Raw genomic sequence first — 115,343 nt, 5'->3', positions numbered from 1 at the left:
GTTGGGAAGGCCACAAAGGCCAGGCCAATGCCGGAGCTGACAACCTCATCTACCGCGCTTCCCTGGCTTGCGGCCATAAAGCCCAAGGTGGCGAACACGCCGATGCCGGCGAGCACCTCGAAGGCAGAATTGGAAAGCCCAACGACTGCGCCAAGGCCGGAGATATCTGAGCGGCGCTTGAGGTAGGAGGCCTGCGTCATCATGATGCCGAAGGCGATAGCCAGCGAGTAGAAGATCTGGCCATAGGCGGCCATCCATACCTGCGGGTTAAACAGCGCCGACCAATCGGGGGTGAAAAATGCCTCGAGGCCCACGGAGGCACCGGGGAGGAACAAGGCGCGCACCACAAGAATTAAGAAGAGCAGAATCAGCACCGGCACGGAGATTTGAGAAAGCAAACCCATGCCTTTGCGCACGCCCATCGCCATCACGGCGGTGAGTGCAAGCCATACAACACCAAGCACGATAAAGATTGGCCAGATCACCTCAGTGGAGTTCAGGGAGGTGGTATCGGCGTGGAGGTACTGCTCGAAGAAGAAGGCGTTGGGATCTTCACCCCAGCTCAGCTTGAAGGAGTACCAGGTGTACATGGCAGCCCACGCGAGGATCACGCAGTAGTAGACGGCGATGATGAAGGTAATGCCTACCTGCACCCAACCCACTGCTTCTGTGCGCTTGGAAATTCGACGCCAGACAAGTGGCGCCGAGCCGCGGAAACGGTGCCCGAGTACGTAGTCGAGGATGAGCACCGGCACACCAGCAGTCAGCAGGGCGATGACGTAGGGAAAGAGGAAGGCGCCGCCGCCGTTATCGTATGAGATATAGGGGAATCGCCAGATGTTACCGAGTCCAATCGCCGAGCCGATGGCGGCGAAGATGAACATGGAACGTCCGGCGAAGGTTTCACGTGCTTTAGACACTGTTGCTTGCTCCTTTGCCCAGGGCTGAGGGTGTGCCCTGTCTGCTGAAATCTAAGCGCAAAGATGCAGCAAAGCCCAAATCTCGCGTTGGTTATTTACTCAGGCGAGTCTGACCACCTTCCACCCGGCGGCTTGCCAGGCGCCTTTATCCAGCACTCCGCGAGCGTCCACCACCAGTGGTTCCACCACAAGCCCCCTGGCCCACGCCGGATCAATCATGGCGAATTCTCGCCACTCAGTTGCTATCACCACACCATGCGCACCGCGTAGGGCTGCTTCGAGCTTATCGACGTCACACGGTGCCATCGGGTCATAACTACATGGTGTGCCACCGGCTGCTTTGATCTGCGAAGCCACATCAATTGCTGGCGAATCGCGAGTATCGTCGGTGCCCGCCTTAAACGCGGTGCCAAGCACTGCCACACGCTTGCCGCGCACATCGCCTAAACCTTCGATGGCGCGCTGGCGCTGGCGAGCATTGACTGCATCTACATGGCGTAGCAACCCCACAGCAGAGGTGGCGCCCACTTCTTCGGCAATATGTCCAAGGCCACGAATATCCTTTGGCAAGCATCCCCCACCAAAGCCCAAGCCGGCGTGCATAAACTTCTGGCCAATACGAGGGTCCAAGCCCATGGCCTTGGCCAAAGTGGAGGTATCCGCACCTACTTCTACACACACGTTTCCGATGGCATTAATAAAGCTCAGCTTGGTGGCCAAGAAAGCATTGGAGGCCAGCTTGACCATCTCTGCTGTTTCGCGATCACACGAAACTACAGGGCAGCCACGCCCAATGGGCACGGCCCACAGTTCACGCAGGAGCTGATCTGCTCGGGCAGTGCGGGCACCGATGACGATGCGGCTTGGTCGCAGCGTATCTTCCACGCCGCGGGTTTCCCTTAAAAACTCAGGATTCCAAGCCACTTCAATATCGCATAGCGATTCCAAGTGCGCCGCGGTGCCGGGCGGCACGGTGGATTTGCCAACGATCAAGTGATCCTCACCCTGCAGTACCCCTGCAAGCCCACGCACCACTGATTCGAGGGCGCTCAGGTCGAGGCCTTGTTGGCCTTGGGGGGTTCCTACAGCGAGGAAGTGGATAGAGCAAGAGGCTGCGTCGGCAAGCTCAGTGCTCCAACGCAGCCTCTCGTTGTTTTTCTGTAACAACTCGTTCAAGCCGGGTTCATAAAAGGGCGCTTTTCCGGATCGAAGAGTCTGAATTTTTGCTTCTTCGACATCGATGCCGACCACCTCATGGCCCAACGCCGCCAAACAGGCCGCATGTGTAGCTCCAAGGTAACCGCATCCAATGACGCTGATTCGCATATTTTTACCTAAAGTTCAAGTAAGCCTTGCTCGGTGTCGGGCCTCGTTGCCCCTGATACTTCGAGCCCAAAGCCCCAGAACCATAAGGAACCTCGGCCGGGCTCGTCATCTTAAACAGCGCGAGCTGTCCAACCTTCATGCCCGGCCACAAGGTGATAGGCAGATTTGCCACATTGGAAAGCTCCAAAGTGATGTAGCCGGAGAAGCCGGGGTCGATGAATCCCGCAGTTGAGTGCGTAAGCAAACCAAGACGCCCCAAAGAAGACTTCCCCTCAAGCCTGCCTGCCATATGAGCAGGCAAGGTGAACTTCTCCAGCGTGGAACCAAGCACGAACTCACCAGGGTGCAGCACGAAGGGTTCATCTTCGGCCACCTCAACCAAACTGGTCAGCTCATCTTGCTGCTGCTTCGGATCGATGTGGGTATAACGCGAATTATTGAACACGCGGAAGAAGCGGTCCATGCGCACATCCACCGAAGAAGGCTGGATCAGCTCGGGGGCAAAGGGCTCAATTTTGAGGTCACCGGCATCGATGGCCTCTTTGATGTCGTGGTCGGAATACAGCACGATTTGCAGTGTAGTGCAGGGTTATCAGAGTCTCACCTCGAAGTGCTAAAGTGAACCCAGCGCCGGCGTAGTTTAATGGCAGAACATCAGCTTCCCAAGCTGAGAGCGCGAGTTCGATTCTCGTCGCCGGCTCCACTTCACTCGCGTGAAACAACACGCACTCACCTGGGGTAGGCCCGAGAAGCAATGCATCATCACCATAAGATCCCCGTAGTCTTACTCCCCGGGCTGGCCATCCCTGCAAGCGCATGGGACGAGCTTCGAAGCTTTTTGCCGCACTCCTATGCCTTTGATCGCCTTGGCTCCGGGCAAGCATTTCATCTAGAAGATCAGGTTCTATCGCTACTGCAACAGATGGATGCGCACGGCATCGAACGAGCAAAGCTTGTGGCGCACTCGATGGCTTCGTTTATCGGCGAAGCCGCCTGCCGCCTGCACCCCGAACGCTTTACTCGATTGATCTTGGTGGATGGGAGCTACGAGGAGCGTCGAAAAGCGTGCTTGCACATACCTATTGAAAAACTCATCCCCCATGCCACCTTGCGCGCAATCGTGCAGGAGTGGCGATCCTATTCCTTTTGGGCCAATGAGTTACGCGAGATACAGCGCAGCCACCCATTACGCACCCGAACCGTAGTGATTGCCGCATACGCTTGCAGGCCGGGGCGCTGGGTGCGGAAACTTCGCCGCCAAGCCCAGCAATTATCAGCGCTCTTTGTGCCTATGCAGGGATCGCACCGCTTGATGCTTGATCGGCCCGAAGCCATCGCTGCGCTCATACGCGAAGATCCACCACAGGCTCAGCGCCATGATGGATACGCGCTGTAACACAAAGGTGCCGGGAAGCTGAAGCACAATCGCCGCAGTGAGCACCAGCACCGCAATAACGTGGAGAGCGCCCAAGAGCCTGCCTTTGTGCCCGGCGCGCCATGCGAAGATCACGGTGGCGATCGATCCGATGCCTGCGAACGTAGAACTCACCTCATGAGCCCAGGCGCTCGGCGTCATGCACGCAGCGCTTCTGAGCAGTTCATCAGAGGTGAATTGGGAAACGCAGTGGAGCGGGAATGTTGCTTCAACCGCGGTGGAGAGCAAAAAGAGCCACCAAAATACATGGCCCTTGCGCACGGTGGGAAGCAGCAACAACACCGCGAGCAGATCGCCCGCCCGGAACACCCATGCCCAAGGTTGGCCGGTGGCGGCGAGTTCGCTCACCAAAGGCGCATCGAGGGCTGGGTTGAGCAGCGGGCCTAGGATCCAGGAGTTATAGGCTATGGCCGCCGCGATCAGCCACGCACGAGCACTCAAGCGGAATGCTCCAGCGTGGTGGTCATCTTATTGGCAATCAGCGCGAAGGCCAGCAGGCTCAGCAGGGTGACGATGAGCCCAATGCCAGCAGAGGAAGTGATCGCCAGCGTGACATAACCAAGCAGCGCCGCGGTGCCGCCAATGAGTGCGTAGGGCAACTGGGTTGCCACGTGAACGATGTGCGAGCAGCCAGCGCCGGTGGACGACAAGATGGTGGTATCGGAAATCGGTGAGCAGTGATCGCCTAGCACCGCGCCTGCGAGCACTGCACCGATGGCCGGTACGAGGAAGTCTGGCTCATTCAGCGAGACCATGATCTCACCTGCGATGGGAATGAGCAGGCCGAAGGAGCCCCAGGATGTGCCCGTGGAAAAGGCCATGAAGCCTGCGATGAGGAACATCAGAGGAATCAGCCAGTTCACCGAAACATTTGCCCCTTCTACCAGGGAGGCCAGGTAGTTGCCGGTGCCGAGCTCTCCGATGAGGCTGCCCAAGGTCCATGCCAGCAACAAGATGGCAATGGCGGGCATCATGGACTTTGCGCCACCTGCAACGCCGCGTCCGAGCACACCTGCGTGGAAATCGGGGTTCTGGCGGGTTACGGCGATGTAGCAGGCCAGTGCCGCGATGGTGCCCAAGGTGCCGCCGATGATCAGCGACTCATTGACCTTGGTGTTGGCAAACATGTCCAGCAAAGACCAGGAGCCACCTTCAAGGCCACCGGTGATCATCATGGTGCCCACCACGCCTACGACGAGGACGATGAAGGGAATAACCAGGGCGCGGATCTTGCCTGGATCATGCACCGGCAGATCCTCGGAGAGCTCGCCGGGGATCTCGTCTTCTGCAGAGAAGGTTTCGCCCTTGGCAATGGCGCGGTACTCCTCGCGGCGCATGGAGCCGATATCGATTTGGAAGAACACCACCAGCAGCACGAAGATCACAGCACCGATGGCGTAGTAATTCGCGGCAGCGGCGCTGAGGAAGGCCTGCATGGGGCTTCCGGTGTAGGCCGAGGCCGCTACCACTGGGGCGAGCAGGCCGATGATGGATGCGCCCCAAGAGGAAAAGGGTGCCAGCACCGCCACCGGAGCAGAGGTGGAGTCGATCACGTAAGCAAGCTTGGCGCGGGCCACCCTGTATTTATCGGTCACAGGCTTGGCAATTTGACCCACGGCAAGTGCATTGAAGTAATCATCAATGAAGATGGCGATGCCCAACAGCACTGCAAGGCCCTGGGCTCCCCTGCGGCTTTTGATCTTTGAGGCAGCCCAATCCGAAAAGGCTGCGGAACCGCCACTCATCAAGATCAGGGCGGTGATCACGCCAAGGAGCAAGAGGAACACCATGATGTAAATGGAGCCTGTATTGATTTCGCCTTCGCTATAGAAGTTGGCGGCAAAGGCATTCCATACATTGGCAATCGAAGCCCCCGGGGCAAAGTTGGCCAGCAGGATGCCGGCGGCAATGATGCCGAGGCCAAGGCTTAACAGCACCTTGCGGGTAATGATCGCCAAGGTAATGGCGATGATCGGTGGCAAAATTGTTAGCACCGGGTGGGCTTCGACCATGTCATGCTCCTTGTGTGGTTTTTCGCAATTAGATTACCCCTAACAACACCTCGCCCCTGGGTTGCGGTCTTGTTCCTTGTAGTGCTCGCGCCAAAACTCTTTGCGGCTCATTGGCGCATGGGTGCAACCGGAGCGCTCGTGGAATTCCACATAGCGCTCATATTTATCTGCACCCATCACGCCTTTGAGGAATTTGATCATGACCTCGCCTTTGCTTCTTTGTACTGCTTCCACTGCTTTTCAAGCTCGCGCTCGGAGTGGGTGGGCACAAGATCTGCAGGTGCGTAGATCTGGGATTCCACATAGGGATCATCGTGATCCACGATCTTCTTCGTGCGAATCGCCTGGATGGTGCGCAAGGCGGAGATTCCCACCACGATCAAGGTAAGCACCACGAAGAGGATGGAAAGCGAACCCTGCACCAAGGTATTGCGCACCACGGCTTCGATCGCCTCCGGAGAGCTGGCGGTGCCATAGCTTTGGGCACCCGATTCCAAGGCCTCTTTAGCCTTGAAGTGGTTGGCCCAGTAGCCGATCTTTGGGTCTGAAGAAAAGATCTTGTAATAGGACCCTACGACGGTGACCACTACGTCGAAAAGCAAAGGAACGATGATGATCCACAGGTACTTCACACGGCCCTTATGCGCGGCGATGCTCAAGCACACGGCCAGGGCGATGGCTGCGAGCAGTTGGTTGGCAATACCGAAAAGCGGGAAGAAGGTGTTGATGCCGCCAAGCGGATCGGTCACGCCCAACACCAAGATGCCGCCCCAGCCGGCAACCATGACTGCGGTGGTGATCCACACGCCCAAACGCCAGGAAGAATCTTGGAATTTCGGAATGAAATTGCCCAGGGTGTCTTGGAGCATGAAGCGGGCAACGCGGGTGCCGGCATCCACGGCGGTGAGGATAAAGAGAGCCTCAAACATGATGGCGAAGTGATACCAGAAGCTCATCAAATCCAGACCAGGCAGCATTCGGTGCATGATGCCCGCCATGCCAACAGCAAGGGTGGGAGCACCGCCAGTGCGAGAGACGATGGTGTGCTCTCCTACCGCCTCTGCCGTACCGGAAAGCTGATCGGGGGTGACATGCACACCGCTAAGCCCAAGGGAGTTTACAAAGGCTGCCGCACCCTCCACCGTGCCAAGTGTGGCGCCGGGGCCTGCATTCATGGCGAAGTAAATACCACGATCCACCGTCAAGGCCGCAACGAAGGCCATGATGGCCACGAAGGATTCCATGAGCATGCCGCCATAACCAATGAAGCGGGTCTGGCGTTCTTTTTCTACCAGCTTCGGTGTGGTGCCAGAGGCAATCAGAGCGTGGAAGCCAGAAAGCGCACCGCAGGCGATGGTGACAAAGAGGAAGGGGAACAGCGGGCCGGTAAAGACTGGGCCGTCGGAACGATAGGCAAATTCAGACATTGCCGGCACGGAGATCTCAGGGCGCACCACCACGATGCCGATGGCTAGAAGGACGATGGTGCCGATCTTCATAAAGGTAGAAAGGTAATCGCGCGGTGCGAGCAAGAGCCACACCGGCAACACGGCGGCCACGAAGCCGTAGATGATCACAGCCCACGCCAAGGTGGTGCGCTCGAGGGTGAGGTGTTCAATGCCCCACGCCGAGGAGCCCACATAGCCACCGCCGATAATGGCGGCGATGAGCAGCACGAAGCCGATCACCGATACTTCCATCACGGCACCGGGGCGGATATAGCGCAGGTAGATGCCCATAAACAGCGCGATGGGGATGGTCATACCCACCGAGAACACACCCCAGGGGGATTCACCAAGAGCATTGACCACCACGAGGGCCAAGATGGCGGTGATGATGATCATGATGGCCAAGGTGGCGATGATTGCTGCATAGCCGCCGATGGGGCCGAGTTCATCCTTGGCCATCTGTCCTAGGGAACGTCCGCCGCGGCGCATGGAGAAGTGCAGGACGAGGTAATCCTGGACGGCGCCGGCGAAGATCACGCCCACGATGATCCAGATGGTGCCGGGCAAAAAGCCCATTTGTGCCGCAAGCACTGGGCCAACCAGCGGTCCGGCGCCGGCGATCGCCGCGAAGTGGTGCCCGTAGAGCACGCGGCGGTCGGTGGGCATGTAGTCTTTGCCGTCTTCTTTGTATTCGGCGGGTGTGGCGCGGGAATCGTCCGGGCGCACGAGTTTATCTTCGATGAATTTGGCGTAGAAGCGATAAGCAATGAAGTAACTGCATACCGCGGCGAATACGAACCAGATGCCGTTGACGGTTTCGCCGCGCACAATCGCGATCATCACCCAGGCCACGCCGCCGAGCAATGCGATGGCTGACCATAGAAGAATTTTCTTGAGTGTCCAGGTGCTATGGTCACGTTCAAGCTGCTCAGGCTCCACGTGATTGGGTGGTCTGCTGACTGTGGTGGTCATATTCGCCTCCTTTTAGGCTCCACATTTGAGGGGTTCACCTTCGAGGGGAAGGTGGTATAGCCTCAAGATTAGTGTTTTTTAGCGAACACACAGTAGGCGAAAATGATCTAGCTCTCAGTTCTGATGGCATAGCCTTTCGCAACACAAAATGACCACTTAACAACCATTTCGGCTTTGTAAACACTCCGGCTTGCCCTATTATCCGGAGGGTACACACTCACTTACGGTCGCAAATGGCTGTACTAGCAGCAGAAAGATCACGGTCTTGGCAAAAGCAATTGAACCCGCTGTTGAAGCCTCCGGCGACCCAGTCGAGGTAGAACCGGCAGTCGTTGCCCACGACATTGCCGTGCGAGGCGAGGAAGGCCCGGCATATGGCCCACTCGACGTGGAAATCCCAGGTGAAGGGCTCACCATCCTCAACGGGCGCGGCGGTTCAGGCCGCACCGCGCTCGCGCTCACCATTTCCGGGCGCATGAAGGTAAACGAAGGCGAAATCACCGTCCTCGGCGAATCTGAGCCCAAAAAGATCCGCAACATGGTGGCCATCGCCGGCGTTGAGTCGATCGATGCCCTCGACCGATCGGTCAAGGTTCACGAGATCCTCACCGAGCACCGCGCTTGGTCCAATCTCTGGATCTCCTGGACCAAACCAGCAGATGAGGCCTACCGCGACGAGCTTTGTTCCTTCGTATTTGGCCACCGCGATCTACCACCACTGGATGTGTATATCTCACAACTTTCCAGCCTGGATCGCATCTTGTTGCGCATCTGCCTTGCCTTAAAGCCCGCCAATGGGGCCGAGATCAAGATGCTGGTCATGGACGACTTTGAGCAGGTTCGCGAACAAGAAGATCGCCTGGTGCTGCTGCACTCGCTGCAAAGAATCGCAGAAAAGATCCCCGTCGTGCTCAATGCCGTGAACCCCGTCGAGGGCGTAGAGCACCACCAGATTGAACTGTTTACCGACGAAGGCCACCTCCAGCCCGAGAACACCGGCCGCCACCATAAGGACGAGAAATGATTTCCGGATTCCACATCGGCACGGAACTTCGCCGATTCAAACGAGCAAAACTCGCGCGCGTGGCCATCGTCGCAGTGATTTTGATGCCACTGCTGTACTCCGCGCTCTACCTCTGGGCGTTTTGGAACCCCTTTGGCAACGTAAGCAAGCTGCCCATCGCATTGGTGAACTCCGATAAGGGCATCACCGTGCAGGGCAAAGAGCTTGAAGCCGGCGATCAGATCGTCAAAGCCCTCCACGAAAATAAAGAGCTGACCTGGACCGAGACCTCGGCTGAGGATGCCTCCAAGGGCGTGAAAGACGGCGAATACTACTTCGCCCTGGAGATTCCTGAGAATTTCTCCCAGGCAGTAGCCTCCCCCACCACCGATGACCCCCAAAAAGCCCAATTGCGCGTGACCTACAACGACGCCAATGGCTATCTCTCTACCCTGATCGGCCAAAATGCGATGCGCGAGCTGTTGCAGGTTGTCTCCGATGAGCTGGGCGCCCAGGTGGTTGATCAGATCCTCTTAGGCGTCGTGGATGCCGGCACGGGCCTGCGCATGGCAGCCGAAGGCGCCGGAAAGCTCGAAAACGGCGCGAACAGCCTCGAAAGCGGCTTAGTAAAGCTCACCGACGGTGCCAATACGCTCAACACCAAACTTGGCGATGCCGAAGACGGCTCCAAGAAACTCGCCGCCGGTGCCAATGAGCTTTCCGACGGCACCTCGAAGCTGGCCAACGGCGCAGGGCAACTTGCTGGCGGCACCGCACAGTTAAACGCCGCGGTAGATGAGGCCACTGGAAAACTCAGCGCACTGACTGGTGGCGTTGGTGAACTCGCCGGCGGCATCGATCAAGCAGGCAAGGGCGCTTCCGCCATCAACGATGGTGTGCAGGCCCTGCAGGCCAAGGCCGATGAAGTAACCGAGCTGCAAACCTTAAACTCTGAGACGGCCCGCGATATTGCCCGCCAATTGCGCCTTATTCCCGGCCGCCAAACCAACCTTCTGGCAGATCAGCTTGATCAGCTTGCCGTTGCCATCGACACCAATGCCCTGGGCAAGGATTCCATCTACACCGCCCAAATCCGCGAGCTTTCCGACGGCACAGCACAACTGGCCTATCAACTCTCTGATCCCAACGCCCCACTTCGTGGCGGCGTAGAAGAGCTACGCTCGGGCACCCAGCAACTGCCAGGCAAACTCGGCGAGCTGCAAAATGGTGTGAAACAACTCAACGATGGTGCCCAGGCCTTAAACCAAGGCGCACTGGCCCTAAACCAGGGCGCAACCCAGCTTTCTACCGGCGCCAATGAGCTTTCCACTGGCATCACCCAGCTACATGCCGGTGCCGGTGAATTGGCCACCAATATGGTCACGGCAGAAGATGGCGCCAAGCAGCTTGCAGATGGCTCCAGCGAGCTGCACGATAAGCTCGCCGAAGGTGCCCGCCAGGTGCCTCAGTGGAATGAACAGCAGCGCCTCGACACCGCCACCGTGGTGGGCGGGCCGGTGATGCTCACCTCGGGCAATGATGCCGGCGAGAACACCTTCGGCGCAGGCCTTGCACCCTTCTTCTTCTCCCTGGCGCTGTTTATCGGTGGCATCATCGTGTTCCTGCTGCTTCGCCCCATGCAGGCACGCGCAGTAGCAAGCGGCGTTGCCCCACTGCGCGCCGCACTCGATGGCCTCTGGCCGGCAGCGCTGATCGTCACCCTGCAAGCAACGGCAGTGTTCCTGGTGACCATCTTCGGCGTTGGCCTCAACCCGGTGTACCCGGTAGCACTCTGGCTCTTCTCCATCCTGGTCGCGGTGGTATTTGCGGCACTGAACCAAATGTTTAACGTGCTGCTTGGGCCTGGACCAGGCAAGGTTGCGGCCATGGCCTTCCTCATGCTGCAGATCATCGCCTCCGGTGGCCTTTATCCGGTGCAGACAGAACCGAAGATTGTTGAGTTCTTCGCCCCGGTCAACCCCATGACCTACACCGTCAATGGCTTCCGTCAGCTCATTTACGGATCCCTCGATGAGCGCCTGCCCATTGCCATTGTGGTGCTCCTGCTGGTGCTGGCCGGCTGCCTGACGGCCACAGCGCTGGGTGCACGCCGCGACCGCACCTGGACAATGAAGCGCTTGCACCCAGCCATTAATATCTAGGCAATGACCCTTCGAGAAAGCATCGCGCGAGCATATCGAATCGTCTTCCACCCGGAAGTCCCAGAAGACGCCTCTAAGTTAAAGCGTTGGGAACTTCGGGTGGAAGGCCCCATGCTGATTGTCTCGATGGTCTTTCTCATCCTCTTTGCCTGGTCCGCACTGGGTAAATCAGACCAACTCTGGACGCAGATCGCAGAAGTTGGTCTTTCCATTGCGTGGGTGGCGTTCATTATTGACTACGTGGTGCGCCTATCCCTGGCAGAACAACGCAAGCGATGGTTTTGGCGGCACCTCCACGAACTGCTGCTCGTGGTCTTGCCAATGTTTCGCCCGCTGCAAATCCTGCGCATCGTGCCGATCTTGTTCTTATTGCAGCGCTACTCCACTCAGAACCGCTCAGTCACCGTCGCCATTTACACCGCAGTCAGTTCGGTGCTGCTGGTGCTGGTGGCTTCGCTTTCCATCTACGACGTGGAGCAGGGCTATCCAGAAAGCCAGATCGCTAACTTTGGCGACGCCCTATGGTGGTCCATCGTGACTGTCACCACCGTCGGCTATGGCGATATTGCGCCAGTCAGTGCCGCCGGTCGATTCATCGCCATCTTGCTCATGCTTGCAGGTATTGCCGTCGCCGGTGTGGTGACAGCAACCATCGCCTCCTGGCTGATTAAGCAGGTAGAAGGCGAAGCTGAAGATAAGGAAGACCCCGTACAAGCCGAGATTCGCGCACTCCGCCAAGAAGTAGCGGAGCTACGCAAAAGCCTCAAAGACGAGCAGCAGGATTAGCTACAGCGCACGATCGGCTGAGGATCGTACACAGTAGTTTGGGTTTCCCTGGAAATCTCAGCCCCAGAGAGGTTCTTAATAATCCGAGTATCGCTGGTGCTAAAACCTTGGGCACCCGAAGATGGCGTGCAATTAGCCCCAGATACCTGCATCACCTGCGGCGAGGTATAGGCCCAACGCCCACCATTGACCGACTCCACATTCACCGTTTTTACCCCAAGCAACTTCACCGTTACTTGACCCCCGCCTGCGGAGGTTTGGATAATCACCGGGTTGGGCGAGTCATTCTTAAACTGCAGGTCAATGGCGCCCTCGTACACGGTTGCCTCACGTCCGGCTGGGTAACGCGAAATGTAGTAGCTATGCGGGGTGTGGGCCACATCCTGCATCCCGGCAAAGTAGGCAGCGTTATACAAGGTGGTAGCAAACTGTGAGATGCCACCGCCCACGGCCTTATCGGCACGACCGTTGAGGATCACCCCAGATTCCACAAAACCCTGTGCGGTGCCACGTGGCCCTGTGTAGCCATTGAGCGAAAACGTCTCGCCCGGTGCAATAAACGCACCGTTGACCATCTGGGCTACGCGGGCAATATTCACACCCGAGGCATCGCTATACCCGCCGGTGGTGAATTCACCCACCACGTCGTCAAAGCTCGCTTGCTGCGCCATCTCCGTGGTGTACGTAGCTTTTTCATCCTTGTACACGGCCTCACGCTCACGCGGTTGATCCGTGGTGGGATCAAAACCTTTAAGTGTTGCCTCCCATTCGATACTCACCCCATCGCTATGCGGGGTGACCTCCATGCTGGGATAGCTCACTTTGGCATTGCGCAAGGGCCGTTCTGTAGGTCCAAGACCTTCTTCAAAAATGTGCTGGGCTGCTTCCACATTGACCTTGGGTTCGAGGCGCTCAAAGCTCACTACCTCTGCCATACGCTCCGGGGGAATCACCCCATCGGCATCGCGGCCATGAATCACATACGGGCTACTCACGGCCTGCTCGGCGGCGGGAAGCGCTTTTTCTACGGCCTTTTGGTCAAGTTCAGGGTGCGTGACCTCAGGTTCCAGCTCAACACCTTCTGGCCACTGCTCAATCAAGGCCTGCTCTACCCCTTCGACCTTCTGGCCGTTTGCAGGCTGCGGATCCACATTGACCTTCCCACCTGCAAGGTTGAGCCCTGCTTCTACCGGTTCGGGCGATAATTCGGCGCGGATCCGATCCACCTGCGGGCGAAGCAGCGCCTCATCAACGGTGCTGGCAACGGGAATTTCATAGGTGCTAAAGAAGCTTCGTACTCGCGTAATCGGGTTCAGCGCTTGTTTTCCAGCACCGTCAATCGTGGCCTTCCAATCAGGCATCACACCAGACGCTGCCGGGTTAAAACTGGAGCGCAAATCGCCCGCTTGCACCTCAACGGGTGCCGAGGGATCAATTTCGCGTTCTAGCAGCGCTTGAGCTTCCGAGGGATCCATCCCGCCAATCTCAACTCCACCCACCGTGGCACCCCGAGGTACCTGCCCTTGGGTGAGCAAAAGATCCGCGCCGTAGAGCACACCAATACCCACGACGATGCCCGCGCCTGCTAATACTGCTTTCTTCACTTCAACCAATCTACCTGTAAGCTGGTTGCCATGGCTTTTGACTCCGACTCTCTCAACGCTCGCACGTTGGGCCCCACGATCGCCAGCGCGATAGTCGGTGTTGCTATTGGCGTCGCCGCGATCTTTGGCATTTCGATGATCAACGATTCCTCCCAGTCCAACGCTGTGGATGCTGACCAGGCATTATTAGGCGACCCAGAATACGGCTCCCGCGAGGGCGGATCACGCTAAGTAGGCGCCTGGCGCACCTGTGGGGCTGGCTTGGGGCGCTAGCCATCGCCTTCTTGCAGCCCTGGGGCAAGGTGGCCGCAGACACAAAACACGATCTAGCGGCAGACCCTTCTGGCTTTCTCGCCCAAGCCCTGCACGCCTACTCTCCCATCTTCCCCCTGGGGCAGATCCAAAATCAGGTCTACGGCTACCTTTTCCCACAAGGCCTGTTTTTCCTGCTCACCGACTGGATGCCGGACTGGGTGGCCCAGAGGCTGTGGTGGACCATCGTGTTGGGCGTGGGCTATTCGGGCGCGCTGATCCTCTTCCAGCGCCTCGGCTTGGGCGTGCAGCCTTTGGCCGCGGCCTTGTATGCGCTTTCCCCGCGCGTGCTGACCACACTTACTGCTATCTCTTCTGAAACCTGGCCCGTGATGCTCGCCCCGTGGGTGCTGTGGCCACTGGTGGCCAAGAAGCCCTGGGTGGGCGGATCCTTGCTGGCAGTGGCGATGATGGGCGCGGTCAATGCCGCAGCTACCCTGGCCGCCCTGGTCCCGGCAGGCCTCTATTTAGCTTATCGACGCCGCGCGCTCATCCCCTGGTGCCTGGGGGTCATCGGCGTCTCGCTGTGGTGGATCATCCCCCTGCTCGTCTTCGCCCGCTACTCAGTGCCCTTTGTGGATTACATCGAAAACGGCCAAGTAACCACCTACTGGCTCAACTTCGCCGAAGTGCTGCGCGGCACCACCTCCTGGACGCCCTTCGCGGACGTGGAACGCCAACCCGGCGTGCTGCTAGTGCACCAGCCCGTCTTCATCCTGGGCACCTTGCTGGTGGCAGGCATCGGCCTGGTGGGACTTTTGAAGGTGCGCGGCTTTTGGCTATGGCTGTTGTCCTTGGGTCTGGGCATCTTCGTGTTCGCCGCACTCTTCCCCTCGCTGCTGGACGGCCCGCTGGTGATGTTTCGCAACGTGCACAAGTTTGATCCCCTCGTGCGCCTGCCGCTGGCGGTGGGCATTGCTGCGATCCCGGCGCGCCACCGCATTGCCGTGGCATTGGCGGGAGTGGTTGCTGTCGGGCCGATCTTCGGCCGCCTGCTGCCCATCGGCGCTTATGAAAAGGTGCCCGACTACTACCACGAGGCAGCCGACTACCTGAACGGCCTGGATACCCGCGTGCTGATCCTGCCCGAGGCCAGCTTTGCTCGCCAGGATTGGGGTTGGACCCGCGATGATCCCTTCCAGCCATTGTTGGATGTGCCTTGGCTGCTTCGCGATGGCATTCCCCTGGTCCCACCAGAGGCGATCCGCAATCTGGACGGCCCGGTGAATAAGGCCAATTTGGAGCGCCTGGGGGTGGGCGCGGTGGTGGTGCGCCACGATTCCGCCCGCCGCATCAGTGAGGACGCCAAGGCTGAGCTGGGCACACCAGACCACCATTTTGGCGAATTAGACGTTTATACGCTCCAGCCCGGCCGCGGCATGTACGTGGCCGATTCCATCACCACGGTGGCAGGCGGCGGTGAGGCCCTCGCCATGCTTGGGCCCGGCACTTTCAAGCTTGTGAGCGGCGACGCGCAGATCGTCACCGACACACCCCTTGCCGTGAACCGCAATTTTGGCACCCTGGACAACGCGGCTTCGCAGCCACTGATGGAGCCGGGGCGCGACTATGCCTCGGTGGGCGATCCTGTGAAGGTGGTAGAGCGCGGCGGGCACGCCAGCACCCCTGACTCCTCTGCTTTTGATGGGGATACCTCCACGGTGTTCTTTGGCAAGAGCATGGATATTCACGCCGATCAACCCCAACAGCAGCTCCTGCTGCACGTGTCCAAGCCCGGCAAAGTAAAGATCAGTGCCGATGGTTTTGAGCAAGAGGTGAAGGTGGAACAGCAAAAGGTAGTGGATGTACCGAACCTGCAAGATATTCGCCTCGAAACGGATACGGGTCTAGTTGAGGTGGGCTTTGGCGTGCGCCGCGTAGTGCATGTGGATGCAGGGCCTTCGGTGCAGCAATACGTGTTCAATGGCAACCGCGAATTCACCGTGCCGCGCACCATGACCCTGCAGATGAGCCGACCGGCATGGATCGATGGAAAATTGCAGGCTGGCGAGGTCACACTCACCGCAGGCACCCATGAGATTCGCACGCGCAAGACTGTCACGCTGGGCAAGGCCACCCCGGTGCCCATGGATCCAGTGCTGGTGACCACCCTGGCCACCAATCCCGGGCTGCGGGCAACACAGAACGGGCAGGAGCTGGAGCCTGTGGAGGTGAATGCTGCATCCCAGGGCTTCAAACTCAACGGCGAGGGCGAGGTAGACATCACCTTCGCAGGTGAACGCCCCTACCAAGCCGGATTGATCTTCGGTGCGTGCGCAGGGCTGATCACGCTGTTGTGCTTTAGGCGCCCACGCTATGAGCCCGCCCCTGCGGATGACGGCGAGTTCCCCCTCGGGCTGCTTGCGCTGGGACCAGGACTGGTGATGGTGCCTATCACCTGGGCGGTGCTCAAGTTCAGTCGCTTTGGCCGCGAGGCGTGGATCTTCACCTGCCTGGGGCTGTGCGCCATGTGGATGATGCGGGCACCGGCGGCGTACCCGCAGGCGCTCACCTTGGTGGCTGCGGGCGCGGTGGCGGCGGCGCTGTTGCCGAAGCGCTAGTTTGTACTAATCGAGGACGTTGCTTGAAACATCTGATCCTCCACACAGGAAGCCTTAAATATCGCATCCTGACGCAGCGTTGACCCCAAAGCATCGCCGAAAGGTAGCCAGACTCATCATCGAAGAAGGCTGCCTTCAGGCAAATAGCGCATTCCTCGAAAATTAATCACGCCACCGGACACTCAGCAACCAAGTTCCATGTTTGGTCGGAATACACGCACCCACGCCCCTGAAAGTCGCTTCGTAGTAGGCGAGCTTGGCCAAACATTCAAACTGCGAACCGAATACTCTGGATACGTTGTCCCAGATAGAACGATCTTGTCCTGTTGCCTGCATGGTGATGTTTTGCGAATTTGGAGAAGCGGAGGCCACCTCGGGTGAGAGGATAAGCGGTACTATGCAAGCAAGGAAGTAAGCCGCTTATGCAATCTCATGATCAATACTCCAATCGCGAAGGGAGAAAATGAACAATAAGGACAATATTTATTTTCAATTAGTCGACGAGCTAGGCACCTCTATAGACAAGGAATATTTTGAGACCACGTCGATTTTGATTGACCGAATTAAATTCTTGCTAGAAAACTTTACGGATAACAGGGGGGAAATTGAGTCCAATAGGTTGGCATTATCACTAATCACTACCGTTGCTGACTTGGAACTCAAAATTAACAAACTGCAACAGTTGCATCGAGAAGGGAATTGCGAATAATCCTCCTCCTTACAGACGATTCAATCGTGTGCCAACTCTGCTGGTATGGGTTGACTTACTTCAAATTTAGAGCTTTTTCGAAGCGTTGAGCAAGGGGTCGGAGTGCAAGGGGTTCCCGTATTTGGGTCAAGTCGAAACTAGAGTGTCCGAAGGTTCGGATGATTGCGATGTATCGGCAATATTTCACTGGTGTGAGTTACCACAGAGAGGTATGCCGGTGAATGCGGTTGCGCTCGTCGTGGAAATCGCGACGACATACCCTAACTTTCGAGGAGGGGCCTTTGTTCCGCCACGAAGCGCACAACGTCCTCTCGGAACTCATTGTAGTTTTCCATTGTCACCTGTTTATCCTTTGACGGCAACGGCCCAAATTGCCGAACTTCCAGGTGTCTTTAGACGAGCATCTGTCCCGATGTTGAAATCGAGACGTTTACCTCGGTGAATTCGGGGAATGAGACACGCCTGCATGAAGCCCTCGGGCGCCGCTCCCCAACTGAGATCGAGGGAGCATTTTGGAAAAACCGCAGCCGAGACACCACACCAGAAATGAAAGCAAATTTCCAGGAACAAAAGCCAAGGCACTTCACCTCGATGTTTAGAACGAGCATTTCGAAGCGCCATGGTGACGAATTCAAAGCGCTGTGGTGACGATCTCGAAGCGCCTTCATATGCCAGCGCTCCCGTCTTCCAGGTACGCATCCGTAAGCACTTCGGGTGACTGAACAGATGATCGCATCGCGTTTCTGCGGAGCTTTCTAAGATGCGGTGGCTTCCCTGAAAGGAGCCCGTAGAGCCAGGGTTCTCTAATCGCAGGATCATGTGGCCGACGGCCAGTTCAAATTGCACTGTTCACCAGCGCGTTCATTACCTAAACTGTGAAACCGAATGGCCACTAGCGCACCGATGCTGAATGCCTACTCGATCGATAGGCCGGAACTGGTCAGGCTTGTGGGCTCAAAGGTTGGTGGCATTGGCCTCGATCAGCCCTCCAGCGCTCAGCCGTAGCCGTGACCGGCGGATGGATTTTCGCTCGATCTGAAAGTGCTTCGAGATCGTCACCACACCGCTTCGATTTCGTCACCACGGCGCTTCGAAATGCTTGTTCTAAACACTCAATCGTCCAACATTGCGGCAACACCGCGATTCCGGTCAATCGGAAGGGCAGCCCCTTTTCACGGACGACTTGCAACCTTCCGCCTGCCCCGCACGCTGAATTTGCTCTCCACGTAGCGGTAGCTCAAATCCGCTACGGCAATGGACATCACGATGGTCACGGCACTCACCAACACAAAGTGGCCACTGAAGGGCTTGATGCCCAGCATGGGCAGAACAATCGACAGCACCGGGAGGTGCCAGAGAAACAGCGAATAACTGATGCGCCCCAGCCTCTGCAACGGCTCGGTACGCAGCAGCTTGGAGTTCCAGGCCGCCAGCATGACGAAGAGCCCGAAGAGCGCGCCGAAGAGGATTTTGCGGAAAAACTGCAGGGGGCTCGGGTGATCCAGGCCCAGTGGCCCAAACCACATCTGGCCTGCAATCCACGCCACCACCAGTGCCGGAACCCAGAACCACACACTGGCGCGCTTGGGCTCGTATTCGGCAAGCAGCAGCCCCACCCCAAACCAGGGTAGGTAGGAGAAGGGGAAGATCTGAAAGTTCACCCCACCTTCTGGCCAGGGCATGAGCGTCCAGGCAAAACCGAAAAGCATCAGTGCCATGATCACGCCCACGCGCACCTTCTTTTCCCGCTTACCCACGGCCCAAAACAGCACCGGCAGCCCCAGGTAGAACGCCACCTCCACGCACAGCGACCACATGTGCGTGAGCCCACCGGCTAACCCATTGGGCAGATAAATTTGACCGAAGAAGAAGGTGGCGAGGATCGCCTCGGGTGGGGTGCGGAAGGCGTCGAAAAGCAAGGCAAACGTCAGACCCACGCACGCCCAATAGGCTGGGACGATGCGCCAGAAGCGGCGGCGCAAATAGCCTTGGGGGCGGAAATCGCGCCAGAGCAGGAACGCGGAGAGGGCGAAAAAGACGGCCACGAAGTAGTCGAAGCGCGCCAGGATGGCACTCTGAGTACCTGTTTGGAAGGCGGTGTGAGTCAGCAGCACGCCTAAAGCTGCGACACCGCGCAATCCCTCAAGCTGCGGCAGGTACGATGAAGACACTAATTTCAAGATTCTAGGTTGGAGATCGGATTGCGCAAAGTAATCGCTGCCGCGGTATTACTGGTGCTTGCCACGGTGGTTCCCCCGCTGATCACTAGCCGCATCATGCCCATCCCCCTCAATTCTTCGCACACATATGTTGCCCACGGCGACCACACCACCTTAACCCGCCAGATTGATACCTCAGATCCTGGCATCAAAGACGAGGTGAAAGTGCATGTGCAGGACACGCTCAAAAATGATGCCGGTAAAACACTGATTAGCGTGGATGATCACCTGCAACTGATTCGTCACTCCACCTATCCTGTGTTGGACAATAATTCCAGTATCACGGTGACCGTGCTGGGCAAAACGGACAAACGCGAGCGTTTCACCCGCAACGGACTGCAGTATTTCTTCCCATTCAATACTGAGCGGCGCTCCTATGATTTCTATGATGTTTTCGCCGGCGATAGCGCACCGCTGGATTATGTGCGCCAAGACGGCGATGCGTATGTCTATCACCAAAAGCGCGAGCATGTAGAGCGAACCATTTGGGTGGAGCCAAAAAGTGGCACCATCCTCAACGAGGTGGAGCACCTCACACTGCCTGGGATCGACACCACGCTCGAATGGGATCAAGCCACCCAGGACGCCGCCCGAACACACGCTGATCGCACCAAACACACCTTGCAGGCGCTTCGAATCGCAAGCTTTATGCTCAAGCTGTGTGCCGTGCTCCTTATCGCTGTAGCGCTATGGCGTCGCCGCTGATTCGTTGGCCAGTGCTGTGGTCGGCACTGCTGATTACACTCCTGCTCTGGCCCTTCGCCACCCCAGGCATGCTGGGACTTCGCGACATGGTCGTGGTCCCCCACCCTGCCGTCTCCTTCGGCGATCTTCCCGCGCGCAACTTCCCCCAAGACGGCATCCTCGCGGTTCTTGGCAAGCTTTTCGACGCCTCCTACGCCGCCCGTCTCATGCTGCTTGCAGGGGCAATCGCGGGTGCGTATGGGGCGAGCCGCTTTGGGCAGCGCACCTGGGGCAAAATCGCCGCTATCACTTTGTGCCTGTGTAACCCCTTCACCATCGAGCGCCTGCACCAAGGCCACTGGTCTTTGGTGATTGCTGCCTGGCTACTGCCCTTACTGGTGGCTACCAAGAATCCGCTGGTGCTGTGGGCCTGTTCGCTCACACCCACCGGTGCGGTGATCGCCACGGTCGTGGGGGTTGCCACCGGACCGTGGAAGAAGATGCTGCTGGTTGGCGCCTTGAGCTCTTTGAGCTGGCTTGTGCCCAGCTTGCAATCCGTGCCGGACAGCAGCACGCATGCCTACCTGGCAAGCCGCACGGGCAATATCTGGAACGCGGAGGTGGCGGTATGGCTGCCCATGCTCGCGCTGTTCGGGCTGTTGCTCCTTGCACCTAGGCGCCTGCAGATCCTCGCCTGGTCCGGGTTGATACTCATGCTGGCCATGCCCTGGCTGCTGTGGTTGCCGGGGGCCTCGCTGTTTCGCGATTCCAATAAGCTGCTCATGCTCGCCCTGCCCGCCATGGTGGCCGGTGCCGCGCGCATTCCTCCCCTAGCCTTAGTGTTCGCCGCCCTGAGCTTCCGCCCGCTGCCCGACGTGACCGTGCCCACCCCTGATCTGCCCCAATCTGAAGGCGACCTGCTCATCGTGGACAGCCGCGGCATCGTCGAATACCAGGGGCGTGTGATGGTGGACCCGCGCCTGAAAGCAAACAGTGCCGTGCAGGCAGGTGAGCTGCGCGTGGATGGGGAGATCACCGATCAAGCCTCGCCCCGCTATACCGAAGCACTCAAGCACCTAGACGATGATGCCTGGCTGCGCGAACACCATATCGGGCTGGTGATCGACGGCGACTCCCAGCGAGAAATCGGCGGTATCACGAAGCCTCAACCCTTGGGCTGGGCGCTCATCTTCTCCTGGTTCGCAGTGCCGATGATCTGCATAAAGCGCCGGCCAGTCTCCTCCCAGGAGAACTGCTGCGCATAGTCTCTTGCAATGGCGCCAAGGGTTTGGCGGCGTTGTGCGTGGAAAAGCAAAAGACGCGTAGCGGCAAGGAAATCGGCGTGGGTATCCACCAGGAGGCCGCCGCGGACGGAATCACGAAGCCCACCTGAACTGCGATAACCAATGGTGGGCACCCCGTGCAGGCCAGCCTCAATCACGGCCAAGCCCCAGCCTTCCTTGGCAGAGGGCATAAGGTGCAGGCAGGCTCGCGCGAGGAGTTCATGCTTGCGGCGCTCGCTGACGTGGCCGTGAAAATGCACGCGATCTGCAACATCGGCGGCATAGGCGCGCAGGCGATCGGACCACCAGCCGGAACCAATCACGTCCAGGTGCGCCTCGGGGATGGCGCGCACTGCGTCGATGGCGTGCTCAATGTGTTTATGTGGCACCAGCCTGCTCAGGGTGACCATGCGGAAGGGTTCCTGGGCGGCGCTGGCATTCACCCGGTCCACGCCATTGCGGATGATGGCTACGCGGCGCACCCCCAAAGCGCGCAGTTCAGCAGCACTGGGTTCAGACACCGTCACCCACTGGGCATTGCGATAGACAAAGGGCGCGACCTTCGATTCCAGCCACCAACCCACCCGGCCAAGGAGGCGTCCTGCCACCGGCCACTGCTCGCGGTGGCAATGGTGGCTAAGCACCACCACCGGTGCGCGCGTGGCCAGACGCGCGAAGAAGGGGATGCCGTTTTGGGTATCTACCACCACATCAAAACGCCTGCGCCACAGCCACAGCAACGCACGCGGGTACACGCTGAAGCGTCCGCCGGCGCGCGAGAAGGTGATACCGCCACGCTGTTCTTGTTTGAGTGATCCGGGATAGCAGGCGGTGCGAAACGTCACCTCGTGCCCGCATGCGGAGAGGTATTCGCCTACTCGCTCAAGGTAGCGCTCGGAGCCGCCACCTTGGGGGTGGCTGGTGTCGCGCCAGCAGAGCAGGAGAATCTTCATGGCCGTTATGCTATCGCGCATGGGTTTTTTCACTTTGCGCCGGTCGCTGAAATTGCTGCTTTCCTTCCCGCAGGAGCAAAAGGATCCCGAGCGCTTCTACACGGATCTCGCGCGCGATACCCGGCGTATGCTGGAAGAACTCTTAGGCCCTATCAGTGGCAAGCGCATCTTGGACGTCGGTGGCGGCCCCGGTTATTTCCGTGAGGCCTTCGCCGATTGCACCTACATCTCTTTAGAGCTCGACGGCGGCGATGTGCGCGGTGATGCCCAGGCTCTGCCCTTTGCCGATGGGGCTTTCGACGTAGTGTTTTCCTCCAATGTGGCCGAGCACGTCCCGCACCCTTGGGTGATGGGTGATGAGATGCTGCGCGTTGGCGGCGATGTGGTGCTCAGTTACACCATCTGGTTAGGCCCATTCGGTGGCCATGAGACGGGCTTGTGGCAGCACTATCTTGGCGGTGAATTTGCGCGCGATCGCTACACCAAAAAGCACGGGCATCCGCCCAAGAACTCCTTTGGCACCACCATGTTTGCGGTCAGTTGCGCCGAGGGGCTGCGCTGGGCTGATCGGGCGATTCCGGATAGCGAAAAGCTCGCGTTTCCCCGCTACCACCCACGCTGGGCGTGGTGGATGGTGAAGGTGCCGGGGTTACGCGAGCTTTTAGTAAGCAACCTGGTTATCGTGCGACGCGCTGCTTGAGCGCCTCGAACTGATCAAAGATCTCCTTTGGCACACGATCGCCCAATGTCTTGAGGTATGCCTCATTATCTTCAACCTCTGCCTGCCACTGCTCGGCAGGTGCGCTGAGTGCCTCGCGCACGTCTTCGAGCGGGGTGTCCAGGCCGGTGAGGTCCAGGTCCTCGGCGCGGGCGGTGTGGCCTGCGGGGGTCTCGTCGGCTTCGACACGGCCTTCGAGGCGATCCACGATCCACTTGAGTACGCGGGAGTTATCGCCAAAGCCAGGCCAGAGGAAGCGGCCATCATCGCCGCGGCGGAACCAGTTGACCAGGAAGATCTTGGGCATCTTCTCGCCGCCCTTTTCGCCCATGTCAATCCAGTGCTGCAGGTAATCGCCCACGTTGTAGCCGATAAAGGGCAGCATGGCCATTGGGTCGTGGCGCAGTGCGCCAACCTTGCCCTCGGCAGCGGCGGTCTGGCCGGAAGAAAGCAGGGCGCCAACCATGGTGCCGTGGTTCCAGTCGAAGGTCTCGGTCACCAGCGGTACAGTGTCGGGGCGACGTCCACCGAAGAGGATGGCGTCGATGCGCACGCCCTTGGGATCCTCGAACTCCTCAGCAGCAATCGGGCACTGCGAGATCGGCACGGTGTAGCGGGAGTTGGGGTGGGAGGCGTCGGTGCCGGACTCCGGAGTCCATTCATTGCCCAACCAGTCGATGGCGTGCTCGGGCTTGTTTTCCAGCTCTTCCCACCAGACATCGCCGTCGTCGGTAAGGGCAACGTTGGTAAACAGGGTGTTGCCTGGCTCCATGGTGTACATGGCCTGGGGGTTGGACTTGTAGTTGGTGCCAGGTGCCACGCCGAAGAAGCCGTTTTCCGGGTTGAAGGCGTAGAGGCCGTCTTCACCGAAGCGCATCCAGGCAATATCGTCGCCCACAACCTCGGCCTTCCAGCCTTCGATGGTGGGGTTGATCATGGCCAGGTTGGTCTTGCCACAAGCAGAGGGGAAGGCCGCTGCAATGTGGTAGGTCTTGCCCTCGGGCGAGGTGAGCTTGAGAATGAGCATGTGCTCGGCAAACCAGCCCTCTTCCTTGGCCATCACCGAGGCGATGCGCAGGGCGAAGCACTTCTTGGCCAGGATGGCGTTACCGCCGTAGCCGGAGCCGTAGGACCAGATTTCCTTGGTCTCTGGGAAGTGGGTGATGTACTTGTCGTCATTGCATGGCCATGCAACGTCTTGCTCGCCTGGTTCCAGGGGTGCGCCCACGGAGTGCAGGCAGCGCACGAACTCGCCGTCGCCGAGGCGCTCAAGGGCTTGATCGCCCATGCGCGTCATGATGCGCATGGAAAGCACTACATAAGGAGAGTCGGTGAGCTGCACGCCGATCTTCGGGTCGTCGGCGGCAAGAGGACCCATGGCGAAGGGCACCACGTACATGGTGCGGCCTTTCATGGCGCCACGGAAGCGTTCACGCAGCTCGGCCTTCATGGCCTCAGGCTCAGCCCAGTTATTGGTAGGACCTGCGTCTTCTTCCTTTTCGGAGCAGATGAAGGTGCGTGATTCCACGCGTGCGACGTCTTCTGGGTTCGAGCGCGCAAGGAAGCTATTGGGGCGCTTTTCCTCGTTGAGCTTGATCAGCGTGCCGCTTTGCACAAGCTCCTCGGTGAGGCGATCCCACTCTTCTTGGCTGCCGTCTACCAGTTCCACCTTATCGGGTTGGAACAGTGCTACGTTTTCCTCAATCCAGCTCAGAAGTGCCTGATTTTTAATGCGCTCGTTGAGCATCGCGTCTCCTTGTCGTTGATTCCTCAATCCAGCGTAGCCACTTATTTTGCCCCCGATCATGGGTCAAAATGTTGCTTACACCACAAAATCGGCTCACCTGCGGTTCTACCCCCGAAAGCACGAAGCCAACCCCGCATTACCCGTTGGGATTCAATCCCCCGATTGGGGGTAGGTTCTGCTCATTGCTCTTCTCCTGCGAAAAGGGCAAAATTGAGGGGATGCCTAATTCTCAAACCAATTTCAACGAAACCTTCGATAACGACCTCGATTACCCCCGCCTCGGTTCCGTGAGCTTCCGTCGCGGCACACTCACCGATAACCAAGAGGCCAACTGGAATCAGCATTGGCCGCGTTTGGGTAAAGAGCTATCCAAGGAGCTTATCGACGTCCCCGCGTGGTTCAACCGCGAAGCGCCCACCATCCTCGAAATCGGCTCGGGCACGGGAACGTCCACCGCAGCCATGGCGCCGCTCGAAGCAGATACCAATATCATCGCCGTGGAGCTCTACAAGCCAGGCCTAGCCAAACTCCTTGGCGCGGTGATCCGCGAAGACATCGACAATGTGCGGATGATCCGCGGCGATGGCGTGGAAGTACTCACCCACATGTTCACCCCGGCCTCCCTCGATGGCGTGCGCATCTTCTTCCCAGATCCCTGGCCCAAGGCCCGCCACCATAAACGCCGCATCATCCAATCCGGCGTGCTCAACCTCATTGCCTCAAGGCTCAAACCGGGTGGCGTGCTGCATGTGGCAACAGATCACGCCGATTATGCGCAGTGGATTGATGAGCTCGTAGACGTCGAAAAGCAATTGGAATATATGGGCTGGCCTTGGCCGGAATGCCCGCAACTGACTGACCGCCAAGTCATCACCAAATTTGAGGGCAAGGGGCTAGAAAAAGACCACACCATCCGCGAATTCCTCTGGAGGCGCAAGTGAGCAAGAAGCTGCTGCTAGTTTGGGATGCGCCCAATTTAGACATGGGTCTTGGCGCCATCATCGGCGGAAGGCCAACCACCGCACACCGCCCCCGCTTCGATGCCGTGGGCAAATGGCTCCTGGCTCAAGCCGGGCGCATCAGCCACACCACCGGCGAGCACACCGAGGCCGAGGCCACCGTCTTTACCAACGTCACACCCGGCGCCGCCGATCAAATCAAGCCCTGGGTAGAAGCGCTGCGCAACGTCGGCTTCGCGGTGTTTGCCAAACCCAAGCTCAACGAGGACACCGACGTTGACCCAGACATGGTGGAATTCATCCAAGCCAACCGCGATGAGCTTTCCGGCGTCGTGGTGGCCTCTGCCGATGGCCGAAACTTCAAAGACCTCCTCGAAGGCCTCGACTGCGATGTCACCGTCCTTGGCTTCCGCGAACACGCCACCTGGGCTTTAAACAGCGAATCCATCACCTTTGTGGATCTAGAAGAAGTCCCAGGGGTCTTCCGCGAGCCACTACCGCGCGTGGATCTTGATAATCTCCCGCCCGAAGGCGCCTGGCTTGCGCCTCTTCGCCCCTTGAGGAGCCTGAGTGTTTAATAAATGGGGCTCTGCGGCGTATCGCTTCCGAAAAATCATCCCGCTGGCCATCCTCGCCATCATCTTGGGGCTCTATGGCATCTTCGGCGTCAAGCTCGATGATCGCTTAAGCCAAGAGGGCTGGGATGATCCAGGTTCATCCTCCACCCAAGCCGCTCGTATTGAGCAAGAGGTATTTGGCCGCGATGCCAGCGGCGATGTGATCTTGTTATTCGATGACATCGGGCGCAAGGATGAAATCCAGGCGTATCTGAATCAGCTCAAGTCCGATCACCCGGATCAGATCAAGCAGATCGTGAGCTATTTCGATAACCAGCAGGAGATCATGCGCAATGGCGATACGGCCTTTGCCGCCGTATCGCTTCAAGGCGATGGCGAACAAACACTGAAAGATTTCCGCGAAATTAAACCGGACCTGCAGTTCGAGGGCATGGAAGTAGCCGGCGCTACCGCCGTAGCCGATGCCTTAGACGAAGGCATGGCAGGCGATATCCACCGCGCCGAAATCTACGCCCTGCCCGCAGTGGGCCTGCTGCTCCTGCTCGTGTTTGGCTCCATCGTGGCAGCATTGATGCCTTTGATCGTAGGTGTGCTTTCCATCCTCGGTTCCATCGGCGTGCTCGCCGTGATCGCCGGGTTTACCCAGGTCAATGTGTTTGCCTTAAGCGTGGTCACCCTCCTAGGCCTTGGCCTTGCCATCGACTACGGCCTATTTATGGTGTCGAGGTTTAGAGAAGAACTCGCCCGCGGCCAAGAAGTACCAGATGCAGTGCGCACCACCACTGCCACTGCAGGCAAAACCGTGGTGTTTTCTGCAGCCATGGTGGCAGTGGCCCTATCGGGCCTGTTTGTGTTCCCGCAGGCCTTCCTCAAATCCGTGGCCTATGGTGCAATCAGTGCCGTCGGTTTGGCCGCCTTGCTTTCAATTACCCTGCTGCCGGCCATCTTTGGCCTGCTAGGTAAGCGCATTGATCTTGGGACCGTGCGCAAAACTCGCCCCGAGGCGCGTCGTATTCGCGATACCTGGTGGTATCGCCTGCCCGCATGGTCGATGCGCCACGCCAAGGCCGTGACCTTCGTGATCGTCATTGGCTTGCTTGCGCTTACCGCGCCACTTTTTGGCATCAAGTTCGGTGGCATCAACGAAACCTACCTGCCGCCAAATAACCAGGTGCGCGAAACCCAGGAGCGCTTCGATGAAACCTTCCCAACCCTGCGCACCGACCCCATCAAATTGGTGGTTCGCGGCGCCGATAATGCCGAATTGGTAGAGATTTACCAGCAGGCCAATGAAGTGCCCGGGCTTACCGACCGCTTCAAGGCCTCCCAGGCCACCAAAGATGGCGTGACCGTCCTATCTGCTGGCATTAGCAACCGCGAAGATAACGCCGCCGTGGTCAAGCAACTGCGCGATATCGACGTCCCCGAAGGCGTGGAGGTCTATATCGGTGGCACCCCGGCCATGGAAGTGGAATCCATCGAGGCGCTCTTCCAGCGCCTGCCGCTGATGGCCTTGTATATCGTGGCAGCCACCTTCATCCTGATGGCCTTGGTATTCGGCTCCTTCATCCTGCCCGCCAAGGCAGTGATCATGACCATCCTGGGCATGGGCGCGACCTTAGGCATCCTCACCGCAATGTTCGTTGGTGGCGTGGGAGCGGACCTCTTCAACTTCTCCCCCGGCCCGCTGATGAGCCCCGTGCTGGTGCTGATTATGGCCATCGTGTACGGCCTGTCCACCGACTATGAGGTGTTCTTGGTATCGCGCATGGTAGAAGCCCGCGATAATGGCGCCAGCACCGATGAGGCCATCAACTACGGCACGGCACGCACCGGCGGCATCATCACCGCCGCCGCCTTGATCATGATTGTGGTGTGCGGCGCCTTCGGGTTCTCCGAGATCGTGATGATGAAATACATTGCCTTTGGCATGATCGCCGCATTGCTTTTCGACGCCACCATCATCCGCATGATGCTGGTGCCCGCAGTGATGCACCTGTTGCGAGAAGATAACTGGTGGGCACCGCGCTGGGTAAAGAAGGCCTCTGCTGCCCTTGGGCATAACCAGGTGCGCGTAGCACAGCCTGGCCGATCAGGCCGACCGGCTACCGGCAACAACGAACTTGTGCCTTTTAACGAGCTCGTCAACCGACTCCAACGCGAGGACTAACACCATGAGGAAGTGGCTGCGCTTCTTAGGGCCGCTGGCAATCATTGCCATTGCGGCATTCCTGCTGCGCGACAAAATGCCCTTCCTTGCCGGTGGCTACCAAGAAGTATTAGAGGCCAATAACTTTGGCCTCTTCCTCGCGCTAATTTCCACTCTCGCCTCAATGGTGGCCATGGCCGAAGTCATGCGCCAACTGCTGCAAGCGGGAAGATCGAAAATTTCGATCTGGAAAACCCTTGAGCTGACCTTCGTGGCCAACTCCTGGTCTTCGACCTTCCCTGGCGGGGCGGCCATTAGCACCGTGTATCAGTACCAAACGATGCGCAAATGGAACGTCTCGGTGATGGTGAGCTCATGGTTCATCATCGTCTCCGGCGTGCTTTCCACCCTGTGGTTGGTAGGCCTTGGGCTGGTGGCAGTGATGTTCTTAGGTGCCTCTTTTAGCATCTGGCCGCTGCTTGGCACCGCCGCGGTGATGCTGGGCATCGCCTCCCTGGTCTACCTTGCTACCACCCACCCCAAAACCACCTCGAAAATTATCTGCACCGAGGTGCGTGCCTTTAATAAGCTGCTGCGGCGCGACCCAGACCGTTGGATCCCAGAAATCCGAACCCATATCCGCCAACTCAACTCCGTGTACCTGCCCTGGCGGCGCTTCGTCGTGGTCGCGGCGCTGAGTCTTTTGAATTGGCTGCTAGAAATTATCAGCCTCTGGCTGTGCATCTGGGCTGTTACCGAACAATTGCCAGGCCTTGAGCGCGTGGGCGAAAACCCCTCCTTCTTGGGCGTGGTCTTAGCCTTTGTTACCTCCAAGATCGTGGGCACCGCCCAGATCACCCCCGCAGGTTTAGGCCCGGTAGAAGCAGCCATGACCGCTAGCCTTGTAGCAGTAGGCATGACGGCCTCGAGTGCCTTCGGTGCCGTCTTTGTCTACCGCATCTTGACCTTTGCCCTTATGACCATCCTCGGGTGGATCATCTACCTCATCTCGGTGGCCCGAGGTGGGCTGAAAGCAGGAAGAACAACATGAAAACCCTCGGTATCGACCTCATCGCCGTGTTCATTTTCGCCGTACTTGCACGCCTTGCCCACGGTGGCCTTGGCGTTGTGGCCGTGTTAGATACCTTCTGGCCTTTTGCCATTGGTGCAGTTCTTGGCAATCTGCTTGGCCGTGGGCGCGGGCTTGTGGTGTGGCTGTGCACCGCCATCACCGGCCTTGCCATCTGGGGTGTGCGCCACGGCGAAATCCCCCACTGGAGCTTTATTATCGTGGCCTCGCTGATGTCGGCTGTGCTGCTGCTTGGATGGCGCCGCCTGTGGCAGCCCAAATAAGGTGCAGCAGCAATAACACCAGCAGCACATGGGCTGCAGTATCAAAACCGCTTAAGTGAGCCCCCAGGCACACGGTGCCAACGGGGAAGGTGGAGGCAAACCAGCTCGGGTTATAGGGCATTGAACCCACCGCCGACCAGTGACGATATAGGGCATATCCCACCAGCGGCACGCCGATGCTGAGCATGATCACTCCATATAAATGCGCGCCCCATAACAGGTGGGCTGCCGCAGTGGATTGGCCAACGATGCCAAGGGGAATCCAGGTGGTAGTGCGAAGCGCTAGCGGAACCTTGGCGCGAAGATATGCCACCACAAAGGTTGGTACGCCGGTGCACCAGGCCAGGAAGAACATGGCCATGCCGATGTGCATGATCAGCGGGCTTTGCAGGTGCGCGCCAAGTTGCGCGGAGCTGGTGGCCGTCACCATTGGGGCGACCAGCGGCAAACCCCAGGTAAAGGCGGCAGGCCCGGCCTTGCCGCGCAGCAGTGCCACCGTGTACCACAGGCAGGTGATCACACTTAGCACACCACCGATGAACCAGGCGGCGGCATGCACCCACCAAAGCCCCAGGATGGTGGAGTATGCGGTGCCGAGGGCGAGCACGCCCATGGAATACATGCCCCAGGCCGGCATGGTGGCGGTGCTTAACCGCTCTTTTCGGCTTACTAATAGCAACAGGATACTCGCCGCTATGAGCAGCACATAGGAAAGCCAGGACAGGCCGAAGATGTTGCTTAAGGTGGCCGAGATGCTAGTGCCCATTAAGGCACCAGACCAGGCAGGCCCGAGTGTTCGAAGTTTCATAGTGCCTAAGCCTAAGAGCCTGCAGGCAGTTGCGGGAGAGCGCAAACAACTGTGGGAGCTACAATCAAATCATGTACCTGCTGCCTGATGCCGCCACCCTAGAAGCGATCCTCGCCGTGGCAGACCAAGGTGGCATGGCAGCGGCAGCAAGAGCCACGGGCAAAACCCAACAGAGCATCAGCGTGCGGGTTGCCCAGGCAGAAAAGGCCTTGGGCCTCAGGCTCTTTGCTCGCAGCGCCCGAGGCTGCTCCCCTACCGCCAGAGGCGAAGAAGTCTTGCAGATCCTGCGGCGATACCAGCAGGCAAGCAACACCTGCGCCAGCGAGCTTGCCCGTCTACTCAATCCAGTGTTGCGCATTGCCGCCTCGCACACCGTGGCCGAATATGACTTACCCAGGTGGGTGCATGGCCAGGTGCGCGTACTGCAGGCCAATAGTGCCCAGGCCCAAGAACTACTGTTTTCTGATGCCGTGGATCTGGCCTTTGTAGAAGGCAACACCATCAGGCCAGGTTTAGAGCAGCAGGTAATCACAAGCGATGAGCTGTGCGTGGTAGTGCCCGAAGATCACCCCTGGGGCCAAAGCATTAGCCCGGAGGAGTTTGCCAAGGTGCCGATGGTGATGCGCGAGCAGGGATCGGGCACGCGCGAGGTGCTCGAAGCCGCCGCTGAGGCATTACAGATAGGCCTTGCTACACCAGCCGCGGAGTTTGCCTCACTGGCAAGCCAGGCCAGGGCGGTGTTGGCCATGGGCGTGCCCGGTGTGATTCCGGTGCGCACGCTCAGCCCTGGGCTGCGTCGGGTGCAGGTTCAGGGCTTAGATCTGCGTAGAGATATTCGAGCGGTGTGGAAGGGCGAGTTGCGCCCCGAGGCAGCCGCCTTGCTGCGCACCGCCACCGAAGGCAGTGCAAGCCACCTAGACTGAGCGGCCGCGCTGTTCCGGTAGAAGGAAGGTTGCCAGCGCTGCGATGACGAAGGCCGAGGCGAAGATGAAAAAGAGCGCACCCTGGGCAATCAGTGGCACCGCCAGCGGGGCAATGATCGAGGCGATGCGCCCTACGGCCGCTGCCTGGCCTGTGCCGGTGGCCCTTAAGTTGGTGGGATAGAGCTCTGGGCCGATGGCGTAGAGCGCGCCCCAGGCACCAAGGTTGCACATGGAAAGGCAGCACCCTGCCAACACCACTTGCCAATCTTGAGCGGCAAGGGCGAAGGCCGCTGCTGAGATCGCCGAGCCGCTGAGCATGGTGGCTAAGGTGGCGCGCCGTCCCCATCGCTCGATCAGCACGGCTGCAATGGCGTAGCCGGGAAGCTGGGCAAGGGTCATGACCAGGGTGAAGGCAAAGGATTTGACCAAGGTATAGCCCGAGGCGTGCAGCAGGGAGGGCAACCATAAAAAGGCGCCGTAGTAGGCGAAGTTGATGCACAGCCACACGGTCCACAGCGCAAGGGTGCGTTTGCGCAGTGCCGGGGCGAAGATGCTGGTGGCTTCGATACGTTCTGCCGGAAGCGTGGGCGTGGGCTTGGGGTGAAAGAGCACCGGGGAACGCTGCAGCGACTCAACCACCTGATCGGCCTGCTCAAATTTGCCCTTGGATTCTAAAAAGCGCACCGATTCCGGCAGCGTCAAACGCACCACAAAGGCGTAGAAAGCTGGCACGCAACCTAAAAGTAGCGCCCAGCGCCAACCCTGTTCCGATTGCCCCACCACGAAGGTGCCGATCAGCGCGGCCATAATCCAGCCCACTGCCCAGAAGGCTTCGAGGATCACCACCATGCGCCCGCGCACACGCTTCGGCGCAAATTCACTGACGTAGGTTGATGCCACCGGCAACTCAGCACCAAGGCCAAGGCCTACCAAGAACCTCAAAGCAAGGAGCATGCCTAAGCCTGTCGACGCCGCCGACGCCCCAGTTGCAATGCCATACACCAACAAGGTGAGCGCAAATATATTTCTACGCCCGAACTTATCTGCCAATAAACCGCCCAAAGAGGCGCCGATGGCCATGCCCACAAAGCCGATAGATCCAAGCCAGCTTGTCTCCGTTGGGCTTAAGCCCCAGTGGGCCACGAGTGCGGCCATAATAAAGCTAATCAGTCCAATATCCATGGCATCCATGGCCCAGCCAAGGCCAGAGGTGCCGAGGATTTTGGCGTGCCCTTTTGTTACAGGAAGTTCGTCGAGTTGTTTCGTCCGCATTGCTCGAGCGCCTTTCTCATGCAATAACCAGTGTTGTATAGCTCGTGCAACGTTGTCTTTCCCTCGCTGGAGGGATCACCACACAAGATTCAATAATCAACTACTGGCGCCATAAAAGAAAAAGGCGCTGCCCCCGTTTGGGAGCAACGCCGGCGAGAATCTTCGCGCCTTAGCCATGCCATACGCGCCCTAACAGGGGCGTTTATCAACATTGCTACATTGGCATAATCGTGTGCTTCTTCGGCAGATCATGTTCCACCTTGGTGGCCATGTGGCGAAGCGCTCGGCGCAAGGCCAGACGAGTTTCATGCGGCTGGATCATCGCATCGATATAGCCGCGCTCTGCAGCCACATAGGGGCTGGTCATGTTCTCGTCATAGAAGTCCATAAAGACCTTCTTCATGTACGCACGCTGCGCTGGGTCTTCAATGGCCGCCAATTGCTTGCCCTGAATCATCACCGAAGCGGCAGCCGCACCCATCACGGCAATCTGGGCCGTTGGCCACGCCAGGTTGATATCACCGGTGAGGTTCTTAGAACCCATCACGGCATAGGCTCCGCCGTAGGCCTTGCGCACAATCAAAGAAATCTTCGGCACCGTGGCCTCTACCAACGCAAAGGCCAACTTTGCGCCGCGGTGAATCAAACCGGAGGTTTCTTGATCCACACCGGGGAGATACCCAGGAGTATCGGCAACGAACAAGATCGGAATATTGTAGGCATCGCAGATGCGAATAAAGCGCGCGCCCTTATCGGCGGCATCGGCATCAATACACCCAGCAAATTCCAGTGGCTGGTTTGCCACCACGCCCACTGAGTGGCCGTCGATCCTGGCAAAGGCAGTGATCAGATTCGGGGCGAAGCCACCCTGGATCTCTAAAATATCGTCGTTATCAAAGAGCTGCTTGAGCAGATCATGCATGTCATAGCCCGCATTGGTGTCATCGGGCATGAAGGTATCCAGCGCCTCAGTAACCGCCACATCTTCATCACTGGGTGCCCAGTAGGTGGGGTTTTCATCCTCGCACGTTAAAGGCAGATGCTGGAGCAGATCGTGCACGAAGTTAAAGGCGTCTTCTTCATCGGCTGCAACATAGGAAACGTTGCCGTTTTTCTCCTGCTGCCTGGCAGATCCCAGCTCCTCGGAGGTGATCTCCTCGCCGGTGACTTCCTTAATCACAGCAGGGCCTGTGACATACATTTCTGCGCGCTTATCCACGGCAATAACAAAGTCGGTAGTCACCGGCGCATACACGGCACCACCGGCAGACTTACCCATCATGATGGAAATCTGCGGGCTGCGGCCAGAAAGCGGCAACTGGCGCTTGGCAATCTCGGAGTACATGGCCAAGGAGGTCACAGCATCTTGGATGCGCGCACCACCGGAATCCTGGATACCAATGACGGGGCAACCAATCTTGATGGCCATATCCATCACTTCGCAGACCTTGCGCCCGAAGGTGACACCCACCGAACCGCCATAGACGGTCTTATCGTGGGCATACACCGCCACTGGGCGGCCGTCGATACGCCCATAGCCAGTCACCACACCATCTGAATAGGGTGCTTCCTTATCATCTGGAGTGCGGCCAAGGGCGCCGATCTCTACAAAAGAGCCCTTATCTAAAAGGCGGTCAATGCGTTGGCGAGGTGTGGTGAAACCGGCGGCATCACGCTTGGCGCGTGAACGCTCAGAACCGGGATCCTGAGCCTTTTCAAGGCGAGCGCGCAGGTCAGCGAGCTTTTCCGCCGTGGTTTCCAAAATCACTCCCTCATAGACGTTTCTTCCAACTAATCCACGATAGTCGATTGCCCTAGAAGTTAATAATGCGCTGGGTCATCGCCGTACCCACCTTGCCAATCTCCGGCTCATCAACCACAGCCAGGTGATCGCCCTTAAGGTGCACGATCTCAAGATCTTTCACAATCTCGGCCCAGCCGCCGTCCTCGTCGATCTCGGCGTAGGCGGGTTCCAACTCCACTGCCCCATCGTGCATGCGCTCGGCGCGGAAGAGCAGCACTGGCTTATCCACCTGCTGCCAGCGGCTGAAATCGAGGCGATCCAAAATGCGGTTATCTACAAAGGAGGCGCGCTGGTGCTCCAGCACACCGGCCGAAAGGCCATGCTCTGAGGCATCGGTATTGGCCAAGAATTCAGCCATCATTGCCAGCAGCGCATCCTCGCCTGCAGATTCCAAAAGCTCATAGGGCACCGGGAAATCCAGGCCATAGGTCTTCTTGGCAAAGGCGGAATAGCGCTCCCAACGACGTTTGGTTTCTTCTGGCGTATCGGGAGCCGGATGCGCAGGTCGCACGGTATCTAATAGGGCAATAAAGGCCACGTCTACGCCCTCAAGCTGCGATGCCACCTCATAGGCCAATGCGCCACCAAAGCTCCAACCGCCAAGCACCACCGGCAGGCCATCGGAATAACGCTGAATCTCATCCAAGTAGCTTGCGGCGCGTTCTTCGAGGCTGCCTTCGAGGCGCTCAACACCATAGACGGGTACGTCTTCGGGCAAGCGGCGCATCAGTGGTTGATACACCACGCTCGAACCACCCGCCGGGTGGAACATGAATACTGCCGGTTGCGTGGATCCTTCTGGGCGGGCACGCAACACGCGGATATTGCCCTCAACATCAGTTTCGAGCCCCTCGCGCACCAGGTTGGCCAATGGTTCCAAGGTGGGCGCTTCAAGCACATCTTCAACGCTGACAGACGTGCCAGCGCGATCGCTCAGGCGCTCGGCAATGGCCTGGGCCTGATCCTGCGGAATCTCCGGCAACTCGCTGGTCACACCAGCAGGCGCCTTGCCCACGATGCCAGACCAGGTGGCAAACACCAGGCGCTCAGAGGCATCGCGCGGAGCCACGCCTACGCCCTGGGGTTTCTTCTCCTTCGGCGCTTCCCGTTGCTCCTGGGCTTTCGCCACAGGCTCGGGCATGGCCACGTTGGTGTCTTGGGTTTCGGCATTTCTGCCGGCAACAAGATCTTCTACCAAGGTCACGACATCGGCCACGGAGGCGTCGCGAAGCGCCTGCACCTGCAGGGGAGGAATCTGGAACTCGTGCTCAATGCGGTTTTTAATGCGCATGCCCATCAAGGAATCCAGGCCCAAATCAATCAAAGGCAATTCGCGCGGGAGATCCTCAACGTCATAGCCCATTGCCTCGGAAACGATGGTGCGCATGCGCTGCTCCACGGATTCACTGCCATCCCACACCGGCTCCGGCAGCGCGTCTTCCTCGGGGCTTAACTCCTGCGTTTGCTCCGCAGCGGGGGTGGTCAAGGTGGTTGCAAAACCTTCCGCCAAGGCGATGGTCTGCTCCCCCATCACCCGGTAGACCTGCACATTGATGCCGGCCACGTTGTGGGATACGACGGTGCTGAGCTCACCAGAAGCAGGCAGCGCCGCGTGTTCTTCCAGCGCCAAAATGCTCGCACCAGGCAACACTGCCTCCACGGCAGCCTCGATCAAGGCTTCTACACTCGGCACCTGCTCGGCCACGGTGCTAAAGGCCACCTGGCCAGGCAGCGTGACCTTGGTGCCAGGCAGTCCACCGTGGTGCGATTGTGGGCGCGCAGCAGTCCAATAACGCTGACGCTTCCACGGCACCCCTGGTGCGTGCTGCATGGCGCCATCGCCATAGAGCTTGGAAAAGTCCACGGGTGCGCCTTGCACATAGAGCTTGGCCAGCGCATCACGCAGGCTTTCGCCCGCATCCACCTTGCGCTTGAGCGAGTAAATGAGCTGCGCATCGGCCTTGCCCACGCTAAAGGCGGTGTTCATCATGCCCATCAGCGCTACTGGGTTGGGGGAAATCTCCACCAACAGCTCAAAGCCATCGGCAAAAGCGCGCTCGGTGGCGTCTTGGAACAACACCGGCTGGCGGGTACAACGCAACCAGTAGTCCACGTCGTGGACCACATCGCCCGGCTGGTAGGTGTGTGCCTCCACGGAGGAATACAGCGGGATCTGCAAAGGCTTGGGCTGAATCATGGACGCCTCGGCGGCGAGCTCGCCAAGCAAAGGATCCACCGCGCTGGTGTGGCCGGCGCCCTTGACGTTGAGCAAGCGTGCAAACTTTCCTTCTTCTTGGAGTTGCTCCACCAACGCGCTCACGGCATCGCGTGGGCCGCCAACGGTGGTCATGCCAGGGCCTGCGAACACGGCAGGCTCAATGCCTTCTGCGAATTCGGCATCGGCGGGCATTTCCACCACAGCCATGGCGCCAAGTTGATCTTCTGGCAGCGAGGCCTCACCCTCGCCCATGAGCCTGGCGCGGTGGATGGCTACCACCATGGCATCTTCGGCACTCAGGCCACCTGCCGCGTAGGCGGCGGCGATTTCGCCCATGGACATGCCCATCACAGCGCTGGGGCGGGCGCCGAAGGCGGCAAATAGATCGGTGAGCGCAATTTGGATCGCGGTGATGGCCACCTGAGCCGTTTCGGTGTTATAAGTCTGGGCATCATCTTCGATGAGCTCAACGATGGACCATCCGGCTTCAAATTGCACCAATTGGTCCAGCTCGCCTAGGCGCTTGGCCACGAAGGGCGAAAGCTCCATTAAGTCTTTGGCCATCTTGCGGTGCTGGGAGCCAAAGCCCGAGTACACAAAGACTGCGCCCTGGCCCGGCGCGTCTGCTGCGACGATGCCGATGCTGGTCTTGCCTTCTGCGACCTGATTGAGGCGCTTGATGGCCTCTTCGCGGTCGGCTGCCTGCACCACGGCGCGGGAGCGGCCATGGTTGCGTTTTGCCAATGAGCGAGCCAGCGCCGGTAGGTCTTCTTCTACCGCTTGGGCGTAGGCTGCGGCAGCTTCACGACGCCGCGAAGGCAGCAAGCCGGAGATGGGGAACACGCCCGTTTCGGTGCGAAGCAGTGGCTGTTGGGGTTGGTCTTGTGGCTCATAGGATTCCAGCACGACGTGGGCATTCGTGCCGCCGAAACCAAAGCCGGACACGCCGGCAACCTTGTGCCCGGAGTATTCGGGCCATTCGCGGGGATCTTCTACTACCTCGATGCGTTCGGCATCGAAGTCCACATAGCGGTTGGGGGCAGAAAAGTGCAGCGAGGGCGGCAGCACATTGTGCTGCATGGCCAGCACCGTTTTGATCAAGCCAGCAACACCGGCGGCAGATTCGGTGTGCCCGAAGTTGGTTTTGGCGCTACCGAGCAAGGTGGGCTGTTCTACGCCACGGTCGCGGCCAAGCACCTGGCCTAGGGCGGTGGCTTCGATGGGGTCGCCCAAAATGGTGCCGGTGCCGTGGGCTTCTACATAGTCCACATCTTTAGGGTCGATGCCCGCATCGCTATAGGCGCGTTGAAGAACGTCGACCTGTGCTTCCGGGTTTGGTGCGGTAATGCCATTGGAATGGCCATCGGAGTTCACCGCCGAGCCCTTGATCACTGCCAAGACTGTATCCCCGTCGGCTTTTGCGTCGGAAAGCCGCTTGAGCACCAACACACCTGCGCCATCGCCGCGCACAAAGCCATCGGCATCATCGGAAAAGGCGTGGATCTTGCCGGTTGGGCTAAACACGCCGAGCTCACCGAAAGAGGTGGAAACAAAAGGCGCGGCCAAAATATTCACGCCACCGGCAATCGCCACATCGGCCTCCCCATAGCGCAGGGCGCGCACTGCCTGGTGGGTTGCCACGAGGGAAGAAGAGCAGGCGGTATCCACGTTCACCGAAGGTCCGCGGAAATCGAAGGCATAGGAGATGCGGTTCGGAATAATCGAGCTTGCGGTGCCGGTGAGGGCGTAGGGGTGAGCCTCGGCCGGATCGGAGCTGATGAGCATGCCGTAGTCGTTGCTAGAAGATCCAAGGAACACACCAACGGGCTCGCCGCGCAAAGAGCTCGGCGGGATATGGGCGTGTTCTAAGGCCTCCCAGGTCAGCTCCAACATGATGCGCTGCTGGGGGTCGATATTGACTGCCTCGAGTGGCGAAAGGCCAAAGAATTCAGCATCAAAGCTGGCAATATCTTCGATATAGCCGCCGGTGGTATTGGTTTCTGCCATCTTCTTGGCAGTCACCTCATCACCTGCGTATTCGCTCCAGCGCCCGATGGGCAGCTCCCCTAGGCCATCGCGGCCTTCGACGAGCATGGCCCACATTTCTTCGAGGTTATTCGCCCCTGGGTAACGCGCAGCCATGCCTACGATGGCGATGTCGTGTTCGGCGGGCTTTTCTTCAATCACCACCGCTGCGCTTTGTTTCGGTGCACCCTGCACTAATCTGCGACTCAGCGCATTAATGGTGGGGTATTCATAGGCGATGGTGGGATCTAAACGAGTACCTAAAAGCCGCTCAAGTTCACCCGAAAGAGCAACCACGTCTCGAGAGGATAGGCCGAAGGCCTGCATCGGTTGATCATCGTCGATATCCTCAGCCCCGGTAGTTTCGCGAACCCAGTCGCGTAACCATTGGCGTAGTTGCTCAGCCGTCATGAAAAATCACCTTTCGTTTTACCTTTTAGGTTAGCGCCAGCAACACCATGGTGAGGATTGCACCAACCACAAAGTTCAACACCAAGAACACCCGCCACGCGCGGTTCACACTTGGAGAAGTCTGAACAGTAACACCCATAAAGCGTGCAGCGTTGAGGGCATAACCAAAACCAGCCAATCCAATGAGCCAGGCAGGCGAAGGTAAGAAGAATAGCAGCGAAGCCGCAAGCGCATAAGCCACAACCACCAAGCGCACCGTCAGGCGCGGCCCGAGCTTGGTGGCAATGGAGTGCAGACCCCCGGCGCGATCAGATTGCACGTCTTGAACCGCCCCAAGCGCGTGGCTAGCCATACCCCAAAGGAAAAACGAGGCCATGGCAAGCCAGAAGCCCTCGGGGGGCTGCCCATAGGCGGCGCCGATGATCGCCGGGGTAACAAAGTGTGCAGATGACGTAGCCGAATCGAGCACGGGGCGTTCTTTAAAACGCAGCGGTGGGGCCGAATACGCCACCACACAGAATGCAGAAAAGAGCAGCCAACCCACAGCGCCTTGGGTGGCCATGATCACCAGCAATGGCAGGGTGCTCAGTGCCGATGCCCACAGCAAAGGCGTGTGCATCTGCTTGGGAAGCACCGCTCCTTCTACCCCACCTTTGCGTGGGTTGCGAATATCCGACTCATAATCAAAGACATCATTGATGCCGTACATGGCGATGTTATAGGGAATGAGGAAGAAGAAGGTGCCAAGTATCAGCAGCCAGTTCACACCTGCGCCTGAAAGCAGATAGGCCGCAGCGAAGGGGAAGGCGGTATTGACCCAACTCAGTGGCCGCGATGCGTGAAGGATTTGTTTGATCATTTATGCACCACCGGCACGATAAGGCCCACCACGAGCGGGTAGAAGAAATCTTCAATGGGCACTAATCCCACATGAATACCAAGGCGCTGGGCATCGCCATAGCCAACAAACCCCGCGGCGATCATCAGATTGTCAAAGATGGCAGTAAGCACCAGCAACGCGGCCACGGTGATGGCCGTTGCCTTTGGCTTGCGCCCGCGGTTGATTGCAAGCGCGAGGATTAAAAAGGGCAGGCTGATCAACAGATACGTCATTTGCTCACCCCTGCAGCGATGTTCATGCTCAGATACACCAGGAAGGCCAAGAAGATTGGCTCCTCGATGGGCATTTCTGGGGCTAGCTCAATGCCCGTCATATACGGAGAATCGCCACGATAAAAAGAGCCAGTGGCGATGCCGAGTGCATCCCAGACTAAGAACATGGCCACCAACGCCAACATGATGATGGCGCTGCGCTTTGGGTTGGCAAAGAAGGTGAGCTTGAATCGCCAGTCGCACAGCACCATGCACGCTGAGCTCAGCAGCAAAAAGATCAGGTACGCGGCCGCCATCTAGCGCTCCAGCGCTTGGTGGGAAGTATCGCCGCGCAAGCGCTTGAGCACGTTTTCTGCAGAGATCAAGCACATGGGCACGCCCACGCCAGGCACGGTGGTGGCACCGGCGTAGTACAGGCCATCTACCTTCTTGGAGGCATTGCTGCCGCGCAGTAGTGCGGATTGCTTCAAGGTGTGAGCAGGGCCGACAGAGCCACCCGACCACGCATAGTATTGCTCGGCGAAGTGCTTCGGGCCAACGATGTGGCGTTGGACAATGCGCTGGGCTAGATCTTCAATGCCAGTCCACTGCGCAATCTGCTCAATGGCTGCATCCGCTACCTGTTCCTCGCGGTTGAAGTGCTCGTCGGCACGCACGGGAACGAGCACGAAGAGGTTCTCATAACCTTCAGGTGCGACTTCACTATCGGTGGCCGAGGGCTTGGAAATATACAACGAACGCGAGGTGCCGGCTGGTTCATTGAACACCGCCTCGAAATCAGGGTCCCAGTCCCTGGAAAAGAGCAGGTTGTGGTGCAAAAGCTCAGGCAGCTCGCCTTCAACACCGAGGTAGAGCAACACGGTGCCGATACCGGGGTTGCGCTTGGCAAAATAGGACTCCGGGTAGGTGCGAAGATCCTTAGGCAACAAGGCCTGCTCGGTGTGTTTGAGGTCAGCAGCACTTACCACCACGTCGGCGTCGAGGACGGTGGCGTCGACAAGCTCAACACCTACGGCCTTGCCATCCTTGCTCAGGATCTGGGCCACCTCTGCGCCAAGGCGGATACTTGCACCTTGCTCGCGCGCAACATCGGCGATGGCATCAATCACCGCGGCGAACCCGCCTTCTGGATACATCACGCCCTGGGTGAGGTCAGTGTGGCTCATCAGGTGATACATCGCAGGGGTCTTGCGCGGTGCAGAAGAAAGGAAGACCGCCGGGTACGTCAGCATCTGACGCAGGCGATGATCCTTGAAACGGGCGTTGACAAAGCTTTCCAAATTAGAGCTCAACAGCTTCAGCAGCAGCCACAAGCGCGTGGTCACGTCGCGGTGCAAAGGCAGCCGGGTAAAGGTGGTGTACAAGAAGTGATCCACCGCCACCTGGTAGGTTTCTGCAGCGCTTTGGAGATATTCTTCTAGCGCTTTGCCCGCACCTGGCTCGATGGACTCAAAAAGTTCCACCGCCTTGGTGCCGCTGACGTCCAACGGCTGCATACCCTCAGGAAAGAGGCGATAAGCCGGATCGAGCGTTTCCAGCTTGAAGCGTTCGGCCGTGCTGGAACCAAAGAACTCAAAGAAGTGGTCGAAGGCATCGGGCATCAGATACCAGGAAGGGCCTGTATCCCAGCGGAAACCATCCACAGCAAGCGAGCCGGCTCGCCCGCCGATGGCATCGTTTTTCTCAACGACGGTGACCTCGTATCCCTCATAACCCAAATAGGCTGCAGTGGCTAAACCTGCCACACCTGCACCGATGACGACTGCCTTCATGCTTTTCCTTTCTTGGCCGCAGCTTTTGCCGCTAAAGCCAGCTTTTTCCAGGTAGGTACGCGAACCCGACGCTGCTTGATCTCTTCGATGCTGCGATCAGCCACGCGATTGGTCAGCTCCTGATAGAGCTCCACCGCAGCCGCCACACCCACACGGGCTTGGATAGGCAAGGCCTGCATCCTCTCGCGAGCCAATGCAAGTTCCTGGCGAACCTCGGCGATCACTTCGTCCTTTTTCGCATCATCAATGCCCGGGTAATAGCTGCGCCCAAGGTGGTGATGATCTTCGTGCAAATCGCGCAAGAAGTTGATCTTTTGAAACGCCCTGCCAAGCGCCTGCGCGCCCGGGTCGAGATAAGCGCGATCTGCCTCCACATCCAGCAAGAATGCATCCAGGCACATCAGGCCGATCACCTCGGCGGAACCGTAGATATAGCGCGCTAGGGCTTCATCATCGAAGCTGCGCTGCTGCAGATCTTGGCGCATGGAGGCGAAAAACGCCTGGATATGTTCGTCTTTGAAGTTGCAGCGCCGCGCAGAAATGGCGAAGGCATGCAGCACCGGATCGCAGTGAAAGCGCTGCGTTTTGGCCGAAAGCACCTGCTGCTCATAGGTATCGAGCAAGGCAGCTTGATTGGATTGCGCAGTACCATCGACGATTTCATCGGCGATGCGAACCATGGCGTAGAGGTTAGTAATGTCGCTTCGCACACGCGGAGCCAACATGCTCGTAGCGGCAGCAAAGCTCGTGGAATACTGCGAGATCACCGCGGCCGCCGCCTTACATGCCATTGCATCGTATTGCTCGAGCATGTGGTTCATTGCAAAAACCTTTCGGGGAGCCTGCGCCAAGGTGGTTGGGTACGCCAGTTCACCGCAATGGTGTGCCAGCCGCGGCGAAAACGCATACCCACATCACCCTCGAGTGCTCGGGGGTGCATAACAACGGGATTTGGCAACAATCCTACGCGTTGGCCGGGACTCAGGGCGAATGAAATGTGCATGTCTTCATGCACACCCGCGTCTGGAAAGTGCACCGAAGCCGCTGACCACCAAGAGCGCCGAATCGAGCAATTTGAGCCAAACAACGGCCAGTGCCCCAGCGCGGATCCCACCGAAAGGTAGTAGGCGCCAAGATAGGCAATGGAGTGCCAACGTGGGCGTTGCTCAAACCAGGCCCAGCCCGTCATGGCCACGGTGTGCTCATCGGCGCTGGCCCAGGCATCGCGGATGCGTTGGATAAAGTGCTCCCCCGGCAGCACATCGGCATCAATGCGAACCAAAATATCGGCCGTTGCCGCATCAAATCCGGCGCGCACCGCATAAGGGATGCCCAATTGGGGCTCAACCACGACGCGCGCACCATAAGCACGAGCAACCTCGGCCGATGCATCGGTGCAGGCATTATCAACCACAATCACCTCATCTGCGCCGTGCAAATGGTGGAGTGCACGGCGCAGCAAGGCGGCATCGTTATGGCAAGGCAGGATCACGGCAATACTCGGCATGATCCTTTAGATCCTAGCTGGAAAGGTAGCGCTGCTTTGCTACTCGACGCGCGATCTTGCCCGATGAGGAACGCGCAATGGTATCCGGATCCATGATGCGAATATCTGCCGGCTGCACGCCGTGGTTTTGAGTCACTGCAGCGCGGATCGCCTCAATAGCGGCGGCATCGTCTTGTTCGCTGCGATCGAAATCGCGCTCTGCCAAGATGATGAGCTTTTCCACGTCATCACCTTCGATGGCGAAAGCAGCAACGGCATAGGGGCGCACCTGCTCGCTGGCGTGATCCACCGTGTACTCCACATCCTGCGGATAGTGGTTGCGTCCGGCGACGATGATGAGGTCTTTGAGGCGGCCGGTGATAAAGAGCTCGCCATCGACGATCATGGCCAGATCGCCCGAAGCCATCCAGAAATCATCTTCCGGCAGGCCTTCGGTGATGCGCTCGCCGAGGGTATTGCGGAAGGTGGCTTGAGTTTCAGCTTCTCGGCCAAGATAGCCCGCGGCCATGTTCTGGCCATGCGCCCAGAGCTCGCCAATCTGGCCTTCCGGCAGCTCTGCCTTAGTTTCTGGGTCCACGATGACCAAATGCTGGGCATTGACCACCTGACCGCAGCCAACCATGGGCACGCCATCCTCGCTGATCTTGGCTTGGTTATTGGCCAATGCCTCACGATCAAAGCGACGAATCACCGGGCGCTGCTCGGTTTGAGGGGTAGATACCAGCAAGGCCGCCTCTGCCAAACCATAGGAGGGGCGAAGTGCCTGGCGTTGCAGGCCATAGGGCTCGAACTTTTCTAGGAAGTTCTGCACAGCTTTTTCCGTCACCGGTTCGGAACCGACGATCAAACCAACCACCTTGGAAAGGTCAAGGTTTTCTGGTGCATCGACGCGGGCAGACATCTCCAGGGCAAAGTTGGGAATGGCGGTATAGACGTGGCCTTCGCCTTCAGATAATTGCTTGAGCCAGCGTTCCGGTTGCTGGATAAAGTCGCGCGGGCTCATGAACTCGAACTGCAGCCCCAATACATTGACCAAGGCGGCGACGATGATGCCCATATCGTGGTGCAAAGGCAGCCAGGTAACCATGCGCAGCGGGGTCATGACCTGCGCGGAGCGGAAGATCTGCAGCACATTGGTAATCACCGAACGGTGGGTAAGGATCACGCCCGCAGGGGTGCGGGTAGAACCTGAGGTGTACTGCAGCAGCGCCGGGGTATCAACAGGATCAGTGTTGCCCGCAGGCGTGGGCTGTTGCCACTGGGCTGCAAGGCTATCCGGCAGGGCATCCACCGAGAGGATCCTCGGGCGCTCAGTGCCGGGCTTGGTGGCAAAGAAGCTACGGGTTGCTGCCGCAGAGGTGGAGTTGGTGAGCACGATCTCGGGGCGGGCATCGCCAATCACGGCCTCGAGGTGGTGGGCATGGCCGGGCTCGGTTGGATCATACAGCGGCACGGGAGTCATGCCCGCATAAAGGATGCCGAGGAAGGAGAAGATGTACTCGGGGCTGTTATTGGCCAAGATGGCCACGCGGGCACCCGGCTGCGCGGTCTGCTGCAGGCGGGCTGCGATGACCTTGACGCGGGTGTTGATCTGGGTGCGGTTATAGTCTTTGGGCTCGCCTTCGCGGGATTGGGAGTAATCCCAAAAACGCATGCAGTGGCGCTCGCCCTGGCCAGCGGCGAGGTCCATTTGGAAGACGATTTCGCTCAAGGCTGCGAGCGTGAGCTCACCGGTGAGTGCAATATTGCCTTGATCGTCGAAGAAACGACCCATTGCCGCTTGGATATCCATAACTCTCCTTCAGGATTATATTTTGGTAGCGAAACCTTAACAATGTTACGCACGTTGCGCAAGTTGCTGGCGTTGCGCAACTCGCGAGAATTATTGCTGGATAAGGTCGCGCGCCCAATCAATCACCCACTGCACCGCAGTAGTACCCGGAATAACATTCGGATTCGTGGCATACATCCCGTGCACACCATTGGACTCAATCAATTGCCGAGCCCTAGCCACCCCATTGACCACATTGCGAGGTGCGTCGCACACCGTATCGTCAGGAGCACAAATCTCCATCACACGATCATTGAGCACCCCGAATCCCCCATCGCGCGGGCCGCGCATCGTGGCACCAGGAACGATCGGCTGCACAAGAAGATTCACCGGCTCAAGGGCAACCTCTGCCCCCACACCGGCCACAGGATTACCAACGAATTGGCCGGCTTCTGGCACACGGCGGCCGTCGGCAAGCAAAGCAACACCACGGATCCGCTCCGCGGGAATCACCTCGCCGTGCACGCCGATCTTATTGGCTACATCGCCAAGCAGCACAGCGCCCTGAGAAAACCCGGCCAAAATGAAATCGGTCTGGGGGCATTCTGCATGCACATCACGCAATTCCTGCTCCACCCTGGCAATGCCTTCTTCACGAGAATCGTCATAACTCATCTCATCTTGGGCATTGATATTACGAAACTGCGCAGTATAAGGCAGCGTCCAGATCTTTACCTTCTGGCCCTGAAACTGCTCAGTCAAAGGGTTAGTGATCTGCAGCATCAAAGAATTCGGATTCGCCTGCGGGGCAAAAGGATCATCCACCGCATTGGACTCCCACGTACCGGGAGCCGAAATAAACTCCACATCGGCGCAGTGCTCAGGCTGCGCCAAAGGCGGCTGCTGGGCGCCCGTCTGCTCGCTTGGACGCTGCTCTAACCAACGGGCAACACCCAATACAATCACGATCACAATGATGATCGCGGCTGCCGCCATGAGGAGTTTTTTCATGCGCAATATGCCTTCTTGGCGCTGGCCTCAAGAGCCTGCGCCGTTTGCTCGAAATCCTTATCCGTCTTGCCCTGCTCCACCAACTGCCCGGCAACAGCCTGCACCGTAGCCGAATTCATCGGGCTGCCATCCTCAGAGCACACCAAAGAAGCCACAGTGAGCAATTCCCGCTCCACGCCCTTGGTATCTACGCCATCTTTATCAAGCTGATCCAAATAGGCAGAATCCTGCTTGCTCAACACCAGCTTTTCTTCCGGCACCTGATCAATTTCTTGAGCCGGGCGATCCTGAGTCTGCTCAGCTTGCTCCTGCGTAGCCTTGGACTTCTTCGACTGCGAAGGCGTAGAGCTTGCCGTCTTGCTCAACGGAGCCACAGAGGTGGACTCATCTTCTACCGTCGCACTTCCGCACGCAGCCAAGGTGGTGGAAGCCAATACCGCAGCCAATACGCAGCCCGCGAGGCGCTTCATCTACTTCTCCTCCTTGATTTCTCCATTGATCTGACGGATCTTGCCATGCTCGAAGGTGATCTCTTGGCCACCGGCAGGGATCTCGCTTTGATCGCTGGTGGGATAACCATACTCGCCTTGCTCATAGCCCTTCTTGCCCCAAGCATCGAAGATGTCACCATAGTAGATGGCGTGGGCATTGGTGGGCAGCGACCAATACAGGTTGCCGCGCTCGAAGCGCTGGAAGGCGCCACCGGGGATGGAAAGCTCATTCGTCTTCGGTGCGCCAAGCGGAGATTCAACCGTGCCCATCTCCAGGTACTTCTTGGCAATGACACCCTTGAGCCAATGACCCGGCTCGCCGTCCTTATTCACCACAATGCCGTCTTGGAATTGCTGGATGCGGTAGCCATTCTTTTCTTCCATGGGCTTAATGGGCAAACCAAGATCGCCATTTTCAAAGCCCTGGGTGCCCCAGGTGGCGATGATGTCATTCGGCACCGCCACAGGGCCGGTTTCTACCGACCAGTAGATGTTGCCGTGCTCGAAGGTGACCATACGGCCCTTCTTCAGCTCGATCTCAGAAGAGGTGGGATAGCCCAACCAAGACTCCGGACCGCCCATTTCTGCATAGCGTGATCCGATGCGGCCCCAGAGCGGATGCGCGCCCGTCTTGGGCGACCAATACGCGCGGCCAGAAACAAAGTCTTCTGCCTTGCCACCGGGCACGTCGTATTCGTTATTCACGCAATCGCCAATCACGCCATTCTTCGTGGCCTCGGCAATCGCACCCACCGGCATACAGGAGCTACCGCGGTCTTCCTCGCCCAGCTTGAGCGCATCGGCCATATACGGCCAAGCCTGGACCATCTCAAACTGCCAGTACGGCCAGTCATGCACACCGGAAGGACGGAAGGACACCACAGGTTCAACACCTGCGCGCTTTGCCCTATCGACGAAGGTCTGCGAGGTCATTCGAGAAATCACCTCAAGGCCAACGCCTGCTGGCTGAGCAGGGCCTTTGGCCACAGAGTCCGGCTTGCCATAATCATCGTTGCCGGAACCTGCAGAAACATAGACCGTTTTGCCCTGGAGGTTTTCTACACCCAACTTCGGATCATGGTCGATCCAGTCCTGGGAACCATAAGGACCCCACATCGCGGTGGCATCGTAGCCACCTGCCTCAGACAACGCAGCCTGGATGGCCGGGGGCATACCCACACTGGTGGTATCGAGGTAGCCGGAGAAGGAACCGGCGAAGTTGAACAGATCCGGGCGACGCTCCGCCAAGTTGATGGCTGCGGTACCGCCCATAGACAGGCCGGTGATCGCGCGATCATCATTGGTGCGGTAGCCCTCACGCAGCACAGGGATCAGCTCTTGGGTTAAGAAGCTCTCCCACATGTAGTGCTTGCCATTATCGGGGCGTTGCCAATCGGAGTAGAAGGAAGACTCGCCACCGACGGGCAGCACCACATTGACGTTCTTATCGGAGAAGAACTGCTCAATATTGGTGTACATGGTCCAACCATTTTCGGTGTCCACTGCACGCATGCCGTCGAGCGCCCATACCGAGGGGAAGCTACGCGAAGGATCCTTGTACCAATCGCGAGCCAAGAGCACCTGCACCTGGATGGGAGCCTCGGGCATCACCTTGGAGTTGATAAACAAAGCGATGCGACGAGCGCTCAACCACTCCACACGATCTACAGATACACCTTCTGGCAGACCTTCGATCTTGGGATAATCGGTGCGGATCGGGGTACGCGGTTGGGCATCGCCACGCAGATAGTCGGAAACGCCTGGGATCTCGACGCTTTGGGCGTGCACCTGGGGTGCGAGGGTAACGCTCAAGGCAGCGGACAGCGCCAATGCGGCGAGCTTGGTTGCATGCTTCACGTGTGTCTTCCTTCCAGTAGTCAAGTCCCAAGCTTAAAGTTGAACTTCAACTTTCACATTAGACACACCGGACAAAAGAAAAAACTCCCCGCAGGGAGTTTTCTTTTTGGCTACATACCCAATGGGCACAAGCGCGAAGGCTTACCAGGCGTTCATCACATCGAGGATGCGGCCGCGGGTCTTTGCAAGCTGCATATCCCATTGCTGCCAGTTGTGAATGCCCAAAAGCGGGTAATCAGAGGTGACGTTCAGGCCAATGGCGCGAGCCTTGGGCTCCCAGTAGCGGGTGGAGGCATTGGCGCTGGCTTCAAGCGCGGAACCAACCAGCAGGCCATTGATCGGCTGGCCAATCTCGCCCGGACCCCACACACCGGAGGCTGCGGAGACGTAGACGTCCTTGCCGCGAAGGCCTTCCATGTTGGTATAAGGATCAAGCTCTGCACGACGCGGGCTCATGATCGAGCCGTACATGTTGTTCACATTCAGCTGCGCGGTATCCCACACAACCAGACCCATCAGTGCAAAAGCACCGGGCAGCGTGGTGGTGAGGTAGCCGGAGTAGCTCAGCGCCTGGCGGAACTGCTGCGGGTGATTCGCCGCGAGGTTCATCGCGGCAGTAGCGCCCATGGAAAGACCAGCAATGGAGTTATTGGTGGGGCTTACGCCAAAGTGGTGCTGCAGGTAGGCGGGCAGTTCCTGGGTAAGGAAGGTCTCCCACTTCGGGGTAGGGCCACCAAAGAAGCCCTGTGGGCCGGCCCAGTCGGTGTAGAAGGTACCAGCACCGCCCACTGGCATAACCAGGGTGATGTTGTTATCTACGAACTTTTCCATCGCGCGGGCATCGACTGCCCAAGCGTTATAGGCCTCCGGGGCACGGGCACCATCGAGCAGGTAGAGGCCAGCGTTTCCGGCGCGCTGAGCGGGCTGGATTTGCACGGTGATGTTGCGGCCATTGGAGGGCGACCAAACATCACAGCGCTGCACCCAAAAGAGCACGCCATCCCATTCGCAGTGACCGGTAGCATCGGGGCGCAGCCAGTCGCGGTGGCCTTGAGCACTAGCGGTGCCTGCACCAACGGTGGCGAGTGTAGCTGCGGTAGCCACCGCTGCAATCGTCGCGGTTGCCTTCCGGGCAACCGACTTCAAGCGAGACGCGAACGACATAGTTCTCCTTCACTGTATTAACGGAAGACCTATCGCGGCCCCGAACTCAAGCGTTACAATTTCGTGATCTTAATGCCGATCACATTAGAGCATCACGCGACAAAACTACAATGCGGGCACGACGTAGACGGCGATGGTAATGCAGGCGATCCACATCAATGCCAGCACCTGAAGTGGGCGATCTTTGAGCGCGATCTCATCCGGCGCGCCGCCTTCACCACGGTCAACGTCTGCGGCGTAGCGCAAAATCGCCACCGTCACCGGCACCATAGATACCTGGTACCAAACCTTGGCAGCACCATCCACGGCCGAAGCCATTTGGAAGCCCCACAGCGCATAGGAGATCACCACTGCGGTAGCGGAAAGTGTCCACACGAAGCGCAGGTAGGTAGGGGTATAACCCTCGAGCGCTTTGCGGATCTTGGCCCCGCTTTTTTCTGCCAACAGGATCTCCGCGTAGCGCTTACCAGAGGCCATAAATAGCGAACCGAAGGCCGCTACCAGCAAGAACCACTGGGAAAGGTTGATGCCAGCGGCCACACCGCCTGCCATGGCGCGCAGCATAAATCCAGAAGAAACAAGGGCAATGTCGATCACCGGCATGTGCTTCCAGCCGAAGCAATAGCCGAGCTGGAGCACAATGTACACAGCCACCACGATGGCAAGCCCCTTGCCGGAAGTGGCCAAAAAGCTCAAGGCCACCGCGCCGACGATCAACGCCACCGCCATGCCGTATGCCAGGCTCACGGGCAGCTTGCCGGAAGCGATGGGGCGATAACGCTTGGTGGGGTGTTCCCTATCGGCTTCTACATCGCGGGCATCGTTGACCAGGTAGATCGAAGATGCAGCCATGCAGAACACGACAAAGGCCAAGGCCACATCGCCTAGGGTGCTGCGATGGAAGAGCGTGTCGGCACCGGCGGCCATAGGTGCGGCCAGCACCAGCACATTTTTTACCCACTGCTTTGGGCGCAGGCCTTTAATAATGGCCTCGCCCAAGTTCTTCGGCGGTTTTGGCGTGGGGCCTTTGGGGTTTCGTGATAGGCCGGAGGTATGCGGCTCTGACTCCAATAGTGCGTCGTCGCTCACTTGTTTCCCTTCATAATCACTGCGGTGGCAACACCAATGCCGGCACCGGCTGCTACATCGCTGGGGTAATGAACTCCGAGAACCATACGCGAGAACATCATCACCGGCACACCGGCCAATGGCCAGGGCTTGCCGCAAATATACGCAAGGCTCACCAGCGCCGCAGCCGTGGATGTAGCGTGCGAGCTTGGAAAACTCAGCTTGGAAGGCGTAGCCACACCCACCTTGATCCGGGGATCGTTGGGGCGTTTTCTGCGAACAATACGCTTGAGCACCACGCTTATGGCATGGCTGCAGAAAGCGGCACCCGCCAAACGGATCCACTGTTCGCGCTTAGCTGGCTGCACTAGGGCGCCTGCGGCGCCAAGGCCCATCCAGCCGAGGGCGTGTTCACCAAAATGGCTCATGGCGCGAGCCGCTGGCAGCACTCCTGGACGATCGGCAAAGTTGCGCTGGATCTGCACCAGCACATCAGCCTCACGCATCGAACACCTCGCTCCACGCCTCACGGCTGGTGAGGTGATCGTGGGCCGCACGGTACTCGCCACGCAGGCGATCAAATTCTTCGGCCACCTGCTTTTGCAGCTTCATCGACTCCTGCAGCAGCTCCTTGGCAAGCTTGCGGTCGCGTTTACGAAAGACCACACCCGAACCATCGGCGGTGGTCACGGTGGCGGAATCCAATTGTCCAAGCGAGAACCAGCGGGCATTGATGGGAGCCAGGTTTGCCTGCGGCACCTCGTGGTGCTCACGGTTTTCCTTGCTCAGCGTGTGCTTGAGGCTCTTGGCCAACCACACGGCCTTCTTTGCACCAGCCAGTGGCCCATTGATGGTCCAGGTGGTTGGCACTCCCGGCGCGCCAGAGGGTTTGGGCAGCTCGCTGGCAGAGGGGATCACCTGGGCGTCGCTGAATTCCTTGCGCATGGCATTAATGCGCGGCAGCGAGGTTTCGAGGATATCGAAGAGATGATCTGGGCCTGCCAGGAAGTCCTTCATGGCCTCGTTTTGAATGGCCACCGTGGAGTATTCCATGCACACCAGGTGCTTTGCCGTGGCCTTTTGCATGGAGCGGATCAGGCCCTTGGTATCGCCATCGTGCTGCAGTGCCGCCACGATCAGGCGGTTGCGCAGGTGGAAGTAGGCCTGCCAGTCGATCGCATCGTCCTTATCGCTCCAGGCCATGTGCCAGATGGCAATGCCCGGCCACGATGCGGTGGGGAAGCCTGCCTTGCCTGCTCGCAGGCCATATTCGCCATCGTCCCACTTGATAAACAGCGGCAGCGGTTGGCCAATGGTTTGGGCCACCACACGAGGGATGGTGCACATCCACCAGCCGTTGTAATCGACGTCGATGCGGCGGTGCATATCGCGCACATCAAAGTCCGGGTTCTGCGGCCAGCGGTTCTTCAAGGGATTGGCTGCGAAGTCGTGGTCATAGTGGGTATGCGGCGCGGCGGTCCACATGAAGCTGCCGCGGTCGATCACCTCACCCATGGTGTGAAGGTGGCTGCGTTCTTGCAGGTTCAGCATTTGGCCGCCGATGAGCATGGGGTGCTTGGCGTAGCGGGCAGCCTGCAGTGCGCGCAGGATGGAGTCGGGCTCGATTTGGATATCGTCATCCATGTACAGGATGTAGGGAGAATCCGGGGTGTTCTGGCCCAGCGCTTCATACATGATGCGCGAGTAGCCACCGGAGCCGCCGAGGTTGCCCTGGCGGAATTCAAAGAAACGATCCTTGAAGTGTTCGGTGACTTCCTGGTAGCCGGGTTCATCTGCGGGGTGCTTATCGCCCTGGTCGGGCATGATAATTGCGTCGATCACCGCATCTACTTCCGGGTCACTTGCCAAGGCTTCGAGTGCAGCTACCGCATCGGCTGGGCGGTTGAAGGTGGGGATGCCGATGGTGGCGCGGGCTTCGAATGGCCCAACTTCGGTGCCATCGGGCATGATCTGGGCCTTGGGGGCGTGCGGTGCGTACCAGCCGGCGGTGATGGTGGAGTCGGTATCGGCGGTGACTTCGAACCAGAGCCAGCCGCCATCTTCGAATTGTTTGAGCGAAAGCTCGAATTCTAAGGTGCCATCGCTCACGACATCGCCTGCGACGGAAAGCCTGGAGGCGTCGATCTTCGAGCGGAACACGTCCACGCGGGCGGTGCCTTCTACCTCTACGCGCAGGATCACGGAGGAAAGCTGCGACCAGCGGCGCCAGTAGCTTGCGGGGAAGGCGTTGAAGTAGGTCTGGAAGCTCACCTCATTGCCGGCCGGGATGCTAATGCTATTGCGGTCCGTCCAGCGAGAGCGGGTTTGGTTGTGCTCCGATTCGATGAGGTAGAGCATGCGAACGTCATAAGGCTCGCCGGCCTTTGGCAGCAGGAAGCGCTGCAGTTTCGCGTCCATAAAATGACCTTCCCTTTTGGCGAAAACTTACCCAATCAGGCTACTCGCTTTCTTCAGCCTGCTGGGAGTGACGCTTCGGGGAAGGTCAGGAAAGATGCCAAGTGCTTTTGCTGCACCCGGCTTAGTGGGTGTGGGGTTAGTGGGCGTCGAGCCAAGCAATGGCGCGGTCGATCACCTGATCACGAGCGGGCTCATTCATGGTCTCGTGCATCATGTCTTTCCACAGAATCATCTGCTTATCGCTGCTACCCACGGCGTTGTACCAGTTGATGTCCATGGGATAGGGCACCAATCCATCGGTATCGCCGTGCATGATCAAGGTGGGGCCTTGATAGTTCTTGGCGTGCTGGCCGGTGTACAGCAGTGCCTCGACGATCTGCAGGCCGGTGGACATGTTCACCACCTTGGAGTTCAGCGGATCATTGGCCAATTGGTTGCGAACATCGGGATCGCTGACCACGCCGATTTTGAAGGCATTGGGAATTTCCATCTGCTGCAGCGCAGCCGGGGATTCGTGTGGTGCGACACCGGGCAGTTGGCTGACATCCATGCCAACGCTATTGAGTGCGCCGTTGAGATTGACCCCAAGGAGGGCGTCGAAAGGCTCCAAGGGACGCTGCTCTTTTTGGGTGAATGGATCCAGCAGGCTCAGGGCGGACTGGCCATCGGCGTGGATGTACTCGGGCTGGAGATCATTCGAGCCGTAGAGGTTGGCGGGCACGCCGCCACCATTGGTCACCAGGCCGTCGATATCGCCGGGGTGGTTAACCGCGTAATACTGTGCGGCCATAGCGCCCATGGAGTGGCCCATCATGTACAGCTTGCCCGGCTGCTCGGCGCGGGCCATATCTACGAGCTGCTTCATGTCGGAATCGACCAGCTCGAAGTTATTAATCAAGTTCTTGCGCACATTGTTATAGGGCTCGGCGGAACGGCCGTGGCCACGGTGATCGAGGCGGTAGACGTTGTAGCCGGCCATATTGAGCCGGTAGGTGATGTAGTCGTAGCGCTCTTGGTTTTCTGCCAGGCCGTGAATGAGTGCGACGGTGGCTTTGGCGCCTGGCACGAGATTCTTTTTGAAGTAGATCTGGGTGCCATCCACGGAAGCGAAGTGTCCATCACTTACTGCTGCGTTGGGGGCCACCATGCCGGATACCTGGCCGGGGTAGGTGTTGTATTCGCGAACATAGCCCGCGGGGTTTGGCTCGGCGTATGCCGGTGCAAGGGTGCCGCCAAAGGCGATGCCTGTGGCGAGGAGGATTCCAAGGGCTTTGCGCGTACCTTTGTGCTGCTTCATGAGTGAACCTGCCTTTCTTGATCTGATTAACAACAATAGGCTTGCTGTTAAAGCAACAAAGAAAGGCTCTCCGCCACTACCCTATTTTGGGGCTATTTTGTCTCGCTAATGTAACACCTCGGAAATCTAGGATTTTTGTTCTTTGAACTGGCTTAAGTCCAATTTTGGAGCCGAGAAAATGGCGTCTTGGGCAAGCGTATTGTTTTCTAGCACTAACGCCTTTCCATCAAGCGTAAAAGTGGCTGCCTCGCCGCCGCGATAATGAATCACCACGGTGCTTGGATCAATGCGCTGCACATCCTCCATCGAACCTAAAAGCAAAGGCTCTGGCTCAGTCACGATCTCACCGTGCTGGAAAAACACCACCGCTTTTCTAAAATCCGCCCCTGCAATGCCCGCCAGCACCGACCAACTTAAGGGCTCGCAGGCATCAAAGTGATCCTCGGTGATGGTGAAGTCGAAGGTGATCGAAGGATTGCTCGCAAGCGGCAAGGGGCGCACGCCCCAAAAAGGATTCCGCTGCGTGCTACACGCCGGCGCCTCAGAGGTAGAAGATGGAGAAGAAGAAGATGAGGCCACATCCGAAGTTTCTTGGGTGCCACAAGCAACAAGCAGCGCTGCGGCACAGATCAGGCCAAGATAGTTTTTCATTGCACTCCCGAACGACGACGCAGCGCAAACACCCAAGCGCGCACGGCAGGCGCACTCAAGGCAAGCACCACAAGAACCGAAAAGCCCACGCTAAGGTAGGCAAAAATGCCGGGGTGATCTGCAAGGCTAATGCGCCACATCTCCCCGATCGCGCCCACCGAGGCGATAATTAAAAAGATTAATCGTGCCCAACGTTTTCTGCGCACCGTCAGCACATACAGCACGACCTGCAGCACGGTAATACCAATGGCGCCAAGTGCACCCGAAAGCGCCGAGCGCACCTCAGGATCATCATGGACAAACACCAATAACCCCACGGCGAGCAGCAAAACTGCCAGCTTGCTGGCCACCGCCAAGCCCACAAAGCCAAGCTGCAGCGGCGGGATTTCCTTATCCAGCTTCTTATCCAGTTTTTGATTATCCAGGTGCACCAGCGTGCTGCTTTGGCCGGTATCAACACCGGCGTCTTTTGCACGTTGCGCAGCGCCGCTTAGATCGAGGATGGGCAGGTTGCCGTCGGTATGCACGGCATCGCCGCCGCCGTTTTTATCGTGATAGGCAGTGGAGAAATTCTCAATCACTTCCACGGCAGTGTCGGGATCTTCAAAGCGCACCGAGTTGATCACATAATCTCTTTCGGCATCTGTATTGGCATCAATTTTGTGGGTGATCTGCCAAGTAAGGGTAGAAAGCCCCACTGCCCTGTCATAGGTGCCAGCAGCAAGCCACTGCACCTTCTTTTCTCCGGGCAGCTCCCAGCCTTCAGGCACGCGCCAAAAGCGAATGTGGTGGCGCTGGGAGGCGTTGCCATCTACTTCTTGTTGGTAGGCAAAGTCGTGCTTGCGGCCAAAAAGGTAGAGATTCGATACCGGCGCCGCGGGATAGGAGGTGCGCTTGAGCGAGCTAAGAATGATGCCCAGCGAGGAACGCAGCGTAATGGGATCGGCTTTTACCCAATTGGCTCGGTGCATGGCGGCGTGAATATCCGCCTCCTTGCCGCGAAGCGCCAGGTTCACCGGATCTCCCAGCACACCGTCGCCGGTTTTCGTGCGCGCCATAAAATAATCGGGGATATACACCGTGGTAAAAAGCTGGTGCATTCGCGGCAGCGCCAGGTAGGTCAGGGTGAACCAAAACCCCAGCAGTAGCACGATGCTGCGCCAGGAAAACTCCAGGCCAGAAAGCAGCAGCAACACCACATACCAAAACACCAGCAGCAGACCAATGGCCACAAAGGTGCTATCGAGCAGCGCGTAGATCCTTCCTACGCTGGGCTTTTTGGGCGGCTGCAGGTGATAGGTGGGGTATTGCTTTGGTACGGGATAGGGGTTTTGCTTCACACCCTTAGTAAATCACGCCTTTTTAGCTTTTCGACGCGCGCACGCGCTGCATCAAAGCGCGCTCCTGCCTGCCGATCAGCGCGAAGAGCACCACGGTGAGCACGGCAAAGGCGATGAACACCATGAAGGTGACGTTCCATCCGAAGTGCTGCACCAGCACGCCCACACCGGTAGAGGCGAGCGTGGCGCCAAGCAGGTAGCCAAATAGGCCGGTAAAACCAGCAGCGGTGCCGGCCACATTGTGCGGCGATAGGTCGATGGCCTGCAGGCCGATGAGCATGACCGGACCATAGATGGTGCCGCCGATGAGCGCGACAAAGAAGATCAGCAGCCACATGGGAGTGCCCACAGGCAGCAGCCAGTACACGCCGATGCTCAGGCCCGCAGCGAGCATGAAGAGCATGCCGGCACCCGAGCGATAGCCTTTGAATACTTTGTCTGAAAGCACACCGCAGGCAATGGTGCCCACGATGCCAGCGAGCTCGAAGGCAGCAAAGCCCACAAGGCCCTTCGAAATTTCTGCGCCGTGTTTTTCGGCCAAAAACACGGTGACCCAGTTGAGCACGCCGTAGCGAAGCGCGTAAACAAAGACGTTCGCAATGGCCAGCATCACGATGGTCTTGTTGGTCAAAACGTGGCGGAATACTCGCTGCGAGGTGGTCAAGCCATCGTCGGCGGCTTCCACCTTGGCAGGATCTTGGCGGTATTCCTCGATTGGCGGCAGGCCTTGAGATTCTGGGGTGTCGCGCACCAAAAGGAAACCGATCAAGGCCACCAGGAGCGCCACGACGGCGGGAAGCCAGAATGCTACCTGCCATTGATCTGGGAACTGCGCCAAGCCCACGCCGACCAGCGCCGGTAGTGCTGCGCCGCCTACGTTGTGGGCGGTATTCCACAGCGAGGTAATAGAGCCGCGTTCATTGGTGGAATACCAGTGCACCAGCACTCGCCCGCACGGCGGCCAGCCCATGCCTTGGAACCAGCCGTTGATAAACATGGCGGTGGCAAAGATGCCTACTGATGCAGAAAGATAAGAGACATTGGCAATCAGCAGATTCATCACTGCCGAAAGTGCAAGGCCAAGCGGCATGAAGTAGCGCGCATTGGCCTGGTCGGAGATCATGGCCGAGAAGAATTTAGAAAGGCCATAGGCAAAAAGAACGGCGTTGGCGATAATGCCAACGCCTACTTTGTCAATGCCGGTGTCGTCGAGAAGCAGCGGTGCAATCAGCGAGACATTGTTGCGGATCAGGTAGAACCCGGCGTAACCGATGAAGATGCCAAAGAATACCTGGACGCGCAGGCGCGGGTAGCTCGCCTCGATGGCTTCTTTACTTTTGCGCGGGGCGGCAGGAGGGGCTGCCAGCCAACCTAGCTTCATGGTGTTCCTTTCAAAAGGAGAAGTTCGAACACCTCCGAAACTACTAGCGCAACCGTTTGCCACCTAGTTGATTTTGCTGCTCAATTAGCATTGTGGCTGCTCAGCAAAACGGCACTGTGAAGAAATTCTCAGTGCCGTTGCAAGCCTTGAACCTAGCTCAATTCCTCTTTGAGCTTGTTATCAAACATGCTCAGCGCCGAGGCGATAGCCATGTGCATATCCAAATACTGGTAGGTGCCAAGGCGCCCACCGAAGTACACGCGCTGCTGCGCAGTTTCTTGCTCCGCCAACTCGCGGTACTTCAGCAGCATCTCCCTATCATCAGGGGTGTTAATTGGGTAGTAGGGCTCGTCGCCTTCCTCGGCAAAGCGAGAGTATTCCTTCATAATCACCGTCTTGTCCTTCGGGTGACGATCTTCTCGCTCTGGGTGGAAGTGGCGGAACTCGTGGATGCGGGTATAGGGGTACTCGGCATCGTTGTAGTTCATCACCGGGGTGCCCTGGAAATCGCCGGTCGGCAGCACCTCAGTTTCAAAATCAAGGGTGCGCCAGCCCAGCTTGCCTTCGGAGTAATCAAAGTAGCGATCCAGCGGGCCGGTGTACACCACGGGCGCTTCGGGGCTTTGGGCGCGAAGTTCATCGCGAACCTCAAACCAATCGGTATCCAAACGCACCTCGATATTTTCATGCTCTGCCATACGCTCAAGCCAGGCGGCGTAGCCGTCGACAGGCAAGCCCTCGTAGGTGTCGTTGAAGTAGCGGTTATCAAAGTTATAGCGAACCGGCAGGCGGGTGATATTGCCTGCGGGCAGTTCCTTGGGGTCGGTCTGCCACTGCTTTGCGGTGTAATCGCGAATGAAGGCCTCGTAGAGGGGGCGGCCGATCAAAGAGATGGCTTTTTCTTCGAGGTTGGTGGCATCTTGGGCGTCGATCTCGCTGGCCTGCTCGGCAATCAAGGCGCGTGCCTCATCGGGCGAGTAGTAGCGGCCAAAGAATTGGTTGATCAGCCCAAGACCCATGGGGAATTGATAGGCGGTGCCGTTGTGCATGGCAAAGACGCGGTGCTGATAGCCGGTGAAATCGGTGAATTGGCGAACATAGTCCCACACCCTCTTATTAGAGGTATGGAACAGGTGGGCGCCATATTTATGGATCTCGATGCCAGTTTCTGGCTCTGCCTCGGAGTAGGCGTTGCCGCCTAGGTGGCTGCGGCGCTCGACAATGAGCACCTTCTTGCCAAGTTGGCTTGCTGCGCGTTCGGCGACGGTCAGGCCGAAGAGGCCAGAACCTACGACAATCAGATCATAAGAACTCATGTGGCTGAGCCTAGCAACCTTCGAGGCGTTTAAAGGCTTCAACACTTGAGGGCATTTGGGGGTGAGTATTGGGGCTAATTCACACTATTCACACGCGACACATGTGTCGCTATAGTTTCTTCTTTCACTTAGATGCTCTAGGCTATACACCAGTTACGTGACAATTCCCCCACAAGGAGAACTTCGTGCAGCAGCGACGCCGCCTCATTCCCGCCAAGAAGCGCCCAGTTATCGCGCTAGTATCTGCGCTGGCTGTGGCCGCTTCCGGCGTGGTTGGCCTTCAAGCCACCAACGTGATCAACACCGATGGCGAAGGCATCGCGCCGGTCACCGCAGCCGTTGATACAGAAAGCCTCGCCGAAGGCATCAACGTGGTCATCGACGACGCCGCCATCGCCGCCCAAGGTGGCGAAGGCCCACGCACCGTCAAAGAATTCCACCGCGATCAGACCTTCTCTCAGTTCGCAGTGACCTGGGAGGGCGAAAAGGACATCGCCGCGTTCGTGCGCGCCAAGCGCCCCGATGGCTCCTGGTCCGAGTGGTACGACACCGAGCCGATGAACTTTGGCAACGGCAGCTCCTCCAAGCGAGGCACCGACCTGATCTACATCGAGCCCACCAACACCGTGCAGGTGGCCATGAGCGGTGTAGAACTCATCGCAGAAACCGCCAAGACCGAGGTGAATAAGGCCGCCAAGGCAGCCGATAAGGCACAAAAGGAACTGCAAACCAACTACGGCAAGATCCAGCCGGTGGCAGAGACTACCTCGGCAGACGCCGTGGACGTGGTCTTTGTTGATGGCGGCAGCTCTACTCTGCCCGAAAACGGCATCAACCTCACCGCGGATACCGATGGCATGCCCAAGGTGATTTCGCGTAAGGGCTGGGGCGCAGATGAATCCATGCGCTGCCAGACACCGGAGTACTTCGATGGCGTAGCCGGACTCGTGGTGCACCACACCGCAGGTTCCAATAACTACTCCGAGGCTCAAGCACCCGGCATCGTGCGCGGCATCTACCAGTACCACGCACAAACCCTTGGCTGGTGCGATATCGGATACCAGTCGCTGGCAGATAAGTACGGCAACCTCTACGAGGGCCGCTACGGCGGGCTGAACAAGGACGTCTGGGGCGCACACGCAGGTGGCTTCAATGAGAACACCTGGGCTGTGTCCATGATGGGCAACTACGAAGCCGTGGCTCCCTCCGCCCCGATGCTCAAGGCCGTGGGCGATATCCTCGGCTGGCGCGCAGCCGTGGCACACCTGAACCCCACCGGCTCCGGCGTGCACACCTCTGAGGGCACCACCTACTCCAAGTACGCCTATGGCCAGCAGGTAACGCTGCCGAATATCTTCGCGCACCGCGATGTTGGCACCACCACCTGCCCCGGCACCGCAGGCTATGCATCCATGGGCACGATCCGCTCCATTGCTAAGAAGAAGTACGAGGAGATCAACTCCGGCAAGAGCCGCACCGATCTAGCCTCCGAGGCCACCAAGGTTGCCGAGGCAGTAGCACCCGGCGCGAGCGATACCAAGGCTGAAGAAAAGAAGACTCAAAGCCCCAAGGCCGAGAGCACCACTACCCCAAAAGCAGCCAAGACCAGCGATAACGCCCCTGCCCCCAAGCCTGCTGCAGAGCGCACCGCCTCGGTGAACTCCACCGCAAGCGCTGAGGATTACCTGCGTTCCCTTTCCGCAATGAGCCCCGAGCAGGCACTGAACTCCCTGCTTGGCCTGGCTTTGGACCTCAAGGAAGGCAACCAGCCAAAGAACTTCGACCTGGCTACCCTTGGCAACGTCAAGATCGCTGAAGGCTTGAAGCTTTCCGACGTCCCCGCGATCGTCGAAAAGCTCGTGAAAGCATCGGATAACGATGAGATTGCCAAGGCCTGGAAGAACATCCAAGCCCAGGTAGGCCCCGTGCTTGGCAACCCACGCTCCGGCACCACCAAGTACACCGCCAAAACCGGCGAGGACGTCACCTATGCACTCTTTGACAAGGGCATCATCGTCTCCTCCCCCGAAACCGGCGCACAGGCACTGTGGGGCATGATCGGCGATGCATGGGCAGCCCAGGGCTTCGATGCAGGCCCGCTCGGATTGCCGGTGAACATGGAACACCGCGTAGAAGGTGGCCTGATCCGCGTTGATTTCCAACACGGCTACATCACCTTCGACCCCGCAACCGGTGCAGTGGATATTCAGACTAACTAAAGATCCGCTCGATCACCCGAGCTACACCAAAATCATCATTGGCGGCCGTTACCTCATCGGCCGCCTTTTTCACGTCCGGATGCGCATTCGCCATGGCCACACCGTGGCCTGCCCACTGCAACATCTCAATATCATTAGGCATATCGCCAAAAGCCAAGACCTGCTCGCGGCTCACACCAAGATCGGCCGCCAAAACCTGCAACGCGCGAGCCTTGACCACACCAGGGGCAGATACCTCAAGCAAGCCGCCATCATAAGAAAAGGTGATATGCGCAAGATCCTTGGGCACCACCGGCGCCAAGAGCTCGTGCATCCTGGCCGCCGAAAGCTGCTCAGAACGCAGCAGCAGCTTCATCGCAGGCTTGGATAAAAGCTCCGCTTCTTCTACACAGCCGTGTTCGGTGCTATCCCAGGCGTGGATGTACTCAGGGGTGACCACAAAAAGCTCATCGGGCTGCTCAAAGGCGGAAGCCCCAACGCGCTCCACGGCAGTGCTGCAGCCGCCGGGCAATACTTCCCGCGCCGTGCGAACCACGCTGCGCATGGCCTCACAGCTTAAGTTCTTTGCCTCGATCACCCGATCCGCGGCGGAATCATATAACACCGCACCATTGGCGCACACGCACACAGGCCGGATGGGCAATTGCTCAAGCACCGGGAAAATCCACCGCGGCGGGCGCCCAGTGGCAAGGGCAAACTGCGCTTTGCCATCCAGCAAACCAATAGCCTTACGCAAGCGCGAAGACACCCGCTCATTGGAATCGAGCAAGGTGCCGTCAATATCGCTTACAACCAGTGCGGGAATCATGGTTGCGGCTTCGATGGTTCGAGCTTGACCGGGCCAAAAGCTTGCTCGTAGTCGTGGCGGACTTCTGCAAGCAAGGTTTCCATCGCATCGCGCAAACGCTGCGTGGCGGCGTCTACATCACCAGAGGCATCAATGGGTTCGCCCACCTTCATCCAAATGGGGAAACGATGCCTGCCCATCTTCTTTTTATGGCCCTTCGTCCACAACTGCTGCGCACCCCACATGGCCATGGGGATCAGCGGGGCATCGGCTGCTTGAGCAATGCGCACCGCACCGGATTTGAGCTGCCCAAGCTCAAAATCTCTAGAGATGGTCCCTTCTGGGAAAATGCCCACCAATTGGCCACTTTCTAACCTGCGCACGGCCTCTTCAAGCGATGCCGCCCCGGCTGCTCGATCCACGCGAATATGCTTCATCGCGCGCATGAGCATGCCCACGCCCTTGACCTCGAAGATCTCCCGCTTCGTCATAAACCGCACCAGGCGTTTCGCGCGCAGGCGAGCAGGAATACCAGCATAAATAAAGTCCATATAGCTGGTGTGATTGCAGGCAATCAGCCCAGGGCCATCGGCGGGGATATGTTCTGCACCCTGGATGGTGATCTGCAGACCCTGAGCCTTCATCACCCCTTTAATCGCGGGAATGATGAGCCTGGAATAGACCAGCTCATTTGCCTCCGCATGTTTGGGCGCAGGTTCAAGGCCTGCTTCGACTCGGAAACCCTCTTTGCTGGTCCACTCCATGAGCTTTTACTTCCCCTTCGGTTCCAACACATCCTTGCCAACGAAGGGGCGCAGTGCCTCGGGCACAACCACGCTTCCATCAGCCTGCTGATTATTTTCCAAGATAGCCACCAACCAACGAGTAGTAGCCAAGGTGCCATTCAGGGTGGCACAGGTTTGAGCCTTGCCCTGCTCATCCCGGTAACGAGTGTGCAGACGGCGAGCCTGGAAGGTGGTGCAATTCGAGGTGGAGGTGAGCTCGCGATAGGTCTGCTGCGTAGGCACCCAAGCCTCGGTATCAAATTTGCGGGCAGCCGAGGAACCAAGATCGCCACCGGCAACATCGATAACGCGATAAGGCACCTCTACGGCAGCCAACATTTCGCGTTCCATATCCAAGAGGGCTTGGTGCTGCTGCGCGGCCTCTTCGGGCTTGCAGTAAACAAACATTTCAAGCTTGTCAAACTGATGCACGCGCAAAATACCGCGGGTGTCTTTGCCATAAGAACCGGCCTCGCGGCGGAAACAGCTCGACCAACCGGCATAGCGCACAGGGCCATCGCTGAGATCAATGATCTCGTCTTGGTGATACCCCGCCAAGGCCACCTCAGAGGTGCCCACTAAGTACAGCTCATCGCGCTCAAGGTAATAAATCTCTTCGGCATGAGCCCCTAAGAAACCAGTACCCTGCATCACCTCGGGGCGAACCAACACCGGCGGGATCATGAGCTGGAAGCCACGGGCCCTAGCCTTTTGGGCAGCGAGGGTAAGCATGCCCAATTGCAGCATCGCACCATCGCCGGTGAGGTAATAAAAGCGCGCACCAGAAACTTTGGTGCCGCGTTTCATATCAATCAAACCAAGCGATTCACCCAATTCCAGGTGATCTTTGGGCTCAAAGTCGAACTCCGGCGGGGTGCCAACATGCTCAAGCACCACGAAATCTTCCTCGCCGCCGGCGGGCGCGCCTTCTACAACATTGCTCAAGCGCATCTGCGCTTCGAACACTTCAGCCTCGGCGCGCTTTTGCGCTTCTTCAGCCTGCTTGACCTTGGCTTTAAGCTCATTGGAGCCTTCCAGAAGCTTGGGGCGATCCTCCGGCGAGGCCTGGCCGATCTTCTTGCCAAAGGCCTTTTGCTCAGAACGCAACGCATCGGCTTCTTGGATAGCGCTACGGCGGGCATCGTCGGCTTGTAGCAATGCATCTACTAAAGCCGGATCCTCCCCGCGGTTTCGCTGAGATTCTCGGACAACGTCGGGGTGTTCGCGCAGGAATTTCAGATCAATCACGCCTTCAACCCTACCGCGTGGCATGATGGAAGCCACTATGAAGCAATCGTGGCGATCCGCATCCGCAGCACGCGCATTACTCGTGGGCGCTTTGATCGCAGCCGCCGGTATCGGCGCCTACGAAGCCAATGTTGAAAGCACCCCCCAGCGCAGTGACGACAGTACCCAGGTGGCGTCGTTTAGCACCGCCGATGTTGGCTCCTGTTTGACCTGGACAGATAAAGACGGTGCCATCACCGATTTCGAGCAAACAGATTGCGCAGGCCCGCACCGCTTTGAGGTTTCGAGCAGAGAAAACCTCGCCAGCTACCCCTCGGCGGAATTCGGTGAAGACGCCCCCATGCCGGATCTTGCCCGCCAAGCACAATTGCGCGAGGAGCTCTGCTTTAACCCCACCGTTGCCTACCTCGGCGGCACCTTCGACCTCAACGGCAAATACTCCATTGCCCCCATCTTGCCGCCCGAAGAGGCCTGGAACCGCGGCGATCGCACCTTATTGTGCGGCCTGCAAAGCACCGATGATGAAGGCAATGTGATGAACACCAGTGGCAAAGCCGCTGAGCAGGATCAATCCAATGTTTTTGCCGTTGGTGATTGCGTTGCCACCGATGCCGCAGGCGGTGCCCACACCGTGCAGTGCTCGGCTCCGCACCAGCTTGAGATCACCTCGGTGGTGGATTTGCAGCCCGTATTCCCAGATCGGGTGCCCAGCCAGGAAGATCAGGATAAGCACTTGCGCACAGTTTGCACGCAGGCTGCACGCGATTACCTCGGCGGGGATGATCGCCTCTATGAATCCACCCTGCAGCCCTTCTGGACCACGGTGCCTTCAAGTTCCTGGCTCGCGGGCTCGCATAGCGCCAATTGCGCGCTGGTGTTTGGAGATCAAGGCAAGTTCGCAGCGCTTGAGGGAACGGCCAAGGAGCAGTTCACCATCAACGGCCAAAAGCCAGCCCCAAGGCCCAAGCGCTCGCCCATCGTAAACCCCGATGAGCTGCAGAAAGTGGAGCAATAAGGTGGTTACGGACGAGGAGTTTGAAACGCTTGTCGACGAAGCCCTGGCCCAAATCCCCACTCATATCACCGACCGGGTGCGCAATTTGGCCGTGCTGATTGAAGATGCCCACCCCGACTCCACCGGGATTCTGGGGCTCTACCAGGGAGTTCCCTTAACCGAGCGCACCTTCGATCACACCGGCTTCTTGCCCGATACCATCACCATTTATCGGAATTCGCTGAAAGACTACTGCTCCACTCCCGAGGAGTTGGTTGAGCAGATCCGCATTACGGTGCTGCACGAAATTGGCCACTACTTTGGCATGGATCACGAGCAGATGCACCGGTTAGGTATTGCCTAAGCCGCTAGAAGCAGCCCTTATAACCAGCGATCCACCCACCAGCGGCAGCGCCATTGATCGTCTAAAACGATGGCGGTGGAGTTTAATACCGGCACATCACGGATCAGTGTTGGCGGCACTGCAGCAAGATAGGCGCCAAGAATCCGCATCACCCCACCGTGGCATACCACCAGCACATCGCCATCCTGGCCGGCAAGCCCCTCAAGCACTGGCACCATTCGGTCTAATACGTCTTGGGCCGATTCCCCACCGGGGATCCTGGCCTGGGCATCGCCGCTGATCCAGGAGCGCATGACGTTGGCCAGCATGTGGTGGGCTTGTTCAGAAGTAGCATCTTCAAAATCCCCGGCATCCACCTCATGTAACCCGGGCAGCACATCCAGTGCGAGCTTGCGCCCGGTTGCCTCGGCAAAACCCTCGGCACCGGCAACCAGGCTTTGCTGCGCACGAATGGCAATGGAGCTTACCCCCAGGCTGAGCTTAGGGCAGAGTGTGGCCAGGGTGTGCCCGGCGGCGTGCGCGCCCACGCGGCCTTCGGGTGTGAGTTCTGCACCGGGTGGCCGCGTATCAAGCCGGCGTGCGATATTGCCGTAGGTTTCGCCGTGGCGCAGCAGCACAATATTGCCCACTTACTTACCCTCCTTCATTGCTTCCAACCACTTTCGAGAGGCTTCCAGGGCGGTCGCGCTATAGGTCTGCGGCATGGCCTCTAGCCCTTCTGCAGGCCAAGAACCTAAGAAGGTAAGCGTCTCACTTGCCAAATATAGTGCCCTTAATGCCTCAGAAACTGGCTGGTCATTGATATGGCCGAGGATATCCACGTGGAAGCGATAGGTGCCCAGGCCGTGTCGGGTGGGTCGGGATTCAATGCGCGTTAAATCCACTCCCCTCATGGCAAATTCTCCCAGGGCAGATACCAAAGAGCCGGGCTTATTGTGCAGGGTGAACATCACGCTTGAACGATCCTTGCCGGTGGGCGCACACGGTGCGCCTCGCCTGCCTACTAACACGAAGCGGGTTCGCGCATCGGGTACGTCGGCCACATGCTCGGCTACCACTTGCAGCCCATACACTTTGGCGGCATGGGCTGGGGCTGCGGCGAGATCCACGTGGCCTTCTGCAACGGCTTGGGCTGCTGCGGCATTGGAACTAGCGGCCACAAATTCAATGCCCGGCGCGTGGGCATCGAGGTATTGCCGGATCTGCTGATAGGCCACCGGGTGTGTGCTGATCTTTGTTGCCTGCTCAAGGGAGATCCCTTTGCTCATGAGGGCAAATTCAATTGTGAGGTCGAGCTCTGCATAGATCTGCACCCCATCGGCTTCGGCCAAAGCATCAAAGGTGGGGGTCACTGGCCCGTCGACGGAGTTTTCGATGGCCACGCAGGCTAAGTCCACGTGCTTTTGGCGCACCCAGTGCACTGCTTCGCGCGGATTGGCGGCAGGAACTGCTTGTGCTGCGGCATCGACTACTCCGCGGCGTTGGAACTCATGCAGCGCAGCCTCGGTAAAGGTTCCCTGTGGGCCTAAAAACGCGATCCTCATAAGGCTAACTAGTACCATGATCGCATGCATCAAGACGTGGAAACGCTCGCCCAGGCCGTGGCCACCATGGACCCGAGCGAACACGGTTTTGCCTATTTTGATTCAGAAGCCGCGCACCGCCAGGTGGGAGCACTTGGCGATCTCAGCGGTTGGATCATCCCCGCCAAGGACCTTTCAGATGTCAAGGGCATGCCCACGACCTTTGGCAATGTCTCTCGTAGCCGTATCGCCACCGAGACGGACCCTTTTCTCGCGGCTCTGCAAGCCCGCGGCGCCATCATTCCTGGAAAAACGCTTACCTGCGAGATGGGTTTGAGCGCCTATACAGAGCCGGTGGGCCAGCCCGCCCCGGTTTCTCCGAGTGGTGCTACCCCAGGCGGTTCTTCTGGAGGTGCCGCGGTGGCGGTGGCCAGGGGTTTGGTGCGTGCGGCGCATGGCTCTGATGGCGGCGGTTCCATCCGAATCCCCGCGGCCTGCTGCAATATCATCGGTTTTAAACCACCCCACAACACCCGGCGCGCCAACCCCGTTGCCCAGGGCTTTTTAACTTCTTCGCTTGCCGACGTCCACCGTTTGTATCGCATCGCGCCCCAAGCGGCACAACGCCAACGCATTGGGGTGTTGCTTGAACCGGTGCACGCTGAGGTGACCGTAGCCGAACACATGCTTACAGCCGTTGATCATGCGGCCTCTCACCTTGCTGCTTTAGGCCACGAGGTGCAGTTGGTGGGTAGGCCTTATGGCGATGCTCCTTTCCAGGCCTTTGCCGATATTTTGGCCCTGCGTTCGAGCAATATCCCCGGCGATGCCTCACCCCTGGTGCAGTGGTTGCGTGAGCGCGGCACGCATATTTCTTCGCAGCGCGCCCAGGTGGCCACCGCGGAATTCCTCAGCGTGCATGAGCAACTGCTCGCTGCCTGGAATATTGATATTTTGCTCACCCCAACCATTGCCTTTGATCCCCCACCGCTTGGGTATTTTTCTTCGATGGCACCCGAGGAGGATTTCCACGCCCAAACCCAGTGGACCCCCTGGGCCACGATGTGCAATATGGCTGGCATTGGCGCTATTGCACTGCCGGGCAAGGGGGCATCAATCCATCTTGCTGCCATTCGCGCAAGCATTCCGCAATTGCTCGCCGTTGCGGCTCAAGCTGCCCAGAGCTCAGCGCGCAGCTAAGTCGCTACTACGCTAGAGCTATGGATTATGTCTACGACGCCGACGGCAAGCCGATCCGCGACCGTTATGGTCGCCCGGTTCGCCGGCGCCAAGAGGGCTTCCGTATTGATCCGGATCGTTTAGAAAAAGCACGCCGCGCCAGGCAGCAGGCCGGTGGTGATGCCGCAGCCAAGCAAGCGCCCAAGCGGCCACCGCGGCGCAGCGAACCGCGCCAGCAGGCTCCGCAGCCTCCGCAGCAGCAGATGCCGCGCCAACAGCCTCCCCGGCAGCAGTATGTGGCGCCGAGTCAGTTTCAGCCACGCCAGGAGTACCGTCGCCCCGAGCCGGTGCAGGTTTCACCCTCGATTGCTCAACCGGCACCAAAGCGCGCTGCTCCTGCCCGCCAAAAGCCGCGGCGTCGCCTGGGGTGTTTGGGCACCCTTCGCCGGATCGTCGCTGTGGTGTTGGTGTTGATCGTTCTTGGTGGCTTGTGGGTAGATACCAAGCTCAACCGCATCGATGCGCAACCTCCGCAGCACATTGCTAATACTGCGGGCACGAACTGGCTGTTGGTGGGTTCGGATTCTCGTAACGATCTTTCAGAAGAAGACGTGCAGCGTTTAGGCACCGGTGGCGATATCGGTTCCATGCGTACTGACACCATCATGTTGTTGCACCTGCCCACCTTTGGCAAAGCCACCTTGTTGTCCATCCCTCGCGATTCCTATGTGAATATCCCTGGCTATGGCATGGACAAGATCAATGCGGCCTTCTCTTTGGGCGGTGCGCCGCTGCTGGAGCAAACGGTAGAAGAGTCCACCGGTTTGCGCATTGATCACTATGCCGAAATCGGCATGGGTGGTTTGGCCAATGTGGTAGATGCCGCAGGTGGTATTGAGGTTTGCCCGCCTGAGCCTATCGACGATCCACTGGCCAACCTCAATATCCAGGCTGGCTGCCAGAAGGTGGATGGCCCTACGGCCTTGGGCTATGTGCGTACCCGTGCTACCTCGATGGGTGATTTGGATAGGGTGCAACGGCAGCGTGAGTTTTTCACCGCGCTGGTAAATAAGCTCACTTCTCCTTCTACCTTTTTAAACCCCTTCCGTGTCCTGCCCACCATCTCTACTGTGGCCGGAGCTTTTACGGTGGATAAGAAAGACCATGTGTGGCACTTGGCCAGGGTGGGTCTTGCTATGCACTCTGGAATTGAAACAACCACGGTGCCCGTCGGCGGTTTTGCCGATACTGATGTGGGCAACGTGGTGTTGTGGGATGAGCCTGCAGCACAGGAGCTTTTTAATTCTCTTCGTTAACGGTGCTGACCACGGCACCATTGGGGAGGTTGCGTTCGCGCATGATGCGCTTGCGCTCCACCCAGAAGTCGGCGTTGCGGATACCCAGTGCCTCTGGATCAAAGTCGGGTTCAAGCCCGGCTTTCTTTTGTTTGCGGTAATCCCAGAGGCATTTTTGTGCAGGTACTTGGATAATCAGAATTGCGATCACGTTGAGCCAGGCGGTGGCACCTGCGCCGATATCGCCAAGCGCCCATGCGGCACCGGGGGTGGTGGTGGCGCCAACGATCACCGAGATGATCACCAGGATGCGCATAACGAAGATGATCGCCTTGCGGGCCTTGGAGTTTTTCACCCAGCGGTTGAGGTAGGCGGCATTGGTTTCTGCCAGGTAGTAGTAGGCAAGCACCGTGGTGAAGGCAAAGAAGAGAATCGCCAGCGCCACGAAGCTTGGTCCAATACCTGCTGCGAAGGTATCTAGGCCGGATTGCACAAAGCCAGGGCCTACCGGCACGCCTTCTGGCAGTGCGCCTTGGTATCGCACGGCACCGTCTTCGGCGCCACCTTCAAACACCTTGTACATGTCGGTGGAGATGATGATGAAGGCGGTAGCCGAGCACACAAAGAGCGTGTCTACATACACAGCGAAAGACTGCACAAAGCCCTGCTTGGCGGGGTGAGAAACCTCGGCGGCGGCAGCAGGCTGCGGGCCGAAGCCCTGGCCGGCCTCATTGGAGTACAGGCCGCGCTTCACGCCCCACAAGATGGCCATGCCCAAGAAGCCGGAGAAGGCGGCCTCGTGGTCGAAGGCGGAGTTAAAGATCAAGCCGAACACGTGCGGGATTTGGTCATAGTTTTTAAAAAGGATGACCAAGGCGGTGACGATGTAGATGGCGGCCATAAAAGGCACGACCATAGATGCGAAGGTGGCGATGCGCTTCACGCCACCGAAGATGATCACGGCCAGGCCGATAGCGAGGATGGCGGCGGTGATTTTCGGATCAATATTCCAGGCGTTTTCTACGGCAGCAGAGACGCCATTGGCCTGCACGCCCGGCATGAAGTAGCTGGTAGATACGATGATCACGACGGCCAAGATCAAGGCATAGACCAGCATGAAGGGCGCGGCCTTGGTGTGCTTATAGGCCTTTTCCACGTAGTAGGCAGGTCCGCCGCGGTATTCGCCGGTATCGCGGTCTTGCTCTTTAAAGATCTGGCCTAAGGTGCACTCAATATAGGAGGTGGCAGAGCCAAGCAGCGCCACGGCCCACATCCAGAACACAGCACCTGGTCCGCCGAAGGCGATCGCGGTGGCTACGCCGGCGATATTGCCCACGCCCACGCGCCCTGCCAGCGACATCATCAAAGACTGAAACGACGAGACGCCGTTTTCAGACTTCTCGCCGTGCCGAATTTGCCGCATCATGTCTGGGATGCAGCGGATCTGCATAAAACCGGTGCTGATGGTGAAGTACGCACCAGCGCCGAGCAAAAGGAAGATGAGTCCTTTGGACCACACAAGCCCGTTGAGGGCATCAATGAAATCCGCCATGCGCCGATCCTATCTACTAGTCGAATTTCAGATGACTATAGCCCGATAGGTTTTGTGGCGCACATCTCGCGGGGGTAAAACTTAGCGGATCGTCACTTGTCGGGAGTTAATCGTTTCTACCCGACGACGCTCCTCCGCATTCAAAGGCGCATCATTTTCAAGCTCTTGAGCAAGCTTGGCATCCAAAGCCTTGAGATCTTCCGCGTAGCTTTCAGGGGCACGCTCGGGATCAAGATCCCACACCGGCACCAACACACCATGGGTGCGGAACACGCCGGCAAACTTAGAGCCTTCGCCTAAGTGAAGCTCATCGCGTGCAGCAACGCGGGCAAGCGCCTTCATCAACGCATCTTCTGCCTCGGGGCGCACCCAACGGATATGCGCCTTCTCGCCGGGATTGATCCACCAAGCGGTAGCCGGTGCCTCCACGCGCTGCGAAGGCAAGACCGATTCATTGGCCATTTGCAGCCCCTGGGCATACTCAGGGGTAATCATGCTGGGGTCCGGCACCCACCAGTTGAAATCGTGGAATTCTTCGATCTGAAGCTCTTGATCTTGCTCTAAAAGCTCCTCGAGCTTCGGCTGGGATCCATCAGCCACGCCCACTTCAAGCACGCTGCCCGGCTTGGCCTCCAGCGCCCAAGACAGCGCGAAGGCTAGGTCGCGATGCGGGTTTTGGGAGCGCTGCTGGGTTTGCAGGGCTACAAAGATGCTGCCATCTTCGCGCACCAATGCCGCGCCGCCACCGGGCAGCACGGTGCAAAGGTTGACTTCCTTGCCCTTGGCTTGTGCCTTCGCAATCGCGGAGGGCACAAATTCCTGCAGGGCCACAAGATCCGTCTCGAAGGAGAAGCCCTCGTAGGGGCGCGGATCCTTTTCGTACTTGGCGCGCTCTGCGGCGCGGGCGGCAAGTTTAGCCTGCCTGCGGCTCATGCCCTCAGGCAGTTGCTCTTTTTGCTTCTTCTTTTTAGCCATGCTTTCTAAACTTACCGCCTTCACGCGGCAGGTCTAGTGCCAGGCACCCTCAATGCGCTCGACGTGATCGCGCACGCGCTCACCCTCGGCGTACAAGGGCATATCCTTCTTTGCCTGGTAGAAGGGCACGTCGATGGGATCAAGTGGCTTGCGGCCACGGATCAGATCAGCGGCCTTCTCGGCCATCATGATCACCGGGGCATAGATATTGCCGTTGGTGATGATGGGCATAACGGAGGCATCGCACACATAGAGGCCATCGATGCCGTGGACCTGCATCGTCTCAGGATCCACCACTGCCATTTCATCTTCGGAACTACCCATCTTGGCCGTACAGGAGGGGTGCAGGGCAGTTTCGGCGTCGTTGCGCACCCATTCGAGGATTTCCTCGTCGCTTTGCACATCCATACCCGGTGAGATTTCCCCATCGGTGTATTCCTTCATGGCCTTGGTATCGAGCAAACGGCGCGATACTCGCACGGCCTCGACCCATTCGCGGCGATCCTGATCGGTAGCCAGGTAGTTGAAGATGATCTCTGGCTTTTCTTTAGGATCATCAGACTTGATGTGCACATGGCCAAGGGTGTCGGAGTACATCGGGCCTACGTGGAATTGGAAGCCGTGCGGGCTATCAATCACGGTGCCGTCGTAACGCACTGCCATGGGCAGGAAGTGGAACATCAGGTTTGGGTAGGCCTCGTCATCGTTGGAGCGAGCAAAGCCGCCGGCCTCGAAGTGGGAGGAAGCCACAGGGCCCTTCTTGCTCAAAAGCCACTGCAAACCGATGAAGGGGCGGCGCCACATCTTCAGGTAGGGCTGCGAGGACACCGGCTGGGTCACGTTGTACTGCACATACACCTCAAGGTGATCCTGGAGGTTTTCACCCACACCAGGCATGTGCTTTTTCACCTCTACGCCGGCCTTTTCCAGCACCTCTTTATTGCCGATGCCGGAAAGCTGCAGCAGTTGCGGGGTGTTGAAGGCGCCACCGCACAAGATGACTTTATCGGCGAAGACGCGACGCTTCTTGCCCTTCCACTCATATTCCACGCCAACGGCCTTCTCGCCCTCGAAGAGCACGCGGGTAGTAAAGGCACGGGTGCGCACATCGAGGTTCTTGCGGTCCATTACTGGGTGCAAGTAGGCGCGCGCAGCAGAGAGGCGCTTGCCGCCAAGGATGTTGCGATCAAAAGGCGCGAAGCCTTCTTGGCGGTAGCCATTGACGTCGTTGGTGAGGTTATAGCCTGCCTCTTGCACGGAGCGGAAGAAGGCCTGGAACAGTGGGCTGGTAGCCGGGCCGCGGGTGAGCTTGAGCGGGCCGTTGTGTCCGCGACGAGGATCTTCTGGGTCCGCGCCGAGGGCAGTTTCCATCTTGTTAAAGTACGGCAGCACGTGCTTGTAGTCCCAGTGCTCCATGCCTGGCAACGCGCCCCACTTTTCGTAGTCCATGGGGTTGCCGCGTTGGAAGATCATGCCGTTGACGGAGGAGGAGCCACCGAGGACCTTGCCGCGGGCGTGGTAGATGCGACGGCCGTTCATCTCTGGCTCGGGCTCAGATTCATAGCCCCAGTCGTAGTGCTTGTTGCCGATGGGGAAGGAAAAGGCCGCCGGCATGTGGATGAAGAGATCCCACAGCGAATCCATGCGTCCGGCCTCAAGCACCAGCACGTCGGTGTCGCTGTCTTCGCTCAAGCGATTGGCCAGCACCGAACCGGCGGAGCCGCCACCAACGATCACCACATCGCGACGGCGATCTTCTACCACTTCGCCTTCGGTGTCATGTTTTGCACCGAAGCGTTGCTGCAGTGCCCGGAATTGATCTTGAATAGACACGCGAGTTGCCTCCCTTGTTCCGAATTTTCACTTTTATACCCAAAATAACGCCCGATTCTGGGGCAGTTTTTACCCCCGCCACCCCTGAACGAACTGGCATTTTGGGCTAACCTTTTCCATTCTGCCAAAAAGCATGCACAAAGGCTAACGCCAGAAAAATACCCCTGCCTGTGTATCCTAATGCAGGTTAAGGCTAGTAAACACAAGGCAGAAGGTGATGCGAGTGGAAGAACAACGACCCAGCAACACAGAACCGGAAACAAAAGTCATTGTTGGCTCATACCGAGCCGGCACCCAAAAAGATGCTGACAAAGGAGCAGCTCAGACCAATTGGCGAGTCTTCATCGCCTCTGCAGCGGGCATCCTCGCCGTCACGCTTTGGGCATTCTTTGGCGGCGAAAGCGCCGAGGCCGCGCTTGGCAGCGTTACCGGGTGGATCGCTACCAACCTCGGTTGGTTTTATATCCTCACCGGCACCGTGGTGATCATCTTTGTGCTGGCGGTGGCATTTGCCAGAACCGGCACGATCAGGCTCGGCCCTGATCACTCCCGCCCGCAATTCCGGCTCTTTTCCTGGGCCGCCATGCTCTTTGCCGCAGGCATCGGCGTGGATCTGATGTTCTTCGCCGTGGCAGAACCCGTCACGCAGTATTACGCACCGCCGGTAGGAGCAGGCGAAACCCGCGAGGCCGCCCGCCAAGCAGTGGTGTGGGCACTGTTCCACTACGGCTTTACCGGTTGGGCCATGTACGCGCTGATGGGCATGGCCTTTGGCTACTACGCCTATCGGTTGAATATGCCGCTTGCCATCCGCTCGGCGCTGTATCCGATCTTTGGCAAGCGCGCCAAGGGTGCGATCGGCGATGCCGTGGATGTTGCAGCCATGCTCGGCACCGTGTTCGGTGTGGCCGCCTCGCTCGGCATTGGCGTGGTGCAGCTGAACTACGGGCTGAAGGTGATGTTCGATATTCCCGAAGGCCAAGCAGCCCAGATTGCACTCGTGGTGCTTTCGGTAGGCGTTGCCACCATCTCGGCTGTCTCTGGTGTGGATAAGGGCATCAAGATGCTCAGTGAGATCAATGTTGGCCTGGCACTGGTGCTCATGGCCTATATCGTGATCGCCGGCAAGACGGCCTTCCTCATGGATGGTCTCGTGATGAATATTGGCGAGTACGTCTCCTCGCTTCCAGGCATGACCATGGACACCTTCGCATTCTCCGAGGATCCCGAATACACCAAGCAGTGGATGGGCGCATGGACGCTGTTCTTCTGGGCTTGGTGGGTGGCCTGGGCGCCCTTTGTTGGCCTATTCTTGGCCCGCATTTCTCGCGGTCGCACCCTGCGCCAATTCATCTTCGGCACCTTGAGCATCCCCTTTGTTTTCATCCTGCTGTGGATGAGCTTCTTTGGTAACTCCGCACTCGATCTGGTGCGCAGTGGCGATGAGGCCTTCGGCGATGCCGCGATGGCCGAGCCGCAGCGCGGCTTCTACGATCTCTTGGCCACCTACCCGGGCTCTTTCTTCCTGATCGGTTTGGCCACCTTGATCGGCCTGCTGCTCTACATCACCTCCGCCGACTCCGGTGCTTTGGTGATGAGTAACTTCACCTCAAAAACTGATCACAGCGCCCAAGACGGTCCGGTGTGGTCGCGTATCTTCTGGGCGGTACTCGTTGGTCTTCTTACCGTGGTGTTGCTGCAGATCGACGGCGTGACCACGGTGCAGTCGGCCACGGTGGTGATGGGGCTGCCATTTTCCATCGTGATGTATCTGATCATGATTGGTTTGATCCGCTCCTTCCGCATGGAAGGCACCCAATCGGCAGCCCGCGGCATCGCCTTGCACGCAGCCATGTCGGGCCGTAGTGATTCGGGCTCTCATGCCACCACTTGGCGTAGGCGCCTCAGCAGGGCCAATACGTGGCCGAGTGCGCAGCGCTGCCAGCACTATCTGGAACAGACGGTGCAGCCTGCACTTGAGCAGGTTGCTGCGGAGCTGCGCGATCGCGGGCTGAATACCCACCTCGTTTCTTCTGCCGTAAGCGATATTCCGGTTCGTTCGCTGGATCTCACGGTGGATCTGGGTGAGGAGCAAAACTTCCGCTACCAGCTCTTCCCCGTTGAAAATCCCGTGCCCTCCTTTACCCGCAACACCGTTGGCGGCGAGGTGTATTACCGCCTGGAGGTCTTCGACCACACTGGTTCTTTGGGCTATGACGTCTTTGGCTATACCCAAGAGCAGTTGATTGATAATGTGCTGGACTTGTATGAACGCCACCTGGAATTCCTGCACATGCAAAGGGATATCCCGGGCCGCTCTGATATGTCTGGCGGAGCCAGCCCTGTGATGGACTGGCGAAAAGACTAGCCTCGTTTTTGCAACCATCAATCCAACCGAGGAGAACTTGAATTGAGCACAACTTTTTTCGACCCAACGCAGTGCGCATTGCTTGAAGGTGTGTATCAAAGCGAAGGCCCAGCCTCGCTCTATATCGATGGCCAGTGGCAGCCCGCCGCAGACGGCGCCACCCGCACCATCACTTGCCCAGCCAATGGCGAAGAAGTTGGTGTTGTTTCAGAAGCCAGCGAGGCTGATACACAGCGCGCCATCGAGGTAGCACGCCGCACCTTCGACGAAGGCTCATGGGCTGAAACCCCGGCGGTTGAGCGCGGCAAGATTTTGCTTCGCACTGCCGCACTGATCCGCGAGCACAAGGACGCCTTCGCTGCTGCGGAATCGGCAGATACCGGCAAGCGCCTGCCGGAATCCGAGGCAGATATGGACGATATTGCCAATGCTTTTGATTACTTTGGCACCCTTGCCCAGCACGGCGCAGGGCGCGTGGTTGATCCCGGCGATCCTTCGGTTCGCTCACGCATCGATGCAGAGCCGGTGGGCGTATGCGGTTTGATTACCCCCTGGAATTATCCGCTGCTGCAGGTGTCTTGGAAGGTGGCGCCCGCGATCGCTGCTGGCAATACCTTTGTGCTCAAGCAGGCAGAGCTCACCCCGCACACCGCGATGATGTTGATGAACGTGCTTGAGCAGGCCGGCCTGCCCAAAGGCGTGGGCAATTTAATTACCGGCGCAGGTGCGCGCTGCGGCAATCCGCTTTCTACCAGCCCATTGGTGGATATGGTCTCTTTCACCGGCGGTTTGGCCACCGGCAAACTCATTGCGCGCAATGCAGCGGAGACGATTAAGCGCACCGCACTGGAGCTTGGCGGCAAAAACCCCAACGTGATTTTTGCCGACGCCGATTTCGATGCAGCCGTTGATAATGCACTCAATGGTGCCTTCGTGCACTCCGGCCAGGTGTGCTCGGCAGGTTCGCGCATCATCGTAGAAGCATCGATCCACGATGAATTTGTGAAGGCACTGGTGGAGCGGACCAAGAAGATCAAGCTCGGCGGCCCTGCCGATGCCGATGCCGAAACCGGCGCGTTGATCTCCAAGGAGCACCGCCAGAAGGTTGCCGACTATGTGGATCATGCACGCGAGCAGGGCGCGAAGGTGCTCTGTGGCGGTCGCGTGGCCGAGGCTGAGGATAACCAGGGCAGCCACGGCACCGGCAACACCGATTTGAGCAAGGGTTGGTTCTACCTGCCCACGGTGATTGATCAGTGCGATCGCAGCATGGATTGCGTACACGATGAGGCCTTTGGCCCCGCGGTGACCATTGAGACCTTCAGCACCGAAGAGGAGGCCATCGAGCTGGCCAATGACACCGAATATGGCCTGGCTGGTGCCGTGTGGACCCAGGATGCTGGCAAGGCTGAGCGCGTGGCACGCGGATTGCGCCACGGCACCATTTGGATTAATGATTTCCACCCCTACCTGCCACAGGCCGAGTGGGGCGGCATGAAGCAATCCGGCAATGGCCGCGAGCTTGGCCCAACTGGTCTAGCCGAGTACCAGGAACACAAGCACGTCTATCAGAACATCGCCCCGGCGGTTACTGGTTGGTTTGCAGGCTAAGGGCCACATCTGGGGCATCAGTGGCAAGCATGCCTAGGCCTTGCTGCTGAGCCCACCGGATATCTTCGGGCTCATTCACGGTGAACATGTAGGTGTTCGCCGTGATTTTTTCTGGGTTGGCACGCCCACGAACCAAAGAAATCCCCTGGCCTTTGGCACACCACTCCCAATCGCGCAGCAGCCGCACGGTGTGCATTTTTGGTGCAAGCTTGGCCATGCGCCTGGTTCCCGCGGTGGAAAAAGAGATGTAGTGCATGCGTGGGTCGTCGACAAGCTTGCGATAGCAAAGTCGCAGCACGATCTGCTCTTCGAGCATTCTTCCGAAGCGCGTGGGGTGCTTGGCCTCGATATACAGGTGGCGATTGGGGTAGGCCAGGACCATATCGAGCAGCTCATCAAGGCGCAGCACGCCGAGGGCACTGAGCTCTTTGGAGCTTGTCGACGCCACCCTGCGCGGATCATCAAACATGCGCAGCAAGGTGGGATCGTGGAAGCACATCAACTGCCCGTCTTTACTCAGGCGCACATCACACTCGACGCCGTGGATGGGCAATTCCAAGGCCTTCTCATAGGCCTCGGCGCTCATTTCTGTATAGCGGGAACTAAAACCCCGGTGGGCGATAATGTGCATGTTCTTACGCTATCCCTTAGCAATTGCCTCGGCAATTTCAGCCAGGATTCAGCCTGCTGCCAGCTAGCAGCGCGATGATCACGCATTATGCATTCACCATTGCGCGGCATCCTCCTGATCCTGAGCGCCATCATGCTCGGGGCGCTCAGCGCAAACGCTGTGATCAAAGGCATCGACATCAAGCTGCTCACCTGGGTAGCCGAGCACCGCTTCGAGCACATGATCGCAGCCACCTTGGCGCTGAGCAACGTCTTCACGCCACTGAGCATCCTCGGCTTCGCACTGCTTGCCGGCGCCCTGGCCTGGTGGGTGACCTCGTCTCGGCGCGCCTTTAGCTATATCGTCTTCGTCGTCGGCGCAGCCACACTGCTTGCCCAAGGCATGAAGTTCATCTTCCAACGCCCCAGGCCAGACGCCGCCTTCCAAGTGATCCCAGCACTCAACTACGCCTTCCCCTCCGGGCACGTCACCGGCGTGGTGGCACTCAGCAGCGCCATCGTCTTGCTCGTGCTGCATGTGGCAGGCAAACAAGTCGCGCTGGCCGCAGGCTTTTTCGCCACCCTGCTCATCGGCGCGACCGCCTGGTCGCGGGTGTACCTGGGCGTGCAATGGCCAAGCGATATCATCGCCGCCGCCCTCATCGGCTTCGGCGTGGCCTTAGCTGCCAGCCCCATACTCAAGGGCTTTCAAGCCCCGGGCGGTGTTGAGCAGAGCTCAGGGGCGCCGGTGAGCGAACACCCAGTAATTCTGCAGTAGGAAATTCACTATGGTGGCACATGCCTGAGAGAAGAACCAAGACCAAAATAAAATGTGCTGAGTCTCCGGGAAGCCATGTCTCAATAACGCATCAACTGCCACCGCTAACCCAAAGCAACAGCAGTACACCGATGCGGCCCTGGCTTTCTCAACCAAGGATCGATCACCGGCAAACGTGAAAAAACTGTTCAGATAATAGGCAACCGTGCTGCCCACGATATAACTGCCGGCGCGCGCCAACGCAGCAAGGACCCCTAGATCGAGCAACAAAGCCCTGGTGCCGTAATCGCTAAAGGCTCCCACGATTCCGATAATGAAAAACGTGGAAGCCTTTGCGATGAGACTTTTCTGCATGGAACAGATTCTACTTCTAGAACCTCTGCCCTATTGAGCCGGGAAGAATTCCTCTTGCACCTGGCGCAGCACCTTGGCGGAGTGGCGGAAGCGTTCGAGTTCGTGGTCAGTCAATTCCAGTTCCACAACGCGGTTGATGCCGCCGCGATTAATCACAGCCGGGGTGCCGATGTAGATGTTTTCCTCACCGTACTGGCCCTCAAGCAGCGCGGAGCAAGGCAAGGCCACTTCCTGGTTGTGGATCACGGCGCGGGTGATACGAGCCAAGCCCATGCCAATGCCATAGGAGGTAGAGCCCTTGGCGTCGATGATCTTGTAGGCGGCGTCGCGGGTTTCTTCGAAGATCTTTTCCAGTTCCTCTTCTAGGCCCGGGTTCTTTTCCAATTGCTTGCGCATGGAAACACCGGCCACGGTGGCAGAGCTGAGCACCGGCAGCTCGGTATCGCCGTGCTCGCCGATGATGTAGGCGTGGATGGAGGAAGGCGCGACGTCGTAACGCTCGCCGAGCATGTAGCGGAAGCGGGCGGAATCGAGCACGGTGCCGGAGCCAATCACACGGTGCCAATCCAGGCCGGAGTACTGCCACACGGCGTAGGTGAGGATGTCCACTGGGTTGGAGGCAACCAGGAAGATGCCGTCGAAGTTATTGGCCATCACTTCGTCCACGATGGACTTCATGATCTTCATGTTCTTGCCCACGAGCTGCAGGCGGGTTTCACCCGGCTTCTGAGCAGCGCCGGCGCAAATGACCACCATGGCGGCGTCTTCGCAGTCGGCGTAGGTGCCCTTGGTTACCTTGGTGCGCGATTGCGCCCACACCACACCGTGGTTGAGGTCTTGGACGTTGCCTTCAAGCTTCTTTTCATCGATATCGATGATGGCCAGGTGATCGACGGTGCCTTGGTTGACCAGCGCATAGGCGTAGGCCACTCCTACATCGCCAGCGCCGATGAGGACGACTTTATTACCAACGATCTTGTTCATGCTCTCTCCCGTGAGACGTGTCGCATTGTGGCGGATGTTTTGGTTTCACCCACATTATGCCCGTTTTGTGTTGCTTTATGCCCGATTTGAGGTGATTTTCACACTTACCGCTACACTTTTCCCACAATGAACGCACAGAACCCACACGCTACGCATGCCCCATCCGCCCGAAGCTACAGCGCGCGACGCACGATCACCCACGTCTTGCTCGCCGCAGTGCTCGTAGCAATAAGCGCCCTGGTCTACCGCAACGCCACCGCCGGCGGCTGGCTCGCAGAACTCGACCACCAACTTCTCGAGCACTCCTACAACGACCGCTCCAATACCCTTGCCAAGTGGGTGACCTGGTACACCAATATCGGCACCACGGCCTTTACCGCCCCCATCGCCACAGTGCTAGTGGCGTGGCTGGCCTGGGCCAAGCGAAGCTGGTGGCCCATCATCATCACCGCACTATCTGCCACATGCTCGGTGCTTACCACCACCTTGGTCAAAGAATGGCTGGGACGCCCGCGCCCCGAACACACCTTCGCGGTCGCCCCATTCGAATACGCACCAAGTTTCCCCTCTGGCCACACACTGAATGCCGTGGTGGTATTCGGCATCATCGCCATCTTGTACGCCAGCACCCTCGGCTACATCCTGGCAGGCATCTACATCCTGCTCATGGGCGCATCCCGAATCTGGCTTGGCCACCACTGGTTCACCGACGTGCTCGCCGGATGGCTCATCGGCGCCGCGTGGCTGCTAGTGATCAGCGCTATCTTCTGGCCCATCCTGCGCAATATCAGGGCCACACGCCACACCCGTTGAGTGATGCGGGCAGTACCCGTATGGGTTCTTGTGCAGGTACTGCTGATGCTCATCCTCTGCAAGGAAATACCTGCCCGCCGGAGTATCAGCTAGGGGTTTGACCTCGGTGGTGATGCGCGGATAGCCCTCCTGCTCTAGGCGCTTGCCATAGGCCTCAACCATCGCAGCCGCCTGCTCAGCTTCCTGCGCATCCTGGGTATAAATGGCCGAACGATACTGCGTACCCACATCGTTGCCCTGGCGATACCCCTGCGTGGGATCGTGCGCTTCTAGGGCTGCGGCCACGAGCTGCTCAAAACGCACCTGCTTTGGGTCATACACGATGTGCACAATCTCAGTGTGGTTCGTGCGCCCCGAACACACCTCCCTATAGGTGGGATTTTCGGTGATGCCACCGGCATAGCCAACCGACGTCACATGTACCCCATCCATCTGCCAAAACAGCTTCTCAGCGCCCCAAAAACACCCCAGGCCCACATAGAGTTCGCGCAGCCCCTCATCCCAAGGACCTACAAGCGAGGTGCCCAGTACCGCGTGCGGGCGCGGATGCTCCAACACAGGGTGGCGCCCACCCTTAAGTGCTCGATCGGCGTCGACCAATTCGGGCTCTCGTGCAAATAGCCATCCCATGAAAAGCAGCCTCCTAGAAATTTGCGAGTCAATAACGATAACGGATCATCCCCTTGAATATTCCCAGGAATCTCCTATGATGGGGGACACGTCGCCAACTTGCGTGGCGCACATTAGTAAATACGAAAGGAAACTGAAACCACCATGGCTAAGTACGAACTTCCAGAACTTGATTACGCTTACGACGCTCTCGAGCCCCACATCTCCGCAGAGATCATGGAGCTTCACCACTCCAAGCACCACCAGAATTACGTCAACGGTGCCAACAAGGCTCTCGAGCGCCTGGCCGACGCCCGCGAAAACGGCTACATCGGCGACGCCGTGACCGCCCTGACCAAGGACCTCGCCTTCAACCTCGGCGGCCACACCAACCACTCCATCTTCTGGAAGAACCTCTCCCCCAACGGTGGCGGCGAGCCCACCGGCGCACTGGCAGAGGCCATCAAGGAAGAGTTCGGCTCCTTCGACGCCTTTAAGAAGCACTTCTCCGCAGCAGCCCTCGGCCTCCAGGGCTCCGGCTGGGCAGTACTCGGTTACGACCACATCGGTGGCCGCCTCGTCGTCGAGCAGCTCACCGACCAGCAGGGCAACATCTCTGCAAACCTCACCCCGCTGCTCATGCTCGACATGTGGGAGCACGCCTTCTACCTGCAGTACAAGAACGTGAAGGCCGATTACGTTGAGGCCGTATGGAACGTCTTCAACTGGGACGACGTGCAGGCTCGCTACGAGGCTGCCGCAAAGTAGGCCCACTTTCCCCCTTCTAGATATATATCTAGAAGGGGGTTTTGCTATGTCCGATACTTCAGGCCTCCGCAGAGGCACCGCAGATTACCGCCGCGCCGTCATCGCCTTACTCGCGGCGGGTTTGGCCACGTTTAATGCTTTGTATTGCACGCAGGCGATGTTGCCAACGTTGACGCATGCGTTGGATATCAGTCCGACTACGGCGGCGTTGACGATTTCGGCGCCGACGGGTGCGTTGGCGTTGTGCATTGTTCCGGCGTCGGTTCTTTCTGAGCGTTTTGGTCGTGGGAAGGTGTTGATTATTTCTGCGCTTTTGGCCACGTCTTTGGGTTTGTTGCTGCCGTTGGCGCAAAACGCACCTACTTTGGTGGCGTTGCGTGGTTTGCAGGGGGTGTTTATTGCTGGGGTGCCTGCGGTGGCGATGACGTGGCTTAGTGAGGAGATCGCTGGGGTGGATCAGCCTCGGGCGATGGGCATTTATATTTCTGGGAATGCTTTGGGTGGGCTGTTGGGCCGCATGATCCCGGCGTTGTTGCTTGAGGTCACGTCGTGGCGTTGGGCTTTGTTTGGGGCTGCGGTGTTGGCGTTTGTGATGGCTGTGTTGATGGCGTGGCTTTTGCCGTATCAGCGTCGTTTTCATCCTCGGGCTTTGCATCTTCGCGAGGAGCTGGTTGCGATGGTTGATCATTGGCGTCGCCCGGAGTTGGCGTTGTTGTTCTTCTTCGGTTTTGCGGGTTTGGGCGTGTTCGTGTCGTTGTATAACTACGTCGGTTTCCGCATGATTGACACCTTTGGGCTTTCCGAGGCCTTGGTTGGTCTGGTGTTTTTGCTCTATTTGGCTGGTTCTTGGAGTTCGGCTCGTGCGGGTGCGTGGATGCAGCGTGTGGGCCGCGGCCCGGCGCTCACCTATGGTGCGATCGCGATGGTGTTGGGTCTTGCGCTTTCGATGCCTGCGTATTTGTGGCTCACGTTGTTGGGGATGCTTATCTTTACGGCGGCGTTTTTCTTTGTGCATTCCACGGCGTCGAGTTGGGTTGGGCGTATTGCTACGCATCACCGTGCTGAGGGCGCGAGTATGTATTTGCTCAGTTATTACGTGGGTTCCTCGGTGGTGGGTTGGCTCTCGGGGTATCTTTTTGCTTCTTTGTCGTGGGTGGGTTTTATCGCCTCGATTATGGTGTGGCCGGTGTTACTGGTGGCCGCGTCTATGCTCTTGCGCCACAAAGCCAGTTGATCCGGAAAAACCCGGGGTTTAATCTTTAAGGTTATGAGCGATCAAACTTCCGGACGTTTCTCCCGGTCTACCTGGCACCGCAAAGCCTCCAAACCGGTAACGATTTGGTTGATCGCACTCGTGCTGGTCAGCCTGGTGCATTGGGCTATCCCGAACTACCGCTGGCTGCTGATCCACATGTTCACGCTCGGCGCGCTGAGCAATTCGATCATGTTGTGGTCGCAGCACTTCACCGAAAAGTTTTTGCACCAGAAGCTTGACGACGCCACCCGCCCCCTGCAGTTGCTGCGATTCAGGGTGCTCAACATCGGCATCATCGTCACCCTCATTGGCCAGGTATTCACGGCCATACCGGGGCACTGGATCCTTACCTGCATTGGTGCGACTGTGGTGGGGCTTTCTTTGGCGTATCACGCCTGGTTCTTAGGCCAGCAATATTTGCGAGCTGATCGCACCCAACGCTTTGCGCCTTGCGTGTTGGCGTATATCGGCTCTGCTTCTTTCCTTCCTTTTGGCGCCCTTTTTGGCGCGTTGATGGCAGCGGATGTGGGCTGGAAAGAGGAGCTGAAGTTCGCCCACCTCACGGTGAATCTTTTGGGCTTTACCGGCTTTGCTGCCATCGGCACGCTCATGCTGCTATTCCCCACCATTTGGCGCACGCAATCTGGCGGTGAGCGCCCGAAGCTGGTGCTCACGCTCATGACCATCGGCGTGATCGATACCGTCTTCGGCGGGCTGTTAGGAGCTGGACCTTTTGCTGCCATTGGTTTGATGACGTACCTGTGCGGCGTGCTGATCGCCGCCTGGGATTGGTTTGGCATGGTGCGCAAGGTGCTTGCCGATCCCCGCGATCGCGTCACTTTCTCCAGCATCTCGGTGGCCATGGCCCCGCTCTGGCTGATCGGCTCCCTCCTGGTGCTATCGGTGCGCTGCCTTACAGCCCCGAGCTTCTCGCAGCTCAACTTGCCCACGATGGCACTGCTCATCGGCTTTGCCGCGCAGTTGCTCATTGGTGTGATGAGCTACCTGTTGCCTTCCAATATTGGCGGCGGGCCTGCGGCTACGCGCACCGGTCTGGCGGTGTATGACAGAGCCGGCATTTTCCGCTCCACCTTGCTCAACGTAGGCCTTGGCATCTGGTTGATTACCGATCACTCCTGGCTGCGAGTCACCACCTCCATTTTGGCCTTGGGTTCTTTGGCCGTCTTTGCGGTGCTTACTCCGCTGGCGGTAAAAGCGCAGCTTGGTGTGATTCGCAAGAAGCGCGAGCCTATCGAGGCAAAAACACGCCCCGCCTGGGGTCAGGCCACCGCCGCGTTGGCGGTGCTTGCGCTCGCTGTGGCAAGTTTTGGTGGCCTGGGCGCTGGCGGGCAAAACAGTACTGTGGCGGCTCCACAAGCTGTTGATGCCACCGGTGAAGTCACCGAGATCAACGTGGAAGTATCGGGCATGCACTTTGTGCCCGATGTATTAGAGGTGCCCAAGGGCAATACCTTGAGGGTCAATTTCACCAATACCGGCGATCAAGCGCATGACTTGAAGTTTGCTAATGGCGTGGAATCGGGCCGGCTCCAACCGGGTGAGTCTGCCACCTTAGAAGTTGGCACCATTAGTGAGGCCATGCAGGGCTGGTGCACTGTGGCAGGCCATAGGCAGATGGGTATGGAATTAAGCGTGGTTCCTAGCGGTGACGCTGTTGCCGCCCCGAAGGCTGGAGGTGGGCAGCAGGAGGCGTCGACAAGCTCCCTGGTGAACCCAGATGATCTCAACTCTGAGCTGATCATCGATCCCGTCCTGCGCCCGGCGAAGGATCAGAAGGTGCATAAGGTCACCCTCGATGTTTCCGAAATTGCCATGCCCATTAGCGAGAATCAAAGTCGCGGGCGTTGGACCTTTAATGGCAAGCTCATGGGGCCGGTGCTGCGCGGCAAGGTGGGCGACCGCTTCGAAGTCACACTGGTAAACAATGGCACCATGAGCCACTCAGTAGATTTTCATGCTGGCATGGTCTCACCAGATCCCGTGATGCGATCCATCGAACCGGGCGAATCACTGCAATATAATTTCACCGCCGAGCACGCGGGCGCCTGGCTCTACCACTGCGGCACAGCGCCGATGAGCCTGCATCTTGCAGCCGGCATGTACGGGGCATTGATCATTGATCCCGCAGATCTCGACCCAGTAGACCACGAATACTTCCTCGTGCAATCGGAGGTTTACGGGCTTGAAAGCACCCCCGAAAACCCCGTAGATACCGCTTTACTTGCAGCCAATACTCCAAGCGCGGTGGTATTTAATGGCCTAGAAAACCAGTACCTGGCCAAGCCCATCAAGATCAAGCGCGGCGAAAGGGCACGCTTCTGGCTGATCAACGCAGGCCCCAATAAGGCCTTGAGCTTCCACATTGTGGGCACCCAATTTGATACCTCCTACAAAGAAGGCGCCTACCTGCTGCGCAATGCAGAAGGCGGCGGCGCATCGCAGGCACTGGATCTGCTGGCAGCACAGGGCGGTTTTGTAGAAGCAGAATTTGCAGAACCTGGCACCTACACCATGGTCAACCACCAATTCATCGACGCAGAACGCGGCGCCAAAGGTCAGATCATCGTCGAATAGCGCCTAGGCCCTTGGCACTCCCGGCGCGCCCGCATCAAGCCACCGTCGTACCGCGGCGGTGGCTTTGCAATCATCAGCGTTATAGCGCAGCAGCGTCTCCCGAGCGCCTTGGCGGTAGAGATCCACGCTGGCCTCGCCATCAATATCGTCTTTCCAGTGATAGCCCGCCACCGGCGCCACCACCTTCAACCCCAACCCAAAAGGCCCAGCCAACTGGGCTTTTACCTGGGCAAACACATCGATCCACTCATCAGAGGCAATAAAATCACGCACCTCCTGCTCACTTGGCACACCCGGATACTTGCCGTGGAAACGCCGAGCAGAAAACTTCAGCCAGTGATTCTCGCCGTGCGCCGAATAGCAATACACGCCAAAAGAGCCCTCCGCCGCTGCTTTACGACGCATAAGCCAATCCCAAAAACGCGCAAAATTCTCAGCCTCCTCAACACCACCCAACTCGCCCCATGTGGCAAAAGGACGGTACTCGTGGCCATCAAAGGTGCCCCATAAATACGCCCCCTGATCCAGGTAGGCCTCAACATCAATATCAATTTCCACATCGCGGCGCGGGTGCTGGGGGTGCTCGCTCGTCACGAGCACCGGCTCATGGTTACGCCATGCCTGTGCCAGGCGGCTGGGGAGGCCAAGGTTGGCGTCGATAAGCTCTTGGACGCTTTCAATCCCCTCTTCTAGATATATGCTCGACCGGCCGCCTGGAAGCACGAGCGAAACATGATCGCGGGCTTGAAGCTCCGCCTCGCACTTCGGCCAAAAACGGCAGCTTGCGCACTCTTTCACGCGGTGGGCGTGGGTGGGGGTTGGGCCTTGGAGCGTGGTGTCTAAGCCCTGCTGCAGATTCTTCGTGGCAATGATGTACGCCAGGGCGCGGTTTTGGCCAATGAGCCCACCCTCGGGGCAGGCAATGCCCATGCGCTCCAAAGCGCGCGCAGCCATCGCCACCGCATAGGAATCCACCGCGTGATGGCGAATCTTCGCATGCACACTACGGGGCTGGCCAAGGCCAAGGCGCGCGGTGGGGATGGTGGGCACTTCTTTGTTGGGATCAGGCCGGGCGATGCGGTGATTGCTAATGATCACCGGCATATAGTGCTGCTTTGCCCTGCGCACCAGCACATCGACGTGCACCTGCCAGGGCTTATCGTGATCCTCACCCTCGAGCACGGCGTTGGTCACCATCGTTGCATCCGCCGCAAGCGCCTCAAGGGTGGCAAAGAAATCCCCCCGAGCGTCGATGCGGATAAAGCGCTTGGCATCACCCCTAGCTGGGGCGGTAGGCAATAAGGCCATGACTGCTTCTCGAGCCTCTTCAACGCGCTCAAGGCGGGCTAAAGAAGACTCGGTTGGCGGCAGATCAGGAAAACGCTCCTGCTGCACGCGGCGGTATCGGCACCCCACCAGGTCATGGGGTGCCCACGGCTTCTGCACATCATTCACAATGAATCCAGACTATTGCACGAAAACGAGTAGTGTTGAATTGATTCGACGGAAAGGTTTGTGACAGCACCCATGGGACTTTTGAAAAAAATCCGCAAAGCACGCCGAGCAGCCAAGGTAGAGGCCAAAGCCGCCAAGGCTCGCGCTAAGCAAGAAGTAAAAGAAGCCTCCAAGCTCAAGCACCGCCAGCACAAGCTGCTAGCCAAGCAAGAAAAGGCTTTGGTTAAAGCGGAGCAAAAAGGCCTCAAAGCCAAGCGCAAGCACGAACGCAAGCTGGCAGAAACAAAGCTCGAGCAAATGAAAGCCGGGCGCTTTAATAAAGACAACGTCAAGCGCTACGCAGGTGCCACCCGCGCGATTGCCCCCTTTGCGCTACCCCTGCTGTACCGCGGCGCAATGTGGCTGCGCCAGCAATTAGATAAGCAGCGCGCCGAGCAACTTGGCGTCAAAGTAGAGCACCTCGATCACTACACCGGCCACGGCGCTCCGCTGCGTGCCCGCATCGAAGGCATGCGCGATAGCCTCAAGCAGGGTGATTTGCCCAAGGGCTTTGTCACCGATGCCGATGAGCGCCTTGATGATCTCGAAGCTGCAGTGAATAACGCCGAGAATATGACCACCGAGATGCGTACCCGCAGCCACCGCAGCATTGCCAAGGACCTTGACGAGCTCGCTCGCCATATCCAACAAAAACTGCGTGGCTAAACCGGGCTGAACCGGGCTAAGCCGGTCTGCACCAAGCTAACCCGCAGCGCGCACAACAATGGGCTCCCAATCAGGAGCCCATTTTTTATTGCCAACAGCGATCCGGCTAGAGCACGCCTTGTTCGCGTGCCATGGCCACCGCCGAGGTGCGCGAACGCACACCGAGCTTGTCGTAGATGTGCACCAGGTGGCTTTTCACTGTGGCCTCTGAAAGCAGCAGGGTGCGCCCGATCTCGCGGTTAGAGGAACCAGCGGCCACGAGCTTGAGCACTTCGAGCTCGCGGGGTGTAAGGGAGGTTCGCGGGGTGCGCACGCGAGTCATCAGCCGATTAGCCACGGTAGGAGAAAGGGTGGAGTCCCCCTCTGCTGCGGAGCGCACCGCGGCGATGAGTTCCTCCGGTGGGGCATCTTTGAGCAGATAGCCTAAAGCGCCTGCCTCAATGGCGCCCAAAATATCGGCGTCGGTGTCGTAATTGGTTACCACCAGCACATGCGGTGGCTTTTCCATCGTGCGCTTAATCTCTGCGGTGGCATCGGCACCGTTGCTCATGCGAGTACCAGCCATACCGGGGCCGAAACGAAGATCCATCAAGATCACGTCAATACCACCGGCCTGAGCCGCCGCCACTGCGGCATCGGCAGTGGCGACCTCACCAATGACCTCGATATCACTTTCACTTTCCAGCACGGCCCGAAGACCAAGCCGCACAATCTCGTGGTCATCGGCAAGCAGCACACGAATCATCTGTTATCCCTTTCATACGAGAACTTCTGGCAAGTTTACCCCTCACCCGGGTCATCCGAAGGGATAGGCAACACCACCGAAAGGGCACAACCCTGCCCAGGTGCCGACTCCACCACCAACTCGCCCTGCTGCTCTTTGGCCCGAGAACGCATCGCATCAATGCCGATATGGCCCAAACCAGCCGGGCGGGAGCTTAGCGCCCCAGGATCAAAACCAATGCCGTTATCCACCACGTCGAGGCGGACCACGGTGGGTTCGTAACTCAGGGTCACGCGGCAGCGGGTGGCCTGCGAATGCTTCTGCACATTGCCCACTGCTCCTTGATATATACGTAGAAGAGAGGCTTCGGTGCTCATGGGCAATTGGCGCTCGTCGCCTTCAATATCAATTTCCATCTCAATGCCCTCCACCTGCGCTGCTACGCGGTGGAGTGCTCCGTCGAGTGAGGTTTTGGATAGGGCGGCGGGTTGGAGGGCGGCGATGATGGCGCGTGCTTCGCTGAGGTTGTCGGCTGCGGTGTGTCGGGCGAGTTCGATGCGTTGGAGGGGGCGTGTTTTGGCGCTGTTGTCGATGTCGAGGTGGTTGATGTCTTGTTCGGCGACGCGGAGCAGCATTTGGATGCTGGAGAGCCCTTGGGCGAGGGTGTCGTGGATTTCGTGGGCGATGCGTTGGCGTTCGGCGGCAATACCGGCGGCGCGTTCACTATCGGCGAGTTGGTGGCGTGTTTCGAGGAGTTCTTCGATGAGTGCTTCGCGTTCTTTGGCGCCGCGCCAGATGGCTTGGAGTGCCAGGTTGATGCCGATGACGACGGCTGCGGAGACGGTTGGGCCCATCACGGCGCCGATGGTGAGGTTGGGCCATTGGCTGACGATGGCGACCACGGTCACGCCAAAGACGGCGAATATGCCGCGGATGTCTGGCAGGGCGCGTAGGTAGAGGAAGAACAGCGGAAAGACCATGTACACGGCGACGGGCAGCACCGCGAGCATGGCGGACCAGACGATGGTCAGCGTTGCTAGCCAGGCGAGTTCGAGCCAGCCGCCGCGGATGGATTTATAGGTGCCGTAGGCGTAGACGAGCGCGAAGATGGAGGCCAGCACGACTGCGAGGATGGCGTCGCGGCGGTGGAGATCGATCACTCCGATCAATGCCACAAACAGCAGCACGGAGGTAAGCACGTTCACGGCGCGCAATAATCGGCGATCAGTCTCTAGGCTGGGATACATGAAACGTACTCTAATCGCTTGCGCCCTGCTGCTGAGTGCTTGCACGAGCGCGCCTGAGGCCCCAGAGCCGCAGCCTTCACAGCCAAGCCTCGCTGCCATTGCTCCTGAGACCATGCCGGAGCTTGTCGACGCCCCATGCCCCTATCTTGATGCGCAATGGTTGGCGGAAACCAACGGCCAGAAGGTGACGCGCACCGGCGTGGATGAGCGTTTCGATCCCCCGGCCTGTGGTTTTTGGGGTTATGGTGATCTGCCCCAGGCAACGGTATTAATTCGCCACATGCCCGATGAGGAGCAGGCCCGCGCGGTGGTGGATTGGGCAGCGCCCATTGATAGCACCGAACCTGCCACCTTGCCTGGTGGTTGGGATGGTGGACGCGCCGGTGGCCCTGAGGGCGCGGTATTTGCTGTGCAGCGCGGCCCTGTGGCCGTGGTGGCGTGGAGCGATCAGGCACAATCGCTTAAAGCCCAGCTCATTGCCCAGGAAGTGATTAACAACCTGGGGCTTTAAACAGCCACATCGTTATAGGGCATCAGCGAAGATACCCAGGGAAATACCACTTGCATGAGCAAGAAGAACACAGCAATGGCGATCAGGATGGCCAGCAGTGCTTTGACGGGCTTTGGACCTGGCAGTACCTGCCAGAGTTTGGCGTACATGGTTTAAGCCTCCATCACTGCGGGCCGTGGCCCGTCTTTGGGTAGCGATTCTGTGAGCATGCCGTGGATAATCATGCGCTCGGCATTGGAAAACTGCGGGTGGCAGGTGGTGAGGGTAATCACCGGCTCAAGTTCATCGATATTGACGTCTACAACATTGGGCAGGGGATCAATCACGCCCACATCACCGGGGGTGGTGATGATGCGGCCTTGCACGCCTGCATAGTCTCCCTCGGCTACGCGCCCAACCTGCTCGGGGTGCAGGCAGCCAGCGCCTTCTTGGCTTCGGGTGGCTGGGTCGGTACCCATGGGTAGTACCCGGTACACATCCCAGCTATCGCGCGTTTCAATGACGATGGCATCGCAGCTATTGAGGTTGCCGAGGTCATTAAAGGGCGCGCCCTTGCCCACGCGGTGGCCTGCGACTGCGAAGTTGCCGCGTTCACCGGGCATTTGCGTTTCTGGGTAGTGGCCAGGACCTGCGAGCAAGGCCTCGTCATTAGCCCCTTCTACCACCGCGAACGCGAAGTCCGAGCCGAAGGCTGGGATGTACATGTTGGCAAAGGCATCGCCAAGCTCGAGGTTTTTCTGGCTGCGCGGGTTTTGCCAACGCTGCTGCATTTCTGCGCTTACCTCATCTTGAGCGCGGCCTGCGGCGATATTGGTCCAGTAGGCCTCGTAGAAGGCAAAGAGCAACAGGAGCACGCCAACGGTGGCGAGGATCTCGCCACAGATTTGTGAGAACTTATTCATTAGATCGAGTAGTCCGCCGGAGGGGCCGAAAGCAGTTGTTGGGCAAGCTCGCGCGCGGTGCGCAAACTATCGGTGGATTGGCTCAGCCTCGAGCCCGCCAGGCCGCCGTCAAGGAAGATCATGAGCTGCTGGGCCTGAACATCACCTGGGTAGCCGTTTTTCTCTGTGAGCAGCTCCGTGAGGGTGTCTTGGCACCAGCGGCGGTGCTGCTGGACTGCCTCGACGATCCCGCGCTCAGAATCGCTTTCCGGGCGCGGATACTCATTGGCTGCGTTTTGGAAGTGCGAGCCGCGGAAATCGCTTTCTGGGGCCTCCTCGATGCACTGATCAAAAAAGGCCAGGATCTTTTCTTCCGGGGTGCTCATATCGGCGGTGCGCTCGGCGTAGCGGGCTCGCCACTGCTCGTCTAAGGCTTCGAGATACGCGATAACGAGGGCGTCTTTGGAGCCAAAGAGGCTATAGAGGCTGGCTTTGGCCACATCAGCTTCTCTGAGGATGCGATCAATGCCAATGACGCGGATGCCTTCTGTACTAAAAAGGCTGGTGGCGCTAGCCAGTAGGCGCTGCCGTGGGCTGGGCCTATTCTTTCTCGACCGTCCCGTGCGTTTTTCGCCTGCCACTGCCAGAACCCTTTCCGTTGTTTGTCCCTACACACTATAACTGAACAGATTGGTCTAGTCCACGGTCTAGGCATGCAAAAGAGGCGGTGGGAATCAATTCTCCACCGCCCCTTTTTGGCTTAACTATTGTGGCCAGGCTACTTCTTGGTCACCATCTGAACGATGCTGAGCGCAATAACAGCACCAAGCACACAGGTAAGGAAGCTGAAGATCAGTCCGCCGCCCTCAACGTCTACGCCGAAGAGCTTGAGCAGGAAGCCGCCGAGCAGACCGCCGACAACACCAACAACGATGTTCAGGCCAATGCCCTGCTGAGCATCGGTGCCCTTAATCTTCGAAGCGATCCAGCCAGCGAGGCCGCCGATGATGATCCAGCCAAAGAAACCGAGTCCGAGCATGAGTATCTCCTTTTGTTGTTTTAAAACACGAAACGCCGAGCGATTAGCTGACGTTTATCTGTCAGGAGGTACTTTAATGGGTTTTAAGTAAAAAGCAACGCCATTTCCGGGCAGAACGGGCTTTGAACCGTTTTGTTATCATTCTGAATTCGCCCGGATAAGGGAAAACGCGCCGAATATAACAATTTCAGCAATTGTTGAACACGGCGCGTTTTTGGCTATTTAAGACTCTTCGCGGGGGCGCACAACCACCATCGGGCACGGTGCCGATTGCAGCAGAGCACGAGAGGTGGAGCCGAGCAACATGCCACGGAAACCACCGCGACCATGAGAGCCAACCACCAGCAACTGGGCATCGCGGCCGTTTTCTACCAGCGCGCGCACCGGGCGATCGCGGGTGATCACCATATCCACGGCCACGTCTGGATACTTATCCAGCATGGGGGCCAGGCGCTCTTCTAGAAGATGCTGCTGCTCGTCTTCGATGGTGTCCCATTCCTGCTGGGCTGCAGCAAGCCCTGCCAGCGATGCCTGGACTTGCATATCCATCCAGGTGTGAATGGCCACGAGCTTCGCACCTCGTGCCTGGGCCTCCTCGAAGGCGAATTCGGTGGCGCGCTGAGAGACCTCAGAGCCATCCACACCGACGACCACGGGGCCGTACTTATTGGAGGGGGTGACGTCATTATCCTCGCGCACGACCACCACGGGGCAGCTCGCGTGGCTGACCACCGCGGCAGAGACAGAGCCCATGACCATGCCAGACAGCCCGCCTAAGCCACGAGAGCCCATGACGATCATGGTGACGTCCTTGGAGATCTCAAGCAGCATGTCAATGGGCGATCCCTCGGCAATGACGTAGCCGATCTTCAAATCGGGGGCTACTTCCAATGCGACCTTTTGGGCTGCTTCGATATGTGCCATGGTTTCGGACTGGAGCTCGTCGAAAAGCTCCTGCGGAGGCACCATGCCCTCGGCGTATAGGAACTGCGGCATGGTGTAGCTCGCGGCGAGTTTGAGGGGAACACCACGCTTAGCCGCGGTATTTGCGGCCCAACGGATTGCATTGGTTGAGGCATCAGAGCCATCGACAGCGACAACGACCATGTTTTCCATGATGGAACCCTTTCTACGCCACGGAACCTCCGGGGCTCACTTCCATGGTAGCTATTACTAGGATCGGTATCCATGCATGAACGCCGAATTTCCGTACAACGGGGGAACCCGCCCCTTCAAGTACGCGATGGACTCACCGCTAGCCGCGTGCGAGTGCCAGAAAGCCACGAAGGAATAAGCGCCTTCGATTTTGTGTGGCACCTCGTTGCTACCCAACGGCACCGCCATCCAGAAGATAACGAGGCAGCCGTGGCACAACGCTTCGCCGACGGCCTGGTGGTAATCGGCCCGAAATATCGTTATGCGCGCCCAGAAGAAGCCCTGCGAGCCGGCGAAGACGTGTGGTTCTACCGCAGACCCGCACCCGAGAAGAAGGCCCCTTTTGCCTGCAAGATCATCCACGAGGACGAAGATATTGTGGTGGTGGATAAACCACCGTTTATGGCCACCATGCCGCGCGGGATGCACATTACAGAAACGGTGACGGTGCAGATGCGTAGAGCCCTCAACAACGGCGAGCTCACGCCGGCGCATCGCCTGGATCGCAATACCGCTGGGGTGTTGCTGATGACCAAGCGCAAAGAACTGCGTGGACGCTATCAAGATCTCTTTGCCAAACGCGGCGTGGAAAAGACCTATGAGGCTCTAGCACCTATCGGTGATACAACGCCCGGTACGTGGTGGGAAAACCGCATAGAAAAGGTGGCAGGGCAAGTACAAGGCCACATCGTTGCAGGCAGCGTGAATGCCAGGACTTTCGTGCAGGCAGTGGAACCACTCGATTGCGAGGAGCAGGCCATTGCCGAGGCCATGCACGGCGAGCTACCACCGCTTGCGCGATACGTACTGCAGCCATATACGGGCAAGACGCATCAATTGCGTTTGCACATGTGGCACGCAGGCCATGCCATTGTGGGCGATCCTGCTTATCCGAAGGTGATTGCGCATGGCAGTGAGTCTTTTGATCAGCCGATGCACTTATTGGCGAGCACGTTGCGCTTTGAAGATCCGATTAGTGGTGCCGAGCGCGTGTTTCATTCCAGCCGGGAGATTTTGAGGCTGACATAGCAAAAACGCACCCTGGTGTGGGGTGCGTTTTTGTGTTGTGAAGTTGTTGGTCGGCGGTGTCTTACTCTCCCACACCCTCCCGGGTGCAGTACCATCAGCGCTATCGGGCTTAGCTTCCGGGTTCGGAATGGGTCCGGGCGTGACCCCGATGCTATAACCACCGACACGTTTAATTATTGTTTGTTGTTGTTTGGGGGGTGTTGTGTCAGGACTGCATAGTGGACGCGAGTTGTAACACACCTGATATGTGTGTGTCAGGTGGTGTGTTTTTTGGTGTGTTGTTCGGTGGATTAGTACCAGTCACCTGCATGACCTTGCGGTATGTCCAGTTCTGGCCTATCAACCCGGTGGTCTACCGGGCACCTAGTAATGAAACCTCATCTTAAAACAGGCTTCCCGCTTAGATGCTTTCAGCGGTTATCCCTTCCGTACGTAGCCAACCAGCCGTGCCACTGGCGTGACAACTGGCGCACTAGAGGTACGTCCGTCCCGGTCCTCTCGTACTAGGGACAGCCTTCTGCAAGTTTCTACGCGCGCGGCGGATAGAGACCGAACTGTCTCACGACGTTCTAAACCCAGCTCGCGTGCCGCTTTAATGGGCGAACAGCCCAACCCTTGGGACCTACTCCAGCCCCAGGATGCGACGAGCCGACATCGAGGTGCCAAACCATCCCGTCGATATGGACTCTTGGGGAAGATCAGCCTGTTATCCCCGGGGTACCTTTTATCCGTTGAGCGACACCACTTCCACTCGTAGGTGCCGGATCACTAGTCCCGACTTTCGTCCCTGCTTGAGTTGTCACTCTCACAGTCAAGCTCCCTTGTGCACTTACACTCACCACCTGATTGCCAACCAGGCTGAGGGAACCTTTGGGCGCCTCCGTTACATTTTAGGAGGCAACCGCCCCAGTTAAACTACCCACCAGGCACTGTCCCTGACCCAGATCATGGGCCGAGGTTACAAGATATCCAATTCGATCAGAGTGGTATTTCACCTGTGACTGACACCACCACTGGCGTGGCGTGCTGTTAACGTCTCCCACCTATGCTACACAAACCGAACCGAATATCAATACCAAGCTATAGTGAAGGTCCCGGGGTCTTTTCGTCCTGCCGCGCGTAACGAGCATCTTTACTCGTACTGCAATTTCACCGGGCCTGTGGTTGAGACAGCAGGGAAGTCGTTACGCCATTCGTGCAGGTCGGAACTTACCCGACAAGGAATTTCGCTACCTTAGGATGGTTATAGTTACCACCGCCGTTTACTGGGGCTTAAATTCTCCGCTTCGAACCACAAGGGTTCTAACAGGTCCTCTTAACCTTCCAGCACCGGGCAGGCGTCAGTCCGTATACATCAACTTCCACGTTTTCGCACGGACCTGTGTTTTTAATAAACAGTCGCTTCCCTCTATTCTCTGCGACCACGATCAGCAACCAACACCGCAAAAAGGTGTGGCACCAACAGTGGCCCCCCTTCTCCCGAAGTTACGGGGGCATTTTGCCGAGTTCCTTAACCACAGTTCACCCGTTCGCCTGAGTATGCTCTACTTGACGACCTGTGTCGGTTTGGGGTACGGGCTCACAACATCCTCGCTAGAGGCTTTTCTCGACAGTCCAGGATCACCACCTTCCCCACCAGTGTGGGGTTGCATCACGCCTGACCCATGATGCCTACCGGATTTGCCTAGTAGGCGGGCTGCACGCTTACACCACGAAAACCAACCTCGTGGCGTGGCTACCAACCTGTGTCACCCCATCGCTTGACTACTACCAATGAAGGTCCCACGCAACAAACCCAACACCAGGTCACACAAGGTGACCACGATTGGGATGCTGGGTGGTTAGTACCACTGATTCATCATGGACGGCTGTTGTGAGGTACCAGAATATCAACTGGTTGTCCATCGACTACGCCTGTCGGCCTCGCCTTAGGTCCCGACTCACCCTGGGAAGATTAGCTTGACCCAGGAACCCTTCGTCATTCGGCGGAGCAGGTTTTCACTGCTCATTCGTTACTCATGCCTGCATTCTCACTCGTATGCACTCCACACCACGATCACTCGGATGCTTCAACGCCGCACACGACGCTCCCCTACCCAACACACACTGTGGTGTGTTGCCGCGGTTTCGGCGGTGTACTTGAGCCCCACTACATTGTCGGCGCAGAACCACTCGACCAGTGAGCTATTACGCACTCTTTCAAGGATGGCTGCTTCTAAGCCAACCTCCTGGCTGTCTTCGCGATCCCACATCCTTTTCCACTTAGTACACCCTTAGGGGCCTTAACCGGCGATCTGGGCTGTTTCCCTTTCGACCAACGGAGCTTATCCCCCGCAGTCTCACTGCCGTACTAGCATTCACTGGCATTCGGAGTTTGGCTGACATTGCTAAGATGATAGTCCCGCTCAACCAACCAGTCGCTCTACCTCCAGGAAGCACCATACAACGCTGCACCTAAATGCATTTCGGGGAGAACCAGCTATCACGGAGTTTGATTGGCCTTTCACCCCTACCCACAGCTCATCCCCTCAGTTTTCAACCTAAGTGGGTTCGCGCCTCCACAACCTCTTACAGCTGCTTCACACTGGCCATGGGTAGATCACTCCGCTTCGGGTCCAGGACATGCCACTCACAACACCCTCGTTAGGATTCGCTTTCGCTACGGCTACCCACACTCATGGTTAACCTCGCGACATGCCGCTGACTCGCAGGCTCATTCTTCAAAAGGCACGCCATCACCACACACAAGGTGGCTCTGACGGTTTGTAAGCACACGGTTTCAGGTACTCTTTCACTCCCCTCCCGGGGTACTTTTCACCATTCCCTCACGGTACTATTCCGCTATCGGTCATTTCGGAGTATTTAGGCTTACCGGGTGGTCCCGGCAGATTCACAGCAGATTCCACGAGCCCGCTGCTACTCGGGGCAACGCGATCAACACCACCACAATCAGCATTCACGTACCGGGCTTTCACCGTCTACGGCAGGCGATTCCACACCACTTCCGCTTACCAACTGCAGTCATGCCACATGTCATGCCACCATGTACAACCACGCCCCACAACACCACACACGCAACCCTGGCACAGGTATCACACGCATGCGGTTTAGCCTCATCCACGTTCGTTCGCCACTACTAGCAGAATCACAATTGTTTTCTCTTCCTGTAGGTACTGAGATGTTTCACTTCCCCACGTCTACCCCCAACAACGCTATTTCATTCACGCTGCGGTCACTACCAATCACAGTAGCCAGGTTTCCCCATTCGGACACCCTCGGATCAACGCTTGATTGACAACTCCCCGAGGCCTATCGCGGCCTTCCACGTCCTTCATCGGCTCGAAATGCCAAGGCATCCACCGTGTGCCCTTCCAACACACACCAACCACCAACAACCATTGGCAGCTGTGCATGACAGAAAACACAAGTAATACGACCACCACCACCAACCACCAACAAGGTGATCAGCAATGATGCGCCACACAAACACACACAAACAAACTGGTGTATTACAAAACTCTTACAAACATTCATCACTGATATTTCAGCAACAAAGAAATAAAGATGACTCGCGTCCACTATACAGTTCTCACACAACACCACCATGCACCCCACCAACCACCAACAGCAGCCAGTAGCGCACACAACAATCACAAGGACACGTGCATGTCCCAGACACCCAACAGCATGCCAACACTTTGAAAACAACATATCGTTTGTGCTTGTTACAACAATGACGATCACGATGCGGGCGTGTCACAAGATCTGCTTGCAACACCTACCCACACCCATTGGTGATCTCCACCCGGTCACACCACACCCATCACACACCACCACCAAACTGGCGAGAGTGTGCAACCTCATCAACGACGATGCAGTGTTGTTCAAAGAAAAGAAAAGAAAAAATATTGCTCCTTAGAAAGGAGGTGATCCAGCCGCACCTTCCGGTACGGCTACCTTGTTACGACTTCGTCCCAATCGCCGATCCCACCTTCGACCACTCCCTCCACACACAGTGGTTGGGCCATGGGCTTCGGGTGTTACCAACTTTCATGACGTGACGGGCGGTGTGTACAAGGCCCGGGAACGTATTCACCGCAGCGTTGCTGATCTGCGATTACTAGCGACTCCGACTTCATGGGGTCGAGTTGCAGACCCCAATCCGAACTGAGGCCGGCTTTCAGCGATTCGCTTACCCTCACAGGCTCGCTGCGCGTTGTACCGACCATTGTAGCATGTGTGAAGCCCTGGACATAAGGGGCATGATGATTTGACGTCATCCCCACCTTCCTCCGAGTTCACCCCGGCAGTCTCTCATGAGTCCCCACCATTACGTGCTGGCAACATAAGACAAGGGTTGCGCTCGTTGCGGGACTTAACCCAACATCTCACGACACGAGCTGACGACAACCATGCACCACCTGTACACCAACCACAAGGGAAAGACTATCTCTAGCCCGATCTGGTGTATGTCAAGCCCAGGTAAGGTTCTTCGCGTTGCATCGAATTAATCCACATGCTCCGCCGCTTGTGCGGGCCCCCGTCAATTCCTTTGAGTTTTAGCCTTGCGGCCGTACTCCCCAGGCGGGGCGCTTAATGCGTTAGCTACGGCACAGAAATCGTGGAAGATCCCTACACCTAGCGCCCACCGTTTACGGCATGGACTACCAGGGTATCTAATCCTGTTCGCTCCCCATGCTTTCGCTCCTCAGCGTCAGTTACTGCCCAGAGACCTGCCTTCGCCATCGGTGTTCCTCCTGATATCTGCGCATTCCACCGCTACACCAGGAATTCCAGTCTCCCCTACAGCACTCAAGTTATGCCCGTATCGCCTGCACGCCCGGAGTTAAGCCCCGGAATTTCACAGACGACGCGACAAACCACCTACGAGCTCTTTACGCCCAGTAATTCCGGACAACGCTCGCACCCTACGTATTACCGCGGCTGCTGGCACGTAGTTAGCCGGTGCTTCTTCTCAAGGTACCGTCACAAAAAGCTTCGTCCCTTGCGAAAGAGGTTTACAACCCGAAGGCCGTCATCCCCCACGCGGCGTCGCTGCATCAGGCTTGCGCCCATTGTGCAATATTCCCCACTGCTGCCTCCCGTAGGAGTCTGGGCCGTATCTCAGTCCCAATGTGGCCGTCCACCCTCTCAGGCCGGCTACCCGTCGCCGCCTTGGTAGGCCATTACCCCACCAACAAGCTGATAGGCCGCGGGCCCATCCCACACCGAAAAAACTTTCCACCACACGAACTACCATGTGGTCCTATCTGGTATTAGACCCAGTTTCCCAGGCTTATCCCAAAGTGCAGGGCAGGTCACCCACGTGTTACTCACCCGTTCGCCACTCGAGTACCCTGCAAGCAGGGCCTTTCCGTTCGACTTGCATGTGTTAAGCACGCCGCCAGCGTTCGTCCTGAGCCAGGATCAAACTCTCCACAAAAAATGAACACAACATGTCCACAAAGGCTCGTGAAAAGCCCAAAACCTAGCAAAGCCACCACCAAAACAGTGGCAACCAAACCAAACGATGACAAAAAAATCATCAAAAACAAAACAGGGCAATCAGTGCACACGCATGGCCATCCTTGACGAGGACAAACAACCACACACACCAATCACCCTAAGTACTACCAATCACAATAACCGTGACAACAGCACCACAACCGGCACCACCAACACGACCATCATCATCAACAGCACAAAACATATAAAAAGTATTGGCACACTATTGAGTTCTCAAACAACACGCACAACAACCCCACACCAACTAAGGAAAGGGAAGCTGCAAATGGTATTTCGTCAACCGCTCGTTTTCTTAACCGCCATCTCCACATCGTGGGGGCGTTGTCGGTCGCGGCGACTCACATAAAGTTACACGCACACCAACAACAACACAAACCCGCAGGTAGTGGCATGTTTTTAGCAAGTCTTTAACAATGCAATGCTTTGCTTCGCGTTCCTCGCTCGGGCATATATCTAGAAGAAGGGGATCACGCCTTCAGTGCTATTGGTACAGCCCCCGGCTTTCTGCCACTTGATCAAACAGTGTGTGCAATGTGGCTCGGTCTACTTTGAGGCGCACGGCTTCGTCGACAAGCGGTGCAAGGTAACTGGCGGCGAAGTCGGCTTTTCTTCTCTGGCGGATGCGTTCTACGGCGCCGTGTTGCACGAACATGCCTAAGCCCCGGCGTTTTTCTAGGATCTCGGCATCGGCGAGCAGTGTGAGGCCTTTTCTGGCCGTGGCGGGGTTGATGGCGTGAAAGTTGGCGAGCTCATGGGTTGAGGGGGCTTGTTGTCCTTCTTTGAGCACGCCGTCGATGATGGAGTCTTCTACCAAGGTGGCGATTTGCCGGTACAGCGGGGCTGTTGTTTCGTCCATAACGCTCAACCAGAAATATCCCTAGCTCGTTAGTTGGTTACTTATGTAATCAACCATAGAACCTTTGCTGCACTTGAAGCAAGGAATGTAGGAATGAGCTGCACATACACTGGCAATTCGCTCAGCGTATCGACGTACCAGCATTTTTGAGGCAGACTAGAGAACACAAAGTAACGAAATTTATTATTAACGAACGGATAGTCCAGGAGCCATGCTTGAGCGCACACAAATTTTTGTCGATACCTCTTATCTCCTTGCGAGCTTTTATAACTCATGGGAGACAGGAGCGCGTGCACAGCTAGAAATTGACCTACCAGAAGTGGTGGCAACGCTTGCCACCATGGCACAAAACCACCTTAACCAGCCCGTTCACCGCCAGCTTTGGTACGACGGCATCCCCGATTCCGGCCCTCACCGCTACCAGCGCTCCCTTCGCACCTGCGATGGCGTGCAGCTTCGCGCAGGCCAGCTCATTGAGTGGGGCGATCGACGAACCCAAAAGGCAGTGGATACCCGCCTGGTGGCAGACCTGGTACTCAGCGGCGTACGCCGCGAATTTACCGACGTCATCCTCGTATCCGGCGATGCCGATATGATCCCCGGCGTGCAAGAAGCCGTGGCCAATGGCGTGCGCGTGCACCTATACGGCTTTGGTTGGGATTCCATGAGCTCGGCACTGCGCCAGAATTGCGATTCCACCACCATCTTGGATCCCCGCGAAGACTTCGCCGAATGCATGCAGCTCGAGGTGCTCGAAGGCCCGCTTCCCCCGGTGGTGCGCCTGCCGGAAGAAGATGAGGATGCCCAGGAGCAACCCAAGCATCCCCACGATGCTGAACCACCACACGAAACTGATCGCCCAGGCCCCCAGCCCGACGATGCAGAAGAACACGAGCAGCAGGCAGGCCCCACTCCTGGTCCTAGCGCACAGCCCGGACCTGGCGCACAGCCTGGTTCTGGTGCACAGCCCGGCCCTGGCGCACAGCGCCCGCAGGCCCAGCAATCCGTGAAGGTGGATCAAAACGCGCAGGTTGTAGAGGCAGAACCGCTCAACAGCGAGCAAGAAGCCGAAGAACAGCAGCCGATTATCAACGCAGAGCCGATGCCGGAAACGGACAAAGAGGCAGAAGAACAAGAAGCTGCCACCCGCAGCAGCGCACCTAAACCCAGCGCGCTGCAAGGCGACCGCCGCATCACCGTCACCTCCAAGATCGAAGAATCGGTAGAAGTGACCGTGAGCAGCGAAAAACCGCGCCCTGCCCCCAACCCCTCCATGATGGCGCCCAGGCGCAAACTGCGCTCTCGCTATGTGCCATTGCCAAATGAGGTGTGGGCATCGGCTGGCTATCAAACGCCTTTCGACGTAGGCCAGCAATACGCACGCTGGTGGTACGAAAACGCCGCCACCACTGAGCAGCGCGATTCCGCCCACCTGCTCTCAGGCGGCGGACTGCCCCCAGAAATCGACCGTCCCCTGCTGCAATTCGCCTGCGAAACACTGCACGAATACACGCTTACCGAATCCCAGCGAGTAGGCCTACGCGATGGCTTCCACTCCGGAATCCGAGGCGTGCTGCTCAATAACAACGGCGGCTAAACACCCTAAAGCAACACCCCGTGGCGCTGCACTGATACCCAAACGCCACGGGGTGTTCGCATGTTCTAAGCAATGCCCAATATCACTGCTCCGGCTGAGCATCGGGCTGTTCTAATTGGCGCTTCTCGCCAGCACCCTGGCCCAATTCGGCCCGAAGCGCATCGAGGCGCTGCTGCGCTTTGAAATCCGTGGCATTGGCCTCAATCTCAGCCATGCGATCCTGCATGGTGTGCTGAGTAAGCTCCTGCGCGCCCAAAGCATTGGCATAACGACGCTCAATTTTCTCACGCACCTGATCCAAAGTCGGCACATCCCGATCCGGATCCACCTGCTGCATCTGCTGCACCGTCGCCGCCGAAGCCTCCTGCATCTTGGTCTGCTGAACCTGCGAACGAAGCTGCTCAATCTGCGCCATCTGCTCACGCAAACGCGCCTCCGACTGCTGCACCTGGGCACTCGCCTCCTTCGCCGCAGCCTCAGCCTGACCATGCAATTGCTGCGTGCGCTCAAGCTCTTGCTCCACACTGACCAATTGCGTGGCATAAATCTCCGCGGCCTGCTCCAGCTCACGCACATCCCCCGGATCCGCGGCCTGCCCAGCCAACTCCAAAGCCTGCCGAGCCTTCTGCACCAACTGCTCCTGCTCCCCCAACAGACGGTGCAACTTCATCTCAAGCTGATTCTTATTCCCAATGACCTCAGTCGCTTGACGACGAACCGCCTCATGCTGCTCATGCGCAGCGTCGCTAGCCTGCTGAATCTGCACCAAAGGATCCGCGTTTTCTTCAATCTTGCGATCCAACGATGCAGTCAAATACTTCCAGCCCTTAGCAAAAGGATGAGCCATGGCACACGTCCTTAGAGTAAGACAACACAATTCTTATCCCAGTGTACGCAGGCCATGGCCCCAAAAAACAGCGCAGATTAGCCCTGCTGTTGCTCAGCAATCTGACGCTTCACATCCTCCATATCCAAATCCTTGACCTGCGAAATCAGATCCTCCAACGCAGCCGGCGGCAAAGCACCAGCCTCACGGAACACCAAAATCCCATCGCGGAAGACCATCAGCGTCGGAATCGACTGAATCTGCAACGCAGCAGCCAAACCCTGATGAGCCTCAGTATCTAACTTCGCAAACACCGCATCCGGATGCTGCTCAGAAGCCTTCTCAAACGTCGGCGCAAACGCACGGCACGGACCGCACCAAGACGCCCACGCATCAACCAACACAATGCCGTCTTGGGTCACCGTCTGCTCAAAAGTGTCTTCAGTTACATCGATCGTTGCCATAGATCTCTCCTTCTAGATATTTGCTTGCACTAGTGCCAACCTTAGCTATGCCTGAGCTATTCCCCCACCGGTAGTACTATCTTCTACATATATATCTAGAAGGGAGAGGAAATGACCAAGAGCTACACCGTTTCTGGCATGACCTGCCAGCACTGCGTCGCCTCCGTCAAGGAAGAAATTGAAGAGGTCGACGGCGCTCAGGGCGTGGATGTTGATTTAGAGTCCGGTCGCGTGACTGTGACTGGTGAAGATTTCACTGATGCTGATATTCGCGCTGCGGTTGAAGAGGCCGGGTATTCCCTGGCTTAGTGCTGTTGTTTTTCGGTGCCATCGCTTCGGCGGTGGCACTTTTTTTGGAATAGCGAGCTGGTGTTGCCCGTTGGTGCCTATGTAGAAGAAAGGTGAGTTGATGAGTACTTCTGAGGTTGATTTGGGTGTCACGGGCATGACGTGCACCTCGTGTTCTGGCCGTGTTGAGCGGAAGTTGAACAAGGTGGATGGCGTTGATGCCAGCGTTAATTTCGCTACGGAGAGCGCCCATGTGCGTTTCGACCCCGATTTGGTCAATGTTGATTCGCTTGTCGACGTCATCCGCGGCGCAGGGTATGACGCCTTCACTATCGGTGGCGACGCCGATGCCGATGGTGGCGCCGATGCTGGCGATGCTTCGGCAACTGATGCTGCTCGCGATGAGCACGCCGCTGAGCTGAAGAAGCGTCTGATCATCTCGGCGATCATGGCGCTGCCGGTGTTTGCCATGTCGATGATTTCTTCGCTGCAGTTCGATAACTGGCAGTGGTTGTGCTTCGCGCTGGCCAGTGGCGTGTTCTTCTATGGAGGGATGCCGTTTCATAAGGCTGCGCTGCAAAACTTACGCCATGGCTCTTTCACCATGGACACGCTCATTTCCATGGGCACTTCGGCTGCCTACCTGTGGTCGGTGTGGGCGCTATTCCTGGGCAACGCCGGCGAGCCCGGCATGCGCATGCACATGAGCCTCTCGGCGCATAGCCACAACCAGATGGACGAGATTTATCTCGAATCCGCGGCGATGGTGATCGTGTTCTTGCTGCTCGGCCGCTGGTTTGAGACGCGAGCCAAGGGCAAAAGCTCAGAAGCGCTGCGCACCCTGCTCAACATGGGGGCCAAGGAAGCAGCAGTGCTTGTCGACGGCAAAGAGCAGCGCGTGCCCGTCGAAAAGCTAGCAAAGGGCGATCGTTTTGTGGTGCGCCCCGGCGAAAAAATCGCCACCGACGGCCGCATCATCGAAGGCGCCTCCGCCGTGGACGAATCGATGATCACCGGCGAATCAGTGCCAGTGGAAGTCTCCGAAGGCGACAACGTCACCGGCGCCACGCTGAATACCTCCGGACGGCTCATCGTCGAAGCCACCCGCGTCGGCAGCGACACCACCCTTGCCTCCATGGCCAAACTCGTCGCCGACGCCCAAGCTCAAAAAGCGCCGGTACAAAAACTCGTCGACAAAATCGCCCAAGTCTTCGTCCCCATCGTCATCGCCATCGCCGCTGTCACACTCATCGCACAACTGGCCAGCGGCGCCCAAACCAGCGACGCTTTCGCCGCAGCCGTCGCCGTACTCATCATCGCCTGCCCCTGCGCACTCGGACTCGCCACCCCCACCGCCCTGCTCGTCGGCACCGGACGCGGCGCACAACAAGGCCTACTCATCAAAGGCCCCGACGTACTCGAATCCGCCCGCAACATCGACACCATCGTGATGGATAAGACGGGGACGGTGACTGAGGGGCGGATGAAGGTGGTCGAGGTCCACGATCTCAACACCCCCCATCTTCTAGATATATGTGCAGCAGTGGAGAGGGGGTCGGAGCACCCCATCGCCCGCGCCATCGTCGAAGCTTCCACCACTTCCCTGCCGGTGAGCGATTTCTCTAGTTCGCCTGGCCGTGGTGTCTCTGGTGTGGTCGATGGCCATAGGGTTCGGGTGACTCGCCCTGATGGTGCGTTGCAAGAGTGGGTTGATGCTGCTGAGCGCGCTGGTGGCACGGCTGTGGTGGCGTATGTGGATGATGAGCCGGCGGGTGTGATTGTGGTGGCTGATCAGGTCAAGGCTGGGGCTGCTGAGAGCGTGAGGGATCTTGAGCAGTTGGGTCTTGAGCCTTATTTGCTCACTGGTGATAATGAGGGCGCGGCGCGTGCGGTTGCTGCTGAGGTTGGCATTGAGCATGTGGTGGCGCAGGTGTTGCCGGACGAGAAGGTCGGTGTGGTGCGTGATTTGCAGGAGCGGGGGCGTCGTGTAGCGATGGTTGGCGATGGCGTGAATGATGCTGCGGCGCTTGCGCAGGCGGATCTGGGCATTGCTATGGGCGCGGGCACGGATGTGGCGATTGAGGCTTCGGATATTACGTTGATGCGTTCTGAGCCGCGGGGCATTGTCGACGCCATCCGTTTGTCACGGGCAACGCTTCGCACGATAAAAACGAACCTGTTTTGGGCCTTCGCTTATAACGTGGTGCTGATTCCGGTGGCGGCCTTTGGTTTGCTCAATCCGATGTTTGCTGGTGCCGCGATGGCGCTGAGTTCGGTGTTTGTGGTGAGCAATTCCTTGAGGCTTCGTCGCTTTAACTAAGCCCATATATCTAGAAGAGGCACCTGCTTGTGTAGCAGGTGCCTCGTTGTTTTGGCCTTATAGGCCTATTCCACGCTGATGTTCATCAGCCCTGGTGTCCAGGTGCCGGAGCGGGTGATTTCTTCGGTGTGGATTTCTGCGTTGGCTGGTACTTCGCCTTCTGCGTTGGTGCGGGGGTTGTAGATTTCGATGGTGCCCCAGTCGCGGCGCCAGTCGTCTTTGGCGTAGCTGGGTAGCTGGAAGGAGCTGTCGATGGCTTCTACTGGCCCTTGGGCGCCGCCGCCGAGGGCGTCTTGGAAGCGGGAGCCGGTGATGCGTCCGACGTGGTCGGGTGAGATGCGGTAGCGCGGGTTTTCGATCACGCCGGCGTAGTGGCCGAAGGGGCGTTGGCAGGGGAATTGGAGGGGTACTTGCCAGTCCATCAGCACTGGTGCTTCAGAGCCGACGACGTTGTTGAGGGTGTCCATGGTGGGCACGCGCGGCGGGGTGAAGGCGATCCATTGGTCGGGGTCGAGGCTGGCGTCGATGGCATGCAGGCGCACGACGTTGGCTTCGACGGGGATTTGGTCGAGCGGGAGTCGCAGGTTGCGCCATACTGGGCGCGGGCCTGGGTCGTCGAAGGTGGCTTGGCCGAGTTCGGTGATTTCGCCGTTGGCGTCGCGGCGTCCGTATTCGGCGACGAAGGTTTGGCCGTATTGGGCGATGTCGTTGATGTCGGTGTGTGCGATGCGTCCGGCGGCGCTGACCACCAGCAGTGGTGTGTCTTCGCTGCGTTCGGGCATCTCATACCAGTCACTAATGGCTTCTGAGTAGTACTGATCGCCATTGGTCCAGGAGCCAAGAACGGGCACCCGCTTGTAGTCCAGCCCGAAGGGCAGGGGTACGCGGGAGCCGTTGATGCCTTCTTCTTTTCTCAAACCAACGCTTGTCGACGCATCCAGCGCGGTATCTTCATCAGAGACCTCGTTGGCAAGCGCGGTTGATACGCCGGTGACTTCTTCTGAGTTCAGCACTGGGGGCACGCGGCCTGGCTCGAAGTTGTTTTGCTTCTCGCTGGCAATCGCATCCTTAAAGTCGGCGTCGACTGGCTTTAAGAAGGACTCATTGGTGTCCGTTTCCATCAGCACATAGTCGGCCATGCCGCAGGTTTGGCCACGAAGCGCATTCAGATTGCCCAGGCCAACAGAGTAGGCGGGGTATTGCGAAGCAAATGCCTTGCCAAAGGAGAGCACCTGGAAGGTCACGGCCAGGATGCACACCACGGCAATGGGTGCTGCTGCCAGGCCTTGGAAGCGGTCGAGCTTGCCGCGTCGAACAGCGTTTGGATCTTCTCCACGCTCTTCTGCCTGGGTGGCGCGGACGTCGATAATGAAGCTTTGGATCGTGCCAATAAACAGCACCAGCAGCGAGATGCCCAGCATGACCGTCGATGCCTCGATGCCCTTGAGCTGGATGGTCTTATCAAACCAGGGCACGCCATAGCTGGAGACGTACCACCAGCCGTTCACGCCGGCGAGGGTGAAGGCGAAGACGAAGAGGATGGCACCGAACATCAGCGTGCGCGAACGCGCCGAACGCAAGGCCATGTGCGACATTGCCACCGCCGCAAGTGCGGCCAGTGCAGCGCCAATACCTGCCCACACACCGAAGTGGTGCGTCCACTTCGTGGGGGTGAACATGAGGAAGAACAAGGTGCCCAGCATCATCAGCATCAGTCGCTGTGCCGGAAGCTTGTTGCTGCCCGGGACCTTATCGTTGCGCAGCATGGAGGCCAGCACCACCACGATGGAGATGAAGGCGATGAGCACCGCGAAGCGTCGTGCGAAGGAACCATCCACGGTTTGCTCGAATAGCGACTTGTAGCGGATGTACTCGTTGTACCACTCCAAGGAGGGGCCAACGGCGGAGCGCACGGTGATGGATTCACGCACGCTGGCAAAAGTTTGATCGCCAAAGACGGCCACCAGCACCGCGGTGCCTGCCGCGAGGAACGGCGCCACCATCGCGGCCACCGAAGCCCAGGTATTGCCGCCGAGGAGTTTGGTGCGCTGGTAGACGATGCGAATCACACCGGAAAGCGCTGCAAGCAACGCGGCCACTGCCATCAAGCCCGTAGGGCCACATGCCAGCGTGAATGCTGCGAGTAGCGTGCCGATTGCGGCGGGCAGGAGGCGTCGATTAGCTATGGCAACCTCGAAAGAAACCCACGTCAACAGGGCTCCGAGCGCAATGATCGGCTCGGGGCGCAAACCATTGTTGTAGGGCAGCCAGAAAGCGAGCATGACAAACGCCGCAGTCCAGTGCGCTACTCGACGCCCATCGATGCTGCTACCCAAACGTGGCAACACATCGCGCGAGAGCACAAACCACGTAGCGATCGCCGCGAACAAGGAAGGCAAACGCATCCACACCGAAGCGGTGCTCACCTTGGCCATCAGACCCAAAAGGTCATAATACGGCGCACCGAAAGGCGATTCGGGCACACCGAACCAGCGATAATAATTGGCCATATAGCCCGAATCATCCGAGGCCCTGGCCATGGTCAAAATGAAGCCATCATCAGAGGTATTGGCACCAAAGATGTACCAGAAGGCGATGATCGCAAGCACCACGCCATCAAGCGGGCGCGGGCGCAAAGACTTGCTGGCAAGCACAATGGGGTGCTTCTTGCCGTCGAGGCGATCCATTAGCCCCAAACAAATCAGCGAGGCAATCGTCATGAAGGCACCGACCCACATGGCAAGGGTCTTCACCCACGTCGGCGTGGAGGTAAAACGCGAATTGATCTCCATGTCTACCTGGAGGCCCGCATTTTCCAAAGCGGAGGCATTACCTTCTAGCTCGGTGTACACGCCCGAAACAATCGGACGGTGATCACCATTTTGCTCCGACTCAACCGTCACCCCCTTCGCCTTCGCCTCCTGCGGCAACGTGGCGGTGGTGCTATCAAAGGTGGAATCAATCTTGATCACAGCATTCGGATCAAGCTTTTCAATCTCATCCTTATTCAACTGCAGCAGCACCTGGCTGCGATTGCTCACCTCTAAAGAGCCATCATAGGTGCGCACAAACAGCCCACGAGCCGTGGCATTCGGGCTATCCGCAGGCAAGGTGGAAAGCAACAAGGACTGCCCATCGCGCACCTGGTCAACCGCCTTCACCGGCACCGTGGCGTGGAAATCAACCGGCGTATAGCTCTCCAAGGGAGCATTCACCGAATTGAGGTTGCCATCCTGAGGCCACTGCAACGAGGCCTGAGTCTGGTTCACCGGCAAGAAAGGGGTAAGCACAAAGAGCAAAAACCCCAACAGTCCAGTGATTATGGCAACGGGTTTCAACCAGGGCTGTGGTTTGGCGATCGACGTAGACACAACCCAGCAGTCTACTAGACCACCCCCCTACTTTTTGAGCACCACCACATAAGGGCCAATACGCTCCACCCGCCAAAACTCCTCCGAAAAGACCTCCGGATTAAAAGCAACACCCCTAAAACGCACATTCGGCGAATTCGGATAAATATCCTCCGCCAAATCAAACACCCAACCATCCTGCTCACTAGCCTCCGAGCCACCACGCTGCTGCGCCTGCTCCTGATCGACCTCAGCAGCCTGGAACACAAACGCATCAGGCGCAGCCCAAGGCGCCGCCGCAACCTCATCAGCAAACGCAGAAGGATCCGACAACGAACCCCAAGAATCATTCGCCCACTGCTCAATCACCGCATTACGACGCTCAAACTGCCCCAAAGGATTCGCATAATGCGCCGTAAACGCCTGAAAACCCCGATACGGGTAATACGCCAAAAACGCAAACTCATCCGTCAACACAATCGTGTCACGACGCTCCTTCGGAACCTCACGCAACACCCGATCAACCTCCGGATACCACTTCGCCGAATTCGCCGGAAAACGATCCGCACGCTCCCCCGCACCATCCGTCGTCGAATAGGCCAAATCAATCGCCTCAAAATTACGCACCGGCACCTGCTGCGCATACGCCACCACACCCAACGACAACACAGCAACCACACCCCCACTCACAGCCGAAGCCAGCACAAAACCCACCAACTTCTCCACCCCAAGCTCATGCACACGCACCAAACCCACAACACCCAACGTCGCCAACACCAACGCCACCAACACATCAACACGAAAACCCAACAACGTCGTCCCCAACAACGTCACCAACATCGACAACACAACCCAGCCATACGACGCCACCAACACAACCCCCAACGCACGCACATCCGGCACACGCCAACACACCACCACACACAACACACCCAACAAACACAACACACCGAGCACACTCGGAGAGAACATGGGCAACGGGACGGTGGTGCCGGCCTCCGGCAGATAGTGCGCGGCCGCCCCCCTATCTTCTAGAGATATATCTAGAAGATAGGGAAGCCAGACCACCAAAGCCATCAACACCGAACACACCCCAACAACAGCAACCCTGCCCACCGGCTTCACACTCCGCTGCTTGAGCGCATAGGCAAGCGCAATGATCACCACGCTGCCAGCAATGATCACGGTGTACAGCGTGTACATGGTGGCCGAAAGGCCAAGATAAATGCTCAAACCAATAAGCGACCAGCGCGAACCGCGCATGCCGCGGCCTGCCAACACGGCAGCAGCCGGCACGCCCAATGCCACGATTGCTGCATACGGTTCTTCAGCGTTCATGATCAGCACGATGATCGTGCTGATCACCGCGATGGTGACGCCAACGGCCAAACTGCCACTGATTTTGCGCCACACCGGCACCAAAACGCACGCCGCAGCCGCCATCGACACAATGGCCCACGGCTGGAACGCTTCCCAACCAGCCATGCCCAGCAACGAAGCAAACCGTCCGCCTAACCAGAACCAACCCGCCGGGTAAAAAGCCGGCAGCCCAAAGTAGTTCATATCTGAAAGCTCAGGCGAATCAGCCAAACGAGTCAGATACTGCGTGCGGAACTCCTGATCAACGTTGAGCCCTCCGAGATACAGCTTCGTGCCAGATAGCGGAATCGCCAACGTCGCCAACACCACCAGCGCCGGCGTCACATACGCAAACACCACGGCCGCAAAACGCACCCACTTTGGGCGCGCATGCCCCCGGCCCCACGTCACCAACAAAACAGCCACAACAATCACCAACACCACCGCGCCAGTGGCCAAAGCGCGCATCACGTTGGAGGTGCCGAAGGAAGGGAGGTTGGTGGTGTGGAAGGCAAACCAGCCGATCAGGGCAATAAGCGCACCCCCCACTCCTGCTAGACATATATCTAGAAGATGGGGGGTGTGTTTCGCGTCGTTCATGCCTGTTAGTTTCCCACAGGCCACCGCCGTTTTAGAAAGGCAGCTTTCTGAAGATGCTTTGTGGGATGAATTTGAATGCGAGTGTGACGTATTCGAACAGTGGGTGGACGTAGATGGATTGTTTGCCGTCGAGGACTGCTTTGACGGTGGCGTTGGCGACGTCTTCGCGGTTGACGGTCAGTGGTGCTTCGCCGGCGTCGGCGGACATTTTGGTGCGGACTTGGCCGGGTCGGACGACGAGGACGTTGACGCCGTGGTCGCGGAGTGCTTCTCCTAGGTTGATGTAGAAGCCGTCCATGCCTGCTTTGGATGCGCCGTAGACGAAGTTGGAGCGGCGTACGCGTTGGCCTGCGACTGAGGATAGGGCGACGATGGTGCCGTGGCCTTGTGCTTTGAATTTTTCGCCGAGCAGTACGCCGAGGGATACGGGGGCGGTGTAGTTGGTTTGGGCGCTTTCGACGGCGAGTTTTTGGTCTTGCCAGAGGGCTTCTTGGTCGCCGAGGGTGCCGAAGGCGACGATGGCGATGTCGACGTCGCCGTTGGAGAAGGCGAGGTCGATGGTTTCGGGGTGTGTTTCGAAGTCGGTGGCGTCGAAAGGCAAGATTTCGACGGTGCCGCCTTTGGCTTCGAGTTGTGCTTTGGCGTCGTCGATGCGGGGGGAGTTTTCGCGGGCGGCGAGGGTGACGTTGGCGGGGCCGCGGTCGAGGAAGGCTTCGACGATGGCGAGTCCGATTTCGGAGGTGCCGCCGAGCAGGAGGATGTTTTGGGCTTGTCCTACAGCGTTGAGCATGTGGTGGCCTTTCTAGTTGAGTTCGAGTCGGCGGGACATGTCGGATGCGAATACGCCGGTGGGGTCGATCTTGCGTCGCGTTTCGAGCCAGCTTTGCATCTCGGGGTACATCTTGTGGAAGTTTTCGGCCGAGGTGCGGGATTCTTTGGCCAGGTAGAGGCGGCCGCCGAATTCCATGACGCGCTTGTCGAGGTCGTCGAGGAAGTCACCGAGGCCGGGTTTGATGGGGAAGTCGACGCAGACGTTCCAGCCGGGCATGGGGTAGGAAAGCGGGGCTTTGTTGCCTTCGCCGAAGAGTTTGAACACATTGAGTGCTGAGTAGTGCCCGGAGCTTTGGATGTCGCGGACGATGTCTTTGAATGGTTCGACGGCTTCGCGTGGCACCACGAATTGGTATTGCAGGAAGCCGCGTTTGCCGTAGCCGCGGTTCCACTCGCCGATGAGATCCAGGGGCTGGTAGAACTGCGTGAGGTTTTGCACCTGGTTGCGGTAGGTGCCGGATTTGAGCCACCACAGCTCGCCGATGGCGATCATGGACAGTTTGTTCATGGTGAAGCTGGGGAAGATGTCGGGCACCGTCACCAGTTGGGGTGCGTTGAACTTCAGTGGGTCTTTGGCCAGCTTCGGGTTGAGCTCTTCAAGCTGCGCCAGTGTGGCAAGGGAGCCGCGGGAGATGGCGGCGCGGCCGAGTTTGGGTTCGGGCGAGATGGCGTCGAACCAGGCAGAAGAGTAGGTGTAGTTGTGCTCGGAGCCATCGGAGTGGAATTCGATGGTTTCGTCCAAGGTGCCGGTCAGGTCGCCGTCGGCAATGAAGTAGGCGGTTTCGGTCTTGGTCATGCGGATGGTGGCGCGCAAGATGATGCCGGTCAGGCCCATGCCACCCACGGTGGCCCAGAACAGCTCGCCGGTGGGGTCATCTTCGCTGCCCTCGGGGGTCAGGTGCAGGACACGACCATCGGCAACGAGCAATTCCATGCTCACCACGTGGTTGCCAAAAGAACCTGCCGAGTGGTGATTCTTGCCGTGAATATCGGGGCCGATAGCACCACCGATCGTGACCTGACGAGTACCCGGCAGCACCGGCACCCACAGCCCATAGGGCAACGCTGCCTTCATGAGCTGGTCGAGGGTGACGCCACCGTCGACGTCGACAAGCGCCGAATCAGGATCAATGGAGTGGATCTTATTCAGTGGCTGCATATCCACCACCAAACCGCCAGCATTTTGCGCCGGGTCGCCATAAGAACGACCCATGCCGCGCGCAATCACACCACGCTTAAGGTGGGCAGGCTTGCCATCATTTTGCTCAGCAACCTGACGGACCGCCTCTTGGAGCTTTTCGACGTCATCCGTCGCCAAAACCTCCGCCGTCGTAGGAGCAGTACGCCCCCAACCAGTAAGTTTCTTCGCTTCTGTTGTGAAGGCTCCGGAGGCACCGTTCGAAGCAGCGGTGCTGGACGTGCCCAAATTCTTGGTCATATCGCCCTCAAGGCTACTCGCCCAAACCCCAAAAACTCACACAATCGGGCAGCATGTCACAAATCCATCAACTCCCGGATCTCCGCAGGCAGCTCCTCCTGCGACGTAATCTGCGGCCCCTCATAACTGTTAA

Annotated in this window: 93 protein-coding genes, 1 tRNA gene, 3 rRNA genes and 3 pseudogenes (2 of these 100 only partly in view); 35 read left to right on the top strand and 65 right to left on the bottom strand. The window is 58.2% G+C overall.

Features of this window, described 5'->3' with window-relative positions; translation table 11 throughout:
- The 3 genes from CPPEL_RS01060 to dcd form a co-directional block, all read right to left on the bottom strand.
- On the bottom strand, window positions 1-920 hold the 5' portion of the coding sequence (locus CPPEL_RS01060; RefSeq protein WP_245990468.1) for a sodium-dependent transporter. It extends 688 nt beyond the left edge of the window; 920 of the gene's 1,608 nt are visible here — the first part of the coding sequence; the start codon lies at window positions 918-920; the stop codon falls past the left edge of the window.
- Between the two features lie 99 nt (window positions 921-1,019).
- Window positions 1,020-2,246 carry a UDP-glucose dehydrogenase family protein gene (locus tag CPPEL_RS01055; RefSeq protein WP_206423907.1) on the bottom strand — a complete coding sequence of 409 codons (1,227 nt, stop codon included), beginning with the start codon at window positions 2,244-2,246 and terminating at the stop codon, window positions 1,020-1,022.
- 4 nt (window positions 2,247-2,250) lie between these two features.
- Window positions 2,251-2,814 (bottom strand): dCTP deaminase, encoded by a 564-nt coding sequence (gene dcd, locus CPPEL_RS01050; protein WP_123932982.1) that lies wholly within the window; start codon window positions 2,812-2,814, stop codon window positions 2,251-2,253.
- A 61-nt stretch (window positions 2,815-2,875) separates the two neighbouring features.
- Between dcd and CPPEL_RS01045 the strand changes: the two genes are divergently transcribed.
- Together CPPEL_RS01045 and CPPEL_RS11390 are read left to right on the top strand one after the other, a co-directional pair.
- Window positions 2,876-2,949: transfer RNA gene (locus CPPEL_RS01045), tRNA-Gly, on the top strand.
- A gap of 51 nt (window positions 2,950-3,000) precedes the next feature.
- Window positions 3,001-3,528 (top strand): annotated as a pseudogene (locus tag CPPEL_RS11390) (alpha/beta fold hydrolase); the annotation flags it as partial.
- Here CPPEL_RS11390 and CPPEL_RS11245 read toward each other — a convergent pair.
- Genes CPPEL_RS11245 through CPPEL_RS01020 form a run of 4 tightly spaced genes read right to left on the bottom strand, consistent with a single transcriptional unit; the run spans window position 3,520 to window position 8,113 of the window.
- Complete coding sequence (locus tag CPPEL_RS11245) at window positions 3,520-4,122, bottom strand: DUF998 domain-containing protein (RefSeq protein ID WP_123959324.1); 603 nt, start codon at window positions 4,120-4,122, stop codon at window positions 3,520-3,522. The pseudogene CPPEL_RS11390 and the gene CPPEL_RS11245 sit on opposite strands and share 9 nt — an antisense overlap.
- On the bottom strand, window positions 4,119-5,693 hold the full coding sequence (locus tag CPPEL_RS01030; protein ID WP_123959322.1) for a Na+/H+ antiporter NhaC family protein: 1,575 nt from the start codon (window positions 5,691-5,693) through the stop codon (window positions 4,119-4,121). The genes CPPEL_RS11245 and CPPEL_RS01030 overlap by 4 nt, the downstream gene beginning before the upstream one ends.
- Window positions 5,694-5,732: 39 nt before the next feature.
- Window positions 5,733-5,894: a YbdD/YjiX family protein gene (locus CPPEL_RS01025; RefSeq protein ID WP_123932974.1), complete on the bottom strand. Its 162-nt coding sequence runs from the start codon at window positions 5,892-5,894 to the stop codon at window positions 5,733-5,735.
- Window positions 5,891-8,113: a carbon starvation CstA family protein gene (locus CPPEL_RS01020; protein WP_123959320.1), complete on the bottom strand. Its 2,223-nt coding sequence runs from the start codon at window positions 8,111-8,113 to the stop codon at window positions 5,891-5,893. Before CPPEL_RS01020 ends, CPPEL_RS01025 begins: the two co-directional genes overlap by 4 nt.
- A 265-nt stretch (window positions 8,114-8,378) precedes the next feature.
- Between CPPEL_RS01020 and CPPEL_RS01015 the strand changes: the two genes are divergently transcribed.
- From CPPEL_RS01015 to CPPEL_RS01005, 3 genes are read left to right on the top strand one after another with little or no spacing between them, the layout of a single operon-like run.
- Entirely contained in the window at window positions 8,379-9,137 is a 759-nt protein-coding gene (locus CPPEL_RS01015; RefSeq protein WP_245990467.1) for a P-loop NTPase family protein, read from the top strand.
- Window positions 9,134-11,278 carry a YhgE/Pip domain-containing protein gene (locus tag CPPEL_RS01010; protein WP_123959318.1) on the top strand — a complete coding sequence of 715 codons (2,145 nt, stop codon included), beginning with the start codon at window positions 9,134-9,136 and terminating at the stop codon, window positions 11,276-11,278. Before CPPEL_RS01015 ends, CPPEL_RS01010 begins: the two co-directional genes overlap by 4 nt.
- Before the next feature lie 3 nt (window positions 11,279-11,281).
- Window positions 11,282-12,064, top strand: a complete 783-nt coding sequence (locus tag CPPEL_RS01005; RefSeq protein WP_123959316.1) for a potassium channel family protein — start codon at window positions 11,282-11,284, stop codon at window positions 12,062-12,064.
- Here the strand turns inward: CPPEL_RS01005 and CPPEL_RS01000 are convergent.
- Window positions 12,061-13,677, bottom strand: a complete 1,617-nt coding sequence (locus CPPEL_RS01000; protein ID WP_245990466.1) for a VanW family protein — start codon at window positions 13,675-13,677, stop codon at window positions 12,061-12,063. The two genes, CPPEL_RS01005 and CPPEL_RS01000, sit on opposite strands and share 4 nt — an antisense overlap.
- A gap of 21 nt (window positions 13,678-13,698) precedes the next feature.
- Here CPPEL_RS01000 and CPPEL_RS00995 point away from each other — a divergent pair, with 21 nt between their 5' ends.
- Together CPPEL_RS00995 and CPPEL_RS00990 are read left to right on the top strand one after the other, a co-directional pair.
- Complete coding sequence (locus tag CPPEL_RS00995; RefSeq protein ID WP_123932966.1) at window positions 13,699-13,899, top strand: DUF2613 domain-containing protein; 201 nt, start codon at window positions 13,699-13,701, stop codon at window positions 13,897-13,899.
- On the top strand, window positions 13,851-16,541 hold the full coding sequence (locus CPPEL_RS00990) for an alpha-(1->3)-arabinofuranosyltransferase domain-containing protein (RefSeq protein WP_342767989.1): 2,691 nt from the start codon (window positions 13,851-13,853) through the stop codon (window positions 16,539-16,541). Before CPPEL_RS00995 ends, CPPEL_RS00990 begins: the two co-directional genes overlap by 49 nt.
- A gap of 1,881 nt (window positions 16,542-18,422) precedes the next feature.
- On the opposite strand, the gene CPPEL_RS00985 is transcribed toward CPPEL_RS00990, so the two are convergent.
- The gene (locus tag CPPEL_RS00985; RefSeq protein ID WP_245990464.1) at window positions 18,423-19,421 is read right to left on the bottom strand and encodes an acyltransferase family protein; all 999 of its coding nucleotides are present in this window, start codon (window positions 19,419-19,421) and stop codon (window positions 18,423-18,425) included.
- 30 nt (window positions 19,422-19,451) lie between these two features.
- Here CPPEL_RS00985 and CPPEL_RS00980 point away from each other — a divergent pair, with 30 nt between their 5' ends.
- Together CPPEL_RS00980 and CPPEL_RS00975 are read left to right on the top strand one after the other, a co-directional pair.
- The gene (locus CPPEL_RS00980) at window positions 19,452-20,174 is read left to right on the top strand and encodes a porin PorA family protein (protein WP_164470335.1); all 723 of its coding nucleotides are present in this window, start codon (window positions 19,452-19,454) and stop codon (window positions 20,172-20,174) included.
- Window positions 20,159-21,418 (top strand): hypothetical protein, encoded by a 1,260-nt coding sequence (locus CPPEL_RS00975; protein ID WP_123959308.1) that lies wholly within the window; start codon window positions 20,159-20,161, stop codon window positions 21,416-21,418. Before CPPEL_RS00980 ends, CPPEL_RS00975 begins: the two co-directional genes overlap by 16 nt.
- Here CPPEL_RS00975 and CPPEL_RS00970 read toward each other — a convergent pair.
- A complete protein-coding gene (locus CPPEL_RS00970; RefSeq protein WP_123959306.1) occupies window positions 21,319-22,389 on the bottom strand; it encodes a glycosyltransferase family 4 protein in 1,071 nt (356 codons plus the stop codon). The genes CPPEL_RS00975 and CPPEL_RS00970 overlap by 100 nt on opposite strands.
- A 19-nt stretch (window positions 22,390-22,408) precedes the next feature.
- Between CPPEL_RS00970 and CPPEL_RS00965 the strand changes: the two genes are divergently transcribed.
- A complete protein-coding gene (locus CPPEL_RS00965; RefSeq protein ID WP_123935818.1) occupies window positions 22,409-23,089 on the top strand; it encodes a class I SAM-dependent methyltransferase in 681 nt (226 codons plus the stop codon).
- Here CPPEL_RS00965 and CPPEL_RS00960 read toward each other — a convergent pair.
- A complete protein-coding gene (locus tag CPPEL_RS00960) occupies window positions 23,067-24,854 on the bottom strand; it encodes a phosphoenolpyruvate carboxykinase (GTP) (RefSeq protein ID WP_123959304.1) in 1,788 nt (595 codons plus the stop codon). The two genes, CPPEL_RS00965 and CPPEL_RS00960, sit on opposite strands and share 23 nt — an antisense overlap.
- Window positions 24,855-25,072: 218 nt before the next feature.
- Here CPPEL_RS00960 and trmB point away from each other — a divergent pair, with 218 nt between their 5' ends.
- Genes trmB through CPPEL_RS00935 form a run of 5 tightly spaced genes read left to right on the top strand, consistent with a single transcriptional unit; the run spans window position 25,073 to window position 29,893 of the window.
- Entirely contained in the window at window positions 25,073-25,795 is a 723-nt protein-coding gene (gene trmB / locus CPPEL_RS00955) for a tRNA (guanosine(46)-N7)-methyltransferase TrmB (protein WP_123959302.1), read from the top strand.
- Window positions 25,792-26,391 (top strand): NYN domain-containing protein, encoded by a 600-nt coding sequence (locus CPPEL_RS00950; protein WP_342767972.1) that lies wholly within the window; start codon window positions 25,792-25,794, stop codon window positions 26,389-26,391. Before trmB ends, CPPEL_RS00950 begins: the two co-directional genes overlap by 4 nt.
- Complete coding sequence (locus CPPEL_RS00945) at window positions 26,384-28,561, top strand: MMPL family transporter (RefSeq protein ID WP_123959298.1); 2,178 nt, start codon at window positions 26,384-26,386, stop codon at window positions 28,559-28,561. Before CPPEL_RS00950 ends, CPPEL_RS00945 begins: the two co-directional genes overlap by 8 nt.
- A 4-nt stretch (window positions 28,562-28,565) precedes the next feature.
- Window positions 28,566-29,591: a lysylphosphatidylglycerol synthase transmembrane domain-containing protein gene (locus tag CPPEL_RS00940; protein WP_123959296.1), complete on the top strand. Its 1,026-nt coding sequence runs from the start codon at window positions 28,566-28,568 to the stop codon at window positions 29,589-29,591.
- Complete coding sequence (locus CPPEL_RS00935) at window positions 29,588-29,893, top strand: DUF3054 domain-containing protein (protein ID WP_123959294.1); 306 nt, start codon at window positions 29,588-29,590, stop codon at window positions 29,891-29,893. The genes CPPEL_RS00940 and CPPEL_RS00935 overlap by 4 nt, the downstream gene beginning before the upstream one ends.
- Here the strand turns inward: CPPEL_RS00935 and CPPEL_RS00930 are convergent.
- Entirely contained in the window at window positions 29,826-30,701 is an 876-nt protein-coding gene (locus tag CPPEL_RS00930; protein WP_123959292.1) for an SLAC1 family transporter, read from the bottom strand. The genes CPPEL_RS00935 and CPPEL_RS00930 overlap by 68 nt on opposite strands.
- A 71-nt stretch (window positions 30,702-30,772) precedes the next feature.
- Here CPPEL_RS00930 and CPPEL_RS00925 point away from each other — a divergent pair, with 71 nt between their 5' ends.
- On the top strand, window positions 30,773-31,624 hold the full coding sequence (locus CPPEL_RS00925) for a LysR family transcriptional regulator (RefSeq protein ID WP_123959290.1): 852 nt from the start codon (window positions 30,773-30,775) through the stop codon (window positions 31,622-31,624).
- Here the strand turns inward: CPPEL_RS00925 and CPPEL_RS00920 are convergent.
- From CPPEL_RS00920 to glf, 22 genes are all read right to left on the bottom strand, one after another.
- Complete coding sequence (locus CPPEL_RS00920; RefSeq protein ID WP_123959288.1) at window positions 31,616-32,896, bottom strand: MFS transporter; 1,281 nt, start codon at window positions 32,894-32,896, stop codon at window positions 31,616-31,618. The two genes, CPPEL_RS00925 and CPPEL_RS00920, sit on opposite strands and share 9 nt — an antisense overlap.
- Before the next feature lie 214 nt (window positions 32,897-33,110).
- On the bottom strand, window positions 33,111-34,658 hold the full coding sequence (locus CPPEL_RS00915) for an acyl-CoA carboxylase subunit beta (RefSeq protein ID WP_425453804.1): 1,548 nt from the start codon (window positions 34,656-34,658) through the stop codon (window positions 33,111-33,113).
- 52 nt (window positions 34,659-34,710) lie between these two features.
- Window positions 34,711-39,354, bottom strand: a complete 4,644-nt coding sequence (locus CPPEL_RS00910) for a type I polyketide synthase (RefSeq protein WP_123959285.1) — start codon at window positions 39,352-39,354, stop codon at window positions 34,711-34,713.
- 25 nt (window positions 39,355-39,379) lie between these two features.
- Window positions 39,380-40,213 (bottom strand): prenyltransferase, encoded by an 834-nt coding sequence (locus tag CPPEL_RS00905; protein WP_123959283.1) that lies wholly within the window; start codon window positions 40,211-40,213, stop codon window positions 39,380-39,382.
- Window positions 40,210-40,467: a lycopene cyclase domain-containing protein gene (locus CPPEL_RS00900; protein ID WP_123959281.1), complete on the bottom strand. Its 258-nt coding sequence runs from the start codon at window positions 40,465-40,467 to the stop codon at window positions 40,210-40,212. The genes CPPEL_RS00905 and CPPEL_RS00900 overlap by 4 nt, the downstream gene beginning before the upstream one ends.
- The gene (locus tag CPPEL_RS00895; RefSeq protein ID WP_123959279.1) at window positions 40,464-40,763 is read right to left on the bottom strand and encodes a lycopene cyclase domain-containing protein; all 300 of its coding nucleotides are present in this window, start codon (window positions 40,761-40,763) and stop codon (window positions 40,464-40,466) included. The genes CPPEL_RS00900 and CPPEL_RS00895 overlap by 4 nt, the downstream gene beginning before the upstream one ends.
- Window positions 40,764-42,239 carry a phytoene desaturase family protein gene (gene crtI / locus CPPEL_RS00890; protein ID WP_123959277.1) on the bottom strand — a complete coding sequence of 492 codons (1,476 nt, stop codon included), beginning with the start codon at window positions 42,237-42,239 and terminating at the stop codon, window positions 40,764-40,766.
- The gene (locus CPPEL_RS00885) at window positions 42,236-43,060 is read right to left on the bottom strand and encodes a phytoene/squalene synthase family protein (RefSeq protein ID WP_123959275.1); all 825 of its coding nucleotides are present in this window, start codon (window positions 43,058-43,060) and stop codon (window positions 42,236-42,238) included. The genes crtI and CPPEL_RS00885 overlap by 4 nt, the downstream gene beginning before the upstream one ends.
- Window positions 43,057-43,746, bottom strand: a complete 690-nt coding sequence (locus CPPEL_RS00880) for a glycosyltransferase family 2 protein (RefSeq protein WP_123959273.1) — start codon at window positions 43,744-43,746, stop codon at window positions 43,057-43,059. Before CPPEL_RS00880 ends, CPPEL_RS00885 begins: the two co-directional genes overlap by 4 nt.
- Before the next feature lie 13 nt (window positions 43,747-43,759).
- Window positions 43,760-45,538: a FadD32-like long-chain-fatty-acid--AMP ligase gene (locus CPPEL_RS00875; protein WP_123959271.1), complete on the bottom strand. Its 1,779-nt coding sequence runs from the start codon at window positions 45,536-45,538 to the stop codon at window positions 43,760-43,762.
- A 90-nt stretch (window positions 45,539-45,628) separates the two neighbouring features.
- Complete coding sequence (locus tag CPPEL_RS00870; RefSeq protein ID WP_123959269.1) at window positions 45,629-46,528, bottom strand: cutinase family protein; 900 nt, start codon at window positions 46,526-46,528, stop codon at window positions 45,629-45,631.
- A complete protein-coding gene (locus CPPEL_RS00865; protein ID WP_123959267.1) occupies window positions 46,525-46,998 on the bottom strand; it encodes a DUF732 domain-containing protein in 474 nt (157 codons plus the stop codon). The genes CPPEL_RS00870 and CPPEL_RS00865 overlap by 4 nt, the downstream gene beginning before the upstream one ends.
- Complete coding sequence (locus tag CPPEL_RS00860; RefSeq protein WP_245990463.1) at window positions 46,999-48,876, bottom strand: alpha/beta hydrolase-fold protein; 1,878 nt, start codon at window positions 48,874-48,876, stop codon at window positions 46,999-47,001. It lies immediately after the preceding gene.
- A gap of 141 nt (window positions 48,877-49,017) precedes the next feature.
- Window positions 49,018-50,040 carry an alpha/beta hydrolase gene (locus CPPEL_RS00855; RefSeq protein WP_123959263.1) on the bottom strand — a complete coding sequence of 341 codons (1,023 nt, stop codon included), beginning with the start codon at window positions 50,038-50,040 and terminating at the stop codon, window positions 49,018-49,020.
- 105 nt (window positions 50,041-50,145) lie between these two features.
- Window positions 50,146-51,129, bottom strand: a complete 984-nt coding sequence (locus CPPEL_RS00850; RefSeq protein ID WP_123959261.1) for a decaprenyl-phosphate phosphoribosyltransferase — start codon at window positions 51,127-51,129, stop codon at window positions 50,146-50,148.
- Window positions 51,126-51,614, bottom strand: coding sequence for a phosphatase PAP2 family protein (locus CPPEL_RS00845; protein WP_123959259.1), 489 nt, complete (start codon window positions 51,612-51,614; stop codon window positions 51,126-51,128). Before CPPEL_RS00845 ends, CPPEL_RS00850 begins: the two co-directional genes overlap by 4 nt.
- The gene (locus CPPEL_RS00840) at window positions 51,607-53,526 is read right to left on the bottom strand and encodes a glycosyltransferase (protein WP_123959257.1); all 1,920 of its coding nucleotides are present in this window, start codon (window positions 53,524-53,526) and stop codon (window positions 51,607-51,609) included. Before CPPEL_RS00840 ends, CPPEL_RS00845 begins: the two co-directional genes overlap by 8 nt.
- Before the next feature lie 136 nt (window positions 53,527-53,662).
- Window positions 53,663-54,823 (bottom strand): alpha/beta fold hydrolase, encoded by a 1,161-nt coding sequence (locus tag CPPEL_RS00835; RefSeq protein WP_123959255.1) that lies wholly within the window; start codon window positions 54,821-54,823, stop codon window positions 53,663-53,665.
- Between the two features lie 126 nt (window positions 54,824-54,949).
- A complete protein-coding gene (locus tag CPPEL_RS00830; protein WP_123959253.1) occupies window positions 54,950-55,474 on the bottom strand; it encodes an LppP/LprE family lipoprotein in 525 nt (174 codons plus the stop codon).
- Window positions 55,471-56,814, bottom strand: coding sequence for an LssY C-terminal domain-containing protein (locus CPPEL_RS00825; protein WP_206608935.1), 1,344 nt, complete (start codon window positions 56,812-56,814; stop codon window positions 55,471-55,473). Before CPPEL_RS00825 ends, CPPEL_RS00830 begins: the two co-directional genes overlap by 4 nt.
- A gap of 22 nt (window positions 56,815-56,836) precedes the next feature.
- On the bottom strand, window positions 56,837-58,195 hold the full coding sequence (locus CPPEL_RS00820) for an MFS transporter (protein ID WP_123959251.1): 1,359 nt from the start codon (window positions 58,193-58,195) through the stop codon (window positions 56,837-56,839).
- 152 nt (window positions 58,196-58,347) lie between these two features.
- Window positions 58,348-59,511, bottom strand: a complete 1,164-nt coding sequence (glf, locus tag CPPEL_RS00815) for a UDP-galactopyranose mutase (RefSeq protein WP_123959249.1) — start codon at window positions 59,509-59,511, stop codon at window positions 58,348-58,350.
- Between the two features lie 185 nt (window positions 59,512-59,696).
- Here glf and CPPEL_RS00810 point away from each other — a divergent pair, with 185 nt between their 5' ends.
- Window positions 59,697-61,730: an N-acetylmuramoyl-L-alanine amidase gene (locus CPPEL_RS00810; protein WP_123959247.1), complete on the top strand. Its 2,034-nt coding sequence runs from the start codon at window positions 59,697-59,699 to the stop codon at window positions 61,728-61,730.
- Here the strand turns inward: CPPEL_RS00810 and CPPEL_RS00805 are convergent.
- From CPPEL_RS00805 to serS, 3 genes are read right to left on the bottom strand one after another with little or no spacing between them, the layout of a single operon-like run.
- On the bottom strand, window positions 61,723-62,538 hold the full coding sequence (locus CPPEL_RS00805; RefSeq protein ID WP_123959245.1) for an HAD family hydrolase: 816 nt from the start codon (window positions 62,536-62,538) through the stop codon (window positions 61,723-61,725). The genes CPPEL_RS00810 and CPPEL_RS00805 overlap by 8 nt on opposite strands.
- Window positions 62,535-63,281 (bottom strand): lysophospholipid acyltransferase family protein, encoded by a 747-nt coding sequence (locus CPPEL_RS00800; RefSeq protein ID WP_123959243.1) that lies wholly within the window; start codon window positions 63,279-63,281, stop codon window positions 62,535-62,537. The genes CPPEL_RS00805 and CPPEL_RS00800 overlap by 4 nt, the downstream gene beginning before the upstream one ends.
- A 6-nt stretch (window positions 63,282-63,287) precedes the next feature.
- Window positions 63,288-64,550 (bottom strand): serine--tRNA ligase, encoded by a 1,263-nt coding sequence (gene serS, locus CPPEL_RS00795; protein ID WP_123961176.1) that lies wholly within the window; start codon window positions 64,548-64,550, stop codon window positions 63,288-63,290.
- Between the two features lie 37 nt (window positions 64,551-64,587).
- Here serS and CPPEL_RS00790 point away from each other — a divergent pair, with 37 nt between their 5' ends.
- Window positions 64,588-65,565: a septum formation family protein gene (locus tag CPPEL_RS00790; RefSeq protein WP_123959241.1), complete on the top strand. Its 978-nt coding sequence runs from the start codon at window positions 64,588-64,590 to the stop codon at window positions 65,563-65,565.
- A complete protein-coding gene (locus CPPEL_RS00785) occupies window positions 65,540-65,908 on the top strand; it encodes a metallopeptidase family protein (protein ID WP_123959240.1) in 369 nt (122 codons plus the stop codon). Before CPPEL_RS00790 ends, CPPEL_RS00785 begins: the two co-directional genes overlap by 26 nt.
- 17 nt (window positions 65,909-65,925) lie before the next feature.
- On the opposite strand, the gene CPPEL_RS00780 is transcribed toward CPPEL_RS00785, so the two are convergent.
- Both CPPEL_RS00780 and pheA read right to left on the bottom strand, forming a co-directional pair.
- Window positions 65,926-66,537: a histidine phosphatase family protein gene (locus CPPEL_RS00780; RefSeq protein WP_123959239.1), complete on the bottom strand. Its 612-nt coding sequence runs from the start codon at window positions 66,535-66,537 to the stop codon at window positions 65,926-65,928.
- Complete coding sequence (gene pheA / locus CPPEL_RS00775) at window positions 66,538-67,452, bottom strand: prephenate dehydratase (RefSeq protein WP_123959238.1); 915 nt, start codon at window positions 67,450-67,452, stop codon at window positions 66,538-66,540.
- 24 nt (window positions 67,453-67,476) lie between these two features.
- On the opposite strand from pheA, the gene CPPEL_RS00770 reads away from it, so the two are divergent.
- Window positions 67,477-68,631, top strand: coding sequence for an amidase (locus CPPEL_RS00770; protein ID WP_123959237.1), 1,155 nt, complete (start codon window positions 67,477-67,479; stop codon window positions 68,629-68,631).
- Between the two features lie 20 nt (window positions 68,632-68,651).
- Window positions 68,652-69,926: an LCP family protein gene (locus CPPEL_RS00765; protein WP_123959236.1), complete on the top strand. Its 1,275-nt coding sequence runs from the start codon at window positions 68,652-68,654 to the stop codon at window positions 69,924-69,926.
- On the opposite strand, the gene CPPEL_RS00760 is transcribed toward CPPEL_RS00765, so the two are convergent.
- The 3 genes from CPPEL_RS00760 to betA form a co-directional block, all read right to left on the bottom strand.
- Window positions 69,910-71,457, bottom strand: coding sequence for an alanine/glycine:cation symporter family protein (locus CPPEL_RS00760; RefSeq protein WP_123959235.1), 1,548 nt, complete (start codon window positions 71,455-71,457; stop codon window positions 69,910-69,912). The two genes, CPPEL_RS00765 and CPPEL_RS00760, sit on opposite strands and share 17 nt — an antisense overlap.
- A gap of 81 nt (window positions 71,458-71,538) precedes the next feature.
- Complete coding sequence (locus CPPEL_RS00755) at window positions 71,539-72,432, bottom strand: DUF5926 family protein (protein WP_123959233.1); 894 nt, start codon at window positions 72,430-72,432, stop codon at window positions 71,539-71,541.
- 33 nt (window positions 72,433-72,465) lie between these two features.
- A complete protein-coding gene (gene betA, locus CPPEL_RS00750) occupies window positions 72,466-74,238 on the bottom strand; it encodes a choline dehydrogenase (RefSeq protein ID WP_123961175.1) in 1,773 nt (590 codons plus the stop codon).
- Between the two features lie 244 nt (window positions 74,239-74,482).
- Here betA and betT point away from each other — a divergent pair, with 244 nt between their 5' ends.
- Window positions 74,483-76,633, top strand: coding sequence for a choline BCCT transporter BetT (betT, locus tag CPPEL_RS00745; protein ID WP_123959231.1), 2,151 nt, complete (start codon window positions 74,483-74,485; stop codon window positions 76,631-76,633).
- 42 nt (window positions 76,634-76,675) lie between these two features.
- Entirely contained in the window at window positions 76,676-78,244 is a 1,569-nt protein-coding gene (locus CPPEL_RS00740; RefSeq protein WP_123959228.1) for an aldehyde dehydrogenase family protein, read from the top strand.
- Here the strand turns inward: CPPEL_RS00740 and CPPEL_RS00735 are convergent.
- Window positions 78,222-78,875, bottom strand: coding sequence for a glycerophosphodiester phosphodiesterase family protein (locus tag CPPEL_RS00735; RefSeq protein ID WP_123959226.1), 654 nt, complete (start codon window positions 78,873-78,875; stop codon window positions 78,222-78,224). The genes CPPEL_RS00740 and CPPEL_RS00735 overlap by 23 nt on opposite strands.
- A gap of 87 nt (window positions 78,876-78,962) precedes the next feature.
- Between CPPEL_RS00735 and CPPEL_RS00730 the strand changes: the two genes are divergently transcribed.
- The gene (locus CPPEL_RS00730) at window positions 78,963-79,631 is read left to right on the top strand and encodes a phosphatase PAP2 family protein (protein ID WP_123959224.1); all 669 of its coding nucleotides are present in this window, start codon (window positions 78,963-78,965) and stop codon (window positions 79,629-79,631) included.
- Here the strand turns inward: CPPEL_RS00730 and CPPEL_RS00725 are convergent.
- The gene (locus CPPEL_RS00725) at window positions 79,590-79,985 is read right to left on the bottom strand and encodes a GtrA family protein (protein WP_123959222.1); all 396 of its coding nucleotides are present in this window, start codon (window positions 79,983-79,985) and stop codon (window positions 79,590-79,592) included. The two genes, CPPEL_RS00730 and CPPEL_RS00725, sit on opposite strands and share 42 nt — an antisense overlap.
- A 30-nt stretch (window positions 79,986-80,015) precedes the next feature.
- Window positions 80,016-80,969 (bottom strand): L-lactate dehydrogenase, encoded by a 954-nt coding sequence (locus CPPEL_RS00720; protein ID WP_123959220.1) that lies wholly within the window; start codon window positions 80,967-80,969, stop codon window positions 80,016-80,018.
- 126 nt (window positions 80,970-81,095) lie between these two features.
- Between CPPEL_RS00720 and CPPEL_RS00715 the strand changes: the two genes are divergently transcribed.
- The gene (locus tag CPPEL_RS00715; RefSeq protein ID WP_123959218.1) at window positions 81,096-81,782 is read left to right on the top strand and encodes a phosphatase PAP2 family protein; all 687 of its coding nucleotides are present in this window, start codon (window positions 81,096-81,098) and stop codon (window positions 81,780-81,782) included.
- Here the strand turns inward: CPPEL_RS00715 and msrA are convergent.
- Window positions 81,717-82,412, bottom strand: coding sequence for a peptide-methionine (S)-S-oxide reductase MsrA (gene msrA, locus CPPEL_RS00710; protein WP_123959216.1), 696 nt, complete (start codon window positions 82,410-82,412; stop codon window positions 81,717-81,719). The two genes, CPPEL_RS00715 and msrA, sit on opposite strands and share 66 nt — an antisense overlap.
- A 144-nt stretch (window positions 82,413-82,556) precedes the next feature.
- Between msrA and CPPEL_RS00705 the strand changes: the two genes are divergently transcribed.
- Genes CPPEL_RS00705 through CPPEL_RS00695 form a run of 3 tightly spaced genes read left to right on the top strand, consistent with a single transcriptional unit; the run spans window position 82,557 to window position 87,009 of the window.
- Window positions 82,557-83,159, top strand: a complete 603-nt coding sequence (locus CPPEL_RS00705; RefSeq protein ID WP_123959214.1) for a superoxide dismutase — start codon at window positions 82,557-82,559, stop codon at window positions 83,157-83,159.
- Window positions 83,160-83,205: 46 nt separating this feature from the next.
- On the top strand, window positions 83,206-84,393 hold the full coding sequence (locus tag CPPEL_RS00700; protein ID WP_123959212.1) for an MFS transporter: 1,188 nt from the start codon (window positions 83,206-83,208) through the stop codon (window positions 84,391-84,393).
- A 33-nt stretch (window positions 84,394-84,426) separates the two neighbouring features.
- Window positions 84,427-87,009, top strand: a complete 2,583-nt coding sequence (locus tag CPPEL_RS00695) for a multicopper oxidase domain-containing protein (RefSeq protein ID WP_123959210.1) — start codon at window positions 84,427-84,429, stop codon at window positions 87,007-87,009.
- A 3-nt stretch (window positions 87,010-87,012) separates the two neighbouring features.
- On the opposite strand, the gene CPPEL_RS00690 is transcribed toward CPPEL_RS00695, so the two are convergent.
- Complete coding sequence (locus CPPEL_RS00690) at window positions 87,013-88,464, bottom strand: TM0106 family RecB-like putative nuclease (protein WP_245990462.1); 1,452 nt, start codon at window positions 88,462-88,464, stop codon at window positions 87,013-87,015.
- Between the two features lie 72 nt (window positions 88,465-88,536).
- On the opposite strand from CPPEL_RS00690, the gene CPPEL_RS00685 reads away from it, so the two are divergent.
- Complete coding sequence (locus CPPEL_RS00685) at window positions 88,537-89,169, top strand: DUF6474 family protein (RefSeq protein WP_123959208.1); 633 nt, start codon at window positions 88,537-88,539, stop codon at window positions 89,167-89,169.
- 106 nt (window positions 89,170-89,275) lie between these two features.
- On the opposite strand, the gene CPPEL_RS00680 is transcribed toward CPPEL_RS00685, so the two are convergent.
- Together CPPEL_RS00680 and CPPEL_RS00675 are read right to left on the bottom strand one after the other, a co-directional pair.
- The gene (locus tag CPPEL_RS00680; RefSeq protein ID WP_123959206.1) at window positions 89,276-89,914 is read right to left on the bottom strand and encodes a LuxR C-terminal-related transcriptional regulator; all 639 of its coding nucleotides are present in this window, start codon (window positions 89,912-89,914) and stop codon (window positions 89,276-89,278) included.
- A gap of 35 nt (window positions 89,915-89,949) precedes the next feature.
- On the bottom strand, window positions 89,950-91,140 hold the full coding sequence (locus tag CPPEL_RS00675; RefSeq protein ID WP_123959204.1) for a sensor histidine kinase: 1,191 nt from the start codon (window positions 91,138-91,140) through the stop codon (window positions 89,950-89,952).
- On the opposite strand from CPPEL_RS00675, the gene CPPEL_RS00670 reads away from it, so the two are divergent.
- On the top strand, window positions 91,139-91,651 hold the full coding sequence (locus CPPEL_RS00670) for a DUF2020 domain-containing protein (protein WP_123959202.1): 513 nt from the start codon (window positions 91,139-91,141) through the stop codon (window positions 91,649-91,651). The two genes, CPPEL_RS00675 and CPPEL_RS00670, sit on opposite strands and share 2 nt — an antisense overlap.
- Here CPPEL_RS00670 and CPPEL_RS11075 read toward each other — a convergent pair.
- The 5 genes from CPPEL_RS11075 to CPPEL_RS00650 form a co-directional block, all read right to left on the bottom strand.
- Window positions 91,648-91,800 (bottom strand): hypothetical protein, encoded by a 153-nt coding sequence (locus CPPEL_RS11075; RefSeq protein WP_164470334.1) that lies wholly within the window; start codon window positions 91,798-91,800, stop codon window positions 91,648-91,650. The genes CPPEL_RS00670 and CPPEL_RS11075 overlap by 4 nt on opposite strands.
- Window positions 91,801-91,803: 3 nt before the next feature.
- Complete coding sequence (locus CPPEL_RS00665; protein ID WP_123959200.1) at window positions 91,804-92,553, bottom strand: class E sortase; 750 nt, start codon at window positions 92,551-92,553, stop codon at window positions 91,804-91,806.
- The gene (locus tag CPPEL_RS00660; protein ID WP_123959198.1) at window positions 92,553-93,179 is read right to left on the bottom strand and encodes a TetR/AcrR family transcriptional regulator; all 627 of its coding nucleotides are present in this window, start codon (window positions 93,177-93,179) and stop codon (window positions 92,553-92,555) included. The genes CPPEL_RS00665 and CPPEL_RS00660 overlap by 1 nt, the downstream gene beginning before the upstream one ends.
- 131 nt (window positions 93,180-93,310) lie before the next feature.
- The gene (locus tag CPPEL_RS00655; protein WP_123959196.1) at window positions 93,311-93,571 is read right to left on the bottom strand and encodes a GlsB/YeaQ/YmgE family stress response membrane protein; all 261 of its coding nucleotides are present in this window, start codon (window positions 93,569-93,571) and stop codon (window positions 93,311-93,313) included.
- 222 nt (window positions 93,572-93,793) lie between these two features.
- On the bottom strand, window positions 93,794-94,687 hold the full coding sequence (locus tag CPPEL_RS00650) for a universal stress protein (protein WP_123959194.1): 894 nt from the start codon (window positions 94,685-94,687) through the stop codon (window positions 93,794-93,796).
- Between the two features lie 72 nt (window positions 94,688-94,759).
- On the opposite strand from CPPEL_RS00650, the gene CPPEL_RS00645 reads away from it, so the two are divergent.
- Complete coding sequence (locus CPPEL_RS00645) at window positions 94,760-95,755, top strand: pseudouridine synthase (protein ID WP_123959192.1); 996 nt, start codon at window positions 94,760-94,762, stop codon at window positions 95,753-95,755.
- A gap of 48 nt (window positions 95,756-95,803) precedes the next feature.
- Here CPPEL_RS00645 and rrf read toward each other — a convergent pair.
- The 4 genes from rrf to CPPEL_RS00625 all read right to left on the bottom strand — a co-directional run bounded on the left by rrf (window position 95,804) and on the right by CPPEL_RS00625 (window position 102,137).
- Window positions 95,804-95,920, bottom strand: a 5S ribosomal RNA gene (gene rrf, locus CPPEL_RS00640).
- Window positions 95,921-96,024: 104 nt separating this feature from the next.
- Window positions 96,025-99,139, bottom strand: a 23S ribosomal RNA gene (locus CPPEL_RS00635).
- Between the two features lie 535 nt (window positions 99,140-99,674).
- Window positions 99,675-101,198: ribosomal RNA gene (locus CPPEL_RS00630) — 16S ribosomal RNA — on the bottom strand.
- Together the 16S, 23S and 5S rRNA genes form the textbook arrangement of a ribosomal RNA operon.
- Window positions 101,199-101,762: 564 nt before the next feature.
- A complete protein-coding gene (locus CPPEL_RS00625) occupies window positions 101,763-102,137 on the bottom strand; it encodes a GntR family transcriptional regulator (RefSeq protein WP_123961173.1) in 375 nt (124 codons plus the stop codon).
- Window positions 102,138-102,348: 211 nt separating this feature from the next.
- Between CPPEL_RS00625 and CPPEL_RS11385 the strand changes: the two are divergent.
- Window positions 102,349-102,931 (top strand): annotated as a pseudogene (locus CPPEL_RS11385) (NYN domain-containing protein); the annotation flags it as partial.
- 398 nt (window positions 102,932-103,329) lie between these two features.
- Window positions 103,330-103,734, top strand: a pseudogene (locus CPPEL_RS11380) (NYN domain-containing protein); the annotation flags it as partial.
- 82 nt (window positions 103,735-103,816) lie between these two features.
- Here CPPEL_RS11380 and CPPEL_RS00615 read toward each other — a convergent pair.
- Together CPPEL_RS00615 and trxA are read right to left on the bottom strand one after the other, a co-directional pair.
- On the bottom strand, window positions 103,817-104,581 hold the full coding sequence (locus tag CPPEL_RS00615; protein WP_123959188.1) for a PspA/IM30 family protein: 765 nt from the start codon (window positions 104,579-104,581) through the stop codon (window positions 103,817-103,819).
- Window positions 104,582-104,658: 77 nt separating this feature from the next.
- Window positions 104,659-105,024: a thioredoxin gene (gene trxA / locus CPPEL_RS00610; protein WP_123959186.1), complete on the bottom strand. Its 366-nt coding sequence runs from the start codon at window positions 105,022-105,024 to the stop codon at window positions 104,659-104,661.
- 111 nt (window positions 105,025-105,135) lie between these two features.
- Between trxA and CPPEL_RS00605 the strand changes: the two genes are divergently transcribed.
- Both CPPEL_RS00605 and CPPEL_RS00600 read left to right on the top strand, forming a co-directional pair.
- A complete protein-coding gene (locus CPPEL_RS00605) occupies window positions 105,136-105,333 on the top strand; it encodes a heavy-metal-associated domain-containing protein (protein ID WP_123959184.1) in 198 nt (65 codons plus the stop codon).
- 100 nt (window positions 105,334-105,433) lie between these two features.
- Window positions 105,434-107,632, top strand: coding sequence for a heavy metal translocating P-type ATPase (locus tag CPPEL_RS00600; RefSeq protein WP_123959182.1), 2,199 nt, complete (start codon window positions 105,434-105,436; stop codon window positions 107,630-107,632).
- 65 nt (window positions 107,633-107,697) lie between these two features.
- On the opposite strand, the gene CPPEL_RS00595 is transcribed toward CPPEL_RS00600, so the two are convergent.
- The 5 genes in view from CPPEL_RS00595 to CPPEL_RS00575 are tightly spaced (at most 56 nt apart) and all read right to left on the bottom strand, a layout consistent with a single transcriptional unit that may run on beyond the window.
- On the bottom strand, window positions 107,698-111,003 hold the full coding sequence (locus tag CPPEL_RS00595) for an arabinosyltransferase domain-containing protein (RefSeq protein ID WP_123959179.1): 3,306 nt from the start codon (window positions 111,001-111,003) through the stop codon (window positions 107,698-107,700).
- Between the two features lie 27 nt (window positions 111,004-111,030).
- On the bottom strand, window positions 111,031-112,941 hold the full coding sequence (locus CPPEL_RS00590) for an arabinofuranosyltransferase (RefSeq protein WP_123959177.1): 1,911 nt from the start codon (window positions 112,939-112,941) through the stop codon (window positions 111,031-111,033).
- Window positions 112,942-112,972: 31 nt separating this feature from the next.
- A complete protein-coding gene (gene dprE2 / locus CPPEL_RS00585; RefSeq protein ID WP_123959174.1) occupies window positions 112,973-113,731 on the bottom strand; it encodes a decaprenylphospho-beta-D-erythro-pentofuranosid-2-ulose 2-reductase in 759 nt (252 codons plus the stop codon).
- Window positions 113,732-113,743: 12 nt separating this feature from the next.
- Window positions 113,744-115,210: a decaprenylphosphoryl-beta-D-ribose oxidase gene (gene dprE1 / locus CPPEL_RS00580; RefSeq protein WP_123959171.1), complete on the bottom strand. Its 1,467-nt coding sequence runs from the start codon at window positions 115,208-115,210 to the stop codon at window positions 113,744-113,746.
- Window positions 115,211-115,266: 56 nt separating this feature from the next.
- Window positions 115,267-115,343 carry the final stretch of a hypothetical protein gene (locus tag CPPEL_RS00575; protein ID WP_229718472.1) on the bottom strand. 172 nt of this gene lie beyond the right edge of the window, so the window shows 77 of its 249 coding nt (coding positions 173-249); its start codon lies beyond the right edge, outside the window; the stop codon is at window positions 115,267-115,269.

Origin of the sequence: Corynebacterium pseudopelargi, from assembly GCF_003814005.1 — a bacterium.
Taxonomy (GTDB): Bacteria; Actinomycetota; Actinomycetes; order Mycobacteriales; family Mycobacteriaceae; genus Corynebacterium; species Corynebacterium pseudopelargi.
This window is presented reverse-complemented; position numbering and strand designations above follow the sequence as displayed.

Coding starts and splice junctions, on each gene's coding strand:
- CPPEL_RS01055 (WP_206423907.1), bottom strand. CDS start 2,246: ATGCGAATCAGCGTCATTGGATGCGGTTACCTTGGAGCTACACATGCG.
- CPPEL_RS01030 (WP_123959322.1), bottom strand. CDS start 5,693: ATGGTCGAAGCCCACCCGGTGCTAACAATTTTGCCACCGATCATCGCC.
- CPPEL_RS01025 (WP_123932974.1), bottom strand. CDS start 5,894: ATGATCAAATTCCTCAAAGGCGTGATGGGTGCAGATAAATATGAGCGC.
- CPPEL_RS01020 (WP_123959320.1), bottom strand. CDS start 8,113: ATGACCACCACAGTCAGCAGACCACCCAATCACGTGGAGCCTGAGCAG.
- CPPEL_RS01010 (WP_123959318.1), top strand. CDS start 9,134: ATGATTTCCGGATTCCACATCGGCACGGAACTTCGCCGATTCAAACGA.
- CPPEL_RS01005 (WP_123959316.1), top strand. CDS start 11,282: ATGACCCTTCGAGAAAGCATCGCGCGAGCATATCGAATCGTCTTCCAC.
- CPPEL_RS00995 (WP_123932966.1), top strand. CDS start 13,699: ATGGCTTTTGACTCCGACTCTCTCAACGCTCGCACGTTGGGCCCCACG.
- CPPEL_RS00975 (WP_123959308.1), top strand. CDS start 20,159: ATGGCGTCGCCGCTGATTCGTTGGCCAGTGCTGTGGTCGGCACTGCTG.
- CPPEL_RS00970 (WP_123959306.1), bottom strand. CDS start 22,389: ATGAAGATTCTCCTGCTCTGCTGGCGCGACACCAGCCACCCCCAAGGT.
- CPPEL_RS00965 (WP_123935818.1), top strand. CDS start 22,409: ATGGGTTTTTTCACTTTGCGCCGGTCGCTGAAATTGCTGCTTTCCTTC.
- CPPEL_RS00960 (WP_123959304.1), bottom strand. CDS start 24,854: ATGCTCAACGAGCGCATTAAAAATCAGGCACTTCTGAGCTGGATTGAG.
- trmB (WP_123959302.1), top strand. CDS start 25,073: ATGCCTAATTCTCAAACCAATTTCAACGAAACCTTCGATAACGACCTC.
- CPPEL_RS00940 (WP_123959296.1), top strand. CDS start 28,566: ATGAGGAAGTGGCTGCGCTTCTTAGGGCCGCTGGCAATCATTGCCATT.
- CPPEL_RS00935 (WP_123959294.1), top strand. CDS start 29,588: ATGAAAACCCTCGGTATCGACCTCATCGCCGTGTTCATTTTCGCCGTA.
- CPPEL_RS00930 (WP_123959292.1), bottom strand. CDS start 30,701: ATGAAACTTCGAACACTCGGGCCTGCCTGGTCTGGTGCCTTAATGGGC.
- CPPEL_RS00925 (WP_123959290.1), top strand. CDS start 30,773: ATGTACCTGCTGCCTGATGCCGCCACCCTAGAAGCGATCCTCGCCGTG.
- CPPEL_RS00920 (WP_123959288.1), bottom strand. CDS start 32,896: ATGCGGACGAAACAACTCGACGAACTTCCTGTAACAAAAGGGCACGCC.
- CPPEL_RS00910 (WP_123959285.1), bottom strand. CDS start 39,354: ATGACGGCTGAGCAACTACGCCAATGGTTACGCGACTGGGTTCGCGAA.
- CPPEL_RS00905 (WP_123959283.1), bottom strand. CDS start 40,213: ATGATCAAACAAATCCTTCACGCATCGCGGCCACTGAGTTGGGTCAAT.
- CPPEL_RS00900 (WP_123959281.1), bottom strand. CDS start 40,467: ATGACGTATCTGTTGATCAGCCTGCCCTTTTTAATCCTCGCGCTTGCA.
- CPPEL_RS00895 (WP_123959279.1), bottom strand. CDS start 40,763: ATGGCGGCCGCGTACCTGATCTTTTTGCTGCTGAGCTCAGCGTGCATG.
- crtI (WP_123959277.1), bottom strand. CDS start 42,239: ATGAAGGCAGTCGTCATCGGTGCAGGTGTGGCAGGTTTAGCCACTGCA.
- CPPEL_RS00885 (WP_123959275.1), bottom strand. CDS start 43,060: ATGAACCACATGCTCGAGCAATACGATGCAATGGCATGTAAGGCGGCG.
- CPPEL_RS00880 (WP_123959273.1), bottom strand. CDS start 43,746: ATGCCGAGTATTGCCGTGATCCTGCCTTGCCATAACGATGCCGCCTTG.
- CPPEL_RS00875 (WP_123959271.1), bottom strand. CDS start 45,538: ATGGATATCCAAGCGGCAATGGGTCGTTTCTTCGACGATCAAGGCAAT.
- CPPEL_RS00870 (WP_123959269.1), bottom strand. CDS start 46,528: ATGAAAAAACTCCTCATGGCGGCAGCCGCGATCATCATTGTGATCGTG.
- CPPEL_RS00865 (WP_123959267.1), bottom strand. CDS start 46,998: ATGAAGCGCCTCGCGGGCTGCGTATTGGCTGCGGTATTGGCTTCCACC.
- CPPEL_RS00855 (WP_123959263.1), bottom strand. CDS start 50,040: ATGTCGTTCGCGTCTCGCTTGAAGTCGGTTGCCCGGAAGGCAACCGCG.
- CPPEL_RS00845 (WP_123959259.1), bottom strand. CDS start 51,614: ATGCGTGAGGCTGATGTGCTGGTGCAGATCCAGCGCAACTTTGCCGAT.
- CPPEL_RS00840 (WP_123959257.1), bottom strand. CDS start 53,526: ATGGACGCGAAACTGCAGCGCTTCCTGCTGCCAAAGGCCGGCGAGCCT.
- CPPEL_RS00835 (WP_123959255.1), bottom strand. CDS start 54,823: ATGAAGCAGCACAAAGGTACGCGCAAAGCCCTTGGAATCCTCCTCGCC.
- CPPEL_RS00830 (WP_123959253.1), bottom strand. CDS start 55,474: ATGAAAAACTATCTTGGCCTGATCTGTGCCGCAGCGCTGCTTGTTGCT.
- CPPEL_RS00820 (WP_123959251.1), bottom strand. CDS start 58,195: ATGAAGCTAGGTTGGCTGGCAGCCCCTCCTGCCGCCCCGCGCAAAAGT.
- glf (WP_123959249.1), bottom strand. CDS start 59,511: ATGAGTTCTTATGATCTGATTGTCGTAGGTTCTGGCCTCTTCGGCCTG.
- CPPEL_RS00805 (WP_123959245.1), bottom strand. CDS start 62,538: ATGATTCCCGCACTGGTTGTAAGCGATATTGACGGCACCTTGCTCGAT.
- CPPEL_RS00800 (WP_123959243.1), bottom strand. CDS start 63,281: ATGGAGTGGACCAGCAAAGAGGGTTTCCGAGTCGAAGCAGGCCTTGAA.
- CPPEL_RS00790 (WP_123959241.1), top strand. CDS start 64,588: ATGAAGCAATCGTGGCGATCCGCATCCGCAGCACGCGCATTACTCGTG.
- CPPEL_RS00785 (WP_123959240.1), top strand. CDS start 65,540: ATGAGCTGCAGAAAGTGGAGCAATAAGGTGGTTACGGACGAGGAGTTT.
- pheA (WP_123959238.1), bottom strand. CDS start 67,452: ATGAGGATCGCGTTTTTAGGCCCACAGGGAACCTTTACCGAGGCTGCG.
- CPPEL_RS00770 (WP_123959237.1), top strand. CDS start 67,477: ATGCATCAAGACGTGGAAACGCTCGCCCAGGCCGTGGCCACCATGGAC.
- CPPEL_RS00765 (WP_123959236.1), top strand. CDS start 68,652: ATGGATTATGTCTACGACGCCGACGGCAAGCCGATCCGCGACCGTTAT.
- CPPEL_RS00760 (WP_123959235.1), bottom strand. CDS start 71,457: ATGGCGGATTTCATTGATGCCCTCAACGGGCTTGTGTGGTCCAAAGGA.
- CPPEL_RS00755 (WP_123959233.1), bottom strand. CDS start 72,432: ATGGCTAAAAAGAAGAAGCAAAAAGAGCAACTGCCTGAGGGCATGAGC.
- betT (WP_123959231.1), top strand. CDS start 74,483: ATGCGAGTGGAAGAACAACGACCCAGCAACACAGAACCGGAAACAAAA.
- CPPEL_RS00735 (WP_123959226.1), bottom strand. CDS start 78,875: ATGCACATTATCGCCCACCGGGGTTTTAGTTCCCGCTATACAGAAATG.
- CPPEL_RS00730 (WP_123959224.1), top strand. CDS start 78,963: ATGCATTCACCATTGCGCGGCATCCTCCTGATCCTGAGCGCCATCATG.
- CPPEL_RS00725 (WP_123959222.1), bottom strand. CDS start 79,985: ATGCAGAAAAGTCTCATCGCAAAGGCTTCCACGTTTTTCATTATCGGA.
- CPPEL_RS00720 (WP_123959220.1), bottom strand. CDS start 80,969: ATGAACAAGATCGTTGGTAATAAAGTCGTCCTCATCGGCGCTGGCGAT.
- CPPEL_RS00715 (WP_123959218.1), top strand. CDS start 81,096: ATGAACGCACAGAACCCACACGCTACGCATGCCCCATCCGCCCGAAGC.
- msrA (WP_123959216.1), bottom strand. CDS start 82,412: ATGGGATGGCTATTTGCACGAGAGCCCGAATTGGTCGACGCCGATCGA.
- CPPEL_RS00705 (WP_123959214.1), top strand. CDS start 82,557: ATGGCTAAGTACGAACTTCCAGAACTTGATTACGCTTACGACGCTCTC.
- CPPEL_RS00700 (WP_123959212.1), top strand. CDS start 83,206: ATGTCCGATACTTCAGGCCTCCGCAGAGGCACCGCAGATTACCGCCGC.
- CPPEL_RS00695 (WP_123959210.1), top strand. CDS start 84,427: ATGAGCGATCAAACTTCCGGACGTTTCTCCCGGTCTACCTGGCACCGC.
- CPPEL_RS00685 (WP_123959208.1), top strand. CDS start 88,537: ATGGGACTTTTGAAAAAAATCCGCAAAGCACGCCGAGCAGCCAAGGTA.
- CPPEL_RS00680 (WP_123959206.1), bottom strand. CDS start 89,914: ATGATTCGTGTGCTGCTTGCCGATGACCACGAGATTGTGCGGCTTGGT.
- CPPEL_RS00670 (WP_123959202.1), top strand. CDS start 91,139: ATGAAACGTACTCTAATCGCTTGCGCCCTGCTGCTGAGTGCTTGCACG.
- CPPEL_RS00675 (WP_123959204.1), bottom strand. CDS start 91,140: ATGTATCCCAGCCTAGAGACTGATCGCCGATTATTGCGCGCCGTGAAC.
- CPPEL_RS11075 (WP_164470334.1), bottom strand. CDS start 91,800: ATGTACGCCAAACTCTGGCAGGTACTGCCAGGTCCAAAGCCCGTCAAA.
- CPPEL_RS00665 (WP_123959200.1), bottom strand. CDS start 92,553: ATGAATAAGTTCTCACAAATCTGTGGCGAGATCCTCGCCACCGTTGGC.
- CPPEL_RS00655 (WP_123959196.1), bottom strand. CDS start 93,571: ATGCTCGGACTCGGTTTCTTTGGCTGGATCATCATCGGCGGCCTCGCT.
- CPPEL_RS00650 (WP_123959194.1), bottom strand. CDS start 94,687: ATGGAAAACATGGTCGTTGTCGCTGTCGATGGCTCTGATGCCTCAACC.
- CPPEL_RS00645 (WP_123959192.1), top strand. CDS start 94,760: ATGCATGAACGCCGAATTTCCGTACAACGGGGGAACCCGCCCCTTCAA.
- CPPEL_RS00625 (WP_123961173.1), bottom strand. CDS start 102,137: ATGGACGAAACAACAGCCCCGCTGTACCGGCAAATCGCCACCTTGGTA.
- CPPEL_RS00615 (WP_123959188.1), bottom strand. CDS start 104,581: ATGGCTCATCCTTTTGCTAAGGGCTGGAAGTATTTGACTGCATCGTTG.
- trxA (WP_123959186.1), bottom strand. CDS start 105,024: ATGGCAACGATCGATGTAACTGAAGACACTTTTGAGCAGACGGTGACC.
- CPPEL_RS00605 (WP_123959184.1), top strand. CDS start 105,136: ATGACCAAGAGCTACACCGTTTCTGGCATGACCTGCCAGCACTGCGTC.
- CPPEL_RS00600 (WP_123959182.1), top strand. CDS start 105,434: ATGAGTACTTCTGAGGTTGATTTGGGTGTCACGGGCATGACGTGCACC.
- CPPEL_RS00590 (WP_123959177.1), bottom strand. CDS start 112,941: ATGAACGACGCGAAACACACCCCCCATCTTCTAGATATATGTCTAGCA.
- dprE2 (WP_123959174.1), bottom strand. CDS start 113,731: ATGCTCAACGCTGTAGGACAAGCCCAAAACATCCTCCTGCTCGGCGGC.
- dprE1 (WP_123959171.1), bottom strand. CDS start 115,210: ATGACCAAGAATTTGGGCACGTCCAGCACCGCTGCTTCGAACGGTGCC.